Raw genomic sequence first — 115,343 nt, 5'->3', positions numbered from 1 at the left:
GAGAACAACACATGGGACAATGGCGCCAATGCCATCGCGGTGCCGCCGTGTCCGTGTCCTTTCGCCTGCACCACGTGGGCGGCCAGGGCCTGGGCGCTCGCGACGGCGCGAGCGTCGAGTTCGGTGTGCGTCATCGTTGACGAGGGATTCCTTGATTCGGTAGCCATGCGAGATACTTTGGTATAGAAATGTACTTAAGTCAAACAGTTGGTTCGGCGACGTCCTCACAACCTTGCGGATGCGTCAGATGGAGGGGAATTCCATGGCACACGCTTTGTCCACCGGGTCGGGTGTGGTGCTTGACCTCATCCGATCCGGCCGTGCCACCACCCGCACTGACCTGATCGAGCAGCTCGGCTGGTCGCGCGTTACCCTCGCCCGGCGCCTTGACGAGCTTCTCCAGGCGTCCATCGTGATGAGCGTGGGGCAACTCGATTCCCGTGGCGGCCGGCCGCCCGAGGAGTTCGCCGTGAACCCGGATGCCGGCCTGCTGCTGGCCGTGGACATCGGTGGATCGCACACCCGGCTGGCCATCACCGACCTGGTGTCCACCATCCTCAGCGAAGACGAGGCTGACATCGGCCTGAGTGAAGGGCCGGTCGAGATCTTCGACTGGGCCGGCCAGGTCTTCGACCATATGCTCGACCGGCTCGGCAAGACCCGCGCTGACGTTGTGGGCATCGGTGTCGGTGTGCCCGGACCGGTCAACTACGTCACCGGGCGTCTCGCCCGACCGCAGGTGGACACGCAATGGGAGGGCGTGCTGGTGCAGGACTACTTCGCCGGCCGCTACGACCACGCCGTCTTCGCCGTGGACCGGGACGTCAACATCATGGCGCTCGCCGAGGCCCGGCGCGTCGGGAGTGAGTACCGCGATGTCGCCGTGCTCAAGGCCGGCATCGGCGTGGGACTCGCCTTCGTGCTCGACGGCTCGATCTACCACGGCTCCCGCGGCGGCGCCGGCGACCTCAGTGCCGTGCGTGCCGATGGGGAGCGCACCGTTCGGCTCGAGACCATCGCCAGCGGTGCGGTCATCCGCCGCGAGCTGCTCAGGCAGGGGCGCCAGGTGCGCACCAGCAGCGACATCGTGGGGCTCGCCAACGACGGTGACCCCGCGGTATTGAGTCTGCTCGCCGAGACCGGCGCCCAGATCGGGCAGAGCCTGGCCCATGTGGTGGGGCTGCTCAACCCGCAGGCCGTCGTCGTCGGCGGCAACCTGGCCCAGGCCGGTGAGCCCTTCCTCGGTGCGATCCGGGAGGCGATCTTCGCCGGCGCCCGCGACTTCGCCCTGCAGGGACTGGTGGTGGAGAAGTCCCGGCTCGGCGCCATCGCCGGCGTCACGGGCGCCTCGCTCATCGCGCAGGATGCCCTGTTCGACGCCGATCGCATCAGCCGTCTCACTCGCGGCGGCGTGTCCGGCGTCACGCTCCGCACCGCTGCGAGCTGACCTCGCGCGCCTGATCCGGCATCTGAAGAGGTTCTCTGCCGGCGGGCGTCGGTCGGCGTGCCGTTCGCCGGGTGGCACGCCCCTGTCGACCGGTCGAAAAACTTTGGTTCATTTGTAGACAAAAGGTCGCTTAGGCTAATACAGTCATCTCAGCGGCCCTCGCGGGCCGGCTGCGTCGAAAACAACAAAGGAGTTCATTCGTGGCACTGAACCTGGCCGAAGCCCTCGCGTCGATCGAGACCCAAGCGGAGGCCGCCGACTGGCGGGCCGCCATCCGTCTTGCGGGCGCCGGCTTGGTGACCGGCGGGGCCACCACGGATGCCTACACCGACGAGATGATCGCCGCGGTCGAGAAACACGGCCCGTACATGGTCATCGCCCCCGGGATCGCCCTGGCGCACTCCCGCCCCTCGCCCGCAGTACTCACCGGCGGCCTGAGCTGGGTCAGCCTGGCCACCCCCGTCGAGTTCGGCAACGCCGCCAACGACCCGGTCACCCTCGTGATCGGTTTGGCCGCCAAAGACCACGCTGCCCACCTCGCGGTGATGCAGGCGCTCGCCGGGGTGCTCTCGGACAGTGGCGCCATGAAGCGTCTGGCCGTCGCCGGCACTGCCGACGAGGTGCGCGCCGTGCTCGGCGAACTCGCCGCTGCCGCGTGAACCGCGCCACCGACATCCACTTCTGACTTATTTCACCCCTCTCACCCAATCGAAAGGCACCCCATGAAGATCGTCGCTGTCTGTGGAATGGGCATTGGTACCTCAGTGCTCCTGAAAATGAACGCCGAGAAGGTTCTCGCCAAGCTCGGCATCGATGCGGATGTCGAGGCCGCCGATATGGGCGTGGCTCGCGGTGCCGCTCAGACGGCCGAGATCGTGCTCACCTCGGAGGAGCTGGCCGAGGAACTCGGCGATGTGCCCGCCCAGGTCATCGTCATCAAGAACTTCTTCGATCTCGAGGAGATTACCGAGAAGCTCACCGCCGCAGTCGAGTAACCCCTTCACCTTTCCCCCACTCACAGAATAAGGAGCTCCCACAATGGAGTGGCTCGTCGTCGTACTGAACTTCATCGGTCAACAGATCCTCAACGTTCCGGCTTACCTGATCGGCATAATCACCGCCATCGGACTTATGGCACTCAAGCGCAACGCCGGACAGGTGATCGGCGGCGCCCTCAAGGCGGCCCTCGGCTTCCTGATCCTCGGTGCCGGCGCCGGCGTCGTGGTGGGCTCCCTTGACCCGCTGGGCAAACTGATCCTCGCGGTCACCGGCGCCCAGGGTGTTATTCCCACCAACGAGGTCATCACCGCCATCGCGCAGGACGAGTTCGGCGCCCAGAGCGCCTACGTGCTCACCCTCGGGTTCCTGGTGATGCTGGCCCTGGCCCGCTTCACCCCGCTGAAGTACGTCTTCCTCACCGGCCACCACATGGTCTTCATGGCGACCATGCTCACCGTGGTGCTCTCCGTCGGTTTCGGTGACGGTGCCGGCTGGCTTGTGGTCGTCATCGGCGCTCTGCTGCTCGGCGTGATCATGGTGGTCATGCCCGCGTTCGTGCATCCGTGGACCAAGAAGATCACCGGCAACGACACCATCGCGATCGGCCATTTCGGCACCCTCGGCTACATCGCCGCCGGTGCGGCCGGCCAGGCCGTGGGGCGTCGCAGCAAGTCGACCGAAGAGATCAAGTTTCCGCAGGGACTCAAGTTCCTGCGCGACTCGATGGTCGCCACCTCGCTGTCGATGGTTCTCATCTACATGGTCTTCGCTATCTGGGGCCTCATCGCCCTGCCGCTGCAGGAGGCGCTCGACATCTTCGGCTCCGCCGACGCCGGCGCGTTCATCATGGCGGCCTTTGCGCAGGCCCTGCAGTTCGGTGTGGGTGTCGCGGTCATCCTCTACGGTGTGCGCACCGTGCTCGGCGAGCTGGTGCCCGCGTTCCAGGGCATCGCCGAGAAGGTTGTGCCCGGAGCGCGTCCCGCGCTCGACATCCCGATCGTGTTCCCGTTCGGCGCCAACGCCGTGCTCATCGGCTTCCTGAGCTCATTCGCCGGTGGCCTCCTCGCGCTGGGTGTGCTGGCAATCTGGCTGAACCCGATGTTCGGGCTCGCGCTGATCCTGCCCGGCATGGTGCCGCACTTCTTCACCGGCGGTGGAGCCGGCGTCTACGGCAACGCGACCGGCGGACGCCTCGGAGCCATGATCGGCGGCTTCGTCAACGGCGTGATCATCACCATTCTGCCCGCCATCCTTCTGCTGGTCCTCGGCGACTTCGGCTTCGCGAACAGCACATTCGGCGACGCCGACTTCGGTTGGTTCGGCACGCTCATCGGTGTCAGCGTCGGTGTGGGCGGCGGACTCGGGGTCATCCTCGCGATCCTCATCGCCGCGGTGCTGGTCGGCGTCGCAATCGTCTACCAGATCCGCGTTGTGGACACGGGCTGGGTGCCCGGGGCCAAGCGCGACGTGTGGATCGCCGAGGAGAAGGCGGCCGAGAAGGCCGTTCTCGACGCCGAGAAGGCGCGACGCAAGGCAGAGAAGGAAGCCGCGGCCGAGGCCGTCTAGCTTCACCGGCTTGACGTTTCGTCAGAGGGCGGCTCCGCGGTGCGGGGTCGCCCTCATCGTGGGTCCGTGGTCTGCTGCGCAGGCGGCGACTGACCTGGGGTCTGCCGGCGACCGGGGTCAGACCGCCGGTGTTCCGGCATCCGTCACCGCGTCGAGCACGGCCCGCACGGTTCTCGGATCACCGAGGATGCGGAAGTGCCCGCCGACCCGCAGCTCGATGTTGCGGGCGCCGGCGAGCTCACTGCCCTCGGGGATGTGCGGGTCGAACACCCCGTAAATGGACGTGATGCGGTCGTTGACCCGGTGGTCCAGGCCGAGGTCGCGCAGGGCGGCGTTGGCCGGCGCGAAGGCACGGATGCTCGGCACCACCCAGTATCGCGCATAGCGGGAACCGCCGAAGGGGGCACTGATCGCGGCCATTGCGCTCACCCGCTGGTCGGGGTCGGCGGCCGTCATCAGCTGCTTGCCGATCAGGCCACCCTTGCTGTGCGCCACGATGATCACGCCGGTCAGGTTCTCCCGCTGGAGGTAGGAGGCCACGGTCGCGGCGGCATCCGCCAGGGAACGCCGGTTGCGGCCCAGCTTCGCCACCACGTGCACCGGATGTCCGTGGTCGTGCAACGTCTGAATCAGCGGGCGCATGAACTGCCAGGATTCGTACACTCCGGGGATGATCACGATCGGGGCCTTGGCACCGGAGCGGAAGTCCGCCGGCCGGGCGCGGGACAGGAACGCGCGGGTCTGCCCGATCCCCGCGTAGACATAGTCGAGCGCCCACCACCGGGCCTCGCACAGATGGCGGCCCAGCAGGTGGGGGCTCAACAGGCGGGGGGTTGGCAGCCGGCGCCTCATGCGGCAGGGTGCATGATCGACGCGTGCCGCCGGACGTGTGCCTCGATCTGAGCGGCAGTCTCCGTAGCGGCGGTGTAATGCACCAGGTGACGGTGCCCCGCGACCTCGACGAGATGCCCGTTCGGCGCGGCGGCGCTCAGCGACTCACACCAGGCGTGACCCGAGACCGGGTCGTTGTCACCGCGGATCACGAGGGTGGGGGTGCGCACCTCGCGGAGCGCCAGGTCGGTGCGGTACTCGAGCATCACGGCGAGTTCGCTGAAGAACCAGCGCGGGCCGCACTTGAGGTAGTCGCGGAAGACGATCAGCTTGCCTGACGGTGGCTCCTTGGCCGAGTCCCGGGTCAGGCCCATCGCCTGTTTCACGGCCGTCGCCCGGCGGGGATCGGTGACGGGACCGATCAGAACCAGGTGGGAGACGACATCCGGTCGTTGCCGGGCCAGCTCCGTGACGAACTGGCCGCCCATCGAATGGCCGACCAGGACCACCCGCGGCACGTCGAGTCGATCCAGAAGCCGGCCGAGCAGGGTGCCGCATTCTTCGACCGAGAGTGGCCGCTCGGGGCGCCGGGTGCCGCCGAACCCGGGCAGGTCGAGAGAGATCGTGTGCCCGATGACGGCCAGTGACGACTGCATCCGGCGGTAGTAGCGGTGCGACGCCCCGATGCCGTGCACCAAGAGGAAAGTCGGCAGCTCCGGCGCCGTCGAGGTGCTGGCCATGGAGTGCACGGTGAACTGTTGCCCGTCCACCTCGACGTTACGGTTGTGGATGGGGACGGGGGTCGGCTGACGGCGGTCGGCGCTCGCCTGGTCGGTGCTCGGCACGGGGGTTTTCCTTCTGGTTCAGGTGCGGGAACCTCATCGTGCTGGAGATTCGGGTGGTCACGGCGGTGCGGGGTGGGACATCCGTCACTGATAAGACGGATGCGCGCCGGATTCGTCACGCGCACGTCGCCGATCGGTGGGGTGCGCCCTACCCGGCGTCCTGTAGCCCGAGAGTCGCCGATTCTGCCGAGAACCGCCACAGGGTCGGCGACGCTGGGCGCAAACGGCGACTCTCGGGAACGCTCGGCGACGCGCCCAATCCCGCAGGATAGAAGGCATGGCCCACCGTCAACGCACACCCGCCGATTCTGACCCTGCCCGCGACCGGGCGGATAAGACGTGCGCCTCGTGCGGGCGGCGCATCGAGTGGCGCGCGAAGTGGGCGAACAACTGGGATTCGGTGAAGTACTGCGGGGCCGCGTGCCGCTCGCACGGCGTCAACGCGACCGACCTCAAGCTCGAAGAGGCCATCGCGACACTGCTGCGTGCACGGGCGACGGATGCCACGATCTGCCCGTCCGAGGCGGCGAAAGTGGTCGGCGGCGAGGACTGGAGCGACCTGATGGAGCCGGCCCGGCGAGCCGCCCGCCGCATGGTCGCCCGCGGCGAACTGCAGATCACGCAGGGCGGCACCGTCGTCGACCCGTCGACGGCGAAAGGTCCGATCCGGTTGCGGCGGGTGCGGTAGCCGGCCGGTAAGCGGCCTTCCATCCAACGATGCCGCGCGTGCGGTGAACCTGCCGCTATCAACCTGGGCAAGGCGACAACTTGGCCGCACGCGTGAGACGGATGCAGTCACGACGGAGACGAGCTCAGCAACCCGGGCGCCGTTCGCTCCGGCATGCGGCATGGCATATCGGGGGCCCTCGTCACGGCATCGACGGATGAGCTGGCTGCGGCGATCCGCACCCACGGGCGCGCGCTGCAGCTGCTTGGGAAGTCGGACTTCACCACCCTGCTGCTGGTCGTTGCCTGTCTCGCTGAGCATCCGGCATCCGGCATCCGGCTGGCGCATTCGCCAGCTGCCGATTCGGGGGATCGAGGCGGTGCTCGAGCTCATCCGTTCGGAGGGGAACGTGCGGCTCGAGCAGGAGCGGATCCCGTGGGCGCAGGCGCTCGCCCAGCTGAAGGGTGTCGCCGCGGGTTCGCGCTGACCCGGGCTCTCGGCGGCGACACTCGCTCCGTACCCGCGCCGCAGTCGTCGACGCGCCCGGTGAGACGACGACTTTGAGGGGTGCGCCGGCTCGTCAGCCCCTCAAACGTGTCGTTTCGGCGGCATGACGTGGAATGAATCCCGGCGAGTGCGAGTTGTCTTTCTGAGCACGAGGTTCCGGCTTGGAGCGACTGCCTCACCACTTCTTGACCGCACGACCCGACGGGACCTCCAAATGTCTGAAACCGCCAGCGCCGCCAGCCCCAACGCAGGAACCACCACCACCACCACCACCACGACGGGCACGGATGCCGCCGCGCACGATGCCGCCGCATCCGCCGCCGACGCGGCCACCGGTATCCGTAACCGCCTGGTCATCACCCTGCTGCTGGTCTCCACCTTCGTCGTCATCCTGAACGAGACGATCATGGGGGTGGCCCTGCCGCGCCTGATGAGCGACCTCTCCATCACCGCAAGCGCTGCGCAGTGGCTGACCAGCGCGTTCATGCTCACGATGGCCGTGGTCATCCCGATCACCGGGTTCCTGCTGCAGCGCTTCAACACCCGGCCGGTCTTCATCGCGGCCATGACGCTGTTCAGCACGGGCACCCTGATCGCGGCCGTCGCACCCGGCTTCGAGGTGCTGTTGGCCGCCCGGGTCGTGCAGGCCACCGGAACGGCGATCATGTTCCCGCTGCTGCTGACCTCGGTGATGACCCTCGTGCCGCCGGCGCACCTCGGCCGCATGATGGGCAACATCTCCATCGTGATCTCGGTCGCCCCGGCCATCGGCCCGACAATCTCGGGCGCCATCCTCAGCGTGCTGGACTGGCGCTGGATGTTCATCCTCGTTCTCCCGATCGCCCTCACCGCGCTGGTCGTGGGCGGCATCCTGATGAAGAACGTGACGACGCCGCGCAAGACGCCCATCGACGTGCTCTCGGTCATCCTCTCGGCGCTCGGCTTCGGCGCGCTCGTCTACGGCCTCAGTAACCTGGGCACGGCCCCCGGCGGCATCGCGTCGGTCGCCGGCGGGCTGCCGCTTCTGGTCGGCGCCCTCGGACTCACCCTGTTCATCCTGCGTCAGCTCGTTCTCCAGCGCACGGATGCCGCCCTCCTCGACCTGCGCACCTTCCGTTCGCGCACGTTCACCTTCTCCATCGTGATGATGGCGATCAGCATGATGGCCCTGTTCGGAACCATCATCCTGCTGCCGATCTACACGCAGACCGTGCTCGGCCTCAGCGCGCTGCAGGCCGGACTGATCCTGCTGCCCGGCGGCCTCGTGATGGGCCTGCTCGCGCCGTTCGTCGGGCGCCTCTACGACCGGTCCGGACCCACCCGGCTGCTGATCACGGGCTCCAGCATCGTCAGCGCCGTGTTCTGGTCGATGACCCTGCTGAACGCGAACAGCTCGCCGTGGCTGGTGCTCGCCGCCCACGTCTCCCTCAGCTTCGGCCTCGCCCTGCTCTTCACCCCACTGTTCACCGCGAGCCTCGCCGCCGTGCGCCCCGAGCTGTACTCGCATGGCAGCGCCGTCGTCGGCACCGTGCAACAGCTCGCCGGAGCGGTCGGCACGGCACTGTTCGTGACCGTGATGGCATCCGTCGCTGCGTCGCGCCTGGCCTCCGGGGCAACGGATGTCGCCGCCACCTCCGCGGGAATCCAGGCCGCGTTCCTGTGCGGCGCCGTGATCTCGCTGTTCGCGATCCCCGCGGCGTTCTTCATTCGTCGCCCGGTGTAGCGGCCCCTCCTTACCTCACGGATTGGGACGCCCCGATCCGATAGCCGGCACCGTGGTGCTCCTCGGGCAAACGGTCGCCGCGCCCGTGCAGCTTGTTGCGCAGTGTGCCCTCGACATACTCTTCCGGATAAGCCCCGCGACGACGCAACTCTGGAATCACGAACTCGACCACGTCCTCGAACGTTCCGGGCGTGATCGCGTAGGCGAGATTGAATCCGTCCACATCGGTGTCTGCCACCCATTCCTGCAGGTGGTCGGCGACCTCCTCCGGGGAGCCGACGATGAACGGCCCCAACCCGCCGATCGCGCCGAGCTTCGCGATGTCACGCACGGTCCATTCGGAACCGTCATCATTCGCCGCTTGGAAGTTCGCCACCGCCGACTGGATCGCGTTACTCTTCACGTTGCCGATCGGCTCATCGAGGTCATATCGGGAGAGATCGATGCCCATCCAGCCAGACATGAACACCAGTGCTCCCTCTTCGCTCGCATAGGAGAGATAGTCCTGATGTTTTGCGTGTGCCTTCTCGCTGGTCTCGTCGGTGATGATGGTCAGCAGCGTGTAGATCTTCGCGGAGTACCGGTCACGACCGGCCTGCTCAAGCGCATCCCGGATCCTGCTCACGGTCGCGGTGAGGCCGGACTTGGTCGAAGCGGCCACGAAGATCGCCTCGGCGTTGCCGGCGGCGAAGGCGATGCCGCGCGGCGACGCCCCGGCCTGGTAGATCACCGGCGTGCGCTGCAGTGACGGCTCAGACAGGTGAATGCCTGGCACTGTGAAGTTCTTGCCGTGATGCCCGATCTCGTGCACCTTGCTCGGATCGGTGAACACCCCGGTCGCCCGGTCGCGGATGACGGCGTCGTCTTCCCACGAGCCCTCCCACAACTTGTACAGCACCTCGAGGTACTCGTCGGCGACCTCGTAGCGGTCGTCGTGCTCCAACTGGTCGACCTGCCCCATGTTGCGGGCAGCGCTCGGCAGATAACCGGTGACGACGTTCCAGCCGACGCGACCCTTCGTCAGATGGTCGAGCGTCGACATCCGTCGTGCGAAGGGGTACGGATGCTCGTACGCCGTTCCCGCGGTTATGCCGAACCCGAGGTTCTCGGTCACGGCCGCCATCGCGGAGACCAGCAGAATCGGGTCGTTCACGGGAACCTGGGCACCGTGCCGGATCGCGGCTTCGTTCGAACCGCCATAGACGTCGTACGTTCCCAGCACATCGGCGATGAAAATGCCATCGAAGGTGCCGCGCTCGAGCAGCCTGGCCAAATCGGTCCAATAGGAGAGGTCCTTGTAGCGCCAGGACTGGTCAAGCGGATGCCGCCACATTCCTGAAGACTGGTGGGCGACGCAGTTCATGTCAAAGGCATTGAAGCGAATTTGTCTGGGCATGCCACCCATCCTGTGGTGCGGTCGGTGACGGTGCCACAGCGCTCGCCATGTGGCGTAACACGCGCATCGCTGCGATGCCCGTGCGCGGGTGCTGCGCGGGTGCTGCGCCGTTCCGCGCGGGTGCTGCGCCGTTCCGCGCGGGTGCTGCGCGGGTGCTGTGCGCAGGCTGCGCGGGTGCTGCGCCGTTCCGCGCGTGGCACTTCATCAGCGCAGCGGCGCAGCACGCGCCCCGAACCGGCACAGCCCGACCCGGCGCAGCGGCGCAGCACGCGCCCCGACCCGGCGCAGCCCGACCCGGCGCAGCCCGACGCCCCCGGTGTCAATCCCTTGCCGCTCATAACTTTCGCCTGTTATGAGTATTTGTTCAGAAACATGAGGCATATTAGAGGTTTCGTCTGCGCCGCCCTCCGAGAGCGCAGATCCGATGCTCAGTGAGCCGGTGCGCTCACGCGCGCGGGCTTGCGTAACACGGAAGACAACGTCCTCTATGCCCGAGTCACCCGAAGAACTCCGCGCCCGGTTCGCCGCCCAGAACAAGCGAAGCAACAGCGCTCCCAGCAGCAACAGCACCAACAGCACCAAGGTCAAACGCCCGCACCGCATCGCGATTATCGCCGGCAGCGTTCTCGCCATCTCCGGCCTCGCGGTCGGCGCCGGCTTCGCGGGTCAGTCCGCAGCCGCCACCTCGGCTCGAGTCTCGGCCACACAAGAACTCGCCGACAGCACCGGCCTGCACCGCGAACAGCTCGGCGCCTACGACGCGGTTGCCAAGGCGCACATCGACAACACCGCGTCCATCACCCTGAACGAAGCCAACCAGGTCATCGTCGCCACCCAGGACAAGGTGGACGCCTCCAGCCTCACCGCGGTCGCCAGCTCGCTCGCCAGCTACGAGATTCTTCCGATCGACGAGGTCACCTCGCTGACCGCGAAAACCAAGGCCGAGACCGCCGCCGTCACCGCCGCGTCGATCGAAGCCGACCGGGTCGCCGCCGAGGCTGCAGCCGTGGCCGCAGCACAGGCTGCCGCTCAGGCCGCCGCCGCCGAGGCCGCCCGGGCACAGTCGGTGGCCGCCGGCAACACCCCCGCCGGCGCGCGCGCCACCGCTCAGGCCATGGCCGCGTCCCAGTACGGCTGGGGCGCCGACCAGTTCTCCTGCCTGAACCAGCTGTGGCAGAAGGAATCCGAGTGGCAGTACGACGCCGTAAACTCCAACGGCGGTGCCACCGGCATCCCGCAGGCGTTGCCCGGCAACAAAATGGCGACCGCCGGCAGCGATTGGGCCACCAACGCGACCACGCAGATCGCGTGGGGCCTCGGCTACATCAAGGCCTCCTCCTACGGCACCCCGTGCGCCGCCTGGTCGCACTCGCAGGCCAACAACTGGTACTGAAGCCCTGAATCCCAGCACGTTCGCAACACCCCGGTGAGACGACACGATTGAGGGGTGCGACGGCAGTCGCACCCCTCAAAGTCGCCGGTTCGCGGGCAACAGAGCACCCCGGCCCGGGGCTGCACTAGCCTTCTGAGAACGGGTGTTGTGGGGACAGCCGGCCGAAACAGGGGAGCCGCAGCATGCACCGGAACGCACCGACCAGACATCCGTTGCGGCGATTCGTGCAGGGTGTCGCGGCGCTCGCCGTGACGGCGGCGCTGGCGCTCGGGATGCCCCTGGCCGCCTCCGCGGACACCGGCGACTTCACGTTCACCTCGTTCGAAGCCGACTACTACCTCTCCCGGGACGATGCCGGCCACTCCACCCTGCGCACGGTCGAGACGTTCGTGGCGCAGTTCCCGAACTTCGACCAGAACCGCGGCATGGTTCGCGTGCTCCCGACCGACTACGACGGGGTGCCGTTGAACACCACTGTCGAATCGGTCACCGACGCCAGTGGCGCACCCGTCTTCTTCGAGATCATCGATCAGGGCGGCAGCATCGAGCTGCCCCTCGGCACCGACGACTTCGTGCGCGGCACGCAGACGTACACGATCACATACACCCAGCAGAACGTGGTGCGCGCGTTCGCCGACACCGACGACGACGAGCTCTACTGGGACACGAACGGCACCGGCTTCGACCAGCCGTTCGGCTCGGTCACCGCGCGCGTGCACGTCGACCCGAGCGTCGCCGAGTTCCTCACCGGCGACGCCGCCTGCTACGTCGGAGCCCAGGGCGAGACCACCGGATGCGGGATCACCCAGACCACGGATGCCGCTGTCACCGGAACCACAGGCCAGCTGTTCTCCTCCTCCGTGCGAGATCTCGGCCCGCGGCAGAACCTGACCGTGGCCATCGGCTTCGCGCCCGGAACCTTCGTGCAGGTGCCGGCCTCGGACAGCTCCGGTGCGGGCGAAGCGGACACCGGCGGGGGAGGCACTGCGACCGGGCTGCTGTTCCTGGTGTCGGCGGTCGGCTTCCTCGGGGTCGTGCTCGCCTTCATCCGTCGCCGGTTCGGCCAGCGCGACGCCCGCGGACGGGGCACCATCATCGCCCAGTACAGCGTGCCGGAGGGGTACAACCTGATGGAGGCGGGCGACCTCGCGAACCGGTCGAAGTCGGCCATCGCCGCCCAGCTCGTGAGTCTGGCGGTGCGCGGCAAGGTGCGCATCCTCGACTACCCGGTCAGCGCAGGCGCGGGCGACTACACACTGCAATTGTTGACCGCGGAGGGCGTGGACGCCCAGGAGCGAAAGTTGCTGAAGACACTGTTCCCCCGCCTGACGAACGGCACGACGCGGCAACTCGGGGTCACGGACAGCACGCTCGCCGCTGAACTGAGCAATCTCCGCGCCGACGCAACGGCGTCGGTCACCGCCCGCGGCTGGCGGGCCAAGGTGACCCGCCGCGGCGGCCGGTGGATCGCCATCGGTATGGCCGCCGTGCTGCTTCCTGCTCTGGCCCTGCTCGCTGCGGTGGCGCTGATCAACGGTTCCCCGGCGTTCGGCGAGGTGATGACGGTCGCCGTCATCGCCACGCTCTTCCTGGCATTTGCCCTCTACCTGGCCCAGGGCACGGTGCACCTCACCGACTCCGGCGCCGAGCAGCGCGACTACCTCAAGGGCATGAGGGTCTATCTGGAGCTCGCCGAAGCGGATCGCTTCCGCATGCTGCAGAGCCCCGACGGCGCCCCACGGGTCGCCGTGCCCACCGTGCCGGGTGTCGCATCGGGCGCGGTGCCGGGCCCGGTGGCGGATGCCGCCGGCGCACCGGACACCGTCGAACTGGTCAAGCTTTACGAGAAGCTGCTCCCCTTCGCGGTGCTCTGGGGCGTCGAACGGGAGTGGGCGAAGGAGCTCGTCGTGCTCTACGAGCACGGGGCACCGGAGCCGGACTGGCTCGTCTCGCAGGCCGGTTTCTCCGCGTACGGTTTCGGCAATGCCATGAACGGCCTGGTCGCCTCGGTCCTCACCTCCGCGACTCCGCCCGCCAGCTCCGGGGGCGGCATCGGCGGCGGCAGCTTCTCCGGCGGGTCCGGCGGAGGCGGGTTCTCCGGCGGTGGTGGTGGCGGAGGCGGTGGCGGCGGCCGCTGACAGCCGTCGCTGAACGGGGGCCGGGGCGCGCCGCCTGGCGCCGACTACTCGTCGTCGGTCGGCACGCGCAGGGTGAGGCTGCCGGCATCCATCCAGGTCTTGAGCGCGACGGCGGTGCCGAACCCGTCGCCGTCGAGTTCGATCTCCTCGGAGCCGTGCAGCCGCAGCACGAGTTCCGTGCCGGTGGCGTAATTGAGTGCGTCGACATCGCCGGTGCGCAGTTTGCGCCCGAACTTCGTGCGGCTGAGCACGCCGTTCTCCCAGATCACCTTCGACACGATCTGCACCCAGCCGCCGAGGCCCTCGGGCTTCAGCACGACCACGTCGAAGGCGCCGTCGTCGAGGGCCGCGTCGGGAATCAGCTCGATACTTGCCGGCAGCGACCCGCAGTTTCCGATCATGATGGTGTGCGCCCGCAGCGACTTCTCGGGCTGGCCGTTGAGCCGGTACCGGAAGCGCAGCTCGCTGTCGTCCTTGCCGACGGCGATCAGGGCCTTCACGTAGGCCAGCCAGCCGGCCTTCGCCTTGAGGGCGTCGTCGGTGTTCGCGAGCATCTTGGCGTCGAGGCCGAGACCGGCCATCACCAGATAGGCGTGCCGGTCGACCGAGCGGTCCGCTCGCTCGATGTCGATCATGCACACGTCGATGACCTTGTCCTGGCCGGCGAACGCGATGTGCAGCGCCTGCCGGGTGTCGTCGAGGGGCAGCTGCAGGTTGCGGGCGAGCAGGTTGCCGGTGCCCGACGGCAGCAGCGCGAGAGCGCAGTCCGTGCCGTGCACGGCCTCCGCCACGGCGCGCACGGTGCCGTCGCCGCCGGCCACGATGATCAGGGTGGCCCCGGCCTCGATCGCCTTCCGGGCCGGCCCCTGCCCCGGATCCTCTGCCGACGTCTCGAACCACAGGGTCTCCGGCCAGCCGGCGGCCGTCTGCTCGGCCTCGACGGAGTCCCGGAGATCGTCGATGTCGACCTTCACGGGGTTGTAGACGATGGCAGCGAGCTTGGGGGTGGTCGCGTCGCCGGTCACGTCGTCTCGGTTCAGGTCAGTGCTCGTCATGTGGGTCCGTTCGATGGTGGAAGCGGGTGCCTTCCGGCACTGGGATATCTCAATCAGGTCTCTCTCCATAAGACGGATGCCGCCACCCTTTCGTCACGCGGCTCCACCGTCGGCACCAGAGGGGGCAGGTCTTCACAGGCGCGGACCCTCTCCTTATGCTGACAGCATCCGGCTAGAAATTCATATTCCACTCACTCGCTCCAGGTTGGGGAGGCTCTTGATGACCCCCGCATATATGCCGAAACCACCGGCCGGCCCGTGGCCGACGGTCAACTATCTTGCTCGGTCCACTGCCCGCTCCGGGTCGCTGCTCGCCCGGCCTCGCGTGCACCTGCCCCGTCACAACGTAGGGTGCCGCCTGCCCTTCACCGACGGCACCGCGGCGCTCGTCTTCCGCGAGACCGTCGTCGACCGCGATCCGACCCGCCGCCCGGCCGTGGTCCTGGTGCGGTTCACACTGTTGCTCGTGCGGGGCCGCGGCCATGCCCTGTTCCGGGCCGAGAGCATCCTGAACACGCCACTGTTCGTCGGTTTCCCCGGCTACGTGTCGACACTGTGGCTCGGCAACGACGAGAAGGGATTCTACCGCGGCATCTCCGAGTGGGACGGTCCGCTGCGCGCGGAGAACTATGCTCGCATCCTCCGGCGGGTTCTGGAACCGTTCACCGTGCCCGGTTCGATCCAGTACCGGGTGCTGCCGGGCATCCGGCGGGATGATTTCCTGGCCAACCCCGTGTTGGCGACGGCTGCCGGAGCGCCCGCCTCCACGTGCACCGCCTGACCGACCGTCCCGGAACCGGCGTGCTGATCGTGCGTCCCGCGTTCGGCTTGTCCGTCTCGAGTCCGGCGCCCGGGCTCTGGACGTCGGCCGAATCCGCCGGGACGCTTCCGAGGGTCCCGGGGCGCGGGTACTGTCACCAACGGTTCTTGCGGAGCCGGCTGATGACATCCGGAACAGTCCATGAAACGAAAGGGTCGATTCGATGCCCCTCACGACACAGCAACAGAATGTCTCCGACGCTCGTGCCATGGCGCGGCGCACAGGCACCCTCCTCGGCGGGATGCCCTACTTGAGGTTCGGCACGGGCCCGCCGCTGGTGGCCATCCCTGGCCTGGCTCAGAACTACGAACCGACGGTCGGCTTCGAGCGCATGATCGTTGCCCAGACACTGACGCCGGTCGCGAACCGGCACCGCGTGCTCAGGCTGACCCCGCACCCGGGCCTCGACCCGAATTCCACCATGGCCGACATCGCCCGCGACTACGCCGACGCCCTGCGCCTGGAGTTTCCGGGGCCCGTCGACGTGATGGGCACCTCGACCGGTGGGAGCATCGCCCTGCAGCTCGCCGCCGACCACCCGGATGTGGTGCAGCGGCTCATCGTGGTCTGCGCGGCGCACGCCCTGGGGCCCATCGGCAAGAAGGTGCAGCGGCGTGTCGCCGAAGAGGTCCTCGCCGGGCGCCCGCGTCAGGCCGGCCGTGAGATGTTCAGTGCTCTCGGCGACAAGCCGCGGAGTCGGCTGGCTGCGGGCATGGGCTGGGTGATGGGAGGAACGATGTTCGGCGATGCCAGCCCCGACCTGATCACCACCATTCGCGCCGAGAGCGCCTTCGACCTGAGCGACCGGCTCGACGAGATCGAAGCTCCCACCCTGGTGATCGGCGGAGACCAGGACGCCTTCTACAGCACCGAACTGTTCCGCGAGGCGGCGGCGCGCATCCCCAACGGCCGCCTGATCCTCTACCCCGGCAAGGGGCACATGTCCGTGATCTCCGACCCGCGCCTGATGCTGGACGTGCTCGACTTCCTCGACGGGCCCGGCGCGACCGGCCGCGCAACCGGAGCGCACTCGCCGAGTGCGCGCTCCGTGGGTAAGCGTCCCTCGCAGTAGTAGCAGTGGCAGTGGCAGTGGCAGTAGCCGTAGCCGTAGCCGTGGCAGTGGCAGTGGCAGTGGCAGTGGCAGTAGCCGTAGCCGTGGCAGTAGCCGTGCCGTAGCAGAATCCCCTCGGTCGTTCCTGACCCGGAACGTCGGTGAGACGACGACCCTGCTGGGTGGCAGCACCCGTCAACCCCTCGGAGTTGTCGTCTCGCCGACCGTGCCCGGCACGCAGTGGCGTCGCTCGCCCCGGACGCCGATCCAGTGTCGGTGGCCGCAGCTAGCGTTCTTCATATCTACTCACAGACACTCGTGCCGAGATTTGGAGAAGACGATGAAGGCTTTTGTGGCGACCATGGCGACCCAGGGCTCGCACCCGCGGGATTTCACGGACTGCATCCCGGGGGAACTCGTGTGGATGCTCGATCCGTGTCCGACCAGCGCGGCCAACCCCGACGGCAGGTGCGCGTGCGGGCGCTCGTTCTCGGGGTTCAACTCCGACGGCAGCACGACGACCGCGGTCGTGCGGGAGATCCCGGGCTTCACCCGGGACGACTACGAGGTGGCGCTGCGGGCCAGCTTCGCGGCGCTGGCATGGTGCTCCTGCCGTACCCGGCGATCGGTGCCGGCGGCCGTCGACGAGTTGATGCGACTGGCTGCGGCCTGGGCGGACGGCACCGTCGTCAGCCGCCGACTCGACGTGATCACCGCCCGCCGCCGCTGATGTCGGCGGTTCGGTCCTCCCGGCACCCGATCAACTCAGTGCTGATCAACTCAGTGCTGATTAACTCAGTGCTGATTGACTCAGTTGGGCTCAACTCAGTGGGGCTCAACTCAATGGGGCTCAACTCAATGCGGCTCAACTCAATGCGGCTCAATTCAGTGGGAACACGATCCTGGTCTGCCACTTGGCCGGGTCCGGTTCGGTGTCGGGGCCGACCACGTACTCCTCCCATTTGTCGGGTGCAAGATCGAGGTTCTGCGCCGAGATCCAATCGGTGAGCTCGGCATAGGTCTCGGTGAGGGTGTCGTACGGCCCGGTGTGGATGGCTTCTATCGCCGGGCCGCCCGGCAGCGTTTCAATCACCACGCCGGGCGCCGGGGTGACCGGCTGAGTCACGGGGAACCCCGCGGTCACGTCGACGACGTCGGAGGGAGCGCCGTGGTAGATCGCGGTCGGTGGGCCGGCCGGGTGGGCACCCTGCTTGCCGATCTCGGTGGCGGCGGTGCCGAAGGCCCGCCCCATGAATTCGGTCAATTCGTCCCACCGGTGCGTCTCGTGCACGCCCACCAGGGTGCGCGGTTCGAGTTCGATTCGCTCGGCTTTCATTGGGTGCTCCTTGCCTGCCGACGCCATCGCGATTGCGATTGCGATTGCGATTGCGATTGCGATTGACAACGGATGCCGGTCGGCGGAGGCCGACGGCGACCAATGTAGTCCCCGGCTTCGGCCCCCAAAAGGCCCTGATGCGGCCCGCGCAGGGAGCGGCTTTTCGTTGACAGGTGCAGCGGCCGGGCGTAATTTTGAAAGTCTGGTAGGAGCCTGGTGCATATCGTTTTCCACAGGAGGCCCTGGCCAGAAGTGGTCGCATAGGAGGCCCTCGTGCCTGACAGCATGATTTCCCAGTTGGTGGCCCACGTTCAGGGGCGGGTGATCACCCCCGAGGACAGGGAATACCAGATCGCGCGCCTCGTGTACAACGGCATGGTCGACAAGAGGCCTGCCGTCATCGTGCGCGTGGCCGGCACCGACGACGTCGTCGCCGTCGTGAGAATCGCGCAGGAATTCGGCGTGGATCTCGCCATCCGCGGTGGCGGCCACAGCGCGGCGGGATTCGGCACCTGTGACCGCGGGATCGTCATCGATTTCGCCGACCGCGACCGGGTCAGAGTGAACCCGGTGACCGCCCGTGCGCGCGCGGAGGGCGGTGTGCACTGGGCGGGATTCAACCAGGCGACACATTCCTTCGGCTTGGCCACCACCGGCGGCCTCGTCGGCACGGAAGGAATCGCCGGACTGACCCTGGGCGGAGGAGTCGGCTATCTCGCAAGGGCCTACGGCTTGACCTGTGACAACCTCCTGTCAGCGGAGGTCGTGATCGCAGACGGAACTGTGCACACCGCCAGCGCGACGGAGAATGAAGACCTGTTCTGGGCATTGCGGGGCGGCGGCGGCAATTTCGGCGTCGTCACATCGTTTGAATACCAGCTGCATCCGGTGGATATGGTGCACGCCGGCGTCATCTTCTACTCCATCGCCGACGCTCGCACGGTCGCGGAGTTCTACCGGGAGCACCTGGCGAGTGCCCCGGAAGAGTTCAGCGCCTTTCTCGGTTTCCATCTGTGCCCGACGGCGTCCTACCTGCCCACCGACTGGCACGGCAAACCGGTGTGCGTCGTCGCGGGGGTCTGGCTCGGAGACCCGGCCGAGGGGGAGGCCCGCTGGCAGCCCTACCTGGACGTCGCACCCGTCGTCGGCGCCATGGTTCAGCGCATGCCCTACCCCGAGGTCAACACGATTTTCGGCGAGGGGCTGCGCTCGGGCCTGCACGCGTACTGGAAGGCCAACTTCCTGTCCGAGCTCAGTGACGGCGCCATCACCGCGTATTTGGACTTCGGCCGGATGGTGCCAACGCTGCAGACATCCGTGCACATCTATCCCATTGACGGTGCGGTGCAACGCGTCGGCGCGGAGGAGACGGCGTTTGCCTACCGGCACGCGAAGTTCTCCCCGGGGATTGCGTGCATGTGGGACGACCCCGCCGACAGTCCGGCGAACATCAAGTGGGTGCGTGACTTCTGGACCGCACTGCGGCCCTTCTCCGAACCCGGTGGGTATATCAATTTCATGGATTCGGACGACCAGGTGCGGATCGAGGACAATTTCCGGTCCAACTACGACCGGCTGGCAACCATCAAGACGAAGTTCGACCCGGAGAATCTCTTCCACCTCAACCACAACATCAAGCCGGTCGCACCGAAATTCAGCACCTTCCACGCGGCCGTCAGCTGAGTGCCGCAGTTTTCAGGTGAGCGCGGGGATGATCGCTCCGGAGAACACCTGCCAGGCCAGCGCGGTCTTGGCGACCAGGCTCAGCGTGATGTAGGCGCGCTCGCCGCGGAGGTAGTCCCGCCAACCGCCGACCTGACGGTACTGGAGCACCTGGTTGACGGCAAACGTGTTGAAGAACAGGAAGAGGGAGATGATGATGCCGTAGACGAAGGCCGGCGGTTCGGCCTCGCTGGTCGAGCCGGGGCCGATGAAGTAGATAAGGATGACGACCCACGGCACCACGCCCACCATCGAGCCGAAGATGAAGGGCAGGAACTTGCCGTTGCCGGGCGTCTCGTACTTCTCCTGCAACGCCCCGAACATGATCATGGCGGCGTTGGCGGCGAAGATCGAGAACAGGGCCGCGATGTCCGTGATGCCGGTGATCTGGGCTATCAGCCAGATCATGATCGAGGAGCTCAGGGAGTATTCGACCCAGCGGAAGTAGTTCCGGTTGGCGATGAGTCCGGCCTTGTAGCGCGGGAAGAATGCCGGCGACGAGATCAGGAAGTGGAAGAGAGCAGACAGCGCCAGGAATGAGACGACGCCGATACCCACGTTGACGTCGAACAGGGTCACGCGTTCGGGCGGCAGCGGCACCCCGGGAGGACCGGACAGGTAGTCTGCGGTGACCGCGAAGGTCACCTGCGTGCTGAGAAGGGTGAGCACGTATGCGAAGCCGAGGGCCTGCACCAGGTGCAGCGAGCCGGCCACGATGTTGTAGACGCGGAGGCGGGAGATCTTCTGATCGGGGGTGTAGGTCGTTCGTGCCATCGTGACTCCTTCTCTGGTGCGGGTGAGGCCGAGACTAGCAGGGTGACCGACCGCCGTCCGGGAGGCGTCAGACCACGCCGAGCGGCAACTGCTCCCCGGCCGGCAGCTGCACCCGAATCGGGTCGCCGGGGGCGACCGTTCCCCCGGTGACGACGATTCCCATGATCCCGGCCTTGCGGATCACCTGACCCGCATCATCCGTGTCGATCAGCGTTTTCATCAGCCCTTTCTGAAACCCGTTGATCAGGGAGCAGGGGTTGCGCATCCCGGTGATCTCCACGACGGCATCGGGGCCGAGCCGCAGCCGGGCACCCAGCGGAAGGCCGAACAGGTCCAGCCCGCGGGTGGTGATGTTCTCACCCAACTCGCCGGGGGAGACCTCGAAGCCGGCCTCGCGCAGCTCGTCGAAGAGTTCGGCGGCCATGAAGTGAACCTGGGTGAGGTTCGCCCGGGTCGGATCCTTCACCACCAGGTAGCGGTGCTGGGTCGTGGCGCCGGCATGGGCGTCGCCCTCGATCCCCAAGCCGGCGATCATCCGGATCTCCGGAACCGTCGGCTTGCTGAACGCGTGCCGGTCGTCCCGGCTGACCGACTCCACCGTGGCCGGCTCAGTTGCTCGCGCATCATGCATCATGGCCTGAATTCTCGCACGCGCGCCGCCGAGAATTCACCCGGACGATATAGCTTTTGTTCGTCGAAAACGTAGGCTGGGTGGGTGTTCATCGAGTCGAGTCGAGTCGAAAAAGGTCAGTCGTGAAAGTCATCAGCTATAACCTCCGCAAGAATCGTGCCAGTGGAGAACTCATCGCCCTGTCCGAGAACTACGATCCGGATGTGCTGTGCCTGCAGGAGTGCGACACCTTCGGGCTCCCCGAGGAGATCGGTCGCATGCACCTCGCCGACTCCACCGTGCGCAACCGTCTCGGCCTGGCGATCTACTACCGCAAGGACCGGTTCACCAACGAGAAGACCCAGACCTTCGCTCTCAAGAAGTCACTGCACGACCGCGTGCTGACACCCGCGCATGAGCGCCTGATCGGCACCCGGCTCACCGACATCGTCGCCCACCGCGAACTCGTCGTCGCGTCGTTCCACGCCGCGCCGCTCACCGCGCTGAACTCCCTGCGACGCAACCAGATCCGCACCGCGCACGAAGAGCTGCACCAGCTCGGACCGGGCCTGCCGACCCTGATGGTGGGCGACTACAACTACCCGGTTTTCAAGGGCCGTCTCGGCGACCACATCACCCAGTCCGGCTACGACCTCACCCTCAGCGACACCCGCACCTACACGCGCTACAAGTTCTTCCGTGGGCACTTCGACCTGGCCACGTCCATCGGACTGACCATCGACAGTGTCGAGACGCTGCCGCTCGGCACCTCCGACCACCTGCCTATCCTGGTCACGTCCACCTACAGCGACGAGCCGGTCAACGCCACGGGTGTCCCGGCCAGCCTCGCCGAAACCGAACGGTCCCCGGGCGGCGAATTCGCGATCTAGGAGCGTGAGGCCGGGTCCGAGGCCGAGGCCGATGCCGATGCCGGGCGGGGGCCCGAGGCCCTGCGGCAACTCGTCCCGAACGAATTCGACGGAGATTTTGCTCAGAACTGCGTGTTGAGGCTCGAAAACAAGGCGGTGAGCCAAAATCTCCGTCGAATTGGTTCCGGTGCTACTGAGTGTCGCCGCGGGTCCAGAGCAGGTGCGCGCGCACCGACAGGGATCCGCCGATCAGCAGAGCCACGCCGGCCATCCAGAGCAGGGCGGTCAGGAACACGTTGGCCGTCACCGCGTTGAGGATGATCAGGGCCACACCCAGGGCGCTGAAACTGAACCCGGCAACGGCGCAGGTGGTGAACGACCAGTTCTTCATCCGGGTGGTTCCAATCGGGTGGGAATTCGACAGCCGTGAGGGCGTGAGCACTCACGGTAGCAGGGCGCGTGGGGTGCCCGCCGTGCCCGGCGTCGGTTCAGCCTGCCGGTGGTTGAGCCTGTCGAAACCCGGCCGGCTCAACTCCCACGGTTCAGGGCACCAGCAGGATCTTGCCCACGTGAACGGATGCCTCCAGCCGGCGATGGGACGCCGCGGCCTCCTCGAACGGGAACGTGCTGTCGATCACCGGGCGGAAGCGGCCGGATTCCAGCCAGGGCCAGACATCCGTTCGCAGTGCCTGCATGATCGCGGCCTTCTGCTCGAACGGGCGGGCGCGGAGGGTGGTGCCCCAATACCGGCCGCGCTTCTGCATGAGGTGGAACGGATTGAAGTCGGCGTTTTCGCCGCTCTGGTTGGCGATCACCATGATGCGGCCGTCTACCGCGAGGGCCGCCACATTGCGGGCCGCGTAGGAGCCGCCGATGATGTCGAGGATCACATCGGCGCCGTGCCCCTCGGTGGCGGCCTGGATCTCCGCCGGAAAGTCCTGCCGGCGGTAGTTGATCAGGATCTCCGCGCCCAGGCTGCGGCACACCTCGAGCTTTTCGGCGGAGCCGGCGGTCACGGCGACCCGGGCGCCGGCCAGCACGCCCAGCTGAACGGCGGTGGTGCCGATACCGCTGGCCCCGCCGTGCACGAGCAGCGTCTCCCCGGCGGCCAGGCCCGCGCTCAGGAACACGTTCGACCAGACCGTGGCCAGGGCCTCGGGCAGCCCAGCCGCCTCGATGAGATCGACGGAACCCGGAACCGGCAGCGCCAGATTCTCGTGCACCACGGCCTCCGTGGCATAGCCTCCGCCCGCGAGCAGGGCGCACACCCGGTCGCCGACCTGGAACTGCCGGGCGTCGGCACCGATCTCGATCACCACGCCGGAGACCTCGAGCCCGGGCCATTCGGGTGCGCCGGCCGGCGACGGGTAGCTGCCCTGGCGCTGCGCGACATCCGCCCGGTTCACGCCCGCGGCGGCCACCCGAATCCGGATGTCCCGGGGCCCCACGGGCAGGTCGCTCACCGTCGTGAGGCTGAGCGTTTCGGGGCCGCCGGGGGAGTTCACGAGGATTGCGCGCATCCGCCCATCCTACGATCGCCGACCGTGCCTGTTCCGGTCGAGAGTGACCGGCGCAACGGGCGCTGCCGACCGGAAAGGTGACTCTCGCACGCGCCGATTCCGGGACCCGCCGCCGGGCGGGTGGCGGATCACCGGAACAAAACTACGATGGGAGGGGGGTTCCACGTTCGCGGCGGAGTGCCCCACGGCTCGACGGTGACCGCAACGACGCGGGCACCAGCTATCTGATGGAGGCTTTTCTCAATGACGTTTGAGTCCACCCGTGCGAATCTAATCCCGCTCGATCGCACGCTCGACGCTTTCATCCTCGACTACTACGAACATCTCGCCGGCGAAGACCGCCAGCACTACGACGGCGATCTCCTCCGTGCCCGCGCCGTACATCACTGGCAGGTCGCCCGTGACCGCATGCCAGGCACCGCCCGGGTCGAGATCCGGAACGAGTCCGACGGCAGCGTCGTCTACATCGTCATGGACGACATGCCGTTCCTGGTGGACTCGGTCACCGCCGAGCTTGTGCGCCAGCACGCCGCCATCCGACTGGTGGTCCACCCGCTGCTGGTCGTGGCTCGCAACCGCGACACCCACGAGCTCCTGAGCGCGGCCCGAGTGTCGGGCTCCGCCGCGAAGGACGACGCCTCCCAGCGGGAGTCCTGGATCGCCATCGAGATCGACCGCGTCACCGACGAGGCCCAGGCCCGGATCCGCGACGGCCTGCTCACGGTGCTCAGTGATGTGCGCGCCGCCGTGGAAGACTGGCCGGCGATGACCCGCAAGGCCCAGGAGATCGCCGACGCCCTCGGCGAGGTGGCCCACGCCGAGGGGATCGAGGACATCCGGCAGGCGCAGGAGCTGCTGCGCTGGCTCGACGGCGACAACTTCACCTTCCTCGGCTACCGCGAGTACAACCTGGAGACCGTCGACGGTGAAGACGTGCTCGCCATCCGCGAACGCAGCGGCCTGGGGCTGCTGCGTTCCGAGATCGACGGCCACCAGATCCAGCACCTCACGGATGCCGGCCGCCAGAAGGCGCGCGAACGCGCCGCCCTGGTGATCACCAAGGCGAATTCCCGGTCCAGCGTTCACCGTCCGGCCTACTTCGACTACATCGGCATCAAGAGCTTCGACGCCGACGGCAAGGTCACCGGGGAGCGCCGATTCATCGGCCTGTTCGCCGCCACGGCCTACACCAGCTCCGTGCGCGACGTTCCGATTCTGCGCGACAAGGTCGACGCCGTGATGACCCAGGCCGGTTTCCCGGCCGGATCGCACAGCGGCAAGGACCTGATGGGGATCATGGAGACCTACCCGCGCGACGAGCTGTTCCAGATCGACGTGCCCACCCTGCTGACCACCGCGCTCGCCATCCAACGCCTGCAGGAACGGCGCCGCACCCGGCTCTTCCTGCGACCGGATGTCTACGGCCGCTTCATGACCGCCATGGTCTACCTGCCTCGTGACCGTTACACGACCGCCGTGCGTCTGCGCATCGAGGAGGAGCTGCGGGTCACCTTCAACGCGGAGTCCGTCGACTTCGAAGCCCGCATGACGGAATCCGCCCTCGCCCGGCTGTTCTTCCGCATCCGTCTGCAGAAGGATGCCCCGGCCGTCTCCGTCGACGCCACCGCACTGGAACGCCGCTTGGTGATGGCGGTGCGCTCCTGGTCCGAGGGCCTCAGCGAGCAGCTGCGGGAGAGCCGCCCGCTGGAGGAGGCCGAGCGCCTGTCCGACCTGTGGGCCGAGGCGTTCCCCGCCAGCTACCGGGTCGACTACGAGATCGAAGACGCCCTGCAGGACATCGGCCGGTTCGAGGCGTCGGCCGACGCCGCCGCGGCGGCCGCCCGCTCCGGCTCGGGCACGGCCATCCCCGGCCTCTACGTCTACCTCCCGGCCGGCGCCGGGGAGCTCGCGGAAGAGGATGCCCGGGTCAAGCTCTACATGACGGAGCCCAAGAGCCTCAGCCAGATCCTGCCGTACCTGCAGAACCTCGGCATCGAGGTGCTCGACGAGGTGCCCTTCGAAATCGAGACCGCCGACGGCCGCGCCTTCTACCTCTACGACCTCGGCCTGAACTACCCCGAAGGCGTGGACCCGGTCAGCACCGGTGCGCTCCTGGCCGACTCCTTCGGCGCCGCCGTCAGCGGGGCCATCGAGTCGGACGGCCTCGACCGCCTCGTGCTGCGGGAGGGCATGCCCTGGCACCGGGTCGTCATCCTGCGCAGCTACGCCAAGTACCTGCGCCAGGCCGGAAACACCAACTCCTACGGCTTCATCGCCGACACCCTGCTGGCCAATCCGGCCGTCACCCGAGGGCTGGTGGCGCTCTTCGAGGCCCGGTTCGATCCGGACCAGGCCGAGCCGGAGCGCATCCGTCGCACCCTGCAGGTCAAGGAGGAGCTCACGGCCGCCATGGAACAGGTCACCACGCTCGACGCCGACCGGGTGCTGCGCACCCTGATCAACCTGATCGAGTCGTCGCTGCGCACGAACTTCTTCCAGGGCAAGCCCTACCTGAGCATCAAGCTCGACCCGACCTCGATCGAACTGCTGCCGTTCCCGCGGCCGAAGTACGAGATCTGGGTGTACTCCCCGCAGGTGGAGGGCGTGCACCTCCGCTTCGGCAAGGTGGCCCGCGGTGGACTGCGCTGGTCGGACCGGCGGGAGGACTTCCGCACGGAGGTGCTCGGCCTGGTGAAGGCGCAGACGGTCAAGAACGCGGTGATCGTGCCGACCGGCGCCAAGGGCGGGTTCTTCGCCAAGCAGCTGCCCGACCCGGCGCTGGACCGCGCGGCGTGGATGAGCGAGGGCATCGCAAGCTACAAGACCTTCATCCGGGGGCTGCTCGACCTCACCGACAACCTGGTGACCACGGCGGAGGGAGAGCAGCTCGTGCCGCCCCTCCGCGTGGTGCGGCACGACGACGACGACTCCTACCTCGTCGTCGCCGCCGACAAGGGCACGGCCACCTTCTCCGACATCGCCAACGGGCTCGCCGCCGAGTACGGGTTCTGGATGGGCGACGCGTTCGCCTCCGGCGGCTCGATCGGCTACGACCACAAGGCCATGGGCATCACCGCCCGTGGCGCGTGGGAGTCGGTCAAGCGCCACTTCAGCGAACTGGGCGTCGACACGCAGTCCGAGGACTTCACGGTCGTCGGTGTGGGCGACATGTCCGGCGACGTCTTCGGCAACGGCATGCTGCTGTCCGAGCACATCCGTCTGCTGGCGGCCTTCGACCACCGGCACATCTTTTTGGACCCGAATCCGGATGCCGCCCGCTCCTTCCAGGAGCGAGCGCGCCTCTTCGCCCTGCCGCGGTCGTCGTGGGCGGACTACGACACCGGCCTGATCAGCACCGGCGGTGGAGTCTTCCCGCGCCAGGCGAAGGTCGTGCCGATCTCCGCCGAGGTGCGCGTCGCGCTCGGGCTGCCGGAGGGCACCGTGCGGCTGAGCCCGCCGGAACTGCTCCGCGCCATCCTGACCGCCCCGGCCGACCTGCTCTACAACGGCGGCATCGGCACCTATGTGAAGGCGAGCACCGAGACGGCCGCGCAGGTCGGCGACAAGGCGAACGACGCCATCCGGGTGGACGGCAGGGATCTGCGCGTCAAGGTCGTCGGCGAGGGCGGCAACCTCGGGATGACCCAGCTCGGGCGCATCGAGGCGGCCCTCACTGGCGTGATCCTGAACACCGACGCGATCGACAACTCCGCCGGGGTGGACTGCTCCGACCACGAGGTCAACATCAAGATCTTCGTCGACCGAATGGTGTCCGCCGGCAAGCTGGCCGAATCGGAGCGGTCGGAGTTCCTCGCCTCCATGTCCGACGAGGTGGCGCGGCTGGTGCTGGAAGACAACGTCGACCAGAACATCCTGCTGCTGAACGACCGGGCGAAGGTGACCACCTGGAGCCCCAGCTACGAGCGGCTGATGGACTGGCAGGAGGCCTCGGGCGACCTCAAGCGCGAGCTGGAGGCGCTGCCCACCACGGCGACGCTGCGGGAACGGCTCGAGACGGGCCAGGGGTTGACCTCGCCCGAGCTGTCGGTGCTGGCCGCCTACGCCAAGATCGAACTGGCGACCACTCTGCGGGACAGCGACCTGCCCGACGACCCCTGGTTCGGCCGAACCCTGCGCCGGTACTTCCCGGTGCAGCTGTCCGAGCGCTTCGACGCCGAGCTCGACACGCATCCGCTGCGCCGCGAGATCATCGCCACCGTCGTCGCGAACGACATGATCAACCTCGGCGGGGTGACCTTCGCGTTCCGGGCGATGGAGGAGACCTCGGCGAACCAGGCCACGGTCGCCAAGGCCTTCGTGGCCCTGCGCGAGATCTTCGAGATCGATGTGCTCGTCGCCGAGGTCAACGCCCTGCCGTCGTCGTTCCCGACCGAGCACTGGACGGCGATCCACCTGGACATCCGTCGGCTGCTCGACCGGTCGGTGCGCTGGCAGGTCAACCAGGGAGCGTCGCGCCCGGTGGGCGAGGTCGTCGCCCAGTACAAGCCGCAGATGGACCTGATGCGCGCCCACCTGGAGGACTACCTCAAGGGCGGCGACCTCAAGCGTGTGCTATCGCTGCTGGAGACGGCCCGGAAGTGGGGCGTGCCGGAGAACCTCGGCCGCCGGTGGGCCGAACTGTTCGAGGCCTTCGCCCTGCTCGACGTGGCGCAGATCGCGGCCCAGGTCGACGAACCGCTGACCGACGTCGCCGGCCTCTACTACACGGTCTACGACCGGTTCAAAGTGGACAACCTGCTGGAGCGCATCACGGTGCTGCCGCGGAAGGACCGCTGGCAGGCCCTGGCCCGGGCCGCCCTCCGCGACGACCTCTATGCGGTCGTCGCCGACATGACGCGGGCGGTGCTGAACGAGACGGATGCCGGCAACGCCGACGAGCGCGTCGGTGCCTGGGAGGCCCTCAACGCGGAACAGCTGGGACGCGCCCGCAGCGTGTTCGAGGAGGTCAACGCCCTCGGTCAGGACGACATGGCGTCCCTGTCCGTGGTCGTGCGGCTGCTGCGCTCGATCGTGCGCCGCTGACCTGCCGGGGCAGGGCATCCGTCCCTGCTGTCCTGTCCCTGCTGTCCTGTCCTGACTGTCCTGTCCCTGCTGTCCTGCGCTGGTTCTCCTGCGCTGGCAGTGTGTGGCTAATTCAGGAGAACGGCGGGCCTGATGTGAGTTGGCCGGCATCGGCCGCGGAATCACGGGGTCGATGCCGACCGTGCGCCGGGATCTCCTGAATTAGCCACAATTCGTCCTGCCAACAGCCGGTTCTGACCGAAGTGGCGACGCCCGACGGATGTCCCGGGAGGCCGTCCGGGGTCACGTCCTAGTGGCCGCGGGCGATCCACTCGTCCAGGTGCCCGGCCTCGGCGCCGATCGTCGTCGACTCGCCGTGGCCGGTGAGCACTACGGTGCTCGCCGGGAGCATCAGGAGTTTGCCCTTGATCGACGCGAGGATCGTCGGGAAGTCGCTGAACGACCGGCCGGTCGCGCCGGGGCCGCCGTGGAACAGGGTGTCGCCGCTGAAGACGGTGCCGAGCGCGGGTGCATGGAAGCAGACGGCGCCGGGGGAGTGCCCCGGGGTGTGCAGAACCTCGAGATCGATGCCGGCCACGTGGATGTGCTGGCCGTTTTCGAGCGGACGGCTCGGTGGGGCATCCGGGTAGACACGGTCCCACAGCATCATGTCGTCCGGGTGCAGGTAGGTCGGCGCGGTGTGCGCGGCCTGCACGCCGGCGACGGCGCCGATGTGGTCGTCGTGAGCGTGCGTGCAGAGGATGCCCACCAGCTTGCGGTCGCCGACCGCCGCGAGGATGGCGCCGACATTGTGGGCGGCGTCGATCACGACGCACTCGTCGTCGTCACCGACGATCCAGACGTTGTTGTCCACGTCCCAGGTGCCGCCGTCGAGGCTGAAGCTGCCCGAGGTGACGAGATGTTCGATCCGCGCCGTCATCAGAGCACGACCACGGAGCGCAGCACGTCGCCGCGGGCCATCTTCGCAAAGGCCTCCTCGATGTGGCCGATGCCGATGCGTTCGCTGACGAACTCGTCCAACGGCAGGCGGCCCTGCAGGTAGAGGTCGGTCAGCATCGGGAAGTCGCGCTCCGGCAGGCAGTCGCCGTACCAGGACGACTTCAGCGAGCCGCCCCGGCCGAAGACGTCGAGCAGCGGGATCTCCAGCATCATCTCGGGGGTCGGCACGCCCACCAGCACGACGGTGCCGGCCAGGTCGCGGGCGTAGAAGGCCTGTCGCCAAGTCTCGGGACGCCCGACGGCGTCAATCACGACATCCGCACCGAAGCCACCGGTCAGCGCCTGCACGGCCGCGACCACGCCGTCCTCGTCGAGGCCGGCCGAGTCGATCGTGTGCGTGGCGCCGAGCGTCTCTGCGGTTGCGAGCTTCTTCTCGTCGCGGTCGATTGCGATGACGACGGATGCCCCGGCGAGCCGGGCCCCGACGATCGCCGCGTTGCCCACGCCGCCGCATCCGATCACGGCGACCGAGTCGCCGCGGGTGACGTTGCCCGTGTTCATGGCGGCCCCGATGCCGGCCATGATGCCGCAGCCGAGCAGTCCGACGACCGCGGGGTCGGCGGCCGGGTCGACCCTGGTGCACTGCTTCTCGTGCACGAGGGTCTTCTCGGCGAAGGCGCCGATGCCGAGGGCCGGGCTGAGCTCGGTTCCGTCGGTGAGGGCCATCTTCTGGGTGGCGTTGAAGGTGTTGAAGCAGTACCAGGGCTCGGCACGCGTGCAGGCGCGGCAGTCGCCGCAGACGGCGCGCCAGTTCAGAACGACGAAGTCGCCGACGGCGACGTGGGTGACGCCCGCGCCGATGACGCTGACCCGGCCCGCCGCCTCGTGGCCGAGTAGGAACGGGAATTCGTCGTTGATGCCGCCCTCGCGGTAGTGCACGTCGGTGTGGCAGACGCCGCAGGTCTCGATGTCGACGATGACCTCGCCGGGAAGCGGATCGGGGATGACGATGTCGACGAGCTCCACCGGTACGCCCTTCGATCGAGCGATGACGCCTTGAACGGTGATCGACATGGGACTCCTCTGGGTTGATGCCCGGTCAGGCGCTGGTGGAACCCATCCACAGTACCCAACCTCCCTGCCCCTGCTGCCCCGGCCCCTGTCCCGCAGTCTGTCCGGCCCTCTCCCGCAGTCTGTCCGGCCTTCTCCCGCAGTCTGTCCGGCCTTCTCCCGCCGTCGTCCCGCCGTCTGTCCCGCCCTCTCCCGCCCTCTCCCGCCGTCGTCCCGCCCTCTCCCGCCGTCGTCCCGCCGTCTGTCCCGCCGTCTCCCGCCGTCTGTCCCGCCGTCTCCCGCCGTCTGTCCCGCCGTCTCCCGCCGTCTGTCCGGCCTTCTCCCGCCGTCTCTCCCGCCCTCTCCCGCCCTCTCCCGCCGTCGTCCCGCCGTCTCCCGTCCCGGTCCGGCCGCTCGAACCAATTCGACGGAGATTTTGCCTGAGATGGCCGGTTACGGCCAGAAACAGTCCTCAGGGACCAAAATCTCCGTCGAATTCGTTCGGGCCGGGGGAGCCGTGCCCACCGGCCAGGGTCGGCCTGCGCCCGCTGGGAGCAGGCGCGGAGAAACGCGATCGGTTACGCGAATTCCTCGCAGCGATCGCACCACCAGCCGCCGCCGACCGGTGCCATCGAGTCGTAGCAGGTAGCGCAGGTGGGTGTCGGAAGAAGACTGTCGTCGTTCATTCGGAGCTTCATGTCGATTCTGAAGACGAGTTCCCCAGCCCAGAGAAGGGCATTCGCAGCCTCAATTGTAGGCAGACTCCGGCCAGATGTCTAGGAATATTGGCATATCGGAGTTCGAACTGTTGGGCGTCGGCAACGGATGCGTCCGCCTCCGTTGACACCCCCGGAGGCCGGGTCTACCGTGGCCGGTGTTCGAGCGCGTTCTCCGCCAACTGAGTGGTTGTGCAATCTGTTGCGGCTGCTCCTGAACTGGGAGTTTTCTGATGGGCGCAGTGGGTTTGCTGTACGTGGGGGCCGTTCTCTTCATCAACGGCCTGATGCTGGTGGGGGCGATTCCGGGCAAGTCGGCCGGAATCCTCAACTTCTTCGTCGGCGGGATGCAGGTCATCTTCCCGACGCTGATCATCCTGGGGGCCGACGGTGACCAGGCCACCATCTTCGGGGCGGCGGGCCTCTACCTGTTCGGCTTCACCTACCTCTATGTGGCGATTCTGCAGTTCACGGGCATCAGCGGGGAGGGCCTCGGCTGGTTCTCGCTGTTCGTGGTCTTCTGTGCCACGGTCATCGGCATTCTTCAGTTCACCCTGGTGGACGACCCCGTCTTCGGTGTCATCTGGCTCATCTGGGCGGTGCTGTGGTTCCTCTTCTTCCTCGTGCTGGGCCTCGGCAAGGAATCCCTGACCCGCACGACCGGCTGGTTCACCATCTTCATCAGCCACATGACCGGAACGATCCCCGCGTTCCTGCTGCTGCTGGGCGAATACGAGACCACCACCGGCTACGCGCTGATCGTGGCGCTCGCCGCCGCGCTGTCCCTGGGGGTGGCATGGGTGCTCGGGCACGGCGCCGACCCCCCGAAGACCTCGACCGCACCCGCGGCGTCGATCGCACCCGCGGCGTCGACCGCACCCGCGACGTCGACCAGGCCCGCCTGAGAAGGGAACGCAGACTCCATGCCCATCTACGAGTTCCGCTGCGCGGGCTGCCCGGACTTCGAGCTGATCCTTCCGATGGGCACGGCCCCGGTTGTCACGGCCTGCCCGACCTGCCAGGGTGACGCCCGGCGGCGCATCACCGCCCCGAATATCTCCCGAACGGGCTCGTCGGCGTTCCAGCTGATCGACGCGGCCACTCGCAGTGCGCATGAGCCGACCGTCGTCGATTCGACGAAGCCCGGGGTGCGCACGGGCAAAACCCAGCGCTACACGTCCAACCCGCTCCATCAGAAACTGCCGCGGCCCTAGCAATCGGTCCGGCTCGACCAGGTACAGGAGACGACATGCCCAAGAAAATATTCCCCCTCGATTCCAGCAAGAAGTTCGAGGACCAGGAGCTCGTCGGCCACAACCGCTGGCACCCCGAGATTCCACCGGTGGCCACGGTCAAGCCGGGCGAATCGTTCCGGGTGGACTGCCGGGAGTGGTTCGATGGTGCGATCGTCAATGACGACTCGGCCGACGACATCCTGAACGCCCCACTGATGACGGTACACAAGCTCAGCGGGCCCTTCGCCGTCACGGGTGCCCAGCCGGGTGACCTGCTCATCGTCGACATCCTCGATGTCGGCCCGATCCCGCAGGAGGATTCCGGACCGCTTGCGGGGCAGGGCTGGGGCTACACCGGCATCTTCGCCAAGAACAACGGCGGCGGCTTCCTGGTCGACCAGTTTCCGGATGCCTACAAGGCCATCTGGGACTTCACCGGCCAGACTGCGACCTCCCGCCACGTACCCGGCGTCTCCTTCACCGGCCTGATCCACCCGGGTCTGATGGGCACCGCGCCGTCGGCCGAACTGCTCGCGAAATGGAACAAGCGTGAGGGTGACCTGATCAAGACGAACCCCGACCGGGTTCCGCCCCTGGCGCTGCCGCCCGAGCCCCAGTTCGCGGTGCTCGGCAGCCTCGCCGCCTCCGAGTTCGACCGGGTGGCCGGCGAAGCAGCCCGCACCGCACCGCCCCGCGAGAACGGCGGCAATCAGGACATCAAGAACATGTCCAAGGGCACCCGCATCTTCTACCCGGTGTTCGTCGACGGAGCCAACCTGTCCCTCGGCGACCTGCACTTCTCCCAGGGCGACGGCGAGATCACCTTCTGCGGCGCCATCGAGATGGGCGGGTTCATCGACCTGCGGGTGGATCTGATCAAGGGCGGGATGGACACCTACGGCGTGAGCGAGAACGCGATCTTCATGCCCGGCAACGTGGACCCGCGGTACAGCGAGTGGCTGGCGTTCTCGGGCACCTCGGTGACCCTGGACGGGGAGCAGCGCTACCTGGATTCGCACCTGTCCTACCAGCGGGCCTGCCTGCACGCGATCGACTACCTGGTGAAGTTCGGTTACAGCCCGGAGCAGGCCTACATCATCCTCGGCGCCGCACCGATCGAGGGCCGGCTGTCGGGGGTGGTGGACATTCCGAACTCCTGCTCCACCGTCTACATCCCCACGGCGATCTTCGATTTCGACGTTCGCCCCTCCGCCGCCGGGCCGCACCAGATCGACCCGGGCATCGGCGCACCGAAGTCGAATAACAAGTGAGGGTGAGCTAGCCACACTGCACCACCCACAGCACAGGGCGCCCGGTCCAGCGGATCGGGTGCCCTGTCCGTGTTCCGGCACGGCGTGTTCCGGCACGGCGTGTTCCGGCACCGGGTGTTCCGGCACGGCGTGTTCCGGCACCGGGTGTTCCGGCACGGCGTGTTCCAGCACGGCGTGTTCCAGCCGGCGGTGGCGTGCTCAGCGCGACGGCTCCAGCCGCACCAGCACCGACTTCGAGACGGGCGTGTTGCTGTCCTCCGCCACGGAATCCAGGGGCACCAGCACGTTGGCCTCGGGGAAATAGGCGGCGGCGCAGCCGCGGGCGCTCGGGTAGGCGACGAGCCGGAACCGCCGCAGGACGCGGTCGACGCCGTCGCTGAACTCGCTGTGCACATCGACGAGCATGCCGCTGATCAGGCCCAACTCCGCGAGATCCTCCGGGTTGACGAAGATGACCTGGCGGCCGTTCTTGATACCCCGGTAGCGGTCGTGGGGACTGTAGATCGTGGTGTTGAACTGGTCGTGCGAGCGCAGGGTCTGCAGGAGCAGACGCCCCGGCGGGCGTTCGAGGGGCTCCAGATCGTTGACCGTCAGCCGGGCCTTGCCGCTGGGGGTCGGGAAGGTGCGCAGGTCGCGCGGCGCATGGGGGAGGTAGAAGCCCTCCTGCTGGCGGATCCGCTGGTTGAAGTCTGCGAAGCCCGGAATCACGTGCGCGATGTGGTCACGGATGCTGTCGTAGCCGTTCTCGAAACCGGCCCAGTCGATCGAAGTGGTGCGTTCGAGGGTGGCCCGGGCAAGACGCGACACGATGGCGACTTCGGAGAGCAGCTGATCCGACACCGGCTTGAGCCGCCCGGTGGAGGAGTGCACCGCGGAGACGGTGTCTTCGACCGACACGAATTGAGGGCCGGTGGCCTGCAGGTCGATCTCGGTGCGGCCCAGGGTAGGCAGGATGAGCGCCTGCTCACCGACCACCGCGTGGGACCGGTTCAGCTTGGTGGAGATCTGCACGCTCAGCGACGTTTTCTGGATCGCGGCCTCGGCGACGGCGGTGTCGGAGATCGCGCCGACCAGGTTGCCGCCCAGGGCGATCCAGACCTTGACCCGGCCGTCGCGCATCGCGCGGATGGAGCCCACGCTGTCCAGGCCCTGCTCGCGGGGCGGGTCGAAACCGAATTCCCGTTCCAGGGCGTCCAGGAATGCCGGTGGCATCTTCTCCCAGATGCCCATGGTGCGGTCACCCTGCACATTGCTGTGCCCGCGGATCGGGCACGCGCCCGCGCCGGGCTTGCCGATGTTGCCCCGCAGTAGGAGCAGATTGATGATTTCCCGGATGGTCGGCACGGCCTTTTTGTGCTGGGTGATGCCCATCGCCCAGGTGATGATGACTTTCTCCGCGCGCAGGTAACGGGCGGCCAGTTCGTCGATCTCGGCCGCGCGCAGCCCAGTGGCGGCCAGGACGGCGTCGTCGTCAAGCCGGGCGAGGTGGGCGCGCAGCTCCTCGAGCCCGACACAGTTCTCCGTCAGGAACTCATGGTCGAGCACGGTTCCGGGCCGGGCGGCCTCGGCGTCGAGAACCCGCCGGGAGAGGGCCTGCATCAGCGCCATGTCGCCGCCGAGCCGGATCTGCAGGTACTGGTCGGCGATCACGGTGCCGGCCCCGACGACGCCCCGCACCCGCTGCGGGTTCTTGTAGCGCATCAGCCCGGCCTCCGGGAGCGGGTTGACGGCGACGATGGCGGCACCGGCATCCTTCGCCTCCTCCAGGGCCGTGAGCATCCGCGGATGGTTACTGCCCGGGTTCTGCCCCATGATGATGATCAGATCCGCGAGGGCGAAATCGGCGTAGGTGATGGTGCTCTTGCCGATCCCGACGGTCTCCGCCATCGCATGGCTGGTCGACTCGTGGCACATGTTCGAACAGTCCGGCAGATTGTTGGTGCCGAAGGCGCGCACAAACAGCTGGTAGAGAAAGGCCGCCTCGTTGGAGGTGCGGCCGCTCGTGTAGAACGCCGCCTCGTCGGGCGAGTCCAGTCCGCGCAGGGTGTCGCCGATGAGTGCGAACGCGTCCTCCCAGGTGATCGGCCGGTAGTGCTCGGACCCGGCCGGCTTGTGCACCGGTTGCACCAGCCGGCCCCGCATACCGAGCCAGTACTCCGACTTCGTGAGCAGCTCGCTGATCGGGTTCTCGGCCCAGAACTCGGTGGGAACCGTGATCGGGGTTGCCTCCCAGGTCACCGCCTTGGCGCCGTTCTCGCAGAACTCGAACGTCTTGCGATGCTCGGGATCGGGCCAGGCGCAGCTCATGCAGTCGAAGCCGTCCCGCTGGTTCATCGCGGTCAGGGCCTTCAGGCTGCGAGGCACGCCCATCTGCCTGAAGGCCGGCCCCATCGCATGGGTGACGCCGGGCACCCCCGCCGCCCACTCCCGGGGCTTGCCGACCTCGATCTTGTCCTCGTTGATATCGTCAACGCTACTCATACGTCGGTAGTAGCATTCTTTTTCGGCCACGGCAAGGCATGCGGAACCGGGCGAAATGCTCTCAACGAATCCCGCCAACGGTCACCACGAGGTCAGAAATGACCGTACCGTTGATATGTGGTCTTCGAGCATCGGACTTGAAGAGTGTGGGGGCCACGCACACGAGAGGTTTTTCTAGCTTGAGCGACGAATGTATCCATGGACTCGAGGGCGGCCTGTGCGCCAGCTGCTTCCCGAAGGCCGCTCCCGACATCGCGCCCGGAGTGGCCACCCGCGGTAGCCGGAGCAAGTCCGCAGGCCGCGCACCGTCACTGCGGAGCTCGCCGTCACCGCTCACGGTGACCCTGGGCGGGCCTAACCCCACCCTGGGAGCGAGGACCGCCACCGCGAAGCCGATCACCGAGGCCAAGGCCACCGGCACCGTGAAGCCTGTCAGGAGCACCAGAACCGCCCACGACAACGTCGGTGAGCAGCGGATCTACCACGTCACGCACATCCGCAACCTGGCCGGCATCCTGAACAGCGGGCGCCTGCTCGCCGACGCGAGTGACGCCTGGATCGCACGCCCGATCGTCGACCTGTCGTCGGCACCCCAGCGCGCCGCCCGGCGTGCCGCGCTCGTCGCCGGAGACGACAGCGCCAGCGTCGCCAGCTATGTGCCGTTCTTTCTGTCGCCCAATGCGCGCCTGTGGGACAGCCTCCTCACCGCATCCAACGACCCGCGCCTGTCGCCGGAGGCGCACAGCTCCGAAACGTACGACTTCGTCTTTCTGGTCAGCACGGTCAAGAAACTCCACGATGCCCGGACCGGCGCCGACGACAACGCCGCGGCAGCCGTCGCGGTGACCAACGGGGATGCCGCCGGGGCCCTGACCCGGTTCGGCGCCGCCCCCGAGACCGCCGATCGCATGCTGCGCTCGCTGCGGGCCGACGTGGAATCACAGAAGATCCGCGAGGCGGAACTGCTCGTCACCGAGCAGTTCCCGTTCGAGCTGGTCACGCTCGTGGGCGTCGCCAACGACAAGGTGCGCGACGCCGTGCGGGCCATCCTCGCCACCGGGGCGCACAAGCCCAAGGTCGTCGTGTACCCGCCGTGGTTCCACGCGGTGGAGGACACAGCTGCGCTGTAGCCCGTCAGACGGGGTGCTGGGCGGGTTCAACGGCGGACCGGCCCAGAGCTCCACCGTGCGCTGTGGTGGTCGGCGCTAAACTCCCGGGCTTTGCCCTAGTCTCGGGGAATGGGTAGACAAGGGGGCCGTTCCGGCATGCTGGTCGGTGTTCTCGTGCTCGGCGCGGTCGGTTTCACGTGGGATCAGCAGACCGGATTTATGGCGACCGCGTTCGAGAGCATGTTGAGTTCCTTGAGTGAGAGCTCCGGCTCGAGCTCCAGTGAGAGCGCCGACCCGGTGGCGGATGCTGCGGGCAACGCCCTCGAGACAGCGGTCGGTGAGATCCCGGCGCCGCCGAGTGGAGCCGTCTCGATGACCGTGGACTATGTGCACGACGGCGACACGCTCTTCTTACGCACGGACCAGCCGAACGCGCTGGTGGCGACCACGGACGACGTCAAGGTGCGGCTCCTCGGAATCGATACCCCCGAGGTCGGGGACCGTGCAGAATGCTTCGGCGACCAGGCCACGGAGCAGTTGCGGGCCCTGCTGCCGGAGGGCAGCCTGACCTGGGTCACCGCCGATCAGGACCCGACCGACCAGTACGGCCGCAGCCTGTTCTACCTCTGGACCGAGGACGGGCGATTCGTCAACTACGAGCTCGTCGCCGGCGGTGCCGCCGAGTCGCTCATGATCGCGCCGAACGACGCCCACTACCCGCTGCTGCGCGCTGCCGAGGACGCCGCGACGAGTGCAGGCGCGGGCCAATGGGGAGCCTGCTGACACAGCGGCGCCGTCGCACCACCGGTGTCAGCGCCTCGCCGCGCGCGGCAGGATCAGCCAGACCGCCACGATGACCAGCAGCACCGAGGCTCCGGCCACCTGACCGGCGGTTCGGCTCAGAACCACATCGAAGACCAGCAGCGTGGTGCCGGCGAGGATCACCGCGACGCCGACCAGTGTGGCCCGCACCAGTACGTCGGCGACCCGCACGATCTGCTTCATCGCGTGCTTCCCGAAGAGCACCCGGTGCAGGCTGACCGGCCCGAGCGCCAGCACGGTGGTGGTGGCGGCCGTCGCGACGAGGATCAAATACGCGCCGAGTTGGTACGAGTCGAGTTCGGTGAACCGCGGCTGGAAGGCGAGGGCGAGCAGGAAGCCACCGACGATCTGGGTTCCCGTCTGGGTGACCCTGAGCTCCTGCAACAGTGACAGCCAGTTTCGGTCCAGGCGTTGAAGGTCCGTTTCGTCGCGGCGGAGAGCGGATGCCGGGTCCTCGGCAGCGGGATCCGGCGGTCCTTGAACGCTCATGCCCCCGATGCTAATCCGCTTTGCGGAACGAGGTCAGGCCCGCGCCCGCAGCATCCATTTGCGCAGTTCCTCCACCCACAGCACGACTGAGGCCATGCCCACGCAGACGGCCCAGTGCAGAGGGTCCATCGAGGTCGTGCCGAACGCGGTCTGCAGGAACGGGAGTTCGACCACGGCCACCTGCAGCAGGATCGCGAGCAGGATCGCCCCCCACAGCCACGGGTTCACGAACAGGCGGTGGAACGCGGTGGTCAGCTCGGACCGCGCGTTGAGGGTGTTGAACAGTTGGGCGAAGACCAGGGTGGTGAAGCCGGCGGTGCGGGCCACGGTGAGGCCGTCGGTACCAGGGTCCAGCGCCGGCAGCAGCCCGCCGGGCAGGAACAGGTCGATGGTGGCGAGGGTGACCACCGCCATCACCAGGCCGGTCGACATGACGCCCATCCACATCCGCAGGTCGATCATGCGTTCGTCGATCCCGCGCGGCGGGCGGGCCATCACGTCGTCGATCTCCGGGTCGACGCCCATCGCCAGGGCCGGGCCGGAGTCGGTGATCAGATTGATCCAGAGAATCTGGGTGACCAGCAGGGGCAGCACCACGGCCTCGCTGCTGGCGCCGGTCAGGCCCAGCACCCCGGCGAGGAGTACGCCGAGGAACACGGTGAGCACCTCGCCCATGTTCGAGGAGAGCAGGTAGCGCAGGAACTTCTTGATGTTGTCGAGGATGACCCGGCCGGCCCGCACCGCGGCGACGATGGTGGCGAAGTTGTCGTCGACCAGGATCATCTTCGCGGCCTCCTTGGTCACCTCCGTGCCGGTGATGCCCATGGCCACACCGATGTCCGCCGATTTCAGGGCCGGGGCGTCGTTGACCCCGTCGCCGGTCATCGCCACGATGTCGCCGTTGGCCTGCAGGGCGTCGACGATCCGCAGCTTGTGGCGCGGTGAGACGCGGGCGAACACGGATGTCCCGCGCACCGCTTCGCGCAGCCCGGCCTCGTCGAGGTGGTCGAGGTCCGTGCCCGCCAGCGCGGTCGCCCCCGGTTCGACGATCCCGAGGTCGCTCGCGATCCGCGCGGCCGTGGCGGGGTGGTCGCCCGTGATCATGATCACGCGCACGCCGGCCCGGTGGGCTTCCCGGATGGCCGGCGGCACCTCGGCGCGGGGCGGGTCGATGATGCCGACGACCCCGGCGTAGATCAGGCCCTGCTCGTCGGCCTCGTCGAGCGGGGCCGTGTTCTCGTCGGCGCGGCGGTAGGCGACACCCAGGGTGCGGAAGGCCTGGGCCGAGAGCGCGTCGATGTCGGCCAGCATCCGTTGCCGCAGCTGATCGGTCAACGGCACGACGCTCTCGCCGACCTGCAGGAAAGCGCAACGCTGGAGGAGAACGTCGGGCGCGCCCTTGCTGAAGATGCGCAGGCTGTCGTCGTCGGTCTCCTGGTGCAGGGTGGACATCATCTTGCGCTCCGAGGTGAAGGGCATCTCCTCGAGGCGGCCGAATCGGGCCATGTGCACGGTGGTGCCCTCGAGTTTGGCGGCGGCCACCAGGAACGCGGCCTCGGTGGGATCACCCTGGATCTCCCACTCGCCGTCCCGCTCGGTCAGCTGGGCGTTGCCGGCAAGGGACCCGACGCCCAGCACCAGCTGGGCCTCGAAGCGGAGGCACAGGTCGGTGAGCGGGTCGGCGCCCTGGCGCAGTTCGCCCTCGGGGCGGTAGCCCACCCCGGTCACGTCCACCCGGCCGGAGGCGGTCAGCAGCTGCTGGATCGTCATCTCGTTGCGGGTCAGCGTGCCGGTCTTGTCGCAGCAGATCACGGATGCGGAGCCCAGCGTCTCCACGGATTTCAGGTTCTTGACCACGGCGTTCTGCCGCGCCATCCGTTGCACCCCGATGGAGAGGATCACCGACAGGATCGCCGGCAGCCCCTCGGGGACGGCCGCGACCGCGAGGGACACCCCGAGCAGGAACACGGTGACGAAGTCGGCGGGGGTGGACACGCCCTGCACGAGCACGATGGTGACCATCACGACCAGGGCGATCACGATCACGACGGTGCTGAGCAGCTTGCCGATGTGGCCGATCTCGGTCTGCAACGGGGTGGGGTTAGCTGTGGTGCGGTCGAGCATCGTGGCGATGGCGCCCACCTCGGTGTCCATGCCGGTCCCGGTGACGATGCCGCGGCCGACGCCCTGACTGACGGCGGTGCCTTTGAAAACCATGTTCAGGCGGTCGCCGAGGGAGGCCGCCGCGGTAAGGGTGCGCGGGTTCTTGGTGACGGCCTCGCTCTCGCCGGTGAGGGAGGCCTCCGCGATCCGCAGCGAACTCGACTCGGTGAGGCGGGCATCCGCCCCCACACTGTCGCCCTCACCCAGCACCAGCACGTCGCCGCGCACCAGCTGGGTGCTGGGCACGGTGGTGAGCAGGCCGTCGCGCAGCACGGTTGAGGATGCTGCGGTCATGCTGGACAGGGCGGCCACGGCGTTGTCGGCGCGCGCCTCCTGCACCAGCCCGAGCACGGCGTTGAGCACCACGATCGCGGCGATCACGAGGGCGTCGACGGGCAGGCCGCCTGCCCCCTCGATCAGCCAGGCGCCGAGCGACACCGCGGTGGCGACCAGCAGGAGGTAGATCAACGGGTCATTGAACTGGGCCAGGATGCGACGCCAGAACGGCACCGGGGGAACGCTGCGCAGCTCGTTCGGGCCCTCGGCCGCAAGACGGCGCGCGGCTTCCGTGCCGGTGAGGCCGCGGGCGGGATCGGTGGCGAGCCGGCGGGCGATCTCGGCGGCGTCGGTGATGGAGGGATCGACGTCCGGACGAGCGGTCAGGTCCGGTCTTTCCGACTGAGCAGACGCGTCCATCGGGTGGGTTCCTCGTTTCCGGGAGTGCCGGGTCGGTCTGGCCCGCGGCTCCTCCCAGTGTAGAACCGGGCCGGGGTCGGGGTCGGGGTCGGGCTCGGGCTCGGGGTCGGGGTCGGGGTCGATGTCCGGGTCGGGCTCGGGCTCGGGCCCTGGGCGACCCCGGTGGTGACGTTCGCCGCGACCCGGTGGCCCGTAGCTGCCGCCAAACCCCGGGCATCCGTGGCGGAGGCAAAGCTAACGGAGGACTTTTCGCGACACGCCGTTGATCCCAGGCACCGCAACCGGCGTGAATCGAAAATCTCCGCGTTTACGTGACAACGGATGCCCCGGTCGGAGGCTGAGCGCGAGCCGGAGAAGCCGCGAGCGTCCAGACCCCCGGCTCAGCGCCACATCGCGGCGTCGATCCGGATCGCCACGACGTAGAAATGCTCGCCCTGCTCGGAACCTTTCCCGGCGGTCTACACCTCGGCGGGCTCCGCGACGAGGTCGACGTCCGACCCGGCGCGTGCGATCACAGTAACGGGTCCCGACTGGGCATCGGCGACCCGCCGGTCGGCGAGCCAGACCTCCAGTTCGGCCGCGGGGACCGGCTTGGACAGGTGGAAGCCCTGCGCGAAGTCGCAGCCGTACTCGATCAGCTGGTCGTACGCGGCGCCGCTGTCCACACCCTCGGCAACCATACGCAGCCCCAGGCTGTGCGCCAGCGCGATCGTCGAAGACACCAGGGTTGCGGCGCGCGCATCGCCGGCCATCGGGAAGACGAAGGACGAGTCGAGCTTGAGCTCGTCGATGGGCAGGTCGCGCAGGTAGGCGAGCGAACTGTAGCCCGTGCCGAAGTCGTCGACGGAGATGCGGATGCCCTGCTCGCGCAGCCGGGTCAGGATGCCGCGGGCCCGGTCCCGGTCGTTGAGCAGGAATTCCTCGGTGATCTCCAGGGCCAGGAGCGCCGGTGGCAGGCCGCGGTCGGCGATCATGGCGCCGATCCGGTCCGGCAGTTCCGTGTCGACCAGGGAACTGGCCGACAGGTTCACGGCGATGGTCAGCGGATGCCCCTGCGCCTGCCAGAGCGCCGCCTGGTCCAGCGCCTGTCGCAACACCACCTGCGTCAGCGTGTGCATCAGCCCGGCCTCCAGGGCGATCCCCACGAACTGATCGGGCAGCAGCAGGCCGCGGTCGGGGTGGTTCCAGCGCACGAGCGCCTCGACGTCCTGCACCCCGCCGGTACCGAGGTCGACCTTGGGCTGGTAGTGCAGCACCAGCTGGTCGGCGGCGAGGGCGAGCCGCAGTTCCGCCAGGGTGCGCAACCGGACCTCGCCGTGGCTGTCGTCGTCGCTGTTGTACACGTGATGGCCGCCGCGGTTCGATTTCGCCGTGTACATGGCCATGTCGGCCTTGCGGAGCAGCGCCGTCAGATCGCTGCCCTGGTCGGGATAAAGGGAGATCCCGACACTGGCGCTGGTCTGCAGTGTGATGCCCTCCAGAAGGAACGGTTCGGCCAGCGCGGCACCCAGTTTGACGGCCACCGTCCGTGCGTCCTCCCGCCCGGAGTTCGTGAGCAGGATCGCGAACTCGTCGCCGCCGAGCCGGGCCAGGAGGTCTCCGGCACGCAGCTGCCGGTTCAGGCGGATGCCGACCTGAATCAGCAGCCGGTCACCCACGTCATGGCCGAGGCTGTCGTTGACCTCCTTGAAGCGGTCCAGGTCCAGCAGGAGCAGGGCGCTCGTCCTGCCCTCGACCGCGGCCAAGCGGGTCGGCACATCCACGTTGAAGGCGCGGCGGTTGCGCAGCCCGGTGAGGTCATCCGTCCGCGCCAACAGGTTCAGCACCCGCTGCCGGCCGACCAGCGGCACCACCGCCAGCGCCATGGTGGCCCCGGCCAGGGCCACGGCGAAGGTCGACACCTCGACCTGGCTGGCCAGAATCAGCACGGCCAGCCCGGCGATCGTCGACACCATGGGAACGGCCAGAGCGGACACGGTGGTGCCCGTTGTCGTCTTCGTGCGATCCCGCACCGGGAGGGGGAGGGCGGTGCCGTCCACCCAGAATGCGACCAGTACGACTCCGATGGCCCAACTCGCGTCGAGCGGGGTGCCGACCAGGTAGAGCTCGCCCTGCAGGGCGAAGACGGTGTCGGCGGCGGCGAAGATCACCAGGCCCGCGACGAGCAGCATCCAGCGCTTCCCGGCATCCGGGCCGTGTGACGCCATGATCCCGGCGATCGCCGCCACCACCAGCAGATCGAGCACCGGGTAGGCGGCCGCGACGGTGGAACTGAGGCTGAGCGGGCCCGCGGTCGCGGACGCGAAGACGGGGCTGAGGATGACGGCCAGCACGGCGGCGGCACCCAGCGAACCCACGGCGGTGTCCAGGAAGACGGACCAGGCCGCTCCGCGCAGCTGCCGGTTCACGAGCAGCGCCAGCGCCCCGAGAAGCAGCCCGTAGAACAGGAGATAGCCGATGTCGGCCGGCGAGGGGAACGGTATCGCACCGTCGGCATCCGTGATGACGAGGGAGTAGCTGTCCGCCAGGGCGTTGGCCGCCAGTGCGGCGGTGGCGAGGGTCACCTCGAGGTGCCCGCGCTCGACCCGGTACACGGCGGCGGCGCCCACCAGAACGGGTGCCCACACCGCGAGGATTGCCAGCCAGCCGTCGACCAGAGGGCTGAAGTCCTCGCCCTTCAGGGTGAGACCGAGGGTATAGGCGACGGCCAGCACCACCATGAGCGTCAGTGCCCCGATGCGGAACCGCTCACGGGTGCCGCCGGTCATGGTCGGGCCGCCGCGCTCTGCCGGGCGGTCAGCCACTCGTCGAGTGCTTCGGCGGAGATGGGGCGCGACATGAAGTAGCCCTGGGCGAAGTCGCATCCGTAGCGCACCAGTTCGTCATAGGCGACGCTGTTCTCCACGCCCTCGGCGACCATTTTCAGGCCGAGGCCGTGCGCGAGGTCGATCGTGGAGGCAACCAGTGCAGCAGCCCGGGCGTCGTCGGCCATCGGGAAGACGAAGGACTGGTCGAGCTTGAGCTCGTCGATGGGCAGGTCGCGGAGATAGGCGAGAGAACTGTAGCCGGTGCCGAAATCGTCGACGGAGATCTTGATGCCGCTCGCGCGCAGACGGGTCAGGATGTCCCGGGCTCGGTCGCGGTCGACCATCAGGAAGTCTTCGGTGATCTCGAGCATCAGCGCGGTGGGTGGAAGGCCGCGAGCCGACAACATGGTGCCCACGCGCTCGGGCAGATCGGAGTCGATCAGCGAGCTGGCGGACAGGTTCACCGCGACCGTCAGGGTGCGGCCCTGAGCCGACCAGAGCACGGACTGGTCCAGAGCCTTCCGCAGAACCTCCTGGGTCAGCGCGTGCATGAGACCGGCCTCTTCGACCAGGGTCAGGAACTGGTCGGGAAACAGCAGACCCCGCTCGGGGTGGTTCCAGCGCACGAGCGCCTCGACGCCGGCGACGAACCCGGTCTTCAGGCAGATCTTCGGTTGGTAATGCAGGACGAGCTGGTCCCGGGTCAGGGCGAGGCGCAATTCCTGCAGGGTGCGCAGCCGGGCGTCACCGTGCCGGTTGTCCGTGTTGCGGTAGACGTGGTGGCCGCTGTGGGTCGCCTTCGCCTTGTACATCGCCATATCGGCCTTGCGCAGCAGCGCGGTCAGGTCGTCGCCGTGATCCGGATAGAGCGCGATGCCGATGCTCGCGCTGGTCTGCAGGGAGATGCCTTCCAGGGTGAACGGGTCGGCCAGCGTGGCGCGCAGTCTGCCGGCCACGGCTTCGGCCTCCACCTGATCGGTGTGCTCGAGCAGGATGGCGAACTCGTCTCCGCCCAACCGTGCCAACAGGTCGCCGGGCCGCAGTCCGCCCTGCAGGCGACGGCCGACCTGGACGAGCAACCGGTCGCCGGCGTCGTGCCCGAGACTGTCGTTCACCTCTTTGAAGCGGTCCAGATCCAGCAAGAGCAGGGCGCGGTTGCGGCTCTTGTCGTCGGCCAGGCGCCCCAGGACGCCGGCGTACAGCGCACGCCGGTTCGGCAGGCCGGTCAGCTCGTCGGTCGTGGACTGGCGCCGCAGGGCCACCTGCCGGGAGACCAGCGGAACGGCCGCGAGGGCCAGGGTCGCCGCCGCCAGGCCGACCGCCATCGGGGGAACCGACGTCTGGCTGGCGAGGAGGAGGACTCCCAGGCCGGCCGCCGTCGACACCGCCGGTAACGCCAGGGCTGCCAGGCCGTTGGTGGAGTTGTTCTGCACCAGATCGGGGCGTGATGAGGTGTCCGCCCACACCGCGATCAGTGCCAGACCCACGGCCCAGCCGGCGTCCAGGGGCGTGCCGAGAACGTACCGGGTTTCGAGCAGGGCGAAGACGAGGCCCGTGGAGGTGAACACCAACAGGCCCAAGACCAGGAGGATCCAGCGGCGGCCGGCAACCGGGCCCTGCGAGGTGGTGAGCGCGACGACGACCGCCACCAGCAACAGGTCGAACAGGGGATAGGCGACGGCGGCGGTGATGGCCGCGTTCGCACCGGCCGCGTCGAGTGCACTCGCCATCGGGCCGAGCAGCACCGCCAGCACCGAGGCCGCGCCCAGCGCCCCGATGGCACTGTCCAGCACCACCGACCAGACCATCCCCCGGAGCTGGCGGCGCACGATGATGACCAGCACGGCCAGCATGAGGGCGAAGAACAGGAAGTAGCCGACCTCGCTCACCTGGGGGAAGATCCTGGTTCCCCAGATCAGCATCCACAGGGAGTAGGAGTCGACGATCGCGATGATGGAGACCGCCGCGGCGGTGAGCAGCAGTTCTAAATGCCGGAATCGCTCCAGTCCTCGGGCCCCGACCCGCACCCGGCTCACCGAGCGCTTCCGCACCACGGCGACCCAGCACACGGCGACCAAGGACAGCTTCAGGAGCGACGCCAGCCAGCCGTCGACGAAGAGGTTGAACCCGCTGTCGGGTATCAGCAGCCCGATGACGTAACCGCCCAGGAACACGGCCATCAGCCAGGCGAGCCAGGAGGCGCTTCTGGTCAGGAAGCCACTAAGAAGGTGGCCGTAGTGCGCCCCTGAATTCACCTGCACGGAACCCCCACGTTATCAATAGTCAGATTAGCAGCGGCGGGGGCAGGTGAATCAACCCTTCCGCGCAAATGGGGGTGAAGATCTGTTCTGGGGTGACCCTCGCACCGCCATACGATTGATCTGCAGGACCGACGAGTTGGAGGCAATCATGACGACACTGGTGGGGTTTTCGAGCAAGTACGGCGCCACCGAGGGAATCGCGGAGCGCATCGCCCGCAAACTGCGGGAGGCCGGTCAGGATGCCGTGGCCCGACCGGTCGCATCCGTTGACCAGGTCGACGAGTACGACGCCTTCGTGATCGGCAGTTCCGCCTACATGGGATCGTGGCGTAAGGAGGCGACCCATTTCGTCCGGCGCCACGAGGACGTGATCAGGGCGCATCCGGTGTGGCTGTTCAGCAGTGGGCCGTTGGGCACCGCGGGGAAGGACGCCCTGGGCCGGGATCTGCGGAAGGAGAGCGAGCCAAAGCAGTTCGAGGAGTTCGGCCAATCGCTCCAGCCGCGCGGAATGCAGGTGTTCTTCGGTGCGCTCGACGCCTCCGTGCTCGGCCGCCGGGACAAGCTGGTGCGGCGCATCCCAAGCGGCCTCGAACTGCTGCCCGAAGGCGACTTCCGCGACTGGCCCGCGATCGACGAGTGGGCGGCGGAGATCGCCCGGGAGCTGTCCGCCTAACGCTCCAGCAGGCTGCGGATGTCCTCGGCCGTGAGAGTGTCGCTGAACCCGGGCGCGTCCGCTTCGGCTGCGCCCAGCACCCGGTCGAACAGCACGGCCTTCTGCCTCTGCAGGGCCATCACCTTCTCCTCGATGGTGCCGGTGGCGACCAGGCGGTAGACCATCACGTTCTTCGTCTGGCCGATGCGGTGGGTGCGGTCGATCGCCTGCGTCTCGGTGGCCGGGTTCCACCACGGGTCGAGCAGGAAGACGTAGTCGGCCTCGGTGAGGGTGAGGCCGAACCCCCCGGCCTTCAGGCTGATCAGGAACACCGGTTCGGCGCCCGTCCTGAACCGGTCGATCACCTCGGACCGGCGCAGGGTCGACCCGTCGAGGTAACTATAGGGGATGCCGAGTTTGTCCAGCCGCGCGGCCGCCTTCTTCAGGAACGACGTGAACTGGCTGAAGACGAGGGCACGGTGGCCCTCGGCGACGACGTCACCGAGCTGTCCGAAGAGGGCGTCGAGTTTGCTGGACGGCACCCCGGCGTACTTCTCGTCGACCAGCGACGGGTCCAGGCTGAGCAGCCGCAGCAGGGTCAGCGAGCGGAACACGATGAACCGGTTCGTGTCGAGGTCGTCGATCAGCCCGAACAGCTTCTGCCGTTCGCGCTGCAGGAACGTGTCGTAGAGCGCGCGGTGCCGGGGGTTCAGCTCGATCGCGAGCACCTGCTCCTGCTTGGGCGGCAGCTCGGGGGCGACGACCTCCTTGGTGCGACGCAGCAACAACGGGCGGATGCGCCGCCGCAGCCGGGGGAGCACCTCGGGGGTGTCGTCGCGCGCGGCCGGGCGCACGTACTCCTCCGTGAAACGCCGGAGGGACGGGAACAGTCCCGGCGCCACGATCGCGAACAGGGCGTGCAACTCGAGCAGGCTGTTCTCCATCGGCGTGCCCGTGATCGCCAGCTTGAACGGCGTCGTCAGGTCGCGGGCGCACTGGTGCACCCGGGTGGCGCGGTTCTTCACGAACTGCGCCTCGTCCAGGATCAAGCCGGCCCAGCCGTGCGCCTGGTAGGCCTCGAAGTCGAGACGGAACAGCGTGTAGGAGGTGACGACGACGTCGGCGCCGGCCGCGGCATCCGTCAGCGGGATGCCGCCGGCCGCCTCGGTGGCCATGACCACCCGCACATCGAGCCCGGGTGTGAAGCGGGCGGCCTCGGATCGCCAGGTGGCAACGACGGATGTCGGGGCCACGACCAGGAACGGCCGCCGGTCGGGCTGCCCGGTGGGCTCGGGCTGCTCGGTGGGCTCGGGCTGCCCGGTGGGCTCGGTCGGCTGCGTGGTGGCGTGCGCCAGCAGTGCCAGCGTCTGCAGGGTCTTGCCGAGGCCCATGTCGTCGGCGAGGATGCCACCCAGCCGCTGCTGCCAGAGGAAGGCCAGCCAGGTGAAGCCCTGCTCCTGGTAGGGGCGCAGGGTGGCGTGCACGGAGGCCGGTAGCGGGGTCGGCCGGGCGAGATCGGCATCCTCGGCCAGCGCGATCAGTCCGGACACGGCCGCCCGCCACGCCACCGCTTGCTCGGTGTCGTCGGCGAGGTCCTCGAAGTCGCTCCAGAGGGCGGCCTGGTAGCGGCTGATGCGCAGGCCGGTGTCCCATTCCTGCAAGGCGCGGGCCTCGGTGATCAGCTCGTGCAGGCGCTCGAACGCCGGCTGCCGCAGCGAGAGATAGCTGTTGTCGACCAGCAGCAGCTTCGTCTGCCCCTTCGCGAGGGCCTTGAACAGCGGGCCGAACGGCACGCTCCGGCCACCGATTGTGACGATCACGCCCAGGTCGAACCAGTCCCGCTGGTCCGTTTCGACCGTGGTGATGGTGAGCTCGGGCGTCTCGGTCAGCTCGCGGTAGTCGGGCCGGGTGCCGCGGATGTCCACGCGCAGGCCGGTCAGCCCCTCCAGTCGCGGAAGCACCCGCTCGGTGACCTCGGCCGCGTCGACGCCGTGCAGGGTGACGGCAGCCGGGGCCGGACCCATGCCGGTGTGGCCGGCCTCCTCGACCAGACGCGTGACCCGCTCTTGGATGACCCGCTCGGCCGGCTCGTCCCGGAATCCGGTCGGCGCCGGGAACGGAAACGGGAGCAGGGGCAGCTGCCTCACCAGGGCACCCTCGCGGTACTCCCAGTGCCAGTGCAGCTCCAGCGCCTGCTTCGGCCGGAACCGGGCGGTGAGCACGAGCCGAGGCAGGTCGGCCTGGGGGAAGTGCACGGAGCCATCCGTGCTCGTCACCGGCAGGGTGCGGCGCAGGGCCGGATAGAAGTCGGTCAGGAACTCGGCGGTCTCTGCGGCGGGCACGAGAACCGTGCCGGGCGCGCCGAGCAGCCGGCGCTGCTCGGCGCTGAGCGGGCCGTCGGCGGCCGGGGCCAGGGTGAACACCGGGCGCGGTCCGAGGGCGTAGCCGTAAACCCCGTGGCTGCCGATCGCCCCGGCCTGCTCGGGCGGATGCGGGGTGCCGTCGATCAGGAGGCGGGTGGTCAGGAGCAGACCCGCGGCATCCGTGCCGGCGTCGAGGCTGACCTGGGCCCCACGGCCCACGGTGACCGTGGAACCCTTCTTGCTACCCACCAGACGCAGCCCCAGGGTCTCGGCCTCGTCGAAGAGGGACCAGAGCAGGAGGCTGGCGAAATCGTCAAGGTAGAGCCAATCGGTTTCCTGGCTGGTGTAGACGCCCCGCACGGCCCGGTGCAGGGCGAGGACTTCGCTCAGCCAGCGGTGGTGCTCGACGTTCAGGTTCAGGCGGTTGCGGTGGAAGGCCAGCTGATTCCAGGAACCGGGCGTGTGCACCAGGTTGCCGCGGGCGCTCCGGCTGACCGGGCGCACCCCCAGGCGGATCTCGCCCTGCCCGGGGCGCACGCTCGTGACCGGACGGGCCGTCGCGCCCCGCCAGCGGTCGCTCGTGCGGGGAGTCAGCTCGCGCAGCTCGAACTGGAGCCCCATCGGTACGGGGGGTTCGGAGTCGCCCTCCGGCCCGCTGTTCCCGGCCGGCCCGGTATCGCCACCCGGTCCGGTACTGCCACCCGGTCCGGTGCTGCCACCCGGCCCGCCGGGCGCCGATCCCGCGACCCGTTTCCAGTCCGCCCGCGCCGGGGGAGACCCGGCGTCAGACATGGCTCCATGCTCTCATGGGGGCGGCGCCGGTCGGGCACCGCGTCCGGTCTAGAACCAATTCGACGGAGATTCTGAGCGAATAGGGCTGTTTCGGCCCGTTTAGGGACGGTTTGGGCAGAATCTCCGTCGAATTCGTTTGGGCGAGCGGTGACACTCGGCTACGCGGCGGTGACCGCGGTTTCGCCCGACGGATGCGCCCGCGCCGCATCGATGATCCAGGCGAAGTCGAAGGCCGTCTCGCGCCAGCGGCTGTACCGGCCGGACACCCCGCCATGGCCTGCCGACATCTCGGTCTTCAGCAGAACATCCGCTCCCACTTCGCGCAGCCGGGCCACCCATTTGGCCGGTTCGACGTAGAGCACCCGGGTGTCGTTGAGACTGGTCACGGCGAGCATCCGCGGGTAGTGCGTGTCGCGCACGTTCTCAACGGGGGAGTAGCCCCGCATATAGGCGTACACCTCGGCATCGTGCAGCGGGTCGCCCCACTCGTCCCACTCGATCACGGTCAGCGGTAACGACGGGTCCAGGATCGACGTCAGCGCGTCGACGAACGGCACCCCGGCGAGGATGCCCGCGAACAGCTCGGGCGCCAGGTTCGCCACGGCCCCCATCAGTAGTCCGCCCGCGCTTCGACCCTCGGCGACGAGCCGGTCGGGGGTGCTGTAGCCCTGGTCGATCAGGTGCCGGGCGCAGTCGATGAAGTCCGTGAAGCTGTTGCGCTTGTGCAGCTTCTTACCGTTCTCGTACCAGAGCCGGCCCAGCTCGCCGCCGCCGCGCACGTGGGCGATCGCGAAGATCATGCCGCGGTCGAGCAGGCTGAGCCGGGCGATGCTGAATGACGGGTCGATGCTGATCTCGTAGGAGCCGTAGCCGTACAGCAGGGTCGGGGCAGGGTCTCCCGGGGTGACCAGGTCGCGCCGGTAGACCAGGGAGATCGGGATGCGCGTGCCGTCGGCCGCGGTGGCCCACTCGCGGCGCTGCTCGAACAGGCTCGGGTCGTAGCGGCCGAGCACGGGCTGCTGCTTGAGCAGGCGGCGCTCGCCGGTGGCGACCACGTGCTCGTAGACCGTCGACGGGGTGACGAAGCTGGTGTAGCCGAGACGGATGGTCGGCGTCTCCCACTCGGGATTGGCCGACGTGCCGACGGAGTACAGCGGTTCCTCGAAGGCGAGCTCGACGAAATCGAGCGCCTCATCGGCCGCCTCGGCACTCACGGCCACGCGGGTGAGTCCGTCCCGCCGGTATTCGGCCACCACGAAGTCGCGGAACGCGTCGACGCTCTCCAGGCGTACGGCCGGATCGTGTGGCAGCAGTGTCCGCTTCGCGCCCTGCGGGTCGGCGGCGGCGACGCTGACCAGCTCGAAGTTGACCGCGTGGTCGTTGTGCACGATCAGCAGGCGGTCCTCGCCGCCGAGCACCGCGTGCTCCACGTCGTACTCGACGCCGTCCTGCCGCGGCCAGACCAGCGTGAACTCGCCGGTCGGGTCGGCGGCGTCGAGCAGGCGGGTCTCGGTGGTCACACTCGAACCGGCCTCGATCAGAAGGAACCGGCGGCTGCGGGTGAGGCCGATGCCCACCCAGAAACGCTCGTCGGGCTCGTGGAAGACCGACACGTCGGCGGCGGCCGCGGTGCCCACCTCGTGGCGCCACACGGTGTCGGGCCGCCAGGCGTCGTCCACGGTCGTGTAGAAGACGTAGCGGCCGCTCGGGTCGAACAGGGCACCCTCGCCGGTGTTCGGGATCTCGTCCGCGAGGTTCTCACCGGTCGCGATGGTGCGTACGCGCAGGGTGTAGCGCTCGTCGCCCTCGGTGTCGACGGCATAGAGCAGCCGGCTCTCGTCGACGCTCACATCGGTGCTGCCGAGCGAGTAGAACTCGTGGCCCGCCGCCTCGGCGTTGTCGTCGAGCACGATCTGCTCGCCCGGGAGACCGGCGAGCCCCGCGGACCCGCCGGTCTGCCCGGGGGTCTGCTCCGGCAGCACGGGCGGGGTCCAGTCGCCGGCTGCGGAGATCGGCGCACGGCAGTGGATGCCATAGGACTGCCCCTCGACCGTGCGGGTGTAGTACCACCACCGCCCCTGGCGCACCGGAACGCTGAGGTCGGTCTCCTGGGTGCGGCCCTTGATCTCCTCGAACACCTGCTCCTGCAGGAGGGACAGGTGCGCGGTGCGGGCATCCGTGAACGTGTTCTCGGCTTCGAGGTGGGCGATCACCTCAGGGCTGTCCTTGTCGCGCAGCCACTCGTAGTCGTCGGTGAACACGTCGTTGTGGAAGCTGCGCTGCTGTGGTTTCCGTGCCGCGCGGGGAGGAGTGGTCATGAGTCCCAGCGTAGTTCCGCGAGGGCGCAGACTTGAGTGACCAGCCCAGAGACGAACGGAACCACCATGACACAGCCCGGAACCACCCCGCTCGAGACCACTTTGACCGAGGCCCTGCAGGGACAGGTCTTCCAGGCGGTGCTCTTCGACATGGATGGCACCCTGGTCGACTCCACCCACGCCGTCCTCCGGTCCTGGCTGCGCTGGGGTGCCGAGGTCGGCCTCGGCCCGTCGTTCACCGGCCCCGAGCACGGGGTGCCGGCACGTCAGATGATCGCGACCCTGGTGGCCGAGGAGCTGGTCGAGACATCCGTCACCCGGCTCACCGAGTTCGAACTGGCCGACACGGATGGCGTCCGGATCCTGGCCGGCGCGGCCGAACTCATGGACAGCATCCCCGAGACCCGCCGGGCGATCGTCACGTCCTGCGCCCGGCACCTCTGCCTGGTGCGCCTGAACGCCGCCGGCTTCCCCGTGCCGTTGACGGTCGTCACGATCGACGACACCAGTCGCGGCAAGCCGTTCCCCGAGCCGTTCCTGCTGGCGGCCGAGCGTCTCGGCGTCGACCCGGCCCGCTGCGTCGTGGTCGAGGATGCCCCGGCCGGCCTCGCAGCCGCCCGCGCCGCCGGCTGCGCCACGATCGGGGTCGTCGGCACCCATCTGGCCGCCGACCTGGAGGCCGACCTGGTCGTCTCCGGCCTGGACCGCCTGCGCGTCTCCGTGCAGGACGACGGGGTGGTCTTCCACCTGGTCACGGAGCAGTAGCAGGCGCGCGCACTCTCAGCGTTCGTAGATCTCCAGCGGAAGCCCGTCGGGGTCGCGGAAGAAGAACATCGCTTTGCGGGTGTTCGGGTCCACCCGCAGTTCCTCGACCTTGACGTGCTTGCCGATCAGCTCCTCGCGCGCGGCGGGCACGTCGTCGACCTCGAACGCGAGGTGGCGCAGCCCCAGCGCCTCCGGGCCGCTCTTCCGTGGCGGGGTGTCGGGAAAGGAGAACAGTTCGATCAGGTAATGGCCGTTCAGGGTGAGTTTGCCCATCCAGGACCGGCGCTCGGCCCGGAAATATTCCGCCTCGAGCGTGCAGCCGAGAACGTCGAGGTAGAAGGCCTTGGACAGTTCGTAGTCGCTGGCGATAATGGCGATGTGGTGCACTCCGTTGATGCGCATGCGGCAGTTTCGCACACTCCAGGGGGCGGAGGAGGTCAGGATGGAACCGGATCGGCAACCGGGCGCACAGGTGTCCGCCCGGCACACATCCGGAACGGCCCAGCACCGGCGGCGCTCGCGCTGGCGCAGCGTGGGGCTGCCGGTCGCGAGGTTCACGCTGATCTCACTGGCGGTTCTGCTGGTCAGCGCGACGGCGCTGGCCACCGTGTTCGTCAATCAGGTGTCCCAGCGGGTGACCGGCAACGCCGTCGACATCTCCAACGGCCGCACGGACGGGGAGCAGGTGCGGGCGGCGCCGGCCGGAGTGCCGGAGTTCGACGGCGGCTTCACAATCCTGATGGTCGGCGTCGACAACGCCGGCAATCAGAGCGCGGCCTTTGGCTGGCGCGAATCCACCCTCAACGACGTGAACATCCTGCTGCACGTGGCTGACGACCACGAGAGCGCCGTGGTCGTCAGCTTCCCACGTGACCTCGTCATCCCGCAGCCGGCCTGCACGGATGCCGACACCGGCACCGTGTCCGCCGCCGCCTCGGCCCTGCCGATCAACGGGTCATTCGGTCGAGGTGGCCTCGGCTGCGTGGTCGACACGGTGCAGCGCCTCACCGGGCTTCCGATTCCGTATGCCGGGGTGATCTCCTTCGAGGGGACCGTCGCGATGGCCGACGCGGTCGGCGGCGTGCCGATCTGCCTCACCGAGGCCATCGATGACCCCTACACCGGGCTGGACCTCCCGGCCGGAGTCAGCGTGGTCTCCGGTCAGACCGCGCTGTCCTACCTGCGCAGCCGCCACGGCGTCGGCGACGGCAGCGACCTGGCCCGCATCTCCTCCCAGCAGGCCTACCTGTCCTCGCTGGTACGGGTGCTCGCCAGCGACTCCACGCTCACCGACCTGCCAAAACTCTCCGGGCTGGCCACCACGGCGGCCACGAACCTCCGGCTGTCCGAATCTCTCGCGGGAATTCCGACGATGGTGAGCATGGCCCTCGTGCTCAGGGAGATCGACCTCGACCGGCTGCTCTTCGTGCAGTACCCGGCGCTGCCGAACCCGGCCGACCTCGCCAAGCTCGTGCCGGATCCGGTGCTGGCCGGGCGACTCTTCACGAAGATCAGGGCCGGCGAGTCCTTCGCTCTCGCGCCCGGGTCACTCGGAGACAGCGTCGAGCCGACGCCCGGCACCGCCCTCGAGGGAGCCCCGGTCGCCGAGGCGACGCTACCCGCCACAGCGACAGCGACACCGACGCCCGTTCCCCCGAGCACGCCGGATCCCCCGAGCACGCCGGATCCCCCGATCACGCCGGATCCCCCGATCACGCCGGATCTCCCGAGCACGCCGGATCCCCCGAGCACGCCGGATCCCGGCCCCGAGGTGATCGAGGGGCTGCGCGGCCAGACGGCCGGCCAGCAGACCTGCTCGGTGGCGTACGGCGGCTGAACCGCGCACCGCGGTACCGGCTGCCGGCGTTCGGCGGCAGTGTTGCCGTCGGCTGATCAGCGAGCTGATCGCTAGGATGCTTAGATGAAAAAGAGCAGCGATATTCTTCGCCAAACGGTGGTGCTGGTGAGCGCGATCCTGGCCATCGTCGGATCATTCATCGGATCGGGCGCCGCCGGCGGAACCCCGGTGCAGAACGCGTCGGGCGGTGCGCTCGCGGCCGACGCCACCCCGATCGCCCCCGACGGGCCGGCCTTCGGCATCTGGACCGTGATCTATCTCGGACTCATCGCCTACGCCATCTGGCAGTTCCTGCCGGCGCAGAAAACGGATGACCGTCAGCGCGCCCTGGGCTACCCGGTCGCCGCGTCGCTCATCCTGAACGCCGCCTGGATCCTGAGCATCCAGTTCGACCTGCTCTGGCTCAGCGTGCCGGTGATCGTGCTGCTGCTGGTCGTGCTGATCCGGGCGTTCCAGGTCACGCTCCGCTCCCGGCCCAGGAACCTGGTCGAGACGGTCGTCGCCGACGGCACCGTGGGCCTGTACCTCGGCTGGGTCGCCATCGCCACCGCCGCCAACGTCACCGCCGTGCTCGTCGCATCCGGGTTCGAGGGCTTCGGCCTCGGCGCCGACCTGTGGGCGGTTCTGATCATCGCCGTCGCCGGGCTGGTCGGCGTGTTCCTCGGGGTCTACGGCCATGGCCGCCTGGCCCCCGCCGCGTCCCTGTGCTGGGGGCTGGCCTGGGTGGCCGTGGCCCGGCTGACCGGCAACCTGCTCTCCACCCCCGCGGCGATCGCGGCGATCGTCGCCGTGGCCGCCATCCTGATCGTCACCATCACCGTGCGCGCGCGCACGGCCACATCGGACACCTCCCGAGTGTTCACCGCATGAGCCTGCCGCACACCCCCGGTGTCTCCGGTGTCACGGCTACACCGACCTCGGCACGGCGTCGCTGGGCCGGGCTCGTCTTCATCAGCGTTGCTGTCGCCCTGATCATCGTCGATTCCACGATCATCAACGTGGCCATCCCCTCGATCGTCGACGACCTGGCGATCACCTCCACCCAGGTGCAGTGGGTGCAGGAAAGCTACACCCTGGTCTTCGCCGCCCTGCTGCTGGTGTTCGGCACGCTCGCCGACCGGTTCGGCCGGAGGCGCATCCTGATTCTCGGCGTGATCGTGTTCGCCGCGTCCTCCGTGTTCGCCGCGCTCGCGCAGACGGGGGAGCTTTTGATTCTGGCGCGGCTGGTCCAGGGCGTCGGTGGAGCGATGGTGCTGCCCACCACGCTCTCGATCATCAACGCCACGTTCCGCGGCCGGGACCGTGGAATCGCGTTCGCGATCTGGGGCTCGACCATCGGCGGCATGGTGGCGGTCGGACCGCTGCTCGGCGGCTGGCTCACCACCTACTTCTCCTGGCGCTGGGCGTTCGGCATCAACGTGCCCCTGGGCATCATCATCGTCGTCGGTGTGTTGGTCTTCGTGCTCGAATCGAAGGATGCCGGCGAGCCGCGCCGCATCGACGTCGTCGGCGCGGTGCTCTCCGTGATCACCAGTGCGTCGCTGGTCTTCGGGCTGATCGAGGGGCGCACCTACGGCTGGTGGTTCACCAACAACCCGCCCACGGTGGGGGGCTGGACCTGGCCGCACGATATCTCGATCATCCCGTTCGTGTTCCTGGTCACCGCCGTCTCCGGCGTGGCCTTCATCTACTGGGGGCTCTACCGCCAGCGGGCCGGCAAGACCACCCTGCTCGCCTTCTCCCTCTTCACGATCCCTTCGTTCCGCAACGGCAACATCGCCGCCCTGATCGTCTCCCTCGGGGAGTTCGGCATCATCCTGTCGCTGCCGCTCTGGCTGCAGAACGTGCTCGGCTACGACGCACTGCAGACCGGGTTCGTGCTGCTCGCCCTGGCCCTCGGCTCCTTCGTGGCGAGCGGGGTGTCGGGTGCGTTCGGCAACAAGATCTCGCCCGAGACCATCGTGCGGTTCGGGATCCTCGCCGAGATCATCGGCGTCGCAGGCCTCGGCCTGGTCGTCACGGCACAGTCCAGCTGGCTCGTCGTGGTGCCGTTCCTGTTCGTCTACGGCATCGGCGTGGGCCTCGCGACCGCCCAGCTCACCGGCGTCGTGCTCAAGGATGTGCCGGTGGCGCAGAGCGGTCAGGGCTCCGGCACCTCCAGCACCGCCCGGCAGATCGGCTCGGCGCTCGGCATCGCGGTGCTCGGCACCGTGCTGTTCACCTCGGTGGGGGCGTCGCTCGACGCGAAACTGGCCGAGATTCCGGGGCTGCCCGCCGAGACCCAGAGTCAGATCGTGGACGCGGTCGTCGACAGCGCGGGTTCGGTGATCCCGTCGCTCGAGGAACAGAGCCCCGAGCTGGCGGATGCCGCCCGCGAGGCTTTCAGCGACGGTACCCGCTACTCGGCGTACGCCGCAGCCGGGTTCCTCGTGCTCGGCTTCCTGGCCACGCTGCGCCTGTCCGGCACCGCACCGCACGCGGAGCCCCGCCCCGAGGATGCCGCCCCCGGCGAGCGCATCCCGGCGGCACAGGCCTCGGGGGAGCCCGTCTAGCGGCGCGAGTCGGCACCGCCGCAGTCTTCCGTGGGTCAGGCCCGGCCGAGCCTGCGCGTGTGGCTAATTCAGGACATCCGTCGCCCGGGTTGAACGCCCCCGCGGACCAGTGCCGAGTCGGGGCGAATGTTCGGCCCGGTCGGACGAATCTCCTGAGTTAGCCACATCATCCGCCGGAACTGCAGCGACGCTCGCGCTGCCTCGCCTTGCCCTGCCTCGCCCTGCCCTGCCCTGCCTTGCCCTGCCTCGCCCGGCCTTGCCTTGCCTTGCACTCTGCTGCCACTGCTGCCCGAACGAATTCGACGGAGATTTTGCCCATAACCACCCCAAACAGCCCGCAAACCCGCTTTCTTCGCAGAATCTCCGTCGAATTCGTTCGACAACGGATGCGGCGCACGTGAAAGAAGCCGGCACACGTTTTACCGAGTGCCGGCTTCCACGGGGTGCGCCGCGAGTGGCGCCGCCCAGGTTGGGATCCCTAGATCTCGGAGTCGTCCACCGGCCCCGACTGCGCGGTCGTCGGCGCGGTGCCCCCGCTCGTGCCGCCCGCCCCGGCCGCGTTGGCCTCGCGCGCCTCCCGGGCCGCGCGGCGACTCGGTTGCGGTTTCTGCACGGAGAGTTCCCCGCCCACCCGACCGCCGTAGGGGCGACCGTGATCGGCGTACTCCTCGCGGAAGAAGGCCATCCGCCACGGACCCATTTCGATCCGGGCTCCGGTACGCAGGATCTGCCCGTCGCCGTCTCCCTGGCGGTAGTTCCGCTTGGCTCCGCCGGAGACCTCGCCGAGCGGATACAGAATGTACTCGTCGTTGTCGTCGTGGCGGATTTCGGCATGGAACGGTTGCAGACCGGCCAGCTGCAGGTCGGCATCCGGGGCCGAACCGATGGTGGTGATCGTCGGCAGCAGATCGAACTCGCGCGGCATCTGACCGTTCCAGTTCTCCGAGCCGATCACGAAAACCAGCCGGGGCCGGCCTGCCCCCGGTGTGTAGTGCGTCGTGGTCACCCGGCGACGGATGCGCCGGTCGAAGGTCGGCACCAACGGCAACAGGGTGCCCGGCGGCAACGGCAGGGTCAGGCCCGCCTTCGGTGCGGTACTGCGCCGCCGCAGGAGCGGAACCAGCGCGGCCCGGCTGCCGAGCGTAATGTGCGACGAACCGGTCAGCAGGCGCTGAATGACGGGTGCCTTGACGGCTCCCAGCCGGATGATCAGGCCGTCGGGGCCGGACACGGAGACGGTTAGGCCGCGTTCGGCCAGGGCACCGGCCAGGCCGCGGAGCTGCTTCAGCTTCATCGTGCTGGTGCGCACGAACATCTCGGGCTTGCTGGAGAAGATCTCGACGTCGAGGCCGCTGGCCGTGATTGTTCCGCCCATCTGCTCGGCGCCGGTCGCCTCCGTGGTGTCGCCCGGTGTGCCCGGCTCCGCGAGGGAGAACTCCAGGTCGATGTCCAGGCGGGTGGTGGGGCTCATGACTACTTGGTGAGCGGTTCGGTGCCGGAACCCTCGCTCGTGGTGACCCGCAGGGTGCCGTTCAGCTTCCAGGTGGCACGGGGGGCGTCGGGGCCGATGTCGCGAGGCACCTCCACGGTCATGTCGATGAAGCTGTAGTTGATGACGGCGCTTTTGCCGGTCAGGTAGGACCACATCTCCTTGCCGAGGTCGGTCCAGTCCTTGATGTTGTGGGCGTCGGGGCCGGTGGCGTTGGCAGTGGGTACGGGGTTCTGGCTGTCAGTCACGGTGTGTTCCTTCTCGCTTGGTTGCAGGGAAACGGCACTCGGTCGTCGCACATCGGGCCGGATGATCGGCCAGAATCGGATCAGCATCGAACCGCGTCGCAGAAGCCGAGTGGTGCCTCGTCCGCCGCGTGTAGGGCAACCCTAGTTGAGTGCGGCGGCCGGGGGAAGAGTCCGCTTCCCCGGGTTTGCGTCGGTGGTCTCGGATAGCCTCGAAACATCCGTGACCAGCGCTTCCGTCCTCGGTTCGGCGTTTTCGGAAAGAGGAGATCCACGTGTTCCTGACAGACTCTGCCACCGTTGTCTACTCAGCGAGTGACCTCAGCGCCGCGGCCGCCTGCGAGTGGGCATTCCTTCGCCGGCTCGACGCGAAACTGGGGCGCATCGACGCCGCCCCGGCGACCGAAGACGCCATGCTCCGGCGAACCGCCGAGCTGGGTGACGTCCACGAGCTGCGGATGCTCGAACACCTGCGCGCGACCCGCACCGTCGTCGAGATCGAACGTGGTGCCCTTGGAGACCTGGAGACCGCCACTGCGCAGAGCGAGACGGCCCTGCGTGCGGGCGCCGAGGTGGTGTTCCAGGCCGCCTTCTTCGACGGGAGGTTCCTGGGCTACGCGGACTTCATCATCCGCACCGCGGAGGACGACCAGAGCCAGCAGCAGGACCAGGCCGCGACCTACGAGGCCGCGAACTATGAGGGCCCAACCTACGAGGTCTATGACACGAAGCTGGCGCGCTCGGCGAAGATCACGGCGCTGCTGCAGCTGGCGGCGTACAGCGACCAGTTGCAGCGGATGGGCATCCCCACCGGTCCGAACGTGCACCTCCTGCTGGGCGACGGCCGCACGAGCTCGCACCGGCTGCAGGACATCCTGCCGGTCTACCGCGCCCGGCGGGCCCGGCTCGAACGGCTGGTCGACGAGCGTCTGGCTGACCCCGAGGCCACCCCGTGGGGTGACCCCCGCTACGCCGCCTGCGGCCGCTGCGACCTGTGCGAGGAGCAGGTGCAGCGGCACCGAGACGTGCTCCTGGTGGCGAACCTGCGGCTCAGCCAGCGCGCCCGGCTGCGCGCCGCGGGCGTGCGCTCTATCGACGACCTCGCAGCGCGGCACGAGACCGTACCCGGCCTGTCCGACGCCACGCTGGGCACCCTGCAGGGGCAGGCCCGGCTGCAGATCGCACCGCGGGGCCCCGGCCGACCCCTGAACTGGGAGATCATCGACCCGGCCGTCCTCGCGTCGCTGCCCGTGGCCGACGCCGGCGACATCTTCTTCGACTTCGAGGGCGATCCGCTGTATCAGGAGAGTGGCGGCCAGGAGGGTGGCAGTGGCAACGGACAGTGGGGGCTCGACTACCTGTTCGGGCTGGTCGAACCGGACGATACCTTCCGCACCTTCTGGGCGCACGACCACGCCGGGGAACGCCAGGCTTTGATCGACTTCCTGGAGTACGTTCGGGAGCGCCGTTCGCGGCATCCGGGGCTCCACATCTACCACTACGCCCCCTATGAGCGCACCCACCTGCTCGGCCTTGCCGCCCGGCACGGGGTCGGCGAGGAGGTGATCGACGACCTGCTGCGCCAGAACGTGCTCGTGGACCTCTACCCGATCGTGCGCCAGGGGCTGCGGATCGGCAGCCGCAGCTACTCGCTGAAGAAGCTCGAACCGCTCTACATGGGCCTTACGGAACGTGAGGGCGTGGCCAACGCCGCCGACTCGATCACCGAATACGTGCGCTCGCGCGCCCTGCTGGCCGCCGGGCTGACGGATGCCGCAGAGCAGATTCTGCATGACATCGCCCGGTACAACGCGTACGACTGCCGCTCCACCCTGCGTCTGCGGGACTGGCTGCTGGCGCGCGCGGCCGAGCAGCCGAGCGGCGCCTCGTCACCGGCGACCCTGGTCGGCGTGGCATTACCGGTGCGGGAACCGGACCCGGTCTACCTCGAACTGTGCGCGCTGCTCGCCGACGTTCCCCCGGCCGAGCGCACCGCCGACCAGACCGCACTCGCCCTCGCCTCAGCGGCGATCGACTACCACCGGCGGGAGCAGAAATCGTTCTGGTGGGACCACTACAGCCGCCTGGGCGCGCCCGTCGACGAGTGGGCGGACACCCGGGACGTGTTCGTCGTCGAGAGAGCGACCGTGCACCTGGGCTGGCACCGGGAGGGCCGCCAGGCGCTCGACCGCCGGGTGCTGCGCCTGGCCGGGGCACTCGCGCCGGGCAGTTCGCTCAAGGTCGGGCAGCAGCCGTTCCTGCTCTACGACCGTCCCTACCCGCCGATCAGCCGCAGCGACGCCCCCGGCGCGCGCACCGCGCACAACAAGGCGACCATCATCGATGTGATCGACGAGTCGGTCTATTTGGTCGAGGAGGTGCTCGAACGCGATGCGCCCACCCACCGGGAACTGCCGATCGCCCTCACCCCCGGCACTCCGCCGCCTGCCGGCACTCAGGTGGGCGCGATCTCGGAATGGGGTCGTGCCGTGCTCTCCCGATGGCCGGAACCGCTGCCGGACGCGGCCTTCGACCTGCTGCGCCGACGCCCGCCCCGGCTGCTCGCGGCAAGCGGGCTGGTCCCGCCTCGGCTGCTCGGCGCGAGCGGGCCGGCGCAGCCCCTGCCGCAGCCCGGCGACGGCGATGTGCGCAGCGCCATCCGGGACACCCTGCTCGTGCTCGACCGGTCCTACCTCGCGGTGCAGGGCCCGCCCGGAACCGGCAAGACCTTCGTCGGCTCGAGGGTGATCGCCGACCTCGTCGTGCGGCACGGCTGGCGCATCGGCGTGGTCGCGCAATCGCATGCGGCGGTCGAGAACATGCTCCGGGCCGTGCTGGCCGCGGGCGTCGACGCCGGTCTGGAGCCCGCGCAGGTCGGCAAGAAGGCGAAGAAGGGCGACGAGAAGAAGCCGGTGCCGTGGACTCTGCTCGATACCAAGACCTTCGCGCGGTTCACCGGCCAGTCCGGCGGCTGGGTGCTCGGCGGCACCGCCTGGGACTTCAGCAACGCCGACCGGGTGCCGCGGGGCTCCCTCGACCTGCTCGTGATCGACGAGGCCGGCCAGTTCTCCCTCGCCAGCACCATCGCAGCTGCCGTCGCGGCCGAACGCCTGCTGCTGCTCGGCGACCCGCAACAGCTGCCCCAGGTCAGCCAGGGCACGCACCCCGAACCGGTCGACGGCTCGGCGCTCGGCTGGCTCAGCGACGGACACCAGGTGCTCCCGCCGGAATTCGGTTACTTCCTGAAGACCAGCTGGCGCATGCATCCGAGCGTGTGCGCCCCGGTGTCGGCACTGTCCTACGAGGGTCGGCTGCACTCGCACCCCTCCGACCGCCACCTTGAGGGCGTGGAACCGGGGCTGCACCCGGTGCCGGTGCCGCACCGATTCAACTCCACCTCGTCGGTGGAGGAGGCCGAAGCCGTTCTCGCACTGGTGACCGATCTGCTCGGCCGACCCTGGACATCCGATGGCCGGAGCGCTCCGCTGGCCCAGGACGACGTGATCGTGGTGGCACCCTACAATGCGCAGGTCGAGTTGCTGCGCCGCCGCCTCGCGCAGTCCGGCCTGGGCGACGTGCCCGTGGGCACGGTGGACAAGTTCCAGGGCAGGGAGGCGGCGGTCGCCGTGATCTCGCTGGCCGCCTCCGCGGCGGAGGACGTTCCGCGCGGCCTCGAGTTCCTGCTCCTGGCGAACCGGCTCAACGTGGCCGTCTCCCGCGCCCAGTGGGCGGCCTGGCTGGTGTACTCGCCGGCCCTGACCGAGACGCTGCCGCCCCGGGTGGAGACCCTGGCCCAGCTGAGCGCGTTCATCACCCTGGTCACGCCCGTCGCACCCGAGCGCACGACGGGAGCCTGAGTACGCGAAAAGGCACCCCCACTCCGGTGTGTTCCACGCGGACTGAGGGTGCCTTCGGTCGGTGTCGCTACTCGGCGTCGAGGTCCGTTTCGAGGATCTTGACGAGGGAGTCGAGAGCAGCGTCGGCTCCGTCGCCCTCGGCACGCAGCACAACGACGTCGCCGTTGGCGGCGCCCAGGCTCATCAGCGACAGGATGCTCGAGGCATCCATTGCGTCTTCGGCCGGGTCGGTCTCGAGGGAGATGGTGACCTCGAGGGGCAGCTCGCCGACGGCCGCGGCGAAGATGGACGCGGGGCGGGCGTGCAGGCCGACACGGCTCGCGATGGTGGCTTTACGTTCGGACATGGTTCCTCCTAATTAGTGCCCGGCGACGGGGTGGCTCGCCGGTGATGATGCGATGCGACGTCAATCCGAAGCGGCTAGAGTCCCAGCTCTTCAAGTATGGGCAATTCGGCGCGCACGCGGGTACGCGCTTCGTCCGAATTGCGTGCCGAAACGGCGATCTGGGCGAGTTCACGAGCCCGCTCGAGCGTCACGGACTTCAGCACGGCACCCACGGCGGACATCGACCGGGCCGTCATGGACAGGGTGTTGACGCCCAGCCCGACGAGAACCACCGCGAGAACCGGGTCGGCAGCGGCTTCACCGCAGACACCGACGGGCTTGTTGTGACCCTCGGCGATGGACCCGGCGACGGTGAGCTGGATCAGCTGCAGCACGGCCGGCTGCCACGGGGAGTTCAGCGCGGCGAGAGTGCCGAGCTGACGGTCGGCGGCCATCGTGTACTGGGTCAGGTCGTTCGTGCCGAGGCTGACGAATTCGGCTTCGGTCAGGATGCTCGCCGAGCGGAGCGCCGCGGAGGGAACCTCCACCATGACGCCGGGGGTCTTCAGCCCGGCGACGCGGCACATGGCGGCGAAGTCGGCGGCCTCGTCGACCGTGGCGATCATCGGTGCCATCACCCAGACCACGGCGGTGGAGGCCGCCGCGGCGGTCGCGATGGCCGTGAGCTGGCGCTTGAGCACGCCGGGGCTGGTCAGGTCGGTGCGGTAACCGCGAACGCCGAGCGACGGGTTGGGCTCGGTGCTGTCGGTGAGGAACGGCAGTGGCTTGTCGGCGCCGGCGTCGAGCGTGCGCACGACGACCTTCTTGCCGGGGAACGCGTCGAACACGCCGCGGTAGGCCACGACCTGCTCGTCGATGGTGGGCTCGGTGTCGCGCTCGAGGAAGCAGAACTCGGTGCGGAGCAGTCCGACGCCCTCGGCGCCGGCTGCCGCGGCCTTGACCGCGTCGGCGGCCCCGCCCACGTTGGCCAGCAGCGGAACGAGGTGGCCGTCGGCGGTGGTGCCGGTGCCGTCGAACACGGACAGGCTGGCCGCGACGTGCTCCCACGCCGTGACGGCGGTGCGCTGTTCGTCGCCGGGGTCAACCTGGAGGGTGCCGGCGGCGCCGTCCACGTAGACCTCGGTGCCGTCGGTGAGGGCGTCGACGCCGACGGCGGCGACGACGGCCGGCAGGCCGAGGGCGCGGGCGATGATCGCGGTGTGCGACTGCGGTCCGCCGCCGCTGGTGACCAGGGCGAGGACCTTGTTCGGGTCGAGGGTGGCGGTGTCGGCCGGGGCGAGGTCCTCGGCCACGAGAACGAAGGGCTCATCGGACTGGGGGATGCCGGGGGCGGTGACGCCGCGCAGCTCCGCGACGATCCGGGCCCGAACGTCGAGGACATCCGTGGCCCGCTCGGCCATGTAACCGCCGAGGTTGTGCAGCATCTCGGCGACGGATGCGCCGGACTCCCAGATCGCGCGTTCGGCGGATGTTCCGGTGACGATTAATTTAACTGCGGCCTTTATCAGCATCGGGTCGGTGGCCATCAATGCGGTGGCCTCCAGAACCGATTTGCTGGCGCCGGTGGCCGCTTCGGCCCGGCGCTGAAGCTCGGTCTGCACCACCTTGGAGGCTGTCCGTAGCTCCGCCGTCGCGGCTTCGGGCGTTGTCGCCGCTGTAAGGCGTTCACCGGCCGGGGGTTCGCTGATTGGTTTGGGCATCTGGCGAACGGATCCGATGATCCGGCCGGGGCTCACGCCTACACCAGTGAAATTCTGCACGGGACAACCTCTATTCTTGCGCAGCAGAAATACTGCGCTATCGATGCTACGCGTCGGCCGCCCCGAATCTCTCGGGGCGGCCGACGTGCGGTTAAGCGTTGACCAGGGCGGGCGCTGTTGCGTCCGCGACGACCAACGGTGTCTTCCGAGCGTAACGCTTCAGCGTGATCACCAGGAGTGCCGAGATGACGGTACCGATCGCGATCGCCAGGGCGAAGAGAAGGAAGCTGTCGATGGCGAAGAAGACGAACATTCCGCCGTGCGGGGCCTTGGACGTGACACCCCAGGCCATCGAGAGAGCACCCGTGACGCCGGCGCCGACCATAGAGGCCGGGATCACCCGGAACACGTCCGCGGCAGCGAACGGGATGGCGCCTTCGGAGATGAACGACGCACCCAGCAGCCAGGCGGCCTTGCCGTTCTCGCGCTCGGCGACCGTGAACAGGCGGCGGTCGAGCACCGTGGCCAAAGCCATGGCGAGCGGCGGAACCATGCCGGCGGCCATGACCGCGGCCATGATCTCCCACGGAGCCTGGTTGGCGAGGGTGGCCGTGCCGAGGCCCGCGACGGCGAAGGCGTAGGCAACCTTGTTGACCGGTCCACCGAGGTCGAAGCCCATCATGAGGCCCAGGATCAGGCCGAGCAGGATGGCGGAGGCGCCGGTCATGCCGGAGAGCCACTCGTTCAGGGCGGTGGTCAGCAGCGCGATGGGGCCGCCGAGAACCAGGAACATCAGGCCCGAGGCGACGATCGACGCGACCAGGGGGATGATGACGACGGGCATCAGGCTGCGGAGCCAGCGCGGAACGTCGAGCTTCGCGAAGCTGGCGGCTGCCAGGCCGGCCAGAAGACCACCGGCGATGCCGCCGAGGAAGCCGGCACCCATGAACCCGGCGACGGCACCGGCGACGAAACCGGGGGCGATTCCGGGGCGGTCGGCGATCGCGTAGGCGATGTAACCGGCCAGGGCCGGAACCAGGAAGCCCATCGACAGGGCACCGATCTTGAAGAAGACGGCTCCCAGGTAGGTGAGCATGCCACCTTCCGGCAGGTTGAACGGGCTGTTCTGCAGGGTGACCGTGTCGGCGACCTCGGTGATCTCGTAGCCTCCGAGGAGGAAACCGAGGGCGATCAGCAGACCTCCACCGGCGACGAACGGGATCATGTAGCTGACGCCCGTGAGCAGGGCGCGCTTGACCTTCTGGCCGAAGTGCTCGCTGGTCTCCGCTGCTTCGGCCGCACCGACGGTTCCGCCGACGCGGCGGGCGTTGGGGTTCTGGGCCGCAGCCAGCGCATCCTGGATGAGCTTGGCCGGTTCGTCGATGCCGCGCTTGACGGGCACCTGGATGACGGGCTTGCCGGCGAAGCGCTCGCGACCGCGAACGTCGACGTCGACGGCGAAGATGACGGCGTCGGCCGCGGCGATGACGGCCGGGTCGAGCATCGTCAGGCCGGCCGAGCCCTGGGTCTCGACCTGCAGGTCGACGCCGGCGGCCTTGGCCGCGGCGGCGAGGGATTCGGCAGCCATGTAGGTGTGCGCGATGCCGGTCGGGCAGGCGGTCACGGCGACGATGCGCTTGGTGCCCACGGATGTTGCGGACGGCGTGCTGCCGACGTGGGCGCCGGCGACGCCGCCCGCGGCCTCGGGCACCGGGGAGACGACGCTGGTGACCAGTTCGACGATTTCGGCCTGGGTCTTCGCGGCGCGCAGCGCCGCGGTGAAGGGTGCCTTCATCAGCGAGCGGGCCAGCTTGGCCAGGATCTTAAGATGTTCCTGGTCCGCGCCCTCGGGGGCGGCGATCAGGAAGACGAGGTCCGCAGGACCATCTGCGGCGCCGAAATCGACCGGGGAGGTCAGTCGGGCCAACGCCAGCGTCGGCTCCGTCACGGCTGCCGAACGGCAATGCGGGATGGCTAGGCCACCGGGGATGCCGGTGGCCGTCTTCGCCTCGCGGGCGAGGGCATCCGCGTAGAGGCTCTCGATCTCGGTGGCGCGGCCGGCTCCGACGACGAGCTCGGCAAGATGCCGGATCACGCTCGAGGGTGCGGCTCCGAGGTTCATATCCAGAGCGACAAGCTCCGGGGTGATCAGTGAACTCACTGGACATCCTCCTTTGGATGGGTGTTGAGCAACGTCAGGGTGACGTCGCCCGGTCTCGTTTGACGCAGTGCCGGAACGGTTGATCCGGGCAGGGAAGCGGCTGCAGCCCCGTGGGCTGCGGCCTGGCGCAGGGAGTCCGGGGCGGAGCCGCCGGCGATGCTGCTGAGCAGGTAGCCGGCCAGGGAGGAATCGCCGGCTCCGACGGTGCTGCGGGCGACGATCGGTGGCGTCTGGGCAAGCCAGGCGCCGTCTTTGGTCACCAGCACGGCGCCCTTGGAACCGAGGGTGGCCAGCACGGCACCGACGCCGGCGGCGACGAGCCGCTCGGCGGCGCGGGCCACGAGCACCGGATGACCCTCGAGGCTGTCCGGGTCGGGGATGCCGGTGAGCTCGGCCAGCTCTTCCGCGTTGGGCTTGATCAGGTCCGGCCCGGCAGTGACGGCTGCGGCGAGGGGCGCGCCGGACGAGTCGACGGCCACCCGGGGGGCGTTCGCGCCGAACCGGCTGCGAAGCTCCCGGGTGATGTCGGCGTAGAAGTCGAGGGGGACGCCGGGCGGCAGCGAGCCGGCCAGAACGAGCCAGCTGGCACCCTCCGCCTTCTGCAGCACGAGTTCGATCAGCTGGGTCTGCTGGGCGGCGCTCAGCACCGGGCCGGGCACGTTCACCTTGGTGGTGGTGCCGTCGGCCTCGGTCAGCGCGATGTTGCTGCGGATCGCGGCGCCGATCGGCATGCCGAGGTGGGGCACCCCCGCGGCCCGGAGGGCCACCAGGACGGGGTCTTGCTCGTCGCCGGGGAGGATGGCGAGGCTCAGGACGTCCGAGGCTTCGAGGGCCCGGACGATGTTCACGCCCTTGCCGCCCGGCTCTTCGCGGGACGACCCGGCGCGCTGCACTTCGCCGCGGGCCAATGGGGCGCCCAGCTCGATGGTGCGGTCCAGGCTCGGATTCGGGGTAAGCGTAATGATCACGCGATCACAACCTCAACGTCGGCCGCGGCCAGGGCTGCGGCAAGTTCATTTGATGGGAGGGCGTCCGTGATCAGCACGTCGATGTCGCCCAGGGCCGCGAAGCGGATCAGGGTTTCCTTGTCGAGCTTGGAGGAATCGGCCAGTGCCACAACCCGACGGGCCGAACGGACGATGGCTGTCTTCACGGCGGATTCGACGGCATCCGGAGTGCTGAAACCGAACTCGGCGTGAACGCCGTTGGCTCCGACGAACGCGATGTCGGGCCGCAGTGCATCGAGCTGGCTGATGGTGCTGGGACCCACGACGGCGCGGGTGAGGCCACGCACACGTCCGCCGAGGATGTACAACGAGACGGCGTCGTTGCCGGCGAGCTTGGTGGCGATCGGCACCGCGTTGGTGATGACCAGGAGCTCGTCACCGGGGGCAGCCGGGGTCCAGTCGAGCAGGAGGTCGGCGAGCAGTTCGGTGGTGGTGCCGGCATCCAGCAGGACGGACCCGGTCTGGCTCGCGGGAATCATGGCGAGGGCGGCGGCCGCGATGCGCTGCTTCTCGTCGTGGTGCTGCGTCTGGCGCTCTTCGAGGCTGAGCTCGGACATGCTCTGCCGGTCGAAGGCAACAGCGCCGCCGTGCACCCGGCGCAGCTGACGGGAACCCTCGAGACTGTCGAGGTCGCGGCGCACCGTTTCGGGGGTGACGTCGAACCGGGAGGCGAGATCGCTGACCGTGACCCGGTTCGAGCTGCTGACCAGATCGACGATCAGGGCCTGGCGTTCCTCGGCGAACATGGCGACCTCCTCGACGCTGAGTGGCCGAAACCACGAATTTGTAGAATACGAAAATGCTACCTGTGTTTGTCTTTGTTTGTCAAGCAAAACAAAGACAAACACAGAACGCCGTGCCGGGTGCGGTTCGGTGTCAGCGGTCGGCGATAGCGTGTTCAGCATGAAGATCCTGCACACGTCTGACTGGCACATCGGGCGCACCTTCCACACGCATCCGACCCTGGGTCACCTGCGGAAGGTTCTCGATGCGCTGGTGGAAGTGGTGCGGCAGCGTCAGATCGACGTGGTGGCGGTCGCCGGCGACATCTTCGACTCGGCAATGCCGTCGGCGGAGAGCTACACGCTGCTCGCGTCGGTGCTGCGGGAGATCCGCCAGGCCGGGGCGACGGTGGTGATGACCAGCGGCAACCACGACTCGGCCACCCGCCTGGGTTTCCAGTCGGAGTGGGCGGCCCTCGCGGGCGTCCACGTGCTGACCCGGCCGGAGCAGGTGCTCGAGCCGGTCACCGTGCCCGACCGGCACGGGCCCGTTCACTTCTACGGCATCCCCTATCTGGAGCCGGCGCTGGTGCGTCACCTTGGATCTTTCACGGGGCCTTCGGGCGAACCGCTGAAGACGCACGAGCAGGTGCTCACCTTCGTGATGCAGCGCATCCGCGACGACCTGGCCGCCCGCGGCGGGCGATCGGTGGTGCTCAGCCACTGCTTCGCGGCGGGAGTGCCCGCCGCCGCGGCGACCGATGCCGTGCGGGACATCACCGCGGGGGGCCTCGACCTGGTGCCCGTATCGGTGTTCACCGGAGCGGAGTTCACCGGAGCGGATTTCACTGGAGCGGATTTCACTGGAGCGGATTTCACTGGACCGGACTACGTCGCCCTCGGCCATATCCACGGCCGGGCCCGGCTCACGGACCGGGTGCGCTACTCGGGCGCACCCCTGCACTATTCCTTCTCGGAGGCCGGCAAGCCGCGGGGCTGCTGGCTGGTCGAGCTCCAGGCCGGCCCCGCCGCCGAGATCGAATGGATCGACCTTCCGGTTCCGCGCCGACTCAGCGTGCTCACCGGAGAGATCGAGCAGCTCCTGACCGATGACGCCTACGCGGAGTTCGAGCCCGACTGGGTGTCGGCGGTCCTGACCGATCAGATGCGGCCTCTCGACGGCATCCGGCGGCTGCAGAGACGATTCCCGCACTGCGTCACGCTGGAGCATCGCCCCGAGATCGTCGCCGACCCGGATGCCGCCAGCTACGGAGACCGCATCAACCGCCAGACCGACCGCGAGATTGTCGCCGGATTCCTCGAGTTTGTGCGCAACGGGGTCGGCCAGACCGAGTTCGAGCGAGACCTGGTGGCGGAGCTTCTGACCGAGGGTGACCTGAAGGAGATCAGCCGATGAAGATCAAACGCCTGCGGATCGCCGGATTCGGCCCCTATAAGAACGAGCAGGTGATCGACTTCGAGCGTTTCGACGCCGACGGAATCTTCCTGATCACCGGCAAGACCGGTGCGGGCAAGTCCAGCATCCTCGACGCCGTCTGCTTCGCCCTCTACGGCAGCGTGCCGCGCTACGAGGGAACGGAGTCCCCGCTGCGCAGTGACCACTGCGAACCGGGAGATCCCACCTTCGTGGAGCTGGAATTCGCTCTCGACGAGAACGACTACCGCATCTACCGCACACCCAAGTACGAGAAGAAGAAGAAGCGCGGCTCGGGGACGACCATGTCCCCGCCCGACGCGCGCCTCGACATCCGTGACCAGGCGGTCCGTGACCCGCACGACGAACCGGGCGCCTCGGGCGGGTGGCGCAGCGTGGCGACCCGTCCGGTCGACGTCGGGCACGAGCTCAGCCGCATCCTGCCGCTCAAGCAGGACCAATTCCTGCAGGTGGTCCTGCTGGCCCAGAACCGGTTTCAGCGCTTTCTGCTGGCCAAAACCGACGACCGGCGAGGGGTGCTGCGCACGCTCTTCGGCACGGCCCGGTTCGAGCAGCTCGAACTCGCGCTGATCAACCGGCGCAAGTCGCTCGACGATGAGTTGGAATCCGTGCGCCGCCACCTGGCCGGCCTGGCGGACACCGCGTCCCGGCAATTGCAGCGCGACGAACCGCCAGGCAACGCGTCGGCCGACGCGCCCGGCACTCGCGACCGGGCCTGGTTCGCCGCCGCCCTGGCGCAGCTGGAGGGGCTGCTGACCGATGCTGCGGAGGGAGCCGAACGGGCCACGTCCGCGCTGACCCTGGCCACCATCACCGTGCAGGACCAGGAAGACCTGCGCAGCCGGCAGGGCCGCCGCAACGACGCCTACTCGGCACTGGCCGTTCTCGATGCCCGGCGGGAGAAGGTCGCCCTCGACCGAGCGGCCGTTCTCGGCGCGAACCGGGCGTCCCGCGTCTGGCCGGCGCTCCGCACGCGGGTCGAGGCAGAGAAAGTGCTCCGGCAGGCCCTGGCCGGCGAGGTGCACGCGCGAGATGCCTGGCGCGAGTACCAGGACGACCCGAACCTGGTGGAAACGACCGAGAGCCTCAACGCCGTCACCGAGGACCTCCTGGGCCAGCTGGGGTCGTTGAACGACGTGCTCGACGCCGAACGACTGCTGCCCGGCATTGAGGCCGACATCGTGACGCTGCAGGAGGAGGTCGCGCTGCACGCGGCAGCCATCGACCAGACCCGGACGCTCCTGCGTGAGCTGCCGGACCGGCTGGACGAGGTCGACCGGGACCTCGCCGCGGCGACGCTGGCGGCGGCCCGTGAGCCCGAGGCGCGCGACCAGGCAGAGCGGCTGCGCGTGGCGCAGGCCGCGGCCGGCCAGGTGCGGCGGTTCGACGCCGAGCTGTCGGCGGCACACCTGGCCGATGCGGTCGCCGCCGGTGAGAACGCGGCGGCGGCGGTGGGCTACCAGACCCTCGTGGACCGGCGGCTGGCCGGCCACGCCGTCGAGCTGGCCTCGCACCTCGTGCCGGGCGAGCCGTGCGAGGTGTGCGGGTCGACCGCTCACCCGGCTCCCGCCACCGGCGACGACGAACCGGTCACCGAAGCAGATATCGTCTCGGCGCGGGCACTGCTGAAGCAGGGGCAGACCCGACTCGAGCAGACGCACGCCGTCACCGGCGCCGTGGCCACCGCGCTGGCTGAGGCCCGGGCCCGGGCCGGGGCGCGCACCCTCGACGAATTCATCGCCGAGATGGCTGCATCCGAGGTCGCCCTGGCCGAGGCCGTTACCGCGGGCGTGCGGGCCGCGGCACTCGGCCTCGACAAAAGCAGGCTGCGGGCCGAACTCGAGGAAGCCGGCCGTGTCCTGGCCGACCTCTGCTCCACTCGCGATGAGACGGCTGCCCGGCTCGCCGATCGACGCAGCGCCCGGCAGGCCATCGACGACCGGGTGGCCGCCCAGCGCGGCGGCTTCGCCTCGGTCGTCTGCCGGGTCGATCGGCTGCAGGCCGGGCTGGCCTCCGCGCGGGCCCTCGACGCGGCCCTCGACCACAGCCGTGAGGGCCGGAGTGTGCGGAACGCCGCGGAGGCATCCGTACAGACCCAGCTGGTCCGTGAAGACTTCGCCGACGAGCAGACCGCGACCGCCGCCCATCGGAACGACGCCGAGGTGCGGCAGCTGGAGGAACTGATCCGCGCCCACGACGATTCGCGCGCGGCGGCGCGGTCGGTGCTCGCCGAGGCCGCGCTCACGGATCTGCCCGCCGGACTGACCGACGTCGGTCCGGCCCGGGAGGCCCTGGCCGCCGCCGCGGCGGAGCGGGACACGGCGCTGGCCGAACGCGGGTCGCTGGGGGAGCGCGTGGTCGTCCTGACCGGCCTGGTCACGGATGCCCGGGTGCACTTCGATGCCGGCGAGGAACTCCTGTCCACGCAGACGCAGGTGCGGGAGCTGGCGGCGGCCGTGCACGGCGACGAACCCAACACGAAACGGATGCGCCTGGAGACCTACGTTCTCGCCGCGCAGCTGGAGCAGATCATCGCGGCCGCCAACAACCGGCTGCGCACCATGACCGGCGGCCGCTACACGCTCGAGCACGACGACTCAGTGCAGTTCCGGGGCGGCCAGTCCGGGCTCGGGCTGATGATCCGGGATGCGCACACCGGGCGAGCCCGTCCCACCCAGTCGCTCTCGGGCGGCGAGACGTTCCTGGCGTCTCTGGCCCTCGCCCTCGGGCTGGCGGAGATCGTGTCAAACCAGGCCGGCGGCATCGCCCTCGACACCCTGTTCGTCGACGAGGGCTTCGGGTCGCTCGACGGAGCCACCCTGGAGACGGCGATGAGCACCCTGGACGGCCTCCGCGCCGGTGGCCGCACCATCGGTCTGATCAGCCACGTCGACTCCATGAAGGAGCAGATCCCGGCCAAGCTGGTCATCACCGTCACCGACCAGGGTTTCAGCGAGATCGGCGAGAACCTCCTGTCGGCCTAGACGTGTTGGGCCGGTTCGTGCTGTCGTTGGTTCGTGCTGTGCCGGTTCGTGCTGTGCTGGTTCTGGACTAGCGCGAACCGGCCGCAAACGCATAGACAGGGTGGCCCGGGCAGGCAGCGAGAACGCGCGCCATGGCGTCGTGCTCGGCCGGGGCCACCCACAGGCCGTAGGTGGCCTTCACAGAGATCTGGCGGGCCACGTACTCACAGCGGAACGACTTCTGCGCGGGCAGCCAGGTGGCGGCATCCCCATCGCCTTTCTGCGAGTTGGAGGCGCCGTCGGAGGCCAGCAGATTCATCGGGTCGTTGGCCAGAGCGATCCGCGCGTCCTGGTCCAACTGCTGAGCACCCGTCTGCCAGGCGTTTGACAGGGCCACCAGGTGATCGATCTGCACGTGCATCGAGCTGGTCTCGCCGCGCTCGAATCTGACCGATTCGCCCGTGTACGGAGCCAGCAACTCGCCGCTGAGCACCCGGCAGGTGTCGTCGGTGACGATTTCGGTGAGGTCGCGGGCCAGGATGTCGTTGCGGGTGTCGCATCCGTTGTCGTCGACGTCTCGCCAGGCCGAGCCGAAGTCCCCGGTGCGGTCGTAGCCCGTCTTCGCGGCCTTGCCCTTGACCGGGAGGGTGGCGAGCAGGTCGGCCGCGTCACCCGCCGCCGGGGCCGCGGATCCGTTCGGGAAGGGAACGGATGTCTCTCCCGGCACCAGACCGGGCACGCCGACCATGATCGCCCAGATCAGGGCCAGCGGCAGGATCACCATCAGGGCGGTGACGGGCCCGCGCCGGGAACGACGGCTGCGAGTCGACGCCGGCCGGCGGGGTGAGTGTGGCATGGTGCTCCCAGAGGGTCGGCTCTCGACCCTACCGGGCGGCGATAATGACGCATGACCAAAAACTGGACCCCGCTCGCCGTCGTCTACCTGGCGCTCAGCCTCGCCGGCCTCGTGGGCACCTGGACTTTCAACCTGCTCGCGATCGCGGCGCTGCGCGACTTCTTCGGCGACTGGGTGAACAGCGGCCCGGCGGTGTCGTCACTCACCGTGGACCTGCTGGTGGTGGCGGTGGCCGGCAGCATCCTGATCATCGTCGAGGCCAGGCGCCTCGGGATGAAGCGGGGCTGGCTCTACGTGCTGCTCTCCGGCCTGACGGCGTTCGCCTTCACCTTCCCGCTCTTCCTCGCGATGCGAGAACGCGCCCTTCACGCGCGGCGGACGCAGGCGGCACCCGCGAGCTAGTCGGTGTCGAACGAATTCGACGGAGATTTTGCTGGTAGTCGTCCCTAATCATCCGTTTCAGTACGAAACAGCCGAAATCTCCGTCGTATTCGTTAGGGCTGACCCGGCTAGTCGGTCTCGGCCGACCGCGCCCTCGTGGCGGGCCGCTTGGCCGCGGGCCGCTTAGCCGCTGTCTTCTTGGCCGCTGTCTTCTTGGCCGCTGACCTTGTGGCCGGTTTCTTCGCAGTCGTCTTCGCAGTCGTCTTCGCAGTCGACTTTGCAGTCGACTTCGCGGTGGCCTGTCCTGTGGCCCGCTTCGCGGACCGCCGCTTCGCCTTCGGTTCCGTGACGGTGCCGTCGAAGTGCTCCTCCGAGGAGTGGGCGTCCGCCTTCGTCCGGTGAACGATTGCGTCCTGGTGCTCGGGCGGGGCGTAGATCGTGGCCAGCCGCAGCACTTTGCCGCCCGAGTTCAGCACATTGTGCCGGGTGCCGGCCGGAACGATCATGGCCGAGTTCTTCCGGATCTTCGTTTTGGTGCCGTCGATCCAGATCTCGCCCTTGCCCTTCTCCACCCGGAAGTACTGGTCTCGATCCGAGTGCACCTCTTCTCCGATGTCCTCACCCGGTTCCAGCGCCATCACGACCAGCTGCATCCTCTCCGCGGTGTACAGCACCTGCCGGAAACTCGAGTTGCGGATGGCCGCGTCTTCGATGTTGTCCACAAAGCCCTTCATGGGAGCCTCCTTCGTTCCAGTACACGGTAGTCGCGGTGGCGACGCTGCTCAACCGCCCCGGTTTGCTCCAAAGGGTGAAGTATGCTTCACTTGTTTTCGGAGGGGAGTAATCCCCAGCGTGTGGTCGTCATTACGGTTCCGTCATCGGAACCCGGCCGCAGGAACCCGATCCGGGTTGGACCAGACCTCCAGTGGTACTACGGACTGGAAGGCATTTCCCATGAACGTTCCCCTCTACGCCTGGCTGACGGTGTTCGGCGTGATCGCCGTCATGCTCGCCGTCGACCTGTTCGCCCACCGCAAGGCCCATGTGATCGGGGTGCGCGAGGCCGCGATCTGGTCGGTGGTCTGGGTTGTCATCGGCATCGGGTTCGGGGCGGTGATCTGGAGCACTGCCGGGGCCGAGTACGGTCAGCAGTACTACGCCGGCTACCTGATCGAGAAGTCCCTCGCGGTCGACAACGTCTTCGTCTGGGCGATCATCTTCGCCGCCTTCGCCGTGCCACGCCAGTACCAGCACCGCGTGCTGTTCCTCGGCGTGCTTGGAGCGCTCGTGCTGCGCGGTATCTTCATCGCCGCGGGCGCCGTGCTGATCGAGAACTTCTCCTGGATCCTCTACATCTTCGCCGCGTTCCTGATCTACACCGGCTACCGCATGATCCGCACCCGCAACGAACACGCGCACCCCGAGAAGTCGCCGGTGCTGCGCCTCTTCCGCCGCTTCATCCCGATGACCGACGCGTTCCACGGCCAGCGCTTCCTGGTGCGCAAGAACGGGATCCTGCTCGCCACACCGCTGCTGGCCGTTCTTGTGCTCGTCGAGGTGACGGATGTCGTGTTCGCCGTGGACTCCATCCCGGCCATCTTCGCGGTCACCAGCGAGCCCTTCATCGTCTTCACCGCCAACGCCTTCGCGATCCTCGGCCTGCGGGCGATGTACTTCCTGCTCGCCGACCTCATGCACCGGTTCGTCTACCTGAAGATCGGGCTCGCCCTGGTGCTGGTCTGGGTCGGTGTCAAGATGCTGTTGCTCGACGTCTTCTACATCCCAACAACCGTCTCACTGGGTGTGATCGCGCTGATCATCACGGTGTCGGTCGTGCTCAGCCTCCGTGCCACCCGCGGCCAGGGACGTCGGGAGGTCGAGGCCGACGCGGCCGGCTCGTTCCGCGAGGCCACCCCCGCGGAGCTCGCCGAGCTGGAGCCGGTCTGGCGCCGCCCGGCCCGCAGTTTCGAGCAGAAGCCCGGGCAGAAGCCCGAGCCCAAGCCCAAGCCTGAGCCTAAGTCCGAGCCCCAGAAGGAGAACGAGAACCGCCGATGACCGAACCCCTGACCGATCCGCTACCCGCAACGCTGACCGATCCGTTACCCGCACCGACGGATGCCCCCGGCAAGCCGTGGACGTTCCTCACCCACCACGCGCACCTGCTCCTCGCGATCGCGGGGAATCCGGATGCACGGGTGCAGGAGCTCGCCGACACGGTCGGGGTGTCGTCCCGGGCGGCGCTGAGCATCACGGCGGACCTGGTCGAGGCCGGGTATATTCGGCGCGAACGGGTCGGGCGGCGAAACCACTACAGCGTCGAGCGGAACCGGCCGTTCCGGCATCCGTCGAACGCGGCTCACAGCATCGACGAGATGATCGCCGTGTTCGCCAACTTGGCGCCGGCGGCGCCACGGCCGGACGACCTCCGGTCAGACCGCGGGTTCCGGCTCAAGGGCGCGGGGACGGATGCGGCTGGCCGCGATGGCCGCCGCGGCGAGACCGGCGATGAAGAGCGCGATACCGAGCACGTACAGGGCAACGGCGAGGTAGCCGCCCGGCTGCGCCGGGTCGAGGAACGGGTAGGTGTAGAAGCCGGTCAGCGTTCCCCGGAGCAGTGCGTAGACCACCCAGAGCACCGGGTAGATCAGGGCATAGCCGAAGCGCGTCCAGGCCAGAGCCGGTCGCCCCGGCGAGAGAATCCAGTCCAGGGCGATGAAGATCGGCGCCCAGACGTGGAGCACCTCGTTGGGCCAGCCCACCCCGATGAAACCGTCGGAGACGACGCCGCGGAGCAGGGCGTTGTAGACCACGCCGGTGACGACCGCGTAGGTGAGCACCGACATCCGTACCGCGGTGAGAAGCTGGGGGTCGACGCGGCTTCTCAACGCGAGGGACCCTCCCACGAGCAGCACGACCACGTTCATCAGGCTCGACTGGATCGTGAAGTAGCCGAAGTACTCGGTGGCCACGAACGCGTCGTTCCAGAGCTGGTCGGCGATCTGTGTGATGATGCTCGCGAAGAGCAGCAGCCCCATGGCGATGCGCAGCAGACCCGAGAGGCGTCGGAGGGCGGAGGGCGATGCTGAATCGGAGGCCACCGTAGGAATTACTGTTGAAGTCACTGGAAAAGAATAGTGCTGCCGAGCTGAGGAATCAGTGGGGCCGGCCGCTCGCTTGACCGGCCCTGAACCACAGTCACCCAATCACCCAACTGGTCCCTAACATTAGTGATCACGCCGAAAATCCTCATTGAGGACACGACAGGAAGGTCACAGTTGCTGGAAGTAACTGCGCTCCGCTGGACGCTCACTATCGCACTCATTCTGGGTCTGCTCGCGCTCGACCTGGGCCTGGCCATGGCTCGGCCGCACGTGGTCAAATTCCGGGAGGCCGCAGTCTCGTCGGTGCTGTACATCGCGGTCGCCATCCTGTTCGGCCTCGTTTTCGCGGTCCAGGTGGGCTGGGGCTTCGGCGCGGAATACTTCGCCGGGTACATCGTGGAGAAGAGCCTGTCCATCGACAACCTCTTCGTCTTCGTGATCATCATGGCGACCTTCGCCGTGCCGGAAAAATACCAGCAGAAGGTGCTCATCTTCGGAATCGTGCTGGCCCTCATCCTGCGGGCGATCTTCATCGCGCTGGGCGCCGCCCTGCTCTCGCTGTTCTCCTTCATGTTCCTGATCTTCGGCCTGGTGCTGATCTTCACGGCCGTGCAGCTGTACCGGCACCGCAATGTCGACCCCGACGTGCAGGACAACGTGCTGGTCCGGGTGGCCCGTCGGGGTCTGACCGTGACCGACGACTATGTCGGCGGTCGGATGTTCACCCGCATCGCCGGCCGCCGCGCCGTGACACCACTGTTCATCGTGCTGATCGCGATCGGCAGCACCGATCTCCTCTTCGCACTGGACTCGATCCCGGCGATCTTCGGAATCACCGATGAGGCGTACATCGTCTTCACGGCCAACGCCTTCGCCCTGCTCGGGCTCAGGGCGCTTTTCTTCCTCGTCAAGGGACTCCTCGACCGGCTGGTGTACCTGTCGACCGGCCTGTCCCTGATCCTGGCGTTCATCGGTGTGAAACTTGTTCTGCACTGGGGACACGGCCTTGACGACCGCGTGCCGGAGATCAGCACGAACCTCAGCCTGATCGTAATCGGTGTGGTGTTGACCGTGACCACGATTGCCAGCCTGGTCAAGACGCGCCGGGATCCCACGGCACGAGCGCATGCCGGCTCACTCCGGGCAGCGGATCGGCCCGACCCCGAACCCGCGGAGCGGACCGACCCGGAGAACTAGAAGGGGCTCGGAGACCTAGAAGGGGAACAGCAGCCGGTGCAGGAACTGCCGGGTGCGTTCCTCCTTCGGGTTGCGGAGCATCTGCTTCGGGTCGCCGTGCTCGACGATCCGGCCGCCGTCGACGAAGGCGACCTCGGTGGCCACCTCCCGGGCGAATTCAAGTTCGTGGGTCACGATGACCATGCTCCAGCCCTCCACGGCCAGCTCCTTGATCAGGCGCAGGATGTCCCCGACGAGTTCCGGGTCGAGCGAGGAGGTGGGCTCGTCGAAGAGCAACAGCTGCGGCCGCAGGGCGAGCGCGCGCACGATTCCCACGCGCTGCTGCTGACCGCCCGAGAGCTCGAACGGGTAGCTGTCCTTCTTGGCACTGAGGCCCACCCTGTCGAGCAGCGCGAGCGCTTCCGCCTCGACCTCCGCCTTCGGACGCCGCTGCACGACCACGGGCCCTTCGAGCACGTTCTCCAGCACGGTCTTGTGCGGAAACAGGTTGTAGTGCTGGAAGACCATGGCCGAACGGTCACGCAGCGCCGCGAGCTGCTTCTTCGACGGGGGAGTGCCGAAGTCGAGCGAGACCTCCGCAGCGACGTCGATCGTGCCGCCGTCGGCCAGTTCCAGGCCGTTCAGGCAGCGCAGGATGGTGGTCTTGCCGGAACCTGACGGGCCGATCAGCGCGAGCACGTGGCCGCGGCCCACCGCCAGGTCAACGGACTGCAGCACCTGGTTCGGGCCGAAACTCTTGCGCAGGCCCCGCACCCGGAGCAGGGCGCCCGGGGCCGACGCGGCATCCCTGTCGGTCGAGTCGGTGGGGTCGGTCGGATCAGTGGGCGACATAGCGGTCCAATCGCTTCTCGAGAACGCTCTGGATCGAGGACAGACCCAGGCAGATCACCCAGTAGACCAGGGCGGCCTCGAGGTAGAGCAGCATGAATTCCTGGCTGAAGGCGGCCACCTGCTGCGCCTCGCGGAACAGCTCCGTGACCAGGATCAGCGAGGCGAGGGAGGTGTCCTTGACCAAGCTGATGAAGGTGTTCGACAGGGGCGGCACCGACACGCGGGCGGCCTGCGGCAGGATGATCCGGGTCAGCGCGCGGCGGTGCGACATGCCGATCATGTACGCCGCCTCCCACTGCCCCTTGGGCACAGACAGGATGGCCGCCCGGATCACCTCGGCGGCGTAGCCGCCGACGTTGAGCGAGAACGCCACCACGGCGCTCGGCCAGGGGTCGATCAGGATGCCCAGAGACGGTAGACCGTAGAAGATCACGAACAGCTGAACCAGCAGCGGGGTGCCGCGAACGATCGAAATGTAGACCCGGGCGATTCCGGACACCCACCGGCGCCGGGACAGGCGCATCAGCGCCAAGCCGAGCGCGAGCGTGATTCCTATCGCGAACGAGGCGAGGGCCAGCGGGATCGTACCGGCAATCGCCCCGTGCACGATGGGACCGAGCGAGGTCCAGAAAAGTTCCCAGGCAGATTGGTTCATGGCTGGAACGGGTTACTTGGAGACGTCGGACCCGAAGTACTTCTCCGAGATCGACGTCAGGGTGCCGGCGGCGGCGAGCTTGGCGAGGGCCGCGTCGACAGCATCCGTCAGTTCCGTGCTGCCCTTGACGAACGCGAAGGACGATGCAGACTTCTCGTCGGTGTTCGCGGCGACCTTGAGGCCGGCGGCTCCGGTCTGCTTCTGGTAGTCGAGGAAGGTCAGGTTGTCGTTCACGGTCGCGTCTACGCGACCCTGTTCGACCAGGGCGACCGACTGGGCCCACCCCTCGACGGCCTGGACGTTGGCGCCGCTCTCTGTGGCGAGGGTGTTCCAGTTGCTGGTGAGCGACTGCGCGGTGGTCTTGCCGGCCAGGGACTCGAAGGAGGTGATCGAGGTGTTGTCGCTCTTCACCACGATGACGCCGGTCGAGACGGTGTACGGGGTCGAGAAGTCGTACTTCTCGACGCGTTCCGGGGTCGCCGTGACCTGGTTGGCGATGACGTCGAAGCGGCCGGCCTCGAGGCCGGCGAAGATGCCGTCCCACTGGGTTTCTTCGAACTTGGCCTTGACGCCCAGTTCGGCGGCGACGGCCTCGATGACCTCGACGTCGTAGCCGGTCAGGGCGCCGGAGCCGCCCTCGTGGAACGTGAACGGGCGGTAGGTGCCCTCGGTTCCCACGGTGAGAACGCCGGCGTCCGTGACGGAGGACAGCGAGGTGTCGGCGCCGGTGGTTGCCGCCTCGTCGGTGCCGGCACCCGCGGAGCAGCCGGCCAGCGACACGGTGAGCGCTGTGAGGAATACCGCCGACAGGATCTTGAGCTTCATGGTTTCTGGCCTAACCGAGGTTGCAGGAGCGTATCCGCCGCCGAAAAGCGACTTCCGAAGACTAACAAGCAGTGGGCTCCGGTCAATATTCCCGTGACGCCCGGCGTCACACACCCCACAGGGCCCAGTCAATGGCCTTGTCGGGTATTTTGGGCCGGATTAGGCTGCGGGCGTGGCGAGCATCCGATGCCTGATCTCGGATTCGCTTGTACAACGGTCCTTACCCGACCGTACAACGGTCCTTACCCGACCGGATTCGGCCCAACCCGGAGGAGCCCGCATGAAGCTGACTGCCGACCAACATGACCGATCGGCCGGAATGCTGCTCGGCATGGCATGCGGGGATGCCCTCGGGGCGGGCTACGAATTCGCCGGGCCGTTGCCGGAAACCACCTCGGTCAGCATGCGCGGCGGTGGCGGTTTCCACTGGGCGCCCGGCGAGTGGACCGACCACACGGCACTGGCCGTGCCGCTCGCGATGGCCGCGGCGGAGGGCAGGGATCTCCGGGACGAGGTGGTCCTTGACCACGTCGTGGCCCACTGGGTGGGCTGGGCGAAATCGGCACCGTACGCCGGCGTGCAGCTGGGCAAGGTGCTCTCCGCCAGCGAGCCGAACGCAGAGTCCGTGCGCCGCGCGGCGAAGGAGCAGCACGACCGGAACGGGCGCAGCGCCGGCAATGGATCGCTTCTGCGCACCGCGCCGGTGGCGCTGGCGTTCCTTCGCGATCCGGTCGCCCTGGCCCGGGCAGCGCGCCTGGTAAGCGAGCTGACGCACCCCGAAACCGAGGCAGGCGACGCCTGCGTGCTGTTCGGGCTCGCCCTGCGACACGCGGTGCTCGAGGGCGAACTCGACATTCGGGTGGGCCTGTACGCCCTGCCGAGCGACCGCCGCGGGGACTGGTCGGCCCGGTTCGACGAGGCCGAGAGTAAACGGCCGGCGGACTTCCCGGGGAACGGCTGGGTCGTGCAGACCCTGCAGGCCGCCTGGTCGGCCATCACGCACGCCCGGGGAACGGATGCCGGCCAGGTGCGCCGTGCCATCGAAGCCGCGGCCCGCGGCGGTGGCGACACCGACGCCGTGGCGGGTGCCGTGGGCGCGCTGACCGCAGCCCGCTGGGGGCTGGAAGCCGTGCCTACGGTCTGGCGCCACCTGGTGCAGGGCTGGCCGGGGCTGCGCGGCGTGGACCTGGTGCGTCTTTCGATGCAGGCCGCCCACGGCGACGAGGCCGGGGGAGTCGTGGCAGACAAGGTCGGCCGACGGCGCACGGTCAGGCTGCGCGCCCTGCACTGAGGACGGTTGTCCAGGGGGTTAGGTTTCCGGCGGTTCAGGTTTCCGGCGGTTCAGGTTTCCGGCGGTTCAAGATTTCAACAACTCAGGATTTCAACAGCTCAGGACTTCAACGCCAGCGCGAACGGCAGCACGGCCGCCACCCCCTGGCGGCGCAGCAAGCGACCCGCGACCGTGAGGGTCCAGCGGCTGTCGGCGAGGTCATCGACGAGCAGGATCGGCCGGCCCTGCACCGCTTCGAGGGCCGCGGCCAACTCCGACCCCACCGCGAAGTGGTCCCAGACGTTGGCGAGTCGGTAGGCGCTGTTGCCGCCCGCCGTGCCGGTGGGGCCGCCGTTCACGAGGTCGAGCGAGCCGAGCCAGGGCAGGCGGCCCGCGTCGGCGAACGCCTGTGCCACCGATCCGACCAGCAACGGATGCCGCCGCGAAGGCACGCTGACCACCGCGGCCGGTCGTTCATCCCAGCCCCATTCCGCCAGCACGCGAATGCAGGCCTGGATCAGGGCCGGGCTCGCCGGGGCATCCGTGGGCGGGGCATCGGAGGTCTGGGTGGCGAAGAGGCCGCGGAGTGGCCCGCCCCAGCCCAGGTCGGTGAGGCGGGCGAGGGCGCGGCCGGGCAGCATCCGTTCGCCGGCCGGGATGTTTCCGCGTACGTTGACGCCGAGGCTCGCCACCCCGGTAGGCCACTGGGCGCGCGGTTCGAGGGCCACTCCGACGCGGTCGAGCGACGCGGCGGCGACGGAGGCCATCTCGGGTGCCACGTCGCCGGGGAACCAAGCCATGGTGCAGTTGTCACAGCGGCCGCAGGGCACCGCGGTGTCGTCGTCGAGGGCACGCTGCAAAAATTCCATCCGGCAGCCGGTGGTGCGCTCGTAGTCGAGCATTGCCTGCTGCTCGTTCACCCGGGCGGCGGCGATGCGTTCGTAGCGTTCCCGGTCGTAGAGCCAGGGCTGGCCGGTGGACACCCAGCCGCCGGTGACTCGGCGCACGGCGCCGTCGACGTCGAGCACCTTGAGCAGCAGCTCGAGCGGGCTGCGCTTGAGGTCGACGCGGGCCTCGAGCGCGGGCGTGGACAGCGGGGCGCCGCCGTGGTCCGTGAGCGCCCCGATTACGGCCTCGGCCTTGTGCTGGCTGGGCATCGAGGAGGTCGCGAAGTACTGCCAGATGTCTTCGTCTTCGACTCCGGGCAGCAGCAGCACGTCGGCGTTCTCGGTGGCGCGTCCGGCGCGGCCGACCTGCTGGTAGTAGGCCACGGGTGAGGACGGGGCACCCAGGTGCAGCACGAAGCCGAGGTCGGGCTTGTCGAACCCCATGCCCAGGGCGCTGGTGGCGACCAGGGCCTTGACCTCGTTGCGCTTGAGCATTCCCTCGGACTCCTCCCGCTCGGCCGTGTCGGTTTGCCCGGTGTAGGCGCGCACCGGGTGCCCGGCCTCCCGCAGCAGCCGGGCGGTGTCCTCCGCAGCCGAGACGGTGAGGGTGTAGATGATGCCGCTGCCGGGCAGTTCGTCGATGTGGCTGAGCAGCCAGGCCAGCCGGGTGCGCGAGTCCGGCAACCGCAGCACGCCCAGGCGCAGGGATGCCCGGGCGAGCGGCCCCCGGATTGTGACCACCTCGGTGCCCCCGGTGGTCGTGCCTGTGGAGTGCGGAGAGCCTGTGGAGTGCGGAGAGCCTGTGGAGTGCGGAGAGCCTGTGGAGTGCGGAGAGCCTGTGGAGTGCGGAGAGCCTGTGGAGTGCGGAGAGCCGGCCGTCACCAGCTGCGCCGCGACATCTGTCACCACCCGGCTGTTCGCCGTGGCCGTGGTCGCCAGCACGGGCACCCCGGCGGGCATCTGGGCGATCAGGTCGCGCAGGCGCCGGTAGTCCGGCCGGAAATCGTGCCCCCAGTCGGAGATGCAGTGGGCCTCGTCGACGACGAGCAGCCCCACCCGGGTCAGGAGCGCCGGGAGCTGCTCGTCGCGGAACTTCGGGTTGTTGAGCCGCTCCGGCGACACCAGCAGCACATCGACCTCGTCGCCCTGCAGCTGCTGCTGCACCTCGGCCCACTCGTGCGGGTTGGCGGAGTTGATCGACACGGCGCGCACCCCGGCCCGGGCGGCCGCGGCCACCTGGTCGCGCATCAGGGCGAGCAGCGGTGACACCAGGATGGTGGGGCCGGCACCCTGGCGGCGCAGCAGCAGTGTGGCGACGAAGTAGACGGCCGACTTGCCCCACCCGGTGCGCTGCACGACCAGGGCCCGGCGGCGCTGGTCGACGAGGGTCTCGATGGCCTCGAATTGCCCCTCGTGGAAGTCGGCGTCGTCACGCCCGACCAGGTTGCGCAGGATCTCGAGGGCGGCGGCGCGGGTGTCGGTCATCCGTCCAGCTTCGCAGATGCGGGTGACAGTGCGCCGGGCTCGGCTACAGCGCGTCGAGCCGGGCGGCCACCTCGGCCGGAAACCCACCGGTGCCGATCGGGCTCCACCGGGTGGGGGTGATGCGGATCCGGGCCTTGTCCTGCAGGGCCATCGACGCCCGGTACTCGGCCCAGTCGGAGTGCTCGCCGGCGATACACCGGAAGTACTCGACCAATCCGTCGCCTGCCTCGGGCCTGTGCAGCACCTCGGCGTCGCCGTCGAGCAGCACGGGGTGCAGCCAGAGCATGTCCTCCCGGATCTCCAGCCCGGTGTAGCAGCGCACGACCATGTCGACCGATCCGGCCATCGCGCCGAGGTGGATGCCCTCGTGGGTGGAGGCGCCGAGGATGTCGCCGAGGTCGCTGTCGAGGGCCCGGGTCAGGTAGACCCAGGACCGTTCCCGGTCGCGGCGGGCGTCCAGCCAGGAGTGCACCACGTTGCTGAGCGTGGAGCCGTGGGTGGAGCGTGCGGAGTAGAAGTCGACGGTTCGCACAATGGCTTCCGGCGGCAGTTCGTAACCCATGGTCTCGAGCAGGTCACGCAGCTCCTCCGCGGAGAGCAGGTAGAGCAGCATGAGCACGTCGGCCTGCTTGGAGAGCCGATAGTTGTTCGTGCTGTCGCCCTCGGCGTTGAGGATCAGGTCGAGCCGAGCGATGGAATGATACCTGCCCCGGTAGGCGTCCCAGTCGAACTCGGGGAGGTCTTCGTAGCCCTCGAATTGGCTGATCACGCCGTCGGCGTGGAACGGCACCCGCAGCCGCAGGCTGATCCGGGCCCACTGGTCGACCTCGTCCGGCCGAAGTCGCAGCCGGTTCCAGAGCGGCCGGCAGTCCCGGTTCTCCAGCAGCGCCACGGTGTCGACCGCGCGGCGCAGCACCCACGCGGTCATCACGTTCGTGTAGGCGTTGTTGCGGACGCCGCTGCCCGGCGCACCGGGGTAGCCGTCGTGGAATTCGTCCGGCCCCATCACCCCGACGGTGTCGTAGCGGTCGTCCACCTCGTCGTAGCGGGCCAGGCTCGCGAAGAAGCGGGCCACTTCGAGCAGCATCTCGGCACCCTGGTGAATCAGGAATTCGGTGTTACCGGTGGACTGGTAGTACTCCCAGACGCTGTAGGCCACGGCGAGGCCCACATGCCGCTGGTTCTGGGAATTGTCAGGCATCCAATGCTAGGACAGGGGGTTGAAGAGTTCCGTCGGGGTGGACTCGCGCCCGTCGATGCCGCTCTGCCACGAGAATATCGCGGCGCGGGCCGGGTGCGGGGGTTTGTTCGGCTGGATCATGGGTGCGCTCCTCCTGGCCGTGAACGACTGGCCGTGCGTGCGGCCCGTGAATGTGTACATAGAACGCAGAGTGGTTGGATTGTCCCATGACCTCCCAACCCGACTACATCGCCGATTTCGCCGACTTCATCACGGCCTCACCGTCGTCCTACCACGCGGCGGCGGAGGTCGCCCGCCGCCTGGACGGCGCCGGTTTCGACCGTCTGAGCGAAACGGAGGAGTGGTCGAACGAACCCGGCCGCCGTTACATCCTGCGCGACGGCGCCGTCGTCGCGTGGGTGCAGCCGGCCGACGCCGGCCCGACGACCCCGTTCCGTATCCTCGGCGCCCACACCGATTCGCCCGGTTTCAAAGTGAAGCCGAAGCCGACCATCGGCGCCCATGGCTGGCTGCAGGCCGGGGTCGAGGTCTACGGCGGCCCGCTGCTGAACTCCTGGCTCGACCGCGAACTCGAATTCGCCGGCCGTCTGACCACCGTCGACGGCACCGAGCACCTCGTGCGTACCGGCCCGTTCTGCCGCATCCCGCAGTTGGCCATCCACCTCGACCGCGACGCCAACACCGCCCTCACCCTCGACCGGCAGCGGCACCTGACCCCGGTCTTCGGGGTGGGGGAGAAGAGCCAGGCCGATCTGGTCGAGCACCTCGCCGGTCTGGCCGGGCTGGCGGGCGAGGATGTCGCCGGGTACGACATCATCACGGCTGACACGGCGGCACCGGCCCGGTTCGGTCTCGGCGACGAACTCTTCGCCGCCGGACGGATGGACAACCTCTCCTCTGTGCACGCCGGCCTCGTCGCTCTCATCTCCGCCCCCACGTCGGCCGGGCAGATCCAGGTGCTCGCGGCCTTCGACCACGAGGAACTCGGCTCCGAAACCCGCTCGGGCGCGAGCGGACCGCTGCTCGACGACATCCTGACCCGGATCGGGGCGGGGCTCGGGGCATCCGTCAGCGATCGCCTGCGCGCCTACGCCGGCTCCTGGTGCCTCTCGGCCGACGCCGGCCACTCGGTGCACCCGAACTACCCGGAGAAGCACGACCCGGCGAATATGGTCGTCGCTGGGGGCGGGCCGCTCCTGAAGATCAACGCCACCCAGCGCTACGCGACGGATGCCGCCGGTGCCGCGCTCTGGGCCCGCACCTGCGCGCAGGCCGGCGTGGCGTACCAGGAATTCGTTTCGAACAACACGGTGCCCTGCGGCTCCACGATCGGGCCGCTGACCGCCACGCGCCTCGGCATCCGCACGGTCGACGTGGGAATCCCGCTGCTGTCGATGCATTCCGCCCGCGAACTGTGCCACGTGAACGACCCGGTGGCGCTGAGCGTCGCGATCGGCGCGTTCTTCGCCCCCGAGCACTAACGACCGGTGAGTGACTTCGGCAGTCGAGCCCAGCCCCGCCCCGGCGAAACCCGGAGATGAGGATTCAACTCCTTCCGGATAGTCAAGGTATCTGATAGCATGGCTATCAGACATTCTAACTATCTGTACGACGGCTCTCGCGTCGTCCGCAGAGGAGATTCTCATGACCGTCCACCTCATCGCCGGCGCCGGCTACATCGGCGAAGCCCTCGCCCGCGCCCTCGTCGCGCGTGGGGACACCGTGCTGCTCGCGACCCGCTCCGGCACGAACGTGTCCGGCACGACGTCGGTCACCCTCGACGCGTCCGATCCGGATGCCTTGGCCACCGCAGCAGAAGGCGCCGCCACGATCTTCCTCGCGACCGGTCCTCGCCAGTATCACCGCTGGCCGGAACTGTGGCCCCCGATGCACCGGGCCGCCATCGAAGCGGCCCACCGGTCCTCGGCCCGGCTGGTGTTGATGGGCAACCTCTACGGCTACGGCGAGGACAGCGCCATGCCCATGTCCGAAACGACGCCGCTGCACCCGACCGAGCCGAAGGGGCAGGTGCGAGCCGAGGGCTGGACGCTCGCGCTCGCCGCCCAGGCCCGGGGCGAGATCGAGGTGGTCGAGGTGCGGGCGAGCGACTACTTCGGACCGGGCGCCGGCCGGAACTGCCAACTCGGCTCGGCCTTCTTCGGGCCCGTACTCGCCGGCCGGTGCGCCCGGATCTTCGGCAGCGCGACCGAACCGCACAGCTGGTGCTACCGGGCCGACATCGTCGCCACCCTGATCGCGGCCGCGGACTACCGCGGGCCGTGGGGCCGGGTCTGGCACGTGCCGGCTGCGGAGCCGCTCTCCCGCGCCGAGATCGCCGAGCGGGTGAATCGGCTCACGGGCGAAAAGGGCAGCGTCAAGGAAATGAGCCCGGCGTTCCTGCGACTGCTCGGCGTCTTCTTGCCGTTCATCCGAGCGGCCAACGACTCGGCCTACCAGTTCAACCGGCCGTTCCTGGTTGACTCCACTGAGACCGAGCGACTGCTCGGTGTGCAGGCCACACCATGGGCGGAGTCGTTGGCGGCCGTGATCGAGAGCTATCGGGCGCCGGCCGTGCGGGCGGACGCCTGACCATGGCGGACGCCGCCATGAAGATGGCCGAACTCAGCGCACGCAGCGGTGTGGCGGTCGCGACGATCAAGTTCTATCAGCGGGAGAACCTGCTCCCGCCTGGCGTTCGCACGGGTCCGAATCAGGCGCTGTACGGAGACGCGCACCTCGGTCGCATCCGTCTCATCCTCGGCCTGACCGAGGTCGGTGGCCTCACCGTCGCAGCCGCCCGGCGCGTGCTCGAAGCCATCGATTCCGAGCTCCCCCTGCCGGAGACATTCGAGATCGCCCAGCATGCCGTCTCCGAGGCGGTCGATCCGACGACGGTGACGGCGGACGCCCTGGCCCACGTCGACGCGCTGATGGCGGGCTGGCACGTCTCGGACGACAACCCCGGTCGCCTCGCGGCGGCCCGGGTCTTCGACACGTTCACGGGAATCGGCCAGATCGACGCCGCTGGTTGGTTCCGGCGCTACGCCGCCGCCGCCCTCGTGGCGGCCGAGGCCGACATCGATGAACTCGACGCCCGCATCGAGCGGGCGGCCAAGGCGGAGATCGTCGTCGTGGGCACAGCGCTCGGCGACACGCTGTTCTCAGGCCTGCGCCGGGCGGCCCAGGAGCATCTGTCCTCTCTCCGGTACCCAGTGCAGCCGGCGTCCGAGATCTGAAGCAGATCGCACGCCCCGCCAACACATCCAGGCAACGAAACCAGGCAACCAAACCGCAAGGTCCGAGGAGTGATCGTGTCCAGCCAGTCGTTCCAGTCGTCCCAGTCGTCCCAGTCGTCCCAGTCGTCCCAATCGTCCCGGCTGCACCGGGCGCTTCGCCCCCTGGTCTGGCATCGGCCCCTGCTCTGGATGTCGGTGGCCATGGCTGTGCTGGTCGTGATGTGCCTGATCGGGCTACTGGTCGACCACCGCACACTCACCGGCGCTCCGATCTGGGCCAAGCCGCTCAAATTCTCGATCAGCGTGCTGGTGTATGGGCTTACCCTGGCCTGGCTGCTCCCGCTCCTTCGGCGGAGGCACCTGGCCTGGTGGATCGGCACCGCTGCGATGGTCGCCCTGGCCATCGAGATGGTCGTCATCGTCGGGGCAGCCTCGGTCGGAGTGACGAGCCACTTCAACGTCTCAACCCCACTCGCATCCGTGCTGTGGTCGGTAATGGCGTTCTCGATCGTCGTGGTCTGGCTGGCGACGCTGATTCTCGCGTTCCTGCTCTTCCGGGCTGATCTCGGAGACCGGGCCAGGTCGCTCGCCGTGCGCTCGGGAGGGCTCATCGCCGTGCTCGGGATGGGGCTCGCCTTTCTCATGACGGGTCCCACCGCGGACCAGCTGGATTCGTTCCAGGGTGTGGCCGGGGCTCACACTGTCGGCCTGTCCGACGGTGGCCCCGGGTTGCCGATGCTGGGCTGGAGCACCGTGGCCGGTGACCTGCGCATCCCGCACTTCGTCGGGATGCACGCCCTGCAGATGCTGCCGCTGGCCGTCCTTTTGCTCGAGCTCCTGGCCCGGTGGGTGCCTGTGCTCCGGGTCGGCAGGGTGCGGGTGGGCATCATCGGGGTTTTGGTGGTCCTCTATCTGGGCGTGCTCGCGCTGCTGACCGGGCAGGCGCTCGCCGGACAATCGATTGCGCGCCCGGGGGTCCTCATGCTCTTCCTGGCGATGGGACTGTTCGCGGGAGCGACGGTGGCCATCGGCGGCGTCATATGGAGTGCTCGGTCGCGCGGATAGGTTGGCGTCAGCCGGCGAAGGCGGATTGGCGGTGTCCCTGCACGGGATGCCCGAAGCGGGACTCCACGAGGTCCTCGTCATCGGCGAGTTCGCAGCCGCCCTCGTGCACGATAGCCGGCCAGACGATGCGCAGATCGTTCCCGACATGGGCGGTGGCGCCGATCCCGCATTCTCGGCAGTGGACGGTCAACACCCAGTCGTTTTCTCTCATTCCTAGAGATTTCCTCAAATCGAGGGCGTCGACAAGGGGGTGTACTTTCGCGCCGCGATATGCAAGCCGCCGTGGGCGACTGCGAGCGAGGACGGCGCCGGTGGGTCAGTGAACGGCGATCCTGCCCAGCAGGAGATCCGCGATCGCCCGGTAGCCGGTGTCATTGGGGTGGAATCGGTCGCTGGCTCCGCCGAAAACATCCCGTCCGGCCGGCCCCCGGTTGGCCTCGACCGGGTATAGCCCGTACAGGCTGACGAATGCGCCACCCTGCCGCGCGCATTCCTCGTCGATGAGCGTGTTGTAGGCGTCGGACCCGTCGGCGCCACCGGCGCTGCCCCAGGTGCCCACGCAGAGCAGCGGCACCCCGGGCGATTCCGTGTGCAGGCGTCGCAGGAGTGCGCGGTAGCTGCGCGCGAACTCGTCGGGTGCCGTCTGGTGCACCACATCGTTGGTGCCCAGCTCGACCACGGCCAGGTCGAGGTTCTCGGGTACGTCGACCAGCCTGGACACCGTGCGAGTGGTGGCGCCGGCGCGATTCTTGTGGAATTCCTGAATCGGTCCGTCTGCCGAGAGGGCATCGACCATCAGCGGACGAAACCCAAGGTCCTGCCGCTCGGCGTTCAGGCCGTAGCTGATCGAATCCCCGACGAACAGAATCCGCAGCGGGCGTTCATCCGGGCGGTCCACCTGCACAGTGCTGTCGGCCGCGGGCGGGGAGAAAGGGAAAACGCCACTGAGTCCGAGTGCACCCAGGCAGAGTGCCGCCACGGACAGCGCCGCCAGGCCGAGCACCACCACCCGATACGGAACACGGCGGGTTGGAATTCCGGCCGCACTCCGGCGACCCGGGCGTGGAGGCATCCCCCAAGCCTAGGCGGGATTCGCCTCGGCGAGGCGTGCGATGCGGGTGCGGGCGGCATCCTCCGAGGTCGACGACCGGCCCAGCAGCAGGCGCACCAGGCCGAGAACGGCTCCGGTGGCCCAGACCACGGGCAGCAGGGAGCGCCGGAGGCCGAGCAGCTCACGGTACTCGCGGGGGATCGAGGCGACGGCGCCGGCGAACATCACCCGGTAGAACGGCAGCATGCCCCGACGGAGCGGTGGATTGCGGATGAATCGAACCGCCTCGGCGACGCGCTCGTCGCTTTTCAGGATGCCGGCATCCCGGAACGCATCGAGCTGTGCCTGCAGTTCCGATGCGGAACGGGGCGGATTGTGCACGCCGATCAGCTCTCCGGCCTTGGCCCACTCGCGCACGTAGCCGTCGGCGCCACCTGGGATGGGGCCTCCCCAGATCGAGTGGGTGGCCAGGAAGGCGTCGGTGAAGACGATGTGCACCCAGGCGAGCAGTTCGGGGTCTCCGGCGGAATACGGCCGCTCGATCCCCTGGGCGTCGCGATAGGTTCCGGCGACCCGGTCGTGGAACCGGCCCACCCTAGAGGACTCGTGCTCGGCCAGGGTGGTGTCGGCGAAGGTCACGGTGACCAGCCACTGAATCGTGCCGGAGAGTCGTCCGAGCGGGTCTTCCTTGTAGCGCGACCAGTCGTGCACGCCGGCCATCGCGCCGGGATGCAGGGTCTGCATGAGCAGGGCACGGATGCCGGCGACCATCGTCGCCATCCCGCCGTGCACGGCCCAGGAGGCCGAGCCCGGACCGAAGAAGCCGACGTCGTCGCCGAGTTCCATCTTGTCGACCCAGTGCGGGCGCCCCTCGCCGTTTCCGGAGAGGGTCACCAGAAGATGCGACCGCCAACTGTCTACGAACCTGCTCATTGACCGAGGCTAACTCCTGGTGGCTGGGCATCGGCCTCGAACCTCCTCCGCGGCGGGGCGCATGGCCGCTATGCGCTGCCGGGTGCGCGGCAGCATCCTAAACTCGGAACCATGGCAGCGCCTCGCTTAATTTTCGCCGACCAGCTCGGCCCCCACTTCGATGACGGCGGACCTCTTCTCATGGTGGAGGCTGTCGGTGTTCTGGGCCAACGCACCTATCACCGGGCCAAAGCGCACCTGATCCTGAGCGCCCTCCGGCACCGGGCCAGGGAACTCGGTGACCGGGTGGAATACCTGCACGCCGAGCATTACCGGGACGTGCTCGCCGGCCGTGACCTCGAGGTGGTCGATCCCACATCGTGGGGCTCCCGTGCCCTGGTGCGGGAGCTCGGCGCGCGGGTGCTGCCCAGCCGCGGCTTCGTCACCAGCGAGGCGGACTTCGCGCTCTGGGCGGCCGACCGGCCGCCGTCGCGTCTGATCATGGACCAGTTCTATCGACAGGTGCGCACCGAGACCGGGCTGCTCATGCGCGGACCTGACCCCGAGGGTGGCAAGTTCAACTTCGACCACGACAATCGCCAGCCACCGCCGAAGGGAGCGGTGAACCTGGGGCTGCCGGACCCGTTCTGTCCGGTCGAAGACGATATCGACGCGCAGGTACGCATCGACCTGGACCGGTGGCAGGCGGAGGGGCGCGTCCACCTGATCGGTGAGGACGGCCCGCGCCGGTTCGCGGCCACCCGGGCGGAGGCGCTCGCCGCGCTCGCCGATTTCGTCGAGACGCGCCTGGGCGACTTCGGTCCGTTCGAGGACGCCTCGCTGCTCGGGGATGAATCCATGGCCCACTCGAGGCTGAGCGTTCCCCTGAATCTGGGACTGCTGCATCCGCGCGAGGTGATCGACGCCGTGGTCGCCGCCTACGAGACCGGGGGAGCCCCGCTGCAGAGCGTGGAAGCCGTGGTGCGCCAGATCATGGGGTGGCGGGACTGGGTCTGGCACCTCTACTGGCATCTGGGCGAGGACTATGTGCGGCGCAGCAACCACCTCGAGGCGCAGGTGCCCCTGCCCCGCGAGTTCTGGGAGCTCGACGGCAGCGCGGTGCGGGCGAAGTGCTTGAGTCATGTGCTCGGGGAGGTGCGTCGCACGGGCTATGCGCACCACATCCAACGACTGATGGTGCTCGGCAACTGGGCCCTGCAGCGCGGCTACCAGCCGGCCGAGCTCACCGAGTGGTTCACGAACTCGTTCGTCGACGGCACTCCGTGGGTGATGCCCGCCAACGTGGTCGGGATGTCCCAGCACGCCGACGGCGGAATCGTCGCCACGAAGCCGTATGCGTCGGGGGGTGCGTACATCTCGAAGATGAGCGACTTCTGCGGCGCGTGCACGTTCAACCCGAAGAAACGGCTGGGCGAAGACGCGTGCCCGTTCACCGCCGGGTACTGGGCCTTCCTCGACCGGGTGGAGCCGCGCATCCGGGGGAATCACCGCATGGCACAGCCGCTCGCCGGGCTGCGCCGCCTCGTCGACCGGGAGGCGGTCGTCGACCAGGAGCGTGCCCGCACCCAGTGGTGAGCGGCGAATAGACTTTCGATATAACTCTCCACAAGATGCGAACAACTCTCGCCTCTAGGGTTCCCGGCGGAGAGGTGGAGCGGACGCTGATCACACTGCCGAGCAAGCGGATCTGAGGCGGGAGTGCGGCCTGTGGCCTCGACAGGCTCCACCGCCGGGGATTTACCTGACCTCGGTGGGCCAGTCGGTCACGCCGGTGAGGGCGGCCTGCAGGGAGACCGCCGAGGCGCGGGCCTGGTCGGCGCCGTGGAGGTTGTAGACATCGATCGCGAGCGGAGGGGCCTCTCCGAATTTGGGGATCTCGACCTCGACACGACCACCGCCGACGAGCGGCACGAACGGATGCGCCGTCCCGGAATCCTGCACGGTCGACCCGACCGCCTTCGCAATCAGACGCAGCGCGTCGGGCTTGGTGACGTGGGCCTGTGCCACGATCGTTGCCGAGTAGTCCATGGAACTCCTTCACCGGGACGGCGCTGCGATTGCAGTGCGGCGGACACTGCGCGCACCTCTACCGAAGCAGGCTACGGCATCCGTGGCCGTGCACCGGGCCAGGCCCACCGGGGCGCAGCCGCGCTCCTCGACCTCGCTGGTCACCCGGAGTACGGTTGCACCGTCTGCCCACTTTTCGCATCCAGAATCCGCATCCAGAAGTCAGAGAAGCCGGAGTCCCCATGTCGTCGCTCACGAACTATGGCCAGGCCATCGCCTCGACGACCGTCGCGCTCCAACGGCTGCTGACCTCCCCGCCGATCGGGCTGCAGGTCACGGCGTACGCGCTCGGCGCCCCGCGCACCGGTGTCACCGGCCCCTCGATCAACCTGTTCCTCTACTACGACAGCCTGATCAGCTATCGGGAGGAGACCCAGCGGGGGCCCAGCCGCGTGATTGCCGAGCTGCACTACCTGGTCAGCGCCTTCCCCGGCGACGACGTCGACACGGATGCCGGCAGTCACCGCTCCTTCGGCGCGGCACGGGCCGCCATCGAACGCCATCCCGTGCTGAACGTTCCCATCGGCTCGGCGGACAACCTGCAGGTCTGGCTCTCGCCCTCTCCGCTGACCAGCGAGGCGCTCACCTCCCTCTGGGTGGCTTCCGCTGCGCCGCTCCGGCTGTCCTTCGGCGTGATGGCCTCGTTCACCCTGGATGCGGCCGAGCGCACGGCGGTGGTCGGTACCGTGGGTGATGTCGTGAAACAGGCCGGGGCCGGCGCGATGGTGGTGTTCACGGGTTCGGATGGCGCGACGAAGGCCAGGGCCGCGGCATCCGTCGCAAGTGAACTGGGTAAGCCCCTCGTGACGGTGCTTCTGGACGAGGTCGTCGGAGCCAGCGTTGCCGACACCGAAGACAATCTCGACCGCATCTTCGAACAGGCGGAACACCGCGGTGCCGTGCTGATGATCGCCGCGTCCGACCCGCTGTTCGGGGTGCGGCCGGAGGTGCTCGACCTCGACGATCCGTATGCCGGGGTGGAGATCGGATCCATCCTCGACCTGCTCGGTCAATCGCCGAGCGTCGTGATCATCGCGTTGACTGATCTGGCCGGGGACGAGCTTGCGGACCGGACCCAGGTCCAAGTGCGCTTTCCGGAGCCTGAGCCGAAGCGGGATTCCGCGTCGGCCACCGGGGACTGAGAACGTCCAGCCCGAACATCAGGCCTGGAACCCGTGCGACCGGTGAACACCCGTTCTGTCGCCCCCGCCTACGCTGACTGGATGCCGTCTTTCCGCCTCACCCTGATCATCGGCGCCCTCCGTCCGGGCGCCGCCCCGGATTCCGTGCTGCCGCACCTGGCGGCCGCCGCCGCCCAGCTGACGACCGTGGAGGCGACCGACCTGGCCGTCGTTGCCGGTTCTCCGCGCGCGATCGTGCGGTTCACGGCGGATGACGCCGCGATGGCCCTGAGGGTGGGCGACCACGTGCTCGCCGCGGCCCGCACCAGCGTGGAGCCGGTGTCGTGGCAGGTGACCGAGCGGATCAAGGCGCGCTGGTACCCGGTGCGGTGACCAGCCGCGCCCCCTCGACGGTTCGGCGCTGCTCCGGCCGGGCCGGCGCGATGATGGTCGGTCGGCGACCGAGCACAGCCACGTCGTCCCGGGCGCCGAGAACCTGGCACCGGTCGGTGCCCCCGTGCCACCAGAGCGAGGCCGTCCAGGCGCAGAGCAGGGCATCGATCAGGTCTTCACGGTGCTTGTAGGGCCGGTCGACCAACGGTGACGGCTCGGTCACCAGGGCGTCCGAGACGGGATGCGAGCCCAGGTCGAGCGGCGGCGATGCTCGGGTGAGCCGCCAGATCCGCTGGATCAGGTCGTCGCAGACCACGGCCCGCGCCTCCCGGCGTTCGTCCGGGGGGAGGGAGGTGCCCATGCGCTTGTAGCGGGGTCGCTTGTCGAGGTATCCGAACTCCGCCGCGCCCACGAGAGTCGTGTACGGATAGCACTCGAAGAAGCGGGGGGTGGCCGGATCGATGGGCGTGAGGCCGTCGGTGTAGGTCCAGCCGGATGCCTCCAACCGGCGGCGGATCGCCACGCCACCCTGCCACGGGCGGCCGAGGTTCGAGGCGTTCGCCGAGACGTACCAACTGCCGTAGCGACTCCCGGTTTCCCGCTCGCATAGGCGCATGCCGGTGAGGTTGTCCACCACCAGGGGGGCGTCGACCGCCAGCACGGCGCCGGGCTCCCACAGGGAGCCGATCCAGCGCATCACGGCATCCGTACCGCGGGCCCAGCCCGCGTCGATCACCCGCCCGCTCTCGTCGATGCAGGCCAGACCGGACTCCTTGGCCGGTTTCGACGCGCTGCCTTCGGCCCAGGCCAGGTCAACTCCAAGGAACCGCGTCATGGCTCATGGATAGCACAGGCAGGTGACGGGCGCATGCCGCCGCCGATTATCGGCACTCCATGGTCGGGCGTAGGCTCTTTCGAATTGTTCCACAAAGAGTTAGAGGCACTGAAGATGACCCAGACCGATAAACCATCCAACAACGGGAAGGTCGTCGCGCTGGCGGTTGCCGGGGCCTTCGGCGGGTTCCTCTTCGGGTTCGACGCCTCCGTGATCAACGGGGCGGTCAATGCCATTCAGGACGAGTACGCGCTCACGGCGACCCTCACCGGTTTCGCGGTGGCGAGCGCGCTCTTGGGCGCCGCCGCCGGGGCCTACCTGGGTGGCCGGGTCGGTGATCGGTACGGTCGAATCCCGGTGATGCTCCTGGGTTCGATCATGTTCTTCGTCAGTTCGGTCGGTTCCGCCTTCGCCTTCAGCGTCTACGACCTCGTGCTCTGGCGCATTGTCGGTGGTCTCGGCATCGGGCTCGCGTCCGTGGTCGCGCCGGCCTACATCGCCGAGATCTCTCCGCGAGCGATGCGGGGGCGCCTTGGATCGCTCCAGCAGTTGGCCATCACGATCGGTATCTTCTCCGCGCTGCTGTCCGACGCCCTCTTCGCCAACAGCGCCGGAGGAGCCGGTGAGCCGTCTCTGTTCGGCATCGACGCCTGGCGCTGGATGTTCCTGGCCTGCGCTTTCCCCGCTGCCGTGTACTTCGTGATCGCGAAGATCCTGCCGGAATCCCCACGTTTCCTGGTGTTGAAAGACCGTGAGACGGAAGCCCGCGCGGTCTTCACGAGGTTGTGGCCCAACGGCGACGTGGAACGGGAGATCCGCGACATCCGTGCCTCCATCAAGGAGGACGCGCTGGGCCAGCGTGTCGGGTCACTGCGCGGCAAGACCCTCGGTCTGCGCCCGATCGTCTGGGTCGGCATCCTCCTGTCGGTGTTCCAGCAGTTCGTCGGCATCAACGTGATCTTCTTCTACTCGACCACCCTGTGGAAGGCGGTCGGTTTCGAAGAGTCAAGCTCGCTCACCATCTCGGTGCTCACCGGCCTGACCAACATCGCGGTCACCTTTATCGCCATCGCCTTGATCGACCGGGTCGGACGCCGGCCGATCCTGTTGACCGGTTCCATCGGTATGACGCTGTCGCTGGCCACCATGGCGATCGCCTTCAGCCAGGCCGTCACCGTGGACGGTGAGATCGCCCTGCCCGGTGCGTGGGGTGGGATCGCCCTGGTCGCGGCGAACGTCTTCGTGGTCTTCTTCGGCGCCTCGTGGGGCCCCGTTGTCTGGGTGCTGCTCGGCGAGATGTTCCCGAACACCATCCGGGTGAAGGCGCTCGGTGTCGCAGCAGCGGCCCAGTGGATCGCGAATTTCCTGATCGCCGTCACATTCCCGTCGATGGCAGCCGTCTCGCTGCCGTTGACCTACGGTGTTTACGCTCTGTTCGCGGCGCTGTCGTTCGTCTTCGTACTGACCAAGATTCCGGAGACCAACGGAATGTCCCTGGACGAGGCGAGCACCCTGCTGCCGCCGAGGAACTCGGCAAAGATCGCGGCCAGGACCGCGTCGAAGCAGGACGAGGTCAGATCAGGCCGCGAAGCAGCTCTTCGACGGTGACACCGAGCCGGGCGGCGCGCCCGGTCAGCCGGGCGTGTTCGTCGGGGGAGAGCTCGAGAGCCACGGTGTGGGATTCGGCCGGCTCGTCGAACGCGAACAGTTCCGGATGCGCGGGGCCGGCCGGGCGCGTGCGGGCGGCGGGAGGCACCGTGACGGCCCGTGCCTTCGTGGCCGGAGTCGGCGCGGGGCGGCGGGGCGTCGGGGTATCGCCCTCCCGCACCCAGCCGGGGCCGGCGTTGATCGGCGTGTTCCGCTGGAACGCATCCGACACGGCTCGCGCCCGACTGTCCGCGGCCTCGTTGAGCGGGTGGTTCGCGTGGCCCTTGACCCATTCGAACCGGTAGCGGCGCCCGGCCAGGGCCTCGTCGAGCTCCTGGAGCAGGTCCAGGTTCATCACGGGCTTGCCATCCGCCTTGCGCCAGCCCTTGGCCTTCCAGCCGCGCATCCACTTGGTGACGGAGTTGATCACGTACTGGCTGTCGCACAGCACGAGCAGGTCGTCGTCGAGGTGGGCGGTGGCCCGGAAGAGTTCGAGCACGGCCTTCAACTCGCCCTGGTTGTTCGTGGCGTGCTTCCAGCCGCCGGCGGCCCAGCAGGAATCGTTGACGAACCAGGCCCATCCGGCGGGGCCGGGGTTGCCCAGAGCCGAACCGTCGGCGGCGGCGATGATCGTCATGCAGTGGGCCTTTCCTGGGGTCCCGCTGGTTCAGGACCTGTCTAGTCTGCCATCGAGGGCTAGCCGCTGATGCAGGCGCCGGACGAGACCGGGGCGCCGAGTGCGGCTGCCTGCTCGACGACGGGATCGACCTCCTCCATCGCGAGGGCGTAACCGAGGTTCTCGGTGATGGTCGACTTCGCGAAGATGACGCCCGTCACGAGGCCGGCCTCGCTGAGCAACGGCCCACCCGATTCGCCGTGGTCCACATCGGCGGCGAGTGTGTAGATCTGCCGGGAGGACGGGTCCTGCCCGTAGATGTCGGCCACCAGGGCTGGGGCCACGGCAACGACCTCGGCCGGCGCTGATTCGAACGGCCCGCCGAAGGGATAGCCGCTGCTCACCGCGAGGCTGCCCGGCGCGAGATTGTCGCCGAGCGAGAGCGGGGGTGCCTCGAGTCCTGACACCGCGATCACGGCGAGGTCCACGACCGGATCGAAGTAGACGACCTGACCCGAGCGGGAACTGCCGCCGGGAGTGACGACGACGGGCTCGGAGACCCCGGCCACGACATGGGCGTTGGTGAGGACCCGCTCCGGTGCGATGACGAATCCGCTGCCGGACTGGTTCTGCCCGCAGGAGTAGGCGGTGCCGCTGATTCTCAGCACCGACGAGCTCGCCGCGCGCAGGGCGTCGCTGTCGGTGCCCACGTTCGGAACGACCGGAGCCTCGCCGTTGAACGCCTCCACGACGCGAGGGATGCCCTCGGTCACCACGATGGAGCGTAGCTGGGCCAGGAAACTCTTCACCTGGTCCGGGGTCAGGGAATCGATCGAACGGATCACGCTTGAGGAGCTCACCGCCGACGACACCACGGGGACCCCGAGGGAGCCGATACTGAAGGCGATCATCGAGGCCACGAGGGCGGACACCGCGACGGCGGCGCCGGCGCCGAGCACGCGGTCGATGACCCGGAGCCCGTTGCGGGTGCCCTGAGGCGTCAGCATTCCGCCGATGGAGCGGCCGAGGGAGAGGCCGCCGATCAGTAGAACAGCGGCGGCGGCGAGGGACGCGGCCGTGCGCCACTCCGCGGCGGGAACCCAGGTGCCCACGAGCGGCACCAGGAAGTAGGCGGCGACCGCTCCCGCCGCGAGTCCGGCGATTCCGGCGATGCTGCCGATGAGGCCGCTGCGGTAACCGGAGATGAGGTAGCCGAACAGCACGATCAGCAGCACCACATCCAACACAGTTGAGAATGCCATCCGTGAACCTCGTTCTGTCGTCGGTGTCGTGCGCTCGCCCACCGGCCGCATCCGTCTGAACCCAGCGTACGTGGCCGGTCCTCCCCAGAATGTGAATCCGCCGAGTCGTGCACCGACCTGGACCGGATCGGGAGGTGGCGGCGGCTCCGGCGAGGGTGGAGCCATGAACAGGACAATCGTCAAGACCAGGGAAGCGCACGACTTCCTCGCGCTCGTGCCGCAGCTCGCCGGGTTCCAGCCCGAGCAGAGCCTGGTGCTCGTCGCCTTCCGCGGCAACCGCACCTGCGGGGCGATGCGGTTCAACCTGCCCGACCGGACGGTGCCGGAGAAGGTGCTGAAGCGCATCGCCACCACACTCGTGGGAACCATCTGCAAGATCCCGGGTGTCAACGCGCTGGTCCCCGTGATCTACACCGACGAGCCCATCGCTGCCGTCACCGGACTACCGCAGGAACGCTTCGTGGAGGTGCTCTGCGCTCGGGCCAGGCTCTCCGGTTTCCTGCTGCGCGACGCACTGTGCGTGGCCGACGACGGCTGGGGCTCGTACTTCGATCCGGACTGCCCGGCCGGCGGGCATCCGCTGAGTGCGATCGCCTCCTCCGAGGTGCACCGGGACATCCCCGACGCGGTTCGCCGTGACATCGCGACGCTTTCGAGCCGCGCGGACCTTCCCACGGTCGACCCGTCGATGCGGGAGCGGCTCGGCCGCCGGTTGGCGCGCTATCACCGGCTCGGCGCCGAGGCCGGCACGATGCCGGAGCTGCTCGAGCTGGCCGGCGACATCCTGGACCCGGTGGTGGCCGCGGAGACCGCGCTCGGCTTCGACCCGCAGAACCTGGGGCTCGACGACGCGGCAGCGCTGCTGTTCCTGGTGCAGGGGCCGGCCTGCCGGGACCAGATGATGTTGCAGTTCGCCTTCGGCGAGGAGGTCGGCCGCAACACGCACTGCCTCAACCTGCGGTACACCATCCTGCAGCGAGCCACGGGCCGCAGCGTCGACGACATCATCGGCGAAGAGCGGGCCGCAGGCGTCGACAGTCCGCATTCCCAGGTCACGAGCGACCTCATGCTCGGCCTCGGCCGGGAGCGCCCCGACCCCGTGCGGATCGAACAGGCGATCCGGCTGTTCAAGGTTCTGGTCGCCCTGGCTCCGCGGAAGGCCAGGCCGGCGCCGCTGTGCATGCTGGCGTGGTTGTCATGGGCGATGGGGCGCGGATCGGTCGCCGGCATCTTCGTCGACCAGGCACTCGCCATCGACCGGCACTACGGCATGGCCGAACTGCTCAACGCCGTTTTCGGTTCGGGGCACCTGCCCGACTGGGCGTTCGCGGTCCCGCCGGACGACGAGACCGCGGACGCCTGAGCCGGATGCCGCTGACCGGCATCGGGCTCAGGCATCCGGTTGCCCGGATGTGGCTACAGGTACTTGGGCGCCTCCGACAGCACGCCGTGCAGGATGTCGCCGATCTCGCTGAATTCGGCTGGGCCGATCGTCAGCGGGGGAGCGAGCTGCACCACGGGGTCGCCGCGGTCGTCGGCGCGGCAGTACAGACCGGCCTCGAACAGTGCTTTGGAGAGATACCCGCGCAGAAGGCGCTCGGACTCGGCGTCGTTGAAGGTCTCCTTAGTGCCCTTGTCCTTCACCAGCTCGATTCCGAAGAAGTAGCCCTCACCGCGCACGTCGCCGACGATCGGCAGAGCGAGCAGCTTCTCCAGCTCGGCCCGGAACAACGGCGAGTTCTCGCGCACGTTCTCGTTGAGCTTCTCCTCTTCGTAGATGTCGAGGTTGGCCATGGCCACGGCCGCGGAGACCGGGTGGCCGCCGAAGGTGTAGCCGTGATAGAAGGTGGTGTCACCGTGTTTGAACGGTTCGTAGATGCGGTCGCTGATGATGGTGGCGCCGATTGGGGAGTAGCCGCTGGTCATGCCCTTCGCGCAGGTGATCATGTCCGGTTCGATCCCGAAGGTCGTCGACGCGAACATGTTGCCGATGCGTCCGAATGCGGTGATGACCTCGTCGGCGACGAGCAGCACGTCGTACTGGTCGCAGATCTCGCGCACGCGCTTGAAGTAGCCGGGGGGCGGCGGGAAACAGCCGCCGGAGTTCTGCACGGGCTCCAGGAACACCGCGGCCACGGTTTCGGGGCCCTCGAACTGGATCATTTCCTCGATCCGGTTGGCGGCCCACAGGCCGAACTTCTCCACGTCGTCGCCGAGCCCGGAGCCCATCTCGTCGGCGCGGTAGAAGTTCGTGTTCGGCACGCGGAACCCACCCGGGGTGACCGGTTCGAACATCTCCTTCATGGCCGGGATGCCCGTGATGGCCAGGGCGCCCTGCGGGGTGCCGTGGTAGGCCACGTTGCGGGAGATGACCTTGTGCTTGGTGGGGCGGCCCTGCAGCTTCCAGTAGTACTTGGCCAGCTTGAAGGCGGTCTCCACGGCCTCGCCGCCGCCGGTCGAGTAGAAGACCCGGTTGAGGTCGCCGGGCGCGTTGGCCGCCAGCCGGTCGGCCAGCTCGATGGCGCTCGGGTGGGCGTAGGACCAGATCGGGAAGAACGCGAGTTCCTCGGCCTGCTTCGCCGCCACCTGGGCGAGCCGCTTGCGGCCGTGACCGGCGTTGACTGTGAACAGCCCACTGAGGCCGTCGATGTATTTCCTGCCGTTGGAGTCCCAGATGTGGTGGCCGAGACCCTTGGTGATGATCGGCACGCCATGGCCGGATTCGAGCACGGACTGGCGCGAGAAGTGCATCCAGAGGTGGTCTTTGGCCTTCTGCTGCAGGGTGGCGTTCTCGGCATCCGTGTAGACGCGGGGTGCGGGCGTGGCGTCGGCCGTGGCGTCGGCCGTGGAGTCGACGACTGCGTCGGCGTTGACTGTGGTCTTCGTCGCCGCGGAGTGCGTGGTGGGTGCTGTGGTTGTCATGTTATTTACCGTGTTCCCCAGTTGTAGAGCTGCTTGTGGAGTTTGAGATAGACGAAGGTCTCGGTGGAGCTGACGCCCTCGAGACCGCGGATCTGAGTGTTCAAAAGATCGATCAGTTCGTCGTCGTCCTCGCAGACGACTTCGACCAGCAGGTCGAAGGAGCCGGCCGTCAGAACGACGTAGTCGACGGCCGGGATCGCTGCCAGCTGGTCCGCGAGCAGCCGGGTGTCCCCGGTCGCACGGATGCCGATCATGGCCTGGCGGTAGAATCCGAGCTGCATCGGATCGGTGACGGCGACGACCTGCATGACACCGGCGTCCGTCAGCTTCTGCACGCGTTGGCGTACAGCGGCCTCGCTCAGGCCCACCGCCTTGCCGATCTCGGCATACGAGCGGCGGCCGTCGGTCTGGAGTTGCTCAATGATCTTCTTCGAGACATCATCCAGTGGTGCCGGCTTGCCCGCAGAATTGCGCCCGTTTACGCTCATCCAGCGAGTATGCCAGCGCGAGTGCCCTCAGGCAAGCGATTCCGAAGCAATTCAGGTCGAATGCAACGGAATCAACGGAAGATTGCCTGGTTCAGGCTCGGTTCCCGCCGCTAGGATGAACCGTCGGCGAGCTTTCGCCAACGCAACGGAAAGGCACCAGTCCCGTGGGGCGTGTCGGATTTGTCACCGGTCCCGGCACCGAAGCCGCCTGGACCTTCGTCGTGGGCCGCGGCTTCATCGCCGCGATGCCCGTCGGCACCCCGTCGGGCGTCATCCTGACCCTGGCCGCGCTCGTCACGGAACCCCACGTCGAAGCCGAGGAGCTGGTCGCCCTGCTGCCGCTCGGCGGCGAGCACGCCGTCGAGAACTTCGCGGTGATCGTGCAGCGCGCTCCCACGGACGAGGATGGCATTCCCGTCTCCGTAATCGTTCGCGGCGAGGTCGCGGTCGACGTGTACTCGGTCGGCGGGTCGCGTCGTTTCTCGGCCGGCGGCATCCGCCCCTGGCTTCTGGCGGACTTCCGGGCCGTGATCGGGTTCACGGTGGGGTCCACCGGGCGGCCCGTGGCATCCGCGCGCGCCCGTGACTCCGGCCGGCCCTTCGGACTCGGCTCCGTGTTCGCGAACACCCTGTCCTGGTCGCTGGCGGAGCATGGGCAATCCGAGTCGACTCCGGCCGATGCCGCACTCACGTATGGCGCGTTCGCCGACGATGCCACGATCGTGCGCGCCGGCGCTCCCGGCGCGACCGGCAGCGCGGCCGACGAGGACACCGTTCTCGGCCCCGTCGGGACCGACACACTGATCCCCGGCGGCCGGGCTGCTCCCGGGCACGTTGTTCGCGGCCCCTCGGCGGGCGAAGGGGTTCGCGCCGCCGAGCCCCGTTTCGCACTCCGGCTGCCGGACGGGGAGCAGATTCCGTTGGACCTCCCGTGCCGCCTCGGGCGCCGGCCGCGCCAGACGCGGATCGCCGCCGCCACACCGGCGCGGCTGATCGAGGTTGCCTCGCCGACCTCCGCCGTCTCCGGCACTCACGTGGAAATACGACAGGAGGGCGGCTCCGTCGTCGTCACCGACCTCGGTTCCACGAACGGCACCGTGGTGGCTCCGCCACGCGGTCGCAGGCAACGACTTCGCTCCGGCCAATCGCTGACGGTGCTGCCCGGTACAACGGTGCACATAGGGGACGGTAATATCATCGAGATCCTCCCCGCACCCGGCATGATGCCCGGTCAGTAAGCGCACGGCAATTTCGGAAGGCACAACCGTGACCCAAATTGGTCAAGGCTCAACCGGTTCCACAGTCGTACTCCCATCGGTGCAGAAATCCGTGACGCTGGCCTGGGCAGCCCTCACCGACACCGGACATCGCCGCCAGATCAACGAGGACAGCCTCGTCGCCGAGATCCCCGTCTTCGCGGTCGCCGACGGCATGGGCGGTCACTCCGCCGGCGACGTCGCCAGTGCGGCCGTCGTCACCCGGCTGGCCGAACTAGCCGGCACGGACCACCTCGAAGCGGAGGCGATCAATGACGCGCTCAGCCGCTCGGTCGTCGACATGGCCTCGGGCGAGGGTGTGACCGACCTCGGCACCGGGACGACCGTCACCGGCGCCGCACTGGCCGTCGTCTCCGGTGTGCCGCAGTGGATCGTGTTCAACATCGGCGACTCCCGCGTCTACCAGCTCACCTCGGGAGTGCTGGAACAGGTCACCACCGACCACTCCGTGGTGCAGGAACTCGTGGACGCGGGCCGGATCACCCGCGACGAGGCGGATGTGCACCCGCACGGCAATATCGTGACCCGCGCCGTCGGATTCCACGAACCGCCCGTGCCCGACTATCGCATCCGTCCCCTGCAGGCCGGGATGCGGCTCCTGATCTGCTCCGACGGCCTGACGAAGGAGCTGACGGCGTACGGCATCCGTCATTTCCTGATTTCCAACCCGCGGGCGGATGACGCGGCGTCGGCGCTCGTGGAAGCCGCGCTCGACAACGGTGGTCGCGACAACGTCACGGTGATCGTGCTCGATGTGCTCGCCGTGGACGACGTCGTACCCCCAGAGTTGGGGTAGTTTTCCACCTCCCGCGTGGCAGGCAGACGCCTAAAATTAGGGGGCGCCTGTCGAGTCACCCGGTCGATTCGCGCACGTTCACGCACGATACGCACTGACCAGCACACCGGGAGGCGATATGGCACGGCGCTTGCCCTCCACGCCGCCGAACCTGCCGGGATACTCCTATCTCCGGCCGCTCGGCTCCGGCGGCTTCGCCGATGTGTTCCTCTACGAGCAGAACATGCCCAGGCGTCAGGTCGCGGTCAAGGTACTCCTGTCCGAGATCGTCAACGACCACGTGCGCCAGTTATTCCAGGCCGAGGCCAATCTGATGGCCCAGCTGAGCTCGCATCCGTCGATCCTCACGGTCTTCCAGGCGAGCGTCTCCGCGGACGGGCGACCGTATCTGGTCATGGAGTACTGCTCCTCGACCCTGAGCCAGCGCTACCGTTCCGAACCGCTCTCCGTGCCGGAAACCCTGCGGATCGGTGTGAAGATCGCCAGCGCCGTCGAGACCGCGCACCGGTCCGGGGTGCTGCACCGGGACCTCAAGCCGTCCAACATCCTGTTCACCGCGTATGGGCACCCGGTGTTGTCCGACTTCGGGATCGCCGCCACCCTCGGCGAGGCCGAGCGGAGCGACGCCATCGGGCTCTCCGTGCCGTGGTCGGCTCCCGAGGTGCTGCTGGGCAACATCTCCGGGTCGATCGCCTCGGAGGTGTGGTCGCTCGGCGCCACTCTCTACTCGCTTCTGGCCGGCAGGTCCCCGTTCGAAGTGGCCGGAACCGAGAACGGTTCGGCCCAGATGATGGCCCGCATCAACAAGGCGCGCATCCCGCCGCTCAACCGCGCCGACGTGCCGGCCCGGCTCTCCGCCATTCTGAATCGTTCGATGTCGAGGCGACCGGAACTGCGGCAGCAGAGCGTGCTGGAACTCATCCGAGAACTCCAGTCCGTCGAGGCCGAACTCGGCCTCGCTCAGACTCCCCTCGAGGTGGAGCAGGACGGCTGGGCCGTGGCCGCGCTGGCCGATCAGGACGATCAGACCCGGATCACGGGCATCAACTCCGTCGACGCCTACACCGGCCGCCGCCGCCGGAAGGCGCCGGCCGTCGGCGTCGGCGCACGCCGGGCGACCCCGGTCCAGAGCACCGGGCAGCTGACCGGACCGCACGGGGACACCGTGACCACCCGACCCAGGAAGCAGCGGCGCACGCTCACGGTTTGGGGACTCATCTCCGCGGCCGTGATCATCGTGGGGCTCGCGACCACGGCGGCGATGGTGCTGGTGAACCAGAGGGGCTCCGACATCCCCCTGGTCAGCGATGTGGACGGTGAACTCCGCTCCGGAACCGTCGTGTTCGACTGGGCCGACCCCGGAATCCGGGACGGTGACAACTTCGTGGTGACCCTGCGGAACGGTGCCAGCAGCATCCAGCGGGGAACGGAATTCCGGGTCGACCCGCAGGGCGAGCCGAGGGTGTGTGCGACCGTCACGGTCAACCGGGACGGCAAGACCGGCGCTCCGAGCGGGGAAAAATGCGTCGACACCTCCGTTCCTGGCGCGTCCGGCGGCACCAGGTGATCCGTCGCTGGCTCGCCGGCCACCGGTCGCTCTTCATCACCGCGCTCAGCGGCACCGTGGTCCTGGCCGTCATCTCCACCGTGGCCATCGTCTCCGGCGGGTACACCGCGCAACGCCTCGACCTTGGGGATGCGGCCGTTTGGGTGACGAACGAGGCCCGCCAGGCGGTCGGGCGAGCCAACACAGCCGTCTTCGAACTCAACACAGTCGTCAACGCCGGGAGCAGCAGCCTCGACGTGGTGCAACAGGGAGCGACAGTGCTGGTGCTCGATCGCGGCAACAGCGCCCTCGACATCCTCGACCCCGCGACCGCGGAGGTGGCCGACAGCGTGGCCCTGCCGCCGGAGGCCGCCTCGGTCTTCCTGGCCGGCGACCGCGCGGTGATCACCGCGAACGGAGATGTCTGGCCTGTGGCCGCGAGCCGGCTCTCCGAGTTCGACAGCACCGCCGAACCGACGTTGGCATTCGGCGCCGGCTCCGTGATCAGCCTCGATCCGGCCGGGGTGCTGTATGCCTTCACGCCGGCGACGGGGGAGCTCGCTCGGGTCGACCTGCTCACTGCAGACACCATCACCAGCACGGTCACTCTCACGGCCGGCGAAGCGGATGACCGTTACCAGCTGACCAGCGTCGACGGCCGGTGGGCGCTGCTCAACGCGACGACCCGGCGACTGTTCCAGGCGGAGGGAACCGAAGACCTGTCCGGGAGCATCCGTGCCGGGGATGAGCCGGTCCTGTCGGAGCCGAGCGTGACGGGCGACCGCGTTCTCGTCGCCCACCGGGAGGGACTCATCGCGGTGCCCGGTACCGGCGGACGCCTGACACCGCTGGTCACGGGGCGGAGCGGGGACGCCGCCGTGCCGGTGCAGGACGCCTCCTGCGCCCACGCCGCCTGGTCGGACGGAACCGTCTGGCGCGACTGCGGAACGGTCGCTACGGCCGATACGGCTGGCGGCGACGGAACCGTCGAAGCCACCGCCACGCTGTCCGGCGTCGCCGGAGACGCCCGGCTCGCCTTCCGGCGGAACGGAACCGGACTCGTTCTCAACGACGCCCGCAACGGCGCGGCCTGGGCGGTGCAGCAGGGCAACGAACTGATCGACAACTGGGCCGACCTGATCGACACCGACCCGGACCAGCAGCAGGTCGAGCAGACCGCGGACGACGTCGAACCGGAGTACGAAAAGTCGCAGCTGCCACCCGTGGCCGTCGACGACTCCTTCGGCGGCCGGCCCGGACGCACGGTCACCCTGCCGGTGCTGCTGAACGACTTCGACCCCAACGGTGACGTACTCGTGATCTCGGCGCTCACCCCCGTGCCCGAGTCGGCCGGGCGGCTCGAGCTCGTGGCGGACACCCAGCAGGTGCAGCTGACCCTCACGCCGGAGGCAGCCGGGACCCTCAGCTTCGACTACACCATCGACGACGGGCGCGGCGGGACGGCCTCGGCCACGGTCACGGTCACGGTGCGCGCTCCCGAAGAGAACGCCGCGCCCGTGCAGGCCCGCACGACGAACACCACGGTGCGCGCCGGTGGGCGGGTGACCACGGCGGTGCTCGGTGACTGGGTCGACCCGGACGGCGACCCGTTCTACCTCGCGGCGGCGACCGCGCCGGCACCGGACCAGGTCAGCTTCACGCCGGCCGGGTCCGTCGTCTACACGGATGCCGGGGCGGGCGGAGGCGCGAAAACGGTGGGCCTGACCGTCTCCGACGGCCGTTTGGGTGGAGCCGGAACGCTCTCGGTGATGGTTCGGCCCAGCGGGTCGGTGCCCATCGTCGCGGAGGCGTTCGTGGTGCTTGCGACCGCCGGCAGCGAGGTGACCGTGTCGCCGCTCGAGCATGTGCGCGGCGGTTCGGCGCCGCTGCGCCTGAGCAGCGTGCCGGCCAAACCCGAGGTGAGCATCACGGCGGACTTCGACGCCGGCACCTTTCGGTTGCAGAGCGGCGTGGTGGGCGTGCACGAGATCGAGTACGCGGTGACGGATGGCGAAATCACCGCCACCGGACGCATCCGCGTCAATGTGACGGCTGCGCCCGACGCCAGTACCGCCCCCGTCACCGTGCCGCACACCGCCTTTATCCGCGGTCAGCAGGCCACCCTCGTGGACGTGCTCGCCACGGACTCCGATCCGGCCGGCGGGGTGCTGCTGGTGACGGGCATCACGGATGTCCCCGCCGACAGCGGGCTGCGCATCGAGATCCTCGACCAACGCATCCTGCGCGTCACCCTGACCAAACCGCTCGAGGGCGGCACGGCCGTGTTCGGCTACCGGGTCAGCAACGGCCTCGCGGACGCCGCGGGCACGGTCACCGTGATCGAGATCCCGCCGCCGGCGCAGAAGCAGGCCCCGATCGCCGTGCCGGACTCCATCTCCGTGCGGGTCGGCGACGCCATCGACATTCCCGTGCTCGCCAACGACGAGCACCCCGATGGCGACACTCTCACCCTGGCGCCGGCGCTCGCGACCGAGCTCCCTGCCGGCGGTGGGCTGCTCTTCGTCTCGGGCTCCGTGCTGCGGTTCCTGGCGCCGGACACGGCCGGCAACGTCACCGCCGTCTATCGGGTGAACGCCCCGGACGGCCAGTTCGCGAACGCCGAGGTCAGCATCGCGGTGCGGGAAGCGGATCCGACCTCGAACAGCGCTCCCGTGCCCAAGACGGTGACGGCCCGCGTGCTCGCCGGTGACACGGTGAGCATCCCGATCCCGCTGTCCGGCATCGACCCCGACGGCGACTCCGTGCAGCTGGTCGGCCAGGAGACCAGCCCGGAGAAGGGGTCGGTCACGGTCACCGGCGTCGACTCTCTCGACTACACGGCTGGGGAGTACTCGGCCGGCACGGACACGTTCAGCTACTCGGTGGTCGACGCGCTCGGGGCCCGGGCCGTCGGCACCGTGCGGGTGGGCATCAGCCCGCGCCTCGACGGCGCCCGCAATCCGGTCGCAGCTCCGGACGAGGTCGTCGTGCGCCCCGGCAGCACGGTCGCCGTGCGGGTGCTCGGCAATGACTCCGACCCCGACGGCGGAACCCTGAGTATCAGCGGCGTGGAAGCGAGCGGCGGGGCCGGCTCCGGCACCGCCGTCGTCGACGGCGACACCGTTGCCGTGACCGCACCGATGACAGAGGGGCGTTACGGCTTCATCTACGAGATCCAGAACGTGCGGGGCGGCACGAGTTCCACCTTCCTCACGGTCGTGGTGAGGTCGGACGCCCCGCACTCACGGCCGGACGCCCGCGACACCCACGTCGCGCTGTCCGATGTGCTCGAGGCCCGCACCGTCGACGTCGACGTGCTGGCCAACGTCTTCTTCGCGGAAGGACCGGCCGCGCAACTGGCCCTGAGCGTCCCCGACCGTTTCTCGGGAGTGGCCGAAGTGACGCCGGCCGGGCGCATCCGGGTCACGGTGGGCTCAACCAGCCAGATCATCCCGTTCGCGGTGGCGCACCCGGAGGACACGAGCATCGTGTCCTACGCGCTCATCTGGGTTCCCGGAACCGACGACGCCCTGCCCCAGCTGCGCCGCGGCGTCAAGCCGCTGACCGTGCAGAGCGAGGCGCTGCTCGACATCGACATCAACGACTACGTCGTCGCCGTCGCCGGAAAGACGGTGCGGCTCACCGACCGCAGCCTCGTGCAGGCCACCCACTCCGACGGGGCCGACCTGGTGCGCAGCGACACAGGCCTCGCGTTCACGAGCACCGACAAGTACTTCGGGCCGGCGTCGATCTCGTTCGAGGTGACCGACGGGTCGGGACCCAACGATCCGGACGGGCGCACGGCGACCATCGTCCTGCCCATCGAGGTCACGCCCCGCGAGAACCAGCCGCCCGGTTTCGGCGGTGCCGTGCTCGACTTCGAGCCCGACCAGGAGAAGGTCATCGACCTGACCCGGCTTACCAGCTACCCCTATCCGAACGACCAGGCCGAGCTGGCCTACGCCGTGCTCGACCCGCTGCCGACCGGTTTCAGCTATAGGCTCGACGGCCAGAAACTCACCCTGCGCGCCACCGAGTCCACCCCGAAGGGCGCCCGGAGCACGATCACCATCGGTGTGCGCGACGGCGTCCAGGAGGGCAGGGCAGGCCGGATCGACCTGCGCGTGGTCGCATCCACGCGGCCCGTCGCCATCCCCGTGACGGATGCAGCGGTCGCTCCCCGCGGGCGCACGACCGTCGTCGACGTACTCGCGAACGACGGCGCCACCAATCCGTTCCCGTCCGTGCCGTTGCGCGTGCTCGCGGTGCGGGGCCTGGACGGCGGCGCCGTTCCGGCCGGAGTCAGCATCACGCCCAGCACGGACCGAAGCCGGCTGTCGGTCCGGGTCGCCGCGGACGCCGCGCCGACCGACCTGACTCTGCAATACCAGGTGGCCGACGCGACCAACGACCCGGGCCGCTATGCCTGGGGCACTGTGCGTGTTTCGGTGCAGGACAAGCCCGATCCGGTGTCCAGCCTGCGCGTCACCGGCTTCGCCGACCGCAGCCTCGCCGTCTCATTCAACGCCGGGGCCTTCAACAACTCGGCGATCACCGGGTATCAGATCTCCCTGCTCGACGCCGGCTCCGGGGCCGTTCTGTCCACGTCGCTCTGCTCGGCCACCTCCTGCCAGGTCGCGACGCCCGGCAACGGCCAGGGCAATGCGCTGCGGGTGTCGGTCGCCGCGCAGAATGGGATCGGCCTGTCCGCGGCGACAGTGCTCTCCGATCGGGTCTGGTCCGACTCGGTGCCGCCCGCGCCGACCGGGCTGGTCGCGGAACCCCTCGACGGCGGCCTGCGGCTGCGCTGGAACACCGTTGCCCCGGTCGGCGGTGGAACGGCGATGCGCGGTTATCTGGTGACCAGCAACGGCGCCGTCCAAGAGGAAGTCAGCGCCTCCGGGCCGAGTTGCCGGGCCGGCACCTGCACCGTCGACCTGACGGGTCTCGTCAACGGCGTCAACACCCCGTTCACTGTGAGCGCCCGCAACGACGCCTACCCGGCACTGGCCGGCTGGAACAGTGCGGCCGGCAGCGCGACGCCGTTCGGCCCGGCTCGCGCCGGCACGGTCGCGGCGAGCTCGGCCGACGCCGCCGGAGCGGTGACCGTGACGTGGGACGGGTTCGACGGTCGAGGGGACCCCATCGGCGGCTACTTCGTGCAGCGGCTGAGTACGGACCAGATTCCCAGGGGCGCGCAGTCGTGCACGGTCTCCGCGTCGGGGGAGCTCCAGGCGCCGACCGAGGGGGGAATCGTCGCCGAACAGCGGATGCTGGCCGGAGACGTGACCAGCGCCGTGTTCGACAGCCTCCTCGCCGATAACGGCCGGTACTACTTCGTTGTCTGGGGCTACAACCGGGCCGGCTGCGCCCCGACGGCCGTGGCGAGTGTGCTCGTGCGGCCGGCGCCGGGGCCGGTCACCGACGTGCAGAGCCGCATGGCCGTGCGGGGCGATGCCTGGGATCTGCGCGTCGACGGGATCAGCCCGAGCGCGGGCATCCGGGACTACCGACTGCGCGCGGTCGACGGCTCCGGCAACGTCGTTCCGGAATCGGAGGTCGTCTTCGGTGGGGCGGGCTGGCCGCGTGAACTGCTGGGGCTCCCGTTCGGCGCGGTCGTGCGCTATCAGGTTTCGGCCTGTACCGGCTGGGGATCCTGCGGGCCGTGGTCGGGCACGGTGGCCGCGCCCGAGGCATCCGTTAGATTCACTGTGACCGGGCTCGCGTACGACCCCGCCACCGGAATCATCAGCTGGACAAACGGGCCGGAGAACAACGGCCTCCCTGCCGCCTACAGGTGCTCGGTGCCCGGCGACGCCGCGGTGGCCCCGCGGGACGCCGACTCCCCGAACACCTGCAGAGTCGGCACCGACGTGCCGCCTCCGGCGGCCGGCACCGTGCGCCTGACGGTGACCGTGAATAATCAGAGCTACACCTATGCACCATGAACTACACGAAAGTGATCACCCCATGACGATGACCGCGGAGCAGGCGACCCAGTTCGCCGACGTTTTCGACCGACTGGTGACCGGGGTCGAGCAGGTGCTGCTGGGCAAGCACCACGTCATCCGGATGTCGTTCACCGCGCTCCTCAGTGGCGGGCACCTGCTGCTCGAAGACGTGCCGGGCACCGGCAAGACCTCGCTCGCGCGCGCTATCGCGCAAAGTGTGCGCGGCACCAGCAACCGGGTGCAGTTCACCCCGGACCTGCTGCCGGGCGACATCACCGGGGTGAGCATTTACGATCAGCGCAGCGGTGCATTCGAATTCCACCGCGGGCCGGTCTTCGCGAACATCGTGCTGGCCGACGAGATCAACCGGGCCAGCCCGAAGACCCAGGCCGCACTGCTCGAGGTGATGGAGGAGGGGCAGATCACCGTCGACGGCGTCACCCACCCGGTCGCGGCCCCGTTCATGGTGATCGCCACCCAGAACCCGATCGAGCAGGCCGGCACGTACCGGCTGCCGGAGGCCCAGCTGGACCGGTTCATCATGAAGGAGTCCATCGGATACCCGGACCACGCCTCGACCATCCGCATCCTCGAAGGCGCAGGGCAGCGCGCGCACGAGGTGATCGTGCCGCCGGTGGTGTCCGCGGCGACCGTCGTCGAGCTCGCGGCCCTGGCCCGCACCGTCTACGTCGACGCCACCATCAACGACTACGTGGCGCGCCTGATCGACGGCACCCGCACGAGCTCCGAGGTGCGCCTGGGCGTCAGCGTCCGCGGGGCGCTCGCTCTGATCCGCACGGCGAAGACCCTCGCCGCCGCGAACGGCCGCCACTATGTGGTGCCCGACGACGTCAAGGAGCTGGCGGACGCGGTGCTCGCGCACCGGCTGGTGCTCGACCCCGAGGCCGAATTCGACGGGGTCACCGCCTCCAGCGTGATCGCCCGGGTGCTGATCGAGACGCCGCCGCCCAGCGACAGGCAAGCTGCGTGACGCAGGGAGCGCCGATCGACGCGGGCGCGGTCACGGCGCTCACGCCACCTGCTGCGGTGCCTGTGGGCACCTCCGGCGACGGCCGACTGGCCGAGACGGTCGCGGCGGGAGTGCGCTTCGCGCGGGAGGCGAGCGCTCGTGCCACCCGCGCCCTGCACGTGGTCTCCTCCGTGGTCACCCCGCTCGGCTGGGCCGCCCTGACCGTCGTGGGGGCGTCGTTCCTCGTCGGGTACGCCCTGGGCTGGACCGAGTTCATCGTGATCGGCTGGGCCGGGCTCGTGCTCCTGGTCGCGGCTTCCTGTTTCCTGATCGGTCGGAACGCGTTTGAGATCCACCTGCACCTGCCCGTGGACCGGGTTGTGGTGGGGGAGCGGGTGCCCGGCCAGGTCAACGTGCGGAACCCGACCCGCCGACGGCTGCCGGGCGTCGGCGTCGAGGTTCCGGTCGGTGCCGGGCTGGCCGAATTCGCGATGCCGAGCCTCGCCCGCGGCGAGGACTTCTCGGACGTCTTCATCGTGCCGACCCGAAAACGCGGCGTGATCCCGATCGGCCCGGTGCGGACGGCGCGAGCCGACCCGATCGGGCTGCTGCGCCGGGAGGTGGCCTGGTCGGAACAGGTCTCACTGTTCGTGCATCCGCGCACGGTCTCGATCCCGAGCATGAGCACCGGCTTCATCCGCGACCTCGAGGGCAATCCCACCCGCGATCTGACGAACAGCGATGTGTCGTTCCACGCCCTGCGCGAATACGTGGCCGGCGATGAGCGGCGCGCCATCCACTGGAAGAGCACCGCGAAGACCGGGCGGTTCATGGTGCGACAGTTCGAGGAATCCCGCCGCAGCCACCTCATGGTCGCGCTC

91 protein-coding genes and 1 pseudogene (2 of these 92 cut by a window edge) are annotated in these 115,343 nt (G+C 68.7%); 48 read left to right on the top strand and 44 right to left on the bottom strand.

The genetic code is table 11. The features are described 5' to 3' along the window. A protein-coding gene (tkt, locus tag E3T28_RS02955; protein WP_241979136.1) for a transketolase crosses the window boundary here: on the bottom strand, nt 1-134 show its start. Its footprint begins 1,900 nt before the window's first position; only the first 134 of its 2,034 coding nucleotides appear in the window; its start codon is at nt 132-134; the stop codon falls past the left edge of the window. A 128-nt stretch (nt 135-262) separates the two neighbouring features. Here tkt and E3T28_RS02950 point away from each other — a divergent pair, with 128 nt between their 5' ends. The 4 genes from E3T28_RS02950 to E3T28_RS02940 all read left to right on the top strand — a co-directional run bounded on the left by E3T28_RS02950 (nt 263) and on the right by E3T28_RS02940 (nt 4,012). Next, complete coding sequence (locus E3T28_RS02950; RefSeq protein WP_134427781.1) at nt 263-1,447, top strand: ROK family transcriptional regulator; 1,185 nt, start codon at nt 263-265, stop codon at nt 1,445-1,447. 200 nt (nt 1,448-1,647) lie between these two features. Continuing rightward, nucleotides 1,648-2,106: a PTS sugar transporter subunit IIA gene (locus E3T28_RS17075; protein ID WP_135103075.1), complete on the top strand. Its 459-nt coding sequence runs from the start codon at nt 1,648-1,650 to the stop codon at nt 2,104-2,106. Nucleotides 2,107-2,169: 63 nt separating this feature from the next. After that, nucleotides 2,170-2,442 (top strand): PTS sugar transporter subunit IIB, encoded by a 273-nt coding sequence (locus tag E3T28_RS17070; RefSeq protein ID WP_104099163.1) that lies wholly within the window; start codon nt 2,170-2,172, stop codon nt 2,440-2,442. 43 nt (nt 2,443-2,485) lie between these two features. Next, nucleotides 2,486-4,012: a PTS ascorbate transporter subunit IIC gene (locus tag E3T28_RS02940; RefSeq protein ID WP_134427779.1), complete on the top strand. Its 1,527-nt coding sequence runs from the start codon at nt 2,486-2,488 to the stop codon at nt 4,010-4,012. A 117-nt stretch (nt 4,013-4,129) separates the two neighbouring features. Here E3T28_RS02940 and E3T28_RS02935 read toward each other — a convergent pair whose 3' ends face one another. Continuing rightward, entirely contained in the window at nt 4,130-4,834 is a 705-nt protein-coding gene (locus E3T28_RS02935; protein WP_241979135.1) for an esterase/lipase family protein, read from the bottom strand. A gap of 26 nt (nt 4,835-4,860) precedes the next feature. After that, nucleotides 4,861-5,688 (bottom strand): alpha/beta fold hydrolase, encoded by an 828-nt coding sequence (locus E3T28_RS02930; protein WP_134427777.1) that lies wholly within the window; start codon nt 5,686-5,688, stop codon nt 4,861-4,863. Nucleotides 5,689-5,965: 277 nt separating this feature from the next. On the opposite strand from E3T28_RS02930, the gene E3T28_RS02925 reads away from it, so the two are divergent. The 3 genes from E3T28_RS02925 (at nt 5,966) to E3T28_RS02915 (ending at nt 8,585) form a co-directional block, all read left to right on the top strand. Next, on the top strand, nt 5,966-6,376 hold the full coding sequence (locus E3T28_RS02925) for a DUF2256 and DUF3253 domain-containing protein (protein ID WP_134427775.1): 411 nt from the start codon (nt 5,966-5,968) through the stop codon (nt 6,374-6,376). 280 nt (nt 6,377-6,656) lie between these two features. Then, on the top strand, nt 6,657-6,842 hold the full coding sequence (locus E3T28_RS02920) for a hypothetical protein (RefSeq protein ID WP_134427773.1): 186 nt from the start codon (nt 6,657-6,659) through the stop codon (nt 6,840-6,842). A gap of 234 nt (nt 6,843-7,076) precedes the next feature. Beyond that, the gene (locus E3T28_RS02915; RefSeq protein ID WP_134427771.1) at nt 7,077-8,585 is read left to right on the top strand and encodes an MDR family MFS transporter; all 1,509 of its coding nucleotides are present in this window, start codon (nt 7,077-7,079) and stop codon (nt 8,583-8,585) included. Nucleotides 8,586-8,595: 10 nt separating this feature from the next. Here the strand turns inward: E3T28_RS02915 and E3T28_RS02910 are convergent, their stop codons facing one another. Beyond that, nucleotides 8,596-9,981, bottom strand: coding sequence for an LLM class flavin-dependent oxidoreductase (locus E3T28_RS02910; RefSeq protein WP_134427769.1), 1,386 nt, complete (start codon nt 9,979-9,981; stop codon nt 8,596-8,598). 487 nt (nt 9,982-10,468) lie between these two features. On the opposite strand from E3T28_RS02910, the gene E3T28_RS17065 reads away from it, so the two are divergent. Together E3T28_RS17065 and E3T28_RS17095 are read left to right on the top strand one after the other, a co-directional pair. Next, nucleotides 10,469-11,374: an aggregation-promoting factor C-terminal-like domain-containing protein gene (locus tag E3T28_RS17065; RefSeq protein WP_174776772.1), complete on the top strand. Its 906-nt coding sequence runs from the start codon at nt 10,469-10,471 to the stop codon at nt 11,372-11,374. Between the two features lie 182 nt (nt 11,375-11,556). After that, entirely contained in the window at nt 11,557-13,512 is a 1,956-nt protein-coding gene (locus tag E3T28_RS17095) for a DUF2207 family protein (protein ID WP_134427767.1), read from the top strand. A 44-nt stretch (nt 13,513-13,556) separates the two neighbouring features. Here E3T28_RS17095 and E3T28_RS02895 read toward each other — a convergent pair whose 3' ends face one another. Continuing rightward, the gene (locus tag E3T28_RS02895; protein WP_134427765.1) at nt 13,557-14,567 is read right to left on the bottom strand and encodes a diacylglycerol/lipid kinase family protein; all 1,011 of its coding nucleotides are present in this window, start codon (nt 14,565-14,567) and stop codon (nt 13,557-13,559) included. Nucleotides 14,568-14,787: 220 nt separating this feature from the next. On the opposite strand from E3T28_RS02895, the gene E3T28_RS02890 reads away from it, so the two are divergent. The 3 genes from E3T28_RS02890 to E3T28_RS02880 all read left to right on the top strand — a co-directional run bounded on the left by E3T28_RS02890 (nt 14,788) and on the right by E3T28_RS02880 (nt 17,168). Then, nucleotides 14,788-15,348 (top strand): hypothetical protein, encoded by a 561-nt coding sequence (locus E3T28_RS02890; RefSeq protein WP_134427764.1) that lies wholly within the window; start codon nt 14,788-14,790, stop codon nt 15,346-15,348. 247 nt (nt 15,349-15,595) lie between these two features. Then, nucleotides 15,596-16,459 carry an alpha/beta fold hydrolase gene (locus E3T28_RS02885; protein ID WP_166786905.1) on the top strand — a complete coding sequence of 288 codons (864 nt, stop codon included), beginning with the start codon at nt 15,596-15,598 and terminating at the stop codon, nt 16,457-16,459. Between the two features lie 319 nt (nt 16,460-16,778). Then, nucleotides 16,779-17,168: a DUF7715 family protein gene (locus E3T28_RS02880; protein ID WP_134427760.1), complete on the top strand. Its 390-nt coding sequence runs from the start codon at nt 16,779-16,781 to the stop codon at nt 17,166-17,168. A gap of 150 nt (nt 17,169-17,318) precedes the next feature. On the opposite strand, the gene E3T28_RS02870 is transcribed toward E3T28_RS02880, so the two are convergent. Then, nucleotides 17,319-17,774: a GyrI-like domain-containing protein gene (locus E3T28_RS02870; protein ID WP_166786904.1), complete on the bottom strand. Its 456-nt coding sequence runs from the start codon at nt 17,772-17,774 to the stop codon at nt 17,319-17,321. 273 nt (nt 17,775-18,047) lie between these two features. Between E3T28_RS02870 and E3T28_RS02865 the strand changes: the two genes are divergently transcribed. After that, entirely contained in the window at nt 18,048-19,457 is a 1,410-nt protein-coding gene (locus tag E3T28_RS02865) for an FAD-binding oxidoreductase (protein WP_241979134.1), read from the top strand. A 12-nt stretch (nt 19,458-19,469) separates the two neighbouring features. On the opposite strand, the gene heR is transcribed toward E3T28_RS02865, so the two are convergent. Further along, complete coding sequence (gene heR / locus E3T28_RS02860; RefSeq protein ID WP_134427756.1) at nt 19,470-20,270, bottom strand: heliorhodopsin HeR; 801 nt, start codon at nt 20,268-20,270, stop codon at nt 19,470-19,472. A 67-nt stretch (nt 20,271-20,337) separates the two neighbouring features. After that, on the bottom strand, nt 20,338-20,904 hold the full coding sequence (locus tag E3T28_RS02855) for an MOSC domain-containing protein (protein WP_420898254.1): 567 nt from the start codon (nt 20,902-20,904) through the stop codon (nt 20,338-20,340). A 119-nt stretch (nt 20,905-21,023) separates the two neighbouring features. On the opposite strand from E3T28_RS02855, the gene E3T28_RS02850 reads away from it, so the two are divergent. Continuing rightward, nucleotides 21,024-21,770: an endonuclease/exonuclease/phosphatase family protein gene (locus E3T28_RS02850; protein WP_134427754.1), complete on the top strand. Its 747-nt coding sequence runs from the start codon at nt 21,024-21,026 to the stop codon at nt 21,768-21,770. Nucleotides 21,771-21,939: 169 nt separating this feature from the next. On the opposite strand, the gene E3T28_RS02845 is transcribed toward E3T28_RS02850, so the two are convergent. Together E3T28_RS02845 and E3T28_RS02840 are read right to left on the bottom strand one after the other, a co-directional pair. Then, nucleotides 21,940-22,140, bottom strand: a complete 201-nt coding sequence (locus E3T28_RS02845; RefSeq protein ID WP_134427752.1) for a hypothetical protein — start codon at nt 22,138-22,140, stop codon at nt 21,940-21,942. Between the two features lie 151 nt (nt 22,141-22,291). Then, on the bottom strand, nt 22,292-23,269 hold the full coding sequence (locus E3T28_RS02840; RefSeq protein ID WP_134427750.1) for an NAD(P)H-quinone oxidoreductase: 978 nt from the start codon (nt 23,267-23,269) through the stop codon (nt 22,292-22,294). A 243-nt stretch (nt 23,270-23,512) separates the two neighbouring features. Between E3T28_RS02840 and E3T28_RS02835 the strand changes: the two genes are divergently transcribed. Further along, on the top strand, nt 23,513-28,312 hold the full coding sequence (locus E3T28_RS02835; RefSeq protein WP_134427748.1) for an NAD-glutamate dehydrogenase: 4,800 nt from the start codon (nt 23,513-23,515) through the stop codon (nt 28,310-28,312). A gap of 289 nt (nt 28,313-28,601) precedes the next feature. Here E3T28_RS02835 and E3T28_RS02830 read toward each other — a convergent pair whose 3' ends face one another. Both E3T28_RS02830 and E3T28_RS02825 read right to left on the bottom strand, forming a co-directional pair. Beyond that, nucleotides 28,602-29,231: an MBL fold metallo-hydrolase gene (locus tag E3T28_RS02830; RefSeq protein WP_134427746.1), complete on the bottom strand. Its 630-nt coding sequence runs from the start codon at nt 29,229-29,231 to the stop codon at nt 28,602-28,604. Beyond that, on the bottom strand, nt 29,231-30,325 hold the full coding sequence (locus E3T28_RS02825) for an S-(hydroxymethyl)mycothiol dehydrogenase (protein ID WP_134427744.1): 1,095 nt from the start codon (nt 30,323-30,325) through the stop codon (nt 29,231-29,233). The genes E3T28_RS02830 and E3T28_RS02825 overlap by 1 nt, the downstream gene beginning before the upstream one ends. Before the next feature lie 925 nt (nt 30,326-31,250). On the opposite strand from E3T28_RS02825, the gene E3T28_RS02820 reads away from it, so the two are divergent. The 3 genes from E3T28_RS02820 to fmdA are packed head-to-tail and all read left to right on the top strand — an operon-like array spanning nt 31,251 to nt 33,523. After that, nucleotides 31,251-31,922, top strand: coding sequence for an AmiS/UreI family transporter (locus E3T28_RS02820; RefSeq protein WP_134427742.1), 672 nt, complete (start codon nt 31,251-31,253; stop codon nt 31,920-31,922). An 18-nt stretch (nt 31,923-31,940) separates the two neighbouring features. Beyond that, nucleotides 31,941-32,231, top strand: coding sequence for an FmdB family zinc ribbon protein (locus E3T28_RS02815; RefSeq protein ID WP_134427740.1), 291 nt, complete (start codon nt 31,941-31,943; stop codon nt 32,229-32,231). A 35-nt stretch (nt 32,232-32,266) separates the two neighbouring features. Next, entirely contained in the window at nt 32,267-33,523 is a 1,257-nt protein-coding gene (gene fmdA, locus E3T28_RS02810; RefSeq protein WP_134427738.1) for a formamidase, read from the top strand. A 198-nt stretch (nt 33,524-33,721) separates the two neighbouring features. Here the strand turns inward: fmdA and E3T28_RS02800 are convergent, their stop codons facing one another. Next, the gene (locus E3T28_RS02800) at nt 33,722-36,004 is read right to left on the bottom strand and encodes an FdhF/YdeP family oxidoreductase (protein ID WP_134427736.1); all 2,283 of its coding nucleotides are present in this window, start codon (nt 36,002-36,004) and stop codon (nt 33,722-33,724) included. Between the two features lie 179 nt (nt 36,005-36,183). Here E3T28_RS02800 and E3T28_RS02795 point away from each other — a divergent pair, with 179 nt between their 5' ends. After that, complete coding sequence (locus E3T28_RS02795) at nt 36,184-37,134, top strand: DarT ssDNA thymidine ADP-ribosyltransferase family protein (protein WP_166786903.1); 951 nt, start codon at nt 36,184-36,186, stop codon at nt 37,132-37,134. A gap of 108 nt (nt 37,135-37,242) precedes the next feature. Continuing rightward, complete coding sequence (locus tag E3T28_RS02790; protein WP_134427732.1) at nt 37,243-37,896, top strand: thermonuclease family protein; 654 nt, start codon at nt 37,243-37,245, stop codon at nt 37,894-37,896. 27 nt (nt 37,897-37,923) lie between these two features. Here E3T28_RS02790 and E3T28_RS02785 read toward each other — a convergent pair whose 3' ends face one another. The 4 genes from E3T28_RS02785 to E3T28_RS02765 all read right to left on the bottom strand — a co-directional run bounded on the left by E3T28_RS02785 (nt 37,924) and on the right by E3T28_RS02765 (nt 46,351). After that, the gene (locus tag E3T28_RS02785) at nt 37,924-38,424 is read right to left on the bottom strand and encodes a DUF6328 family protein (RefSeq protein WP_134427730.1); all 501 of its coding nucleotides are present in this window, start codon (nt 38,422-38,424) and stop codon (nt 37,924-37,926) included. Between the two features lie 33 nt (nt 38,425-38,457). After that, the gene (locus E3T28_RS02780) at nt 38,458-41,283 is read right to left on the bottom strand and encodes a cation-translocating P-type ATPase (protein ID WP_134427728.1); all 2,826 of its coding nucleotides are present in this window, start codon (nt 41,281-41,283) and stop codon (nt 38,458-38,460) included. Nucleotides 41,284-41,741: 458 nt separating this feature from the next. Then, a complete protein-coding gene (locus E3T28_RS02770; protein ID WP_134427726.1) occupies nt 41,742-44,087 on the bottom strand; it encodes a putative bifunctional diguanylate cyclase/phosphodiesterase in 2,346 nt (781 codons plus the stop codon). Beyond that, nucleotides 44,048-46,351 (bottom strand): putative bifunctional diguanylate cyclase/phosphodiesterase, encoded by a 2,304-nt coding sequence (locus E3T28_RS02765; protein ID WP_134427724.1) that lies wholly within the window; start codon nt 46,349-46,351, stop codon nt 44,048-44,050. Before E3T28_RS02765 ends, E3T28_RS02770 begins: the two co-directional genes overlap by 40 nt. Nucleotides 46,352-46,499: 148 nt before the next feature. Here E3T28_RS02765 and E3T28_RS02760 point away from each other — a divergent pair, with 148 nt between their 5' ends. Then, complete coding sequence (locus E3T28_RS02760; RefSeq protein ID WP_134427722.1) at nt 46,500-47,024, top strand: flavodoxin domain-containing protein; 525 nt, start codon at nt 46,500-46,502, stop codon at nt 47,022-47,024. On the opposite strand, the gene E3T28_RS02755 is transcribed toward E3T28_RS02760, so the two are convergent. Beyond that, entirely contained in the window at nt 47,021-50,158 is a 3,138-nt protein-coding gene (locus tag E3T28_RS02755) for a DEAD/DEAH box helicase (RefSeq protein WP_134427720.1), read from the bottom strand. The genes E3T28_RS02760 and E3T28_RS02755 overlap by 4 nt on opposite strands. Before the next feature lie 158 nt (nt 50,159-50,316). Then, nucleotides 50,317-52,476, bottom strand: a complete 2,160-nt coding sequence (locus E3T28_RS02750; RefSeq protein ID WP_134427718.1) for a S9 family peptidase — start codon at nt 52,474-52,476, stop codon at nt 50,317-50,319. Nucleotides 52,477-52,542: 66 nt separating this feature from the next. On the opposite strand from E3T28_RS02750, the gene E3T28_RS02745 reads away from it, so the two are divergent. After that, entirely contained in the window at nt 52,543-53,241 is a 699-nt protein-coding gene (locus E3T28_RS02745) for an HAD-IA family hydrolase (RefSeq protein ID WP_134427716.1), read from the top strand. Between the two features lie 15 nt (nt 53,242-53,256). Here the strand turns inward: E3T28_RS02745 and E3T28_RS02740 are convergent, their stop codons facing one another. Continuing rightward, nucleotides 53,257-53,643 (bottom strand): VOC family protein, encoded by a 387-nt coding sequence (locus E3T28_RS02740; protein WP_134427714.1) that lies wholly within the window; start codon nt 53,641-53,643, stop codon nt 53,257-53,259. 40 nt (nt 53,644-53,683) lie between these two features. Here E3T28_RS02740 and E3T28_RS02735 point away from each other — a divergent pair, with 40 nt between their 5' ends. From E3T28_RS02735 to E3T28_RS02725, 3 genes are all read left to right on the top strand, one after another. Continuing rightward, nucleotides 53,684-55,078 (top strand): LCP family protein, encoded by a 1,395-nt coding sequence (locus tag E3T28_RS02735; protein ID WP_166786902.1) that lies wholly within the window; start codon nt 53,684-53,686, stop codon nt 55,076-55,078. Nucleotides 55,079-55,162: 84 nt separating this feature from the next. Further along, nucleotides 55,163-55,969, top strand: coding sequence for a tryptophan-rich sensory protein (locus tag E3T28_RS02730; RefSeq protein ID WP_134427710.1), 807 nt, complete (start codon nt 55,163-55,165; stop codon nt 55,967-55,969). Beyond that, nucleotides 55,966-57,651 (top strand): MFS transporter, encoded by a 1,686-nt coding sequence (locus tag E3T28_RS02725; RefSeq protein WP_134427708.1) that lies wholly within the window; start codon nt 55,966-55,968, stop codon nt 57,649-57,651. The genes E3T28_RS02730 and E3T28_RS02725 overlap by 4 nt, the downstream gene beginning before the upstream one ends. 478 nt (nt 57,652-58,129) lie before the next feature. Here the strand turns inward: E3T28_RS02725 and E3T28_RS02720 are convergent, their stop codons facing one another. Together E3T28_RS02720 and E3T28_RS02715 are read right to left on the bottom strand one after the other, a co-directional pair. Continuing rightward, nucleotides 58,130-59,122 (bottom strand): FHA domain-containing protein, encoded by a 993-nt coding sequence (locus E3T28_RS02720; RefSeq protein ID WP_174776773.1) that lies wholly within the window; start codon nt 59,120-59,122, stop codon nt 58,130-58,132. Nucleotides 59,123-59,124: 2 nt separating this feature from the next. Then, a complete protein-coding gene (locus E3T28_RS02715) occupies nt 59,125-59,388 on the bottom strand; it encodes a hypothetical protein (protein ID WP_174776774.1) in 264 nt (87 codons plus the stop codon). 272 nt (nt 59,389-59,660) lie between these two features. Here E3T28_RS02715 and E3T28_RS02710 point away from each other — a divergent pair, with 272 nt between their 5' ends. Beyond that, complete coding sequence (locus E3T28_RS02710; protein WP_134427706.1) at nt 59,661-63,242, top strand: TM0106 family RecB-like putative nuclease; 3,582 nt, start codon at nt 59,661-59,663, stop codon at nt 63,240-63,242. Between the two features lie 67 nt (nt 63,243-63,309). Here E3T28_RS02710 and E3T28_RS02705 read toward each other — a convergent pair whose 3' ends face one another. The 5 genes from E3T28_RS02705 to E3T28_RS02685 form a co-directional block, all read right to left on the bottom strand. Then, the gene (locus tag E3T28_RS02705; protein WP_134427704.1) at nt 63,310-63,588 is read right to left on the bottom strand and encodes an HPr family phosphocarrier protein; all 279 of its coding nucleotides are present in this window, start codon (nt 63,586-63,588) and stop codon (nt 63,310-63,312) included. Nucleotides 63,589-63,662: 74 nt separating this feature from the next. Continuing rightward, nucleotides 63,663-65,348, bottom strand: coding sequence for a phosphoenolpyruvate--protein phosphotransferase (gene ptsP, locus E3T28_RS02700; RefSeq protein WP_134427702.1), 1,686 nt, complete (start codon nt 65,346-65,348; stop codon nt 63,663-63,665). 91 nt (nt 65,349-65,439) lie between these two features. Further along, nucleotides 65,440-67,449 carry a PTS fructose transporter subunit IIABC gene (locus E3T28_RS02695; RefSeq protein WP_134427700.1) on the bottom strand — a complete coding sequence of 670 codons (2,010 nt, stop codon included), beginning with the start codon at nt 67,447-67,449 and terminating at the stop codon, nt 65,440-65,442. Then, nucleotides 67,446-68,417 (bottom strand): 1-phosphofructokinase family hexose kinase, encoded by a 972-nt coding sequence (locus E3T28_RS02690; protein WP_134427698.1) that lies wholly within the window; start codon nt 68,415-68,417, stop codon nt 67,446-67,448. Before E3T28_RS02690 ends, E3T28_RS02695 begins: the two co-directional genes overlap by 4 nt. Further along, a complete protein-coding gene (locus tag E3T28_RS02685) occupies nt 68,414-69,202 on the bottom strand; it encodes a DeoR/GlpR family DNA-binding transcription regulator (protein ID WP_134427696.1) in 789 nt (262 codons plus the stop codon). Before E3T28_RS02685 ends, E3T28_RS02690 begins: the two co-directional genes overlap by 4 nt. A gap of 157 nt (nt 69,203-69,359) precedes the next feature. On the opposite strand from E3T28_RS02685, the gene E3T28_RS02680 reads away from it, so the two are divergent. Then, a complete protein-coding gene (locus tag E3T28_RS02680; protein ID WP_134427694.1) occupies nt 69,360-70,595 on the top strand; it encodes an exonuclease SbcCD subunit D in 1,236 nt (411 codons plus the stop codon). Further along, entirely contained in the window at nt 70,592-73,618 is a 3,027-nt protein-coding gene (locus E3T28_RS02675; protein WP_134427692.1) for an AAA family ATPase, read from the top strand. The genes E3T28_RS02680 and E3T28_RS02675 overlap by 4 nt, the downstream gene beginning before the upstream one ends. 67 nt (nt 73,619-73,685) lie before the next feature. Here the strand turns inward: E3T28_RS02675 and E3T28_RS02670 are convergent, their stop codons facing one another. Continuing rightward, nucleotides 73,686-74,453: an HNH endonuclease family protein gene (locus E3T28_RS02670; RefSeq protein ID WP_134427690.1), complete on the bottom strand. Its 768-nt coding sequence runs from the start codon at nt 74,451-74,453 to the stop codon at nt 73,686-73,688. A gap of 51 nt (nt 74,454-74,504) precedes the next feature. Between E3T28_RS02670 and E3T28_RS02665 the strand changes: the two genes are divergently transcribed. Next, nucleotides 74,505-74,855 (top strand): DUF2834 domain-containing protein, encoded by a 351-nt coding sequence (locus tag E3T28_RS02665; RefSeq protein ID WP_134427688.1) that lies wholly within the window; start codon nt 74,505-74,507, stop codon nt 74,853-74,855. Nucleotides 74,856-74,962: 107 nt separating this feature from the next. On the opposite strand, the gene E3T28_RS17130 is transcribed toward E3T28_RS02665, so the two are convergent. Then, a complete protein-coding gene (locus tag E3T28_RS17130; protein ID WP_198417138.1) occupies nt 74,963-75,568 on the bottom strand; it encodes a cupin domain-containing protein in 606 nt (201 codons plus the stop codon). Between the two features lie 220 nt (nt 75,569-75,788). Between E3T28_RS17130 and E3T28_RS02655 the strand changes: the two genes are divergently transcribed. Further along, nucleotides 75,789-76,889: a TerC family protein gene (locus E3T28_RS02655; RefSeq protein ID WP_134427686.1), complete on the top strand. Its 1,101-nt coding sequence runs from the start codon at nt 75,789-75,791 to the stop codon at nt 76,887-76,889. Next, nucleotides 76,886-77,116, top strand: a pseudogene (locus E3T28_RS02650) (MarR family transcriptional regulator); the annotation flags it as partial. The gene E3T28_RS02655 and the pseudogene E3T28_RS02650, both read left to right, overlap by 4 nt. Before the next feature lie 147 nt (nt 77,117-77,263). Here the strand turns inward: E3T28_RS02650 and E3T28_RS02645 are convergent. Next, complete coding sequence (locus E3T28_RS02645; protein ID WP_134427684.1) at nt 77,264-77,956, bottom strand: Pr6Pr family membrane protein; 693 nt, start codon at nt 77,954-77,956, stop codon at nt 77,264-77,266. Nucleotides 77,957-78,109: 153 nt separating this feature from the next. On the opposite strand from E3T28_RS02645, the gene E3T28_RS02640 reads away from it, so the two are divergent. Beyond that, nucleotides 78,110-79,132: a TerC/Alx family metal homeostasis membrane protein gene (locus tag E3T28_RS02640; RefSeq protein ID WP_134427683.1), complete on the top strand. Its 1,023-nt coding sequence runs from the start codon at nt 78,110-78,112 to the stop codon at nt 79,130-79,132. A 15-nt stretch (nt 79,133-79,147) separates the two neighbouring features. Here E3T28_RS02640 and E3T28_RS02635 read toward each other — a convergent pair whose 3' ends face one another. The 3 genes from E3T28_RS02635 to E3T28_RS02625 are packed head-to-tail and all read right to left on the bottom strand — an operon-like array spanning nt 79,148 to nt 81,443. After that, complete coding sequence (locus tag E3T28_RS02635) at nt 79,148-79,963, bottom strand: amino acid ABC transporter ATP-binding protein (RefSeq protein ID WP_134427681.1); 816 nt, start codon at nt 79,961-79,963, stop codon at nt 79,148-79,150. Next, a complete protein-coding gene (locus E3T28_RS02630) occupies nt 79,950-80,618 on the bottom strand; it encodes an amino acid ABC transporter permease (RefSeq protein ID WP_134427679.1) in 669 nt (222 codons plus the stop codon). The genes E3T28_RS02635 and E3T28_RS02630 overlap by 14 nt, the downstream gene beginning before the upstream one ends. 12 nt (nt 80,619-80,630) lie before the next feature. Beyond that, nucleotides 80,631-81,443: an amino acid ABC transporter substrate-binding protein gene (locus E3T28_RS02625; protein ID WP_134427677.1), complete on the bottom strand. Its 813-nt coding sequence runs from the start codon at nt 81,441-81,443 to the stop codon at nt 80,631-80,633. Between the two features lie 280 nt (nt 81,444-81,723). Between E3T28_RS02625 and E3T28_RS02620 the strand changes: the two genes are divergently transcribed. Continuing rightward, entirely contained in the window at nt 81,724-82,734 is a 1,011-nt protein-coding gene (locus tag E3T28_RS02620; RefSeq protein ID WP_134427675.1) for an ADP-ribosylglycohydrolase family protein, read from the top strand. A gap of 98 nt (nt 82,735-82,832) precedes the next feature. Here E3T28_RS02620 and E3T28_RS02615 read toward each other — a convergent pair whose 3' ends face one another. Both E3T28_RS02615 and E3T28_RS17250 read right to left on the bottom strand, forming a co-directional pair. Continuing rightward, nucleotides 82,833-85,085, bottom strand: coding sequence for a RecQ family ATP-dependent DNA helicase (locus E3T28_RS02615; RefSeq protein ID WP_134427673.1), 2,253 nt, complete (start codon nt 85,083-85,085; stop codon nt 82,833-82,835). Nucleotides 85,086-85,128: 43 nt separating this feature from the next. Further along, entirely contained in the window at nt 85,129-86,286 is a 1,158-nt protein-coding gene (locus E3T28_RS17250; protein ID WP_166786901.1) for a hypothetical protein, read from the bottom strand. Nucleotides 86,287-86,492: 206 nt separating this feature from the next. On the opposite strand from E3T28_RS17250, the gene E3T28_RS02605 reads away from it, so the two are divergent. The 4 genes from E3T28_RS02605 (at nt 86,493) to E3T28_RS02590 (ending at nt 90,587) form a co-directional block, all read left to right on the top strand. Continuing rightward, nucleotides 86,493-87,767 carry a M18 family aminopeptidase gene (locus tag E3T28_RS02605; RefSeq protein ID WP_134427671.1) on the top strand — a complete coding sequence of 425 codons (1,275 nt, stop codon included), beginning with the start codon at nt 86,493-86,495 and terminating at the stop codon, nt 87,765-87,767. 163 nt (nt 87,768-87,930) lie between these two features. Further along, nucleotides 87,931-88,875, top strand: coding sequence for an NAD-dependent epimerase/dehydratase family protein (locus E3T28_RS02600; protein WP_134427669.1), 945 nt, complete (start codon nt 87,931-87,933; stop codon nt 88,873-88,875). A 2-nt stretch (nt 88,876-88,877) separates the two neighbouring features. After that, the gene (locus E3T28_RS02595; RefSeq protein ID WP_198417137.1) at nt 88,878-89,522 is read left to right on the top strand and encodes a MerR family transcriptional regulator; all 645 of its coding nucleotides are present in this window, start codon (nt 88,878-88,880) and stop codon (nt 89,520-89,522) included. Nucleotides 89,523-89,597: 75 nt separating this feature from the next. Next, nucleotides 89,598-90,587: a hypothetical protein gene (locus tag E3T28_RS02590; protein WP_241979133.1), complete on the top strand. Its 990-nt coding sequence runs from the start codon at nt 89,598-89,600 to the stop codon at nt 90,585-90,587. Nucleotides 90,588-90,594: 7 nt separating this feature from the next. Here the strand turns inward: E3T28_RS02590 and E3T28_RS02585 are convergent, their stop codons facing one another. The 3 genes from E3T28_RS02585 to E3T28_RS02575 form a co-directional block, all read right to left on the bottom strand. Next, nucleotides 90,595-90,798 carry a hypothetical protein gene (locus E3T28_RS02585; RefSeq protein WP_134427667.1) on the bottom strand — a complete coding sequence of 68 codons (204 nt, stop codon included), beginning with the start codon at nt 90,796-90,798 and terminating at the stop codon, nt 90,595-90,597. 105 nt (nt 90,799-90,903) lie between these two features. Next, entirely contained in the window at nt 90,904-91,659 is a 756-nt protein-coding gene (locus E3T28_RS02580; protein WP_134427665.1) for an SGNH/GDSL hydrolase family protein, read from the bottom strand. A 9-nt stretch (nt 91,660-91,668) separates the two neighbouring features. Continuing rightward, nucleotides 91,669-92,571 carry an oxygenase MpaB family protein gene (locus E3T28_RS02575; protein WP_134427663.1) on the bottom strand — a complete coding sequence of 301 codons (903 nt, stop codon included), beginning with the start codon at nt 92,569-92,571 and terminating at the stop codon, nt 91,669-91,671. A 111-nt stretch (nt 92,572-92,682) separates the two neighbouring features. Here E3T28_RS02575 and E3T28_RS02570 point away from each other — a divergent pair, with 111 nt between their 5' ends. Further along, nucleotides 92,683-94,146 (top strand): cryptochrome/photolyase family protein, encoded by a 1,464-nt coding sequence (locus tag E3T28_RS02570; protein ID WP_134427661.1) that lies wholly within the window; start codon nt 92,683-92,685, stop codon nt 94,144-94,146. Nucleotides 94,147-94,308: 162 nt separating this feature from the next. Here E3T28_RS02570 and E3T28_RS02565 read toward each other — a convergent pair whose 3' ends face one another. After that, a complete protein-coding gene (locus E3T28_RS02565) occupies nt 94,309-94,599 on the bottom strand; it encodes a hypothetical protein (RefSeq protein ID WP_134427659.1) in 291 nt (96 codons plus the stop codon). 221 nt (nt 94,600-94,820) lie between these two features. Here E3T28_RS02565 and E3T28_RS02560 point away from each other — a divergent pair, with 221 nt between their 5' ends. Then, a complete protein-coding gene (locus E3T28_RS02560; protein ID WP_134427657.1) occupies nt 94,821-95,780 on the top strand; it encodes a Pvc16 family protein in 960 nt (319 codons plus the stop codon). A gap of 81 nt (nt 95,781-95,861) precedes the next feature. Further along, on the top strand, nt 95,862-96,152 hold the full coding sequence (locus tag E3T28_RS02555; protein WP_134427655.1) for a hypothetical protein: 291 nt from the start codon (nt 95,862-95,864) through the stop codon (nt 96,150-96,152). Here the strand turns inward: E3T28_RS02555 and E3T28_RS02550 are convergent. Continuing rightward, nucleotides 96,124-96,987 (bottom strand): DUF429 domain-containing protein, encoded by an 864-nt coding sequence (locus tag E3T28_RS02550; protein ID WP_134427652.1) that lies wholly within the window; start codon nt 96,985-96,987, stop codon nt 96,124-96,126. The genes E3T28_RS02555 and E3T28_RS02550 overlap by 29 nt on opposite strands. A 114-nt stretch (nt 96,988-97,101) precedes the next feature. On the opposite strand from E3T28_RS02550, the gene E3T28_RS02545 reads away from it, so the two are divergent. Next, nucleotides 97,102-98,595: a sugar porter family MFS transporter gene (locus tag E3T28_RS02545; protein WP_134427649.1), complete on the top strand. Its 1,494-nt coding sequence runs from the start codon at nt 97,102-97,104 to the stop codon at nt 98,593-98,595. On the opposite strand, the gene E3T28_RS17705 is transcribed toward E3T28_RS02545, so the two are convergent. Both E3T28_RS17705 and E3T28_RS02535 read right to left on the bottom strand, forming a co-directional pair. Next, nucleotides 98,561-99,271 (bottom strand): RNase H family protein, encoded by a 711-nt coding sequence (locus E3T28_RS17705; protein ID WP_134427646.1) that lies wholly within the window; start codon nt 99,269-99,271, stop codon nt 98,561-98,563. The genes E3T28_RS02545 and E3T28_RS17705 overlap by 35 nt on opposite strands. A gap of 59 nt (nt 99,272-99,330) precedes the next feature. Beyond that, a complete protein-coding gene (locus E3T28_RS02535; protein ID WP_134427643.1) occupies nt 99,331-100,512 on the bottom strand; it encodes a MarP family serine protease in 1,182 nt (393 codons plus the stop codon). Between the two features lie 163 nt (nt 100,513-100,675). Between E3T28_RS02535 and E3T28_RS02530 the strand changes: the two genes are divergently transcribed. After that, nucleotides 100,676-101,875, top strand: a complete 1,200-nt coding sequence (locus tag E3T28_RS02530) for a DUF4192 domain-containing protein (protein WP_134427640.1) — start codon at nt 100,676-100,678, stop codon at nt 101,873-101,875. A gap of 53 nt (nt 101,876-101,928) precedes the next feature. On the opposite strand, the gene E3T28_RS02525 is transcribed toward E3T28_RS02530, so the two are convergent. After that, nucleotides 101,929-103,434: an aspartate aminotransferase family protein gene (locus E3T28_RS02525; RefSeq protein WP_134427638.1), complete on the bottom strand. Its 1,506-nt coding sequence runs from the start codon at nt 103,432-103,434 to the stop codon at nt 101,929-101,931. 5 nt (nt 103,435-103,439) lie between these two features. Then, nucleotides 103,440-103,922 carry an Lrp/AsnC family transcriptional regulator gene (locus tag E3T28_RS02520; RefSeq protein WP_134427636.1) on the bottom strand — a complete coding sequence of 161 codons (483 nt, stop codon included), beginning with the start codon at nt 103,920-103,922 and terminating at the stop codon, nt 103,440-103,442. A 164-nt stretch (nt 103,923-104,086) separates the two neighbouring features. On the opposite strand from E3T28_RS02520, the gene E3T28_RS02515 reads away from it, so the two are divergent. The 6 genes from E3T28_RS02515 to E3T28_RS02490 all read left to right on the top strand — a co-directional run. Further along, nucleotides 104,087-105,160, top strand: a complete 1,074-nt coding sequence (locus tag E3T28_RS02515; RefSeq protein ID WP_134427634.1) for an FHA domain-containing protein — start codon at nt 104,087-104,089, stop codon at nt 105,158-105,160. 28 nt (nt 105,161-105,188) lie between these two features. Beyond that, complete coding sequence (locus E3T28_RS02510) at nt 105,189-105,995, top strand: PP2C family protein-serine/threonine phosphatase (protein ID WP_134427632.1); 807 nt, start codon at nt 105,189-105,191, stop codon at nt 105,993-105,995. Between the two features lie 118 nt (nt 105,996-106,113). After that, nucleotides 106,114-107,562 (top strand): serine/threonine-protein kinase, encoded by a 1,449-nt coding sequence (locus tag E3T28_RS02505; RefSeq protein ID WP_134427630.1) that lies wholly within the window; start codon nt 106,114-106,116, stop codon nt 107,560-107,562. After that, complete coding sequence (locus tag E3T28_RS02500; RefSeq protein ID WP_134427628.1) at nt 107,517-113,489, top strand: Ig-like domain-containing protein; 5,973 nt, start codon at nt 107,517-107,519, stop codon at nt 113,487-113,489. The genes E3T28_RS02505 and E3T28_RS02500 overlap by 46 nt, the downstream gene beginning before the upstream one ends. A gap of 22 nt (nt 113,490-113,511) precedes the next feature. Further along, nucleotides 113,512-114,483 carry an AAA family ATPase gene (locus E3T28_RS02495; protein WP_134427626.1) on the top strand — a complete coding sequence of 324 codons (972 nt, stop codon included), beginning with the start codon at nt 113,512-113,514 and terminating at the stop codon, nt 114,481-114,483. After that, nucleotides 114,480-115,343, top strand: partial view of a DUF58 domain-containing protein gene (locus tag E3T28_RS02490; protein ID WP_241979132.1) — the 5' portion only. It continues 492 nt past the right edge of the window; 864 of the gene's 1,356 nt are visible here — the first part of the coding sequence; it begins with the start codon at nt 114,480-114,482; its stop codon lies beyond the right edge, outside the window. The genes E3T28_RS02495 and E3T28_RS02490 overlap by 4 nt, the downstream gene beginning before the upstream one ends.

The sequence above is a fragment of the Cryobacterium sinapicolor genome, assembly GCF_004403465.1.
In the GTDB taxonomy this organism is placed as follows: Bacteria; Actinomycetota; Actinomycetes; order Actinomycetales; family Microbacteriaceae; genus Cryobacterium; species Cryobacterium sinapicolor.
This window is presented reverse-complemented; position numbering and strand designations above follow the sequence as displayed.

Bases quoted from the DNA above. Each gene is read 5' to 3' on its own strand.
- E3T28_RS02950 (WP_134427781.1), top strand. From the start codon at position 263: ATGGCACACGCTTTGTCCACCGGGTCGGGTGTGGTGCTTGACCTCATC.
- E3T28_RS17070 (WP_104099163.1), top strand. From the start codon at position 2,170: ATGAAGATCGTCGCTGTCTGTGGAATGGGCATTGGTACCTCAGTGCTC.
- E3T28_RS02940 (WP_134427779.1), top strand. From the start codon at position 2,486: ATGGAGTGGCTCGTCGTCGTACTGAACTTCATCGGTCAACAGATCCTC.
- E3T28_RS02925 (WP_134427775.1), top strand. From the start codon at position 5,966: ATGGCCCACCGTCAACGCACACCCGCCGATTCTGACCCTGCCCGCGAC.
- E3T28_RS02915 (WP_134427771.1), top strand. From the start codon at position 7,077: ATGTCTGAAACCGCCAGCGCCGCCAGCCCCAACGCAGGAACCACCACC.
- E3T28_RS02910 (WP_134427769.1), bottom strand. From the start codon at position 9,981: ATGCCCAGACAAATTCGCTTCAATGCCTTTGACATGAACTGCGTCGCC.
- E3T28_RS17065 (WP_174776772.1), top strand. From the start codon at position 10,469: ATGCCCGAGTCACCCGAAGAACTCCGCGCCCGGTTCGCCGCCCAGAAC.
- E3T28_RS17095 (WP_134427767.1), top strand. From the start codon at position 11,557: ATGCACCGGAACGCACCGACCAGACATCCGTTGCGGCGATTCGTGCAG.
- E3T28_RS02895 (WP_134427765.1), bottom strand. From the start codon at position 14,567: ATGACGAGCACTGACCTGAACCGAGACGACGTGACCGGCGACGCGACC.
- E3T28_RS02890 (WP_134427764.1), top strand. From the start codon at position 14,788: ATGACCCCCGCATATATGCCGAAACCACCGGCCGGCCCGTGGCCGACG.
- E3T28_RS02885 (WP_166786905.1), top strand. From the start codon at position 15,596: ATGGCGCGGCGCACAGGCACCCTCCTCGGCGGGATGCCCTACTTGAGG.
- E3T28_RS02880 (WP_134427760.1), top strand. From the start codon at position 16,779: ATGAAGGCTTTTGTGGCGACCATGGCGACCCAGGGCTCGCACCCGCGG.
- E3T28_RS02870 (WP_166786904.1), bottom strand. From the start codon at position 17,774: ATGAAAGCCGAGCGAATCGAACTCGAACCGCGCACCCTGGTGGGCGTG.
- heR (WP_134427756.1), bottom strand. From the start codon at position 20,270: ATGGCACGAACGACCTACACCCCCGATCAGAAGATCTCCCGCCTCCGC.
- E3T28_RS02855 (WP_420898254.1), bottom strand. From the start codon at position 20,904: ATGATGCATGATGCGCGAGCAACTGAGCCGGCCACGGTGGAGTCGGTC.
- E3T28_RS02845 (WP_134427752.1), bottom strand. From the start codon at position 22,140: ATGAAGAACTGGTCGTTCACCACCTGCGCCGTTGCCGGGTTCAGTTTC.
- E3T28_RS02840 (WP_134427750.1), bottom strand. From the start codon at position 23,269: ATGCGCGCAATCCTCGTGAACTCCCCCGGCGGCCCCGAAACGCTCAGC.
- E3T28_RS02835 (WP_134427748.1), top strand. From the start codon at position 23,513: ATGACGTTTGAGTCCACCCGTGCGAATCTAATCCCGCTCGATCGCACG.
- E3T28_RS02830 (WP_134427746.1), bottom strand. From the start codon at position 29,231: ATGACGGCGCGGATCGAACATCTCGTCACCTCGGGCAGCTTCAGCCTC.
- E3T28_RS02825 (WP_134427744.1), bottom strand. From the start codon at position 30,325: ATGTCGATCACCGTTCAAGGCGTCATCGCTCGATCGAAGGGCGTACCG.
- E3T28_RS02820 (WP_134427742.1), top strand. From the start codon at position 31,251: ATGGGCGCAGTGGGTTTGCTGTACGTGGGGGCCGTTCTCTTCATCAAC.
- E3T28_RS02815 (WP_134427740.1), top strand. From the start codon at position 31,941: ATGCCCATCTACGAGTTCCGCTGCGCGGGCTGCCCGGACTTCGAGCTG.
- fmdA (WP_134427738.1), top strand. From the start codon at position 32,267: ATGCCCAAGAAAATATTCCCCCTCGATTCCAGCAAGAAGTTCGAGGAC.
- E3T28_RS02800 (WP_134427736.1), bottom strand. From the start codon at position 36,004: ATGAGTAGCGTTGACGATATCAACGAGGACAAGATCGAGGTCGGCAAG.
- E3T28_RS02790 (WP_134427732.1), top strand. From the start codon at position 37,243: ATGGGTAGACAAGGGGGCCGTTCCGGCATGCTGGTCGGTGTTCTCGTG.
- E3T28_RS02785 (WP_134427730.1), bottom strand. From the start codon at position 38,424: ATGAGCGTTCAAGGACCGCCGGATCCCGCTGCCGAGGACCCGGCATCC.
- E3T28_RS02780 (WP_134427728.1), bottom strand. From the start codon at position 41,283: ATGGACGCGTCTGCTCAGTCGGAAAGACCGGACCTGACCGCTCGTCCG.
- E3T28_RS02760 (WP_134427722.1), top strand. From the start codon at position 46,500: ATGACGACACTGGTGGGGTTTTCGAGCAAGTACGGCGCCACCGAGGGA.
- E3T28_RS02755 (WP_134427720.1), bottom strand. From the start codon at position 50,158: ATGTCTGACGCCGGGTCTCCCCCGGCGCGGGCGGACTGGAAACGGGTC.
- E3T28_RS02750 (WP_134427718.1), bottom strand. From the start codon at position 52,476: ATGACCACTCCTCCCCGCGCGGCACGGAAACCACAGCAGCGCAGCTTC.
- E3T28_RS02745 (WP_134427716.1), top strand. From the start codon at position 52,543: ATGACACAGCCCGGAACCACCCCGCTCGAGACCACTTTGACCGAGGCC.
- E3T28_RS02740 (WP_134427714.1), bottom strand. From the start codon at position 53,643: ATGCGCATCAACGGAGTGCACCACATCGCCATTATCGCCAGCGACTAC.
- E3T28_RS02735 (WP_166786902.1), top strand. From the start codon at position 53,684: ATGGAACCGGATCGGCAACCGGGCGCACAGGTGTCCGCCCGGCACACA.
- E3T28_RS02730 (WP_134427710.1), top strand. From the start codon at position 55,163: ATGAAAAAGAGCAGCGATATTCTTCGCCAAACGGTGGTGCTGGTGAGC.
- E3T28_RS02725 (WP_134427708.1), top strand. From the start codon at position 55,966: ATGAGCCTGCCGCACACCCCCGGTGTCTCCGGTGTCACGGCTACACCG.
- E3T28_RS02720 (WP_174776773.1), bottom strand. From the start codon at position 59,122: ATGAGCCCCACCACCCGCCTGGACATCGACCTGGAGTTCTCCCTCGCG.
- E3T28_RS02705 (WP_134427704.1), bottom strand. From the start codon at position 63,588: ATGTCCGAACGTAAAGCCACCATCGCGAGCCGTGTCGGCCTGCACGCC.
- E3T28_RS02685 (WP_134427696.1), bottom strand. From the start codon at position 69,202: ATGTTCGCCGAGGAACGCCAGGCCCTGATCGTCGATCTGGTCAGCAGC.
- E3T28_RS02680 (WP_134427694.1), top strand. From the start codon at position 69,360: ATGAAGATCCTGCACACGTCTGACTGGCACATCGGGCGCACCTTCCAC.
- E3T28_RS02675 (WP_134427692.1), top strand. From the start codon at position 70,592: ATGAAGATCAAACGCCTGCGGATCGCCGGATTCGGCCCCTATAAGAAC.
- E3T28_RS02670 (WP_134427690.1), bottom strand. From the start codon at position 74,453: ATGCCACACTCACCCCGCCGGCCGGCGTCGACTCGCAGCCGTCGTTCC.
- E3T28_RS02665 (WP_134427688.1), top strand. From the start codon at position 74,505: ATGACCAAAAACTGGACCCCGCTCGCCGTCGTCTACCTGGCGCTCAGC.
- E3T28_RS17130 (WP_198417138.1), bottom strand. From the start codon at position 75,568: ATGAAGGGCTTTGTGGACAACATCGAAGACGCGGCCATCCGCAACTCG.
- E3T28_RS02655 (WP_134427686.1), top strand. From the start codon at position 75,789: ATGAACGTTCCCCTCTACGCCTGGCTGACGGTGTTCGGCGTGATCGCC.
- E3T28_RS02635 (WP_134427681.1), bottom strand. From the start codon at position 79,963: ATGTCGCCCACTGATCCGACCGACCCCACCGACTCGACCGACAGGGAT.
- E3T28_RS02630 (WP_134427679.1), bottom strand. From the start codon at position 80,618: ATGAACCAATCTGCCTGGGAACTTTTCTGGACCTCGCTCGGTCCCATC.
- E3T28_RS02625 (WP_134427677.1), bottom strand. From the start codon at position 81,443: ATGAAGCTCAAGATCCTGTCGGCGGTATTCCTCACAGCGCTCACCGTG.
- E3T28_RS02620 (WP_134427675.1), top strand. From the start codon at position 81,724: ATGAAGCTGACTGCCGACCAACATGACCGATCGGCCGGAATGCTGCTC.
- E3T28_RS02615 (WP_134427673.1), bottom strand. From the start codon at position 85,085: ATGACCGACACCCGCGCCGCCGCCCTCGAGATCCTGCGCAACCTGGTC.
- E3T28_RS17250 (WP_166786901.1), bottom strand. From the start codon at position 86,286: ATGCCTGACAATTCCCAGAACCAGCGGCATGTGGGCCTCGCCGTGGCC.
- E3T28_RS02605 (WP_134427671.1), top strand. From the start codon at position 86,493: ATGACCTCCCAACCCGACTACATCGCCGATTTCGCCGACTTCATCACG.
- E3T28_RS02600 (WP_134427669.1), top strand. From the start codon at position 87,931: ATGACCGTCCACCTCATCGCCGGCGCCGGCTACATCGGCGAAGCCCTC.
- E3T28_RS02595 (WP_198417137.1), top strand. From the start codon at position 88,878: ATGGCGGACGCCGCCATGAAGATGGCCGAACTCAGCGCACGCAGCGGT.
- E3T28_RS02585 (WP_134427667.1), bottom strand. From the start codon at position 90,798: ATGAGAGAAAACGACTGGGTGTTGACCGTCCACTGCCGAGAATGCGGG.
- E3T28_RS02580 (WP_134427665.1), bottom strand. From the start codon at position 91,659: ATGCCTCCACGCCCGGGTCGCCGGAGTGCGGCCGGAATTCCAACCCGC.
- E3T28_RS02575 (WP_134427663.1), bottom strand. From the start codon at position 92,571: ATGAGCAGGTTCGTAGACAGTTGGCGGTCGCATCTTCTGGTGACCCTC.
- E3T28_RS02570 (WP_134427661.1), top strand. From the start codon at position 92,683: ATGGCAGCGCCTCGCTTAATTTTCGCCGACCAGCTCGGCCCCCACTTC.
- E3T28_RS02565 (WP_134427659.1), bottom strand. From the start codon at position 94,599: ATGGACTACTCGGCAACGATCGTGGCACAGGCCCACGTCACCAAGCCC.
- E3T28_RS02560 (WP_134427657.1), top strand. From the start codon at position 94,821: ATGTCGTCGCTCACGAACTATGGCCAGGCCATCGCCTCGACGACCGTC.
- E3T28_RS02555 (WP_134427655.1), top strand. From the start codon at position 95,862: ATGCCGTCTTTCCGCCTCACCCTGATCATCGGCGCCCTCCGTCCGGGC.
- E3T28_RS02550 (WP_134427652.1), bottom strand. From the start codon at position 96,987: ATGACGCGGTTCCTTGGAGTTGACCTGGCCTGGGCCGAAGGCAGCGCG.
- E3T28_RS02545 (WP_134427649.1), top strand. From the start codon at position 97,102: ATGACCCAGACCGATAAACCATCCAACAACGGGAAGGTCGTCGCGCTG.
- E3T28_RS17705 (WP_134427646.1), bottom strand. From the start codon at position 99,271: ATGACGATCATCGCCGCCGCCGACGGTTCGGCTCTGGGCAACCCCGGC.
- E3T28_RS02535 (WP_134427643.1), bottom strand. From the start codon at position 100,512: ATGGCATTCTCAACTGTGTTGGATGTGGTGCTGCTGATCGTGCTGTTC.
- E3T28_RS02530 (WP_134427640.1), top strand. From the start codon at position 100,676: ATGAACAGGACAATCGTCAAGACCAGGGAAGCGCACGACTTCCTCGCG.
- E3T28_RS02525 (WP_134427638.1), bottom strand. From the start codon at position 103,434: ATGACAACCACAGCACCCACCACGCACTCCGCGGCGACGAAGACCACA.
- E3T28_RS02520 (WP_134427636.1), bottom strand. From the start codon at position 103,922: ATGAGCGTAAACGGGCGCAATTCTGCGGGCAAGCCGGCACCACTGGAT.
- E3T28_RS02505 (WP_134427630.1), top strand. From the start codon at position 106,114: ATGGCACGGCGCTTGCCCTCCACGCCGCCGAACCTGCCGGGATACTCC.
- E3T28_RS02500 (WP_134427628.1), top strand. From the start codon at position 107,517: ATGCGTCGACACCTCCGTTCCTGGCGCGTCCGGCGGCACCAGGTGATC.
- E3T28_RS02495 (WP_134427626.1), top strand. From the start codon at position 113,512: ATGACGATGACCGCGGAGCAGGCGACCCAGTTCGCCGACGTTTTCGAC.